The sequence below is a fragment of the Bordetella sp. 02P26C-1 genome (genome assembly GCF_009763255.1).
Lineage (GTDB): Bacteria > Pseudomonadota > Gammaproteobacteria > Burkholderiales > Burkholderiaceae_B > Bordetella_A.
On record NZ_WSJB01000002.1, the window covers coordinates 114,309 to 213,688 of the forward strand.

The window sequence follows — 99,380 nt, forward strand, 5'->3', positions numbered from 1 at the left end:
AACTCATTGCCCACCGCGAAACCGATACGCACCGGCTGACCGTGTTTGTCAATCAGATATAGACCCGTGAGTTCGGGTTCCTCGCCCGCGTCTTGTGCGAAGCCCGGCACGGGTAACGGCTGCTCGGGGGCCACCAGGATCGACCCATCACCCTTATAAAACCATTCCGGCTGTGCACCGGCCTGGTCTTGAGGCGGTTTTCCCCCCTCGAGGCCCATTTTGAACATTCGCATGGAGTCGGTGAGCGACGCTTCATCGGCAGCGACTTTGGCATGCATTGAATCGCGCGTGTCGGCGCTGCCCAAATGCGTCAGGCCAGTCCCGCTGACCAGGCAGTGCGCGGGATCGGGGTGGGTGAGCGGCGGCAGCAGACGCTGGGCGGAGATCAAATCTTCATACGACAGCGACGCGTTGCCCAGATGCTTTTCGACCATCGTGGTGAGCGGCACCTCTTGCTCGATCGCAGCCATGGCCAGCGCGTAGGTGCCGCCTGCCATCTCGATCGGTCGCACAGTGTCGGCATTGACCACCAAGGCTGCCTGCACGCCATCGCCCTGTTTAAACTGAATCAGTCGCATATCCTGCCTCAATGATTGTGACGCGGCACCTTGGCACCGCTTTTACCCACCAGGAAATCGAAGTCCGCGCCTTCGTGTGCCTGCAAGACGTGGTCGACATACAGCTTCACATAGCCACGCTCCGAATGGATGGCGGGCGCTTTCCAGCGTTGCCGCCGCGCTTCGAGCTCGGCATCGTCCACGTGCAGATGCAGGGTGCGTTTGGGCACATCCAACGTAATCAGATCGCCATTTTCCACCAGCGCCAAGGGTCCCCCGACAGCCGCTTCGGGCGAGGTGTGCAACACGACGGTCCCATAGGCCGTGCCGGACATGCGTGCATCCGAGAGCCGGATAATGTCGTTGATGCCGCGCTTGAGCAGTTTGGGTGGCAGCGGCATATTGCCCACTTCAGCCATCCCCGGGTAGCCCTTGGGTCCACAGTACTTCAGTACCATCACGCAGTTTTCATCGATATCCAGGTCGTCATCGTTGATGCGATCATGCAGGTCCTCGATGGATTCGAAGACCACCGCGCGCCCGGTATGCTGCAGCAGATGCGGCGAGGCGGCGGAGGGTTTGATGATGGCGCCGTCCGGTGCGAGATTGCCGCGCAGCACGGCAATGCCCGCGTCTTCTTTGAACGGTTTCTCAAAGCTGTGTATGACTTCCGGTCGCCAACAGGGGGCCTGGTCAATGTTCTCGCCCAGCGTTCGGCCGTTGACGGTCAGCGCAGAGCTATGCAGCAGTCCCTTTTCCGCCAGCTGGCGCAGAATCACCGGTAAACCGCCCGCTTCGAAGAAATCCTCCATCAGGAAGCGGCCCGACGGCATGAGATCGAGCAGGCAGTGCACGCTGCGTCCCAATTCGTCCCAATCGTCCAGTTTCAGATCCACGCCGATGCGGCGGGCCAGGGCGATCAGATGTACCACCGCATTCGTCGAGCCGCCGATCGCGGCATTGGTGCGGATCGCGTTTTCAAACGCCTCGCGCGTGAGAATCTGCGACATGCACACATCGTCATGCACGAGCTGCACAATGCGCCGTCCCGCTTCACGCGCCAGGAGATGACGCCGCGCATCAACCGCGGGGATGGCCGCATTGCCGGGCATGCCAATGCCTAGCGCCTCGACCATGCACGCCATAGTCGAGGCAGTGCCCATCGTCATGCAATGCCCGTGCGAGCGATGCATGGCGGCTTCGGCTTCGTGAAACTGCTCGATCGTGATCGTGCCGGCGCGCAGTTGCTCGCTCATTGAAATCGTATTCGTGCCCGAGCCGACCGCCTTGCCTTCGTAGTAACCGCGCAGCATGGGACCGCCGGAGACGCCTATCGTCGGCAAATCGACACTCGCCGCGCCCATCAACAGCGCGGGCGTGGTCTTGTCGCAGCCCATCAGCAATACCACGCCATCGAGCGGATTGGCGCGAACCGCTTCCTCCACATCCATCGATGCCAGGTTGCGATACAGCATGGCGGTGGGACGCATCATCGTCTCGCCCAGCGACATGACGGGGAATTCCAGCGGAAAGCCGCCGGCGTCCAGCACGCCACGGCGAACATGCTCGGCCAGTTCGCGGAAATGCGAATTGCAGGGCGTGAGTTCCGACCACGTATTACAGATACCAATCACCGGGCGGCCGTCGAACTGATCCTGCGGGATGCCACTGTTCTTGAGCCAGGAGCGGTAATAGAACCCCATCTTGTCCTGCCGGTCGAACCACGCCCGGCTACGGAGCTTTTTACGGTGCGTTGTCATATTGTCTCCTCGAAAGCAGCCATAGGTGTTCAGGCCGCCTGACGCTGCTGCTGCTGGCTGCTCGCGATGCGTACGCACAGGTCAAAGGCGTGCTGCAGCCCTTCGATATTAGCGATGCCTTTTCCGGCGATGTCGAATGCGCTGCCGCTAGCGGAGGTGACCACGGGAACCGGCAAGCCACCGTGCAAGGTCACGCCATGCTCGAAGCCAATCAGTTTCATGGCGATCTGCCCCTGGTCATGGAACATGGAAACCACCGCATCGAAATCGCCACGGCGCGCGGCGATGAAAATCGTATCCGGGGAGTAGGGCCCACGCGCGTCCGCGCCCATCGCGCGTGCGCGTTCCACTGCGGGGGCAATGACCTCGATTTCCTCCATACCGATCGAACCGCCGTCACCGGCATGCGGGTTCAAGCCCGACACGGCAATCCGGGGCTGCTCGATGCCCGCCTGACGCAGTGCGGTATCGATGATCTTCACCGCATCGCAGATCGTCTCTTGCGTGATCAGGTCGGCGACTTCGCGTATCGGGACATGCGAGGTGACTCGCGAGGTCCATAGCTTGCCGGTGATGTTGAACTCGCAGACGAAGCCGGGGATCTGCAACCTTTGCTGGATATGACGCAGCTCGTCTTCCTCTTGCAAACCGCCCAGTCGCAAGGAGTGCTTGTTTAGCGGGGCGAAGACGATCCCGTCACATAGTCCACGCTTGACGGCCTCGAGTGCGGTTTCGAGGGCCTGGAACGACGCATGCCCGGCTTGTACCGTGCATTCCCCCATGGGTGGGGATTTGCCATCCAGCCAGTTCTGCGCCAGTACGGTCAAACGACCCGGTTCATAGCGCACATCATCCAGGCTCTCGATGGTGAGCGTATCCAGAGTAACGCCCACCAGGCGTTGTGCATCGGCCAGCATGACGGGATCGGTGATCACCAGTAGATCCGCGGCGTGCCGGTTTTGTTCGCGGGCTAATAATTTGACGGCCATCTCTGGACCGACGCCGGCAGGATCACCGAGCAAGACCGCGAGACGGGGACGTTGAGTTTTCATCGTTATACCTTTGCTGTGAGTCGGGAGGGCCGCAATGCGTGGCGGCGTATTTCGGTATCTGTCGGCCAGGGGTACGCCAAGCCTCTGACGTAGAGCTTAGGCGGTAATGTCATTCCATTCCAATAGCAATTTTGCAGGAATCGATATCGTTTTGTGTATGATTCGAACATGTCTTCTCCCCCCGCCTACCCGTCCTTGTTGCTGCGTCTGCGCACCCGCCAGCTTGCGTTGCTCAGCCATCTGAATGCCGAACGTCATCTGGGGCGCGCCGCTGCCGCCATGCACATCAGTCAGCCCGCGGCTACCAAGTTGCTGCAACAAGTGGAAGACACGCTGGGCGTACCTTTATTCGAGCGTCACACCCGTGGCATGACGCCTACGCCTTATGGCGAGATCCTGATCCGCTACGCGCGCCGCATGCTGAACGACTTCGGTTTTGTGCAAGAGGAACTGGTCGCGCTGCGCGCGGGCCTGAGCGGCGTACTGCGTGTGGGCAGTGTGCCCGGCGCCGTGCCGGAGCTGCTGGCGCCCATGCTCAGCGCCTATAAACAGCAGCATCCGCGCGTTTCGGCGTCTGTGACTGTCGACACAAGTAATGTGCTGATCCGGCAATTAGCGCGAGGCGATGTGGATCTGGTGCTCGGTCGGGAAATCGAGGGCCATGGCGAGGGTGATTACGTGAGCGTGCCACTTCTCGAAGAAACGCTCGCCGTCGTCGCGCGGGCGCAGCATCCGTTGGCGGCTCGCACGAGCATCAGCCTTGCGGAGCTTGTCGAGGTGCCGTGGATTCTGCAGCCGCCGGGCTCTCCGCAGCGTGTGCGTTTTGACATGTCCTGGCAGGAAAGCGGCATCGATACCCGGCTGAACATCACGGAGTCGGCGTCGACGCTCGTCACCACGGCGATGCTGGAGGTCTCCGATATGGTGGCAATTATGCCCGGCTCGCTCGCGCAGCATTATGGACGCCTGGGGTTGCTATGCGTGCTCCCGGTGGAGCTATATGCACGACTGCCGCCGATTTACTTGATCACGCGTGATGATGATGCTCTGTCGCCCGCGGCCGCCCGTTTCGTCGCACAACTACGCAGCTACGTCGAGGGGGAAGGAGGCTGATAAATGTCGATGGTGGTAGATTCAAACGCTGCAGGATATGTTGGCCGATGAGCCCAGGTGTCGGCAGGAATCCTGCGTCGCATGGAATTAGGCAAATCCTGCGACGGCATTGCGGGTCTACGAGTGCACCAAGCTGACGCTTTACGCCCCAGTACGGTGAAGTCCATGGTGCACATCGATAAAACCCTGAGTATTGTTGAGCTACGCCGATAAAACCATTGGTTTTTTTCATTTGTATGGCGTGACACAGTCCCCCATAGTATGGCTGTCCCGAGATCGAGTCGCGTCGATCCGGGCGCCAGACACAAACTAAAGGGGAATACCAATGCGACGCGTCGTACGAGCCTGTTTGTCCATCATTGCCACGGTGCTCTCGGTCACGGCAGCGGCCAGCGCCGCCGCGAAAGAGGAGGCTTATCCCGAGCGTCCTATCCGGATGATGATTCCCTGGGCGGTGGGTGGCTCGACCGACATGCTTGGGCGCGTTCTGGCCGAGCGCATGGGCCGCGAGTTGGGAACCTCCATTGTTGTCGAGAACAAGCCCGGCGCCACGGGCACGATCGGCTATGCCCAGGTGGCGCGCGCGCCGGCCGATGGGTACACGATGCTCTTGGGCACGAACAGCACGTTCGCGATCGCTCCGCATTTTTATCGCGATCTGTCCTATGACATCGTCAAGGACTTCGTCCCGGTGGGGATGATCGGCGCGAATCAGCAGGTGCTGTGCGTGCATCCCAAGGTTCCCGCGACCACCTTGGAAGAACTGATCAAGTTAAGCGAGAAACAACCCGGACAGCTGACCTATGCGTCGTCGGGTGTCGGCGGTTCGAGCCATCTGGCTACGGAGCTGTTGATGGAAGCCACCGGCATCGAAATGTTGCACGTGCCGTATCGCGGCGGTGCCCCCGCGCTGCAGGCCATCCTGGGCGGGCAGACGAATGTGGGCTTTGTCGATATCAGCATCGCGGAGCCGCTGATCCGTTCCGGCCAGCTACGCGCATTGGGTACCAGTGGGAAAAACCGCGCGCCTTTACTGCCCAACGTCCCGACGTTGGCCGAGGCGGGGGCGAAGGACTTCGAATCCTCAACGACCTTTGGCCTGTTCATGCCCGCAGGAGTGCCGCCTAAAGTCGTCGAGCGAGTCAACCGTGCATTGAACGCCGCGATGAAAGACCCGGAAGTTTCGAAAAAGCTCGGGCTCATGGGATACGAACTGACGGGCGACAGTGCCGGCTCGTACGCCGAGTACGCCAAAGCCGAATCCGACAAATGGGGCAAGCTCATCAGCGTGCGCAATATCGCCCTGCCTTGATTTCAGACGACCACTATGTCAGATCCCTTATTGCTTTCCCCTATCACGCTGCGCGGGCTGACGCTGCGCAATCGCATTGTCGTCTCTCCCATGTGTCAGTACGCGTCGAAAGATGGGGCGCCTACCGACTGGCATCTGGTGCACCTGGGCAAGTTCGCGCTGGGTGGGGCGGGGATCGTGTTCTGCGAAGAGACAGCAGTAGAAGAGCGTGGCCGCAAGACGTATGGTTGCGCCGGCATCTATGACGATCGGCACATCCCCGCGTATCGGCGCATCACGGATTTCATACGGAGTCATGGGGCGTCGCCGGCGATCCAACTCGGACACGCGGGTCGCAAGGCCTCGTGCGGGCCACCATGGACGAACTTCCGGCCGCTGACCGAAGAAGATGCCGCCGCTGGCATGACGCCTTGGCGCGGGGTCTCGGCCAGCGAAATCCCCGCCAAGCCCGGTGCACTGACACCGATTCAATTGGACGAAGCGGGGATCGAAGAGGTCATCGGCTCCTGGCGCACCGCGGCGCAACGCAGCATCGACGCGGGCTTCGAGATATGCGAGATCCACGGCGCGCATGGGTATCTGATTCAACAGTTCCTGTCGCCCTTATCAAATACGAGGACCGACGCCTGGGGCGGTTCGCTCGAGAATCGCATGCGCCTCGCGCTGCGCATCTCCGAGGAGATACGCGCGGTCTGGCCCGAGGATAAACCGGTGTTCTTCCGCGTCTCTGCCGTGGACGGTACCGGTGGCGCGTGGGATATGGACGATACGGTGGCGCTATCGAAAGCCTTGCAAGCGCGCGGCATCGATGTGGTCACGTGTTCGTCTGGCGGGATCAATGGTCCGCTGAATATGGCCGTCGTGCCCAGAGTGCCGGGTTATCAGGTGCCGTACGCGGAGCGGGTGCGCCGCGAAGCGAATATCGCGACCTGTGCCGTGGGACTGATCACCGAGCCGCGGCATGCCGAGGAGATTCTGCACGCGGGGCAGGCCGATCTGATCGCGCTGGCTCGCGAGGTGATGGTGGACCCGAACTGGCCGGTGCGGGCGGGACGCGAGCTGGGCAAAGAAGACTACCTGGACGTGCTACCGCCGGATTACGCATGGTGGTTGCGGCGACGCGAGGAAATCCGTCGGATCTCCAATGTCTGAAGGGCGGGGATGGAGGTCGATGCGTCAATCCGAGGCAAGCGTGCATCCGGATGGCGGTCGGCCATCGCTATGTGGGCTGTGCCAGCGATTCGCTGAGTTCCACGCCAGCTGGTAGCGAAGTTTCCCGCAGGGTGTTGGATAGGGCCTGTAGCAATGCCTGGGCCGTGGAAGAGATCGAGCGCAGCCGCCGCGTGACGAGAAAGAGTTCGCGGTAAACGGTAGGCTCTTCAAGTGGCAGAAAGGTCAACGCGTCCAACTGGTGAGTTTGCGCGGTGAGCGTGGGCAGGATGCAGATTCTCTGGCCGAGTTGCAGCATGGAATAAAGCGATGAAGAACTCGAGACTTCCTCATGATGTTCGGCCAGATCGAATTGCTGCAGCGTGCCGCGGTGCACGCTTCCGACATGGGTGTCGGAGGCTAGTCCGACCAGGTTGCCACGGTAGGGAGACACTTGCGCCCAAGTCAGCGCCCCGTCGTGGCGGGCCAGGGGATGGTCGTCGCTGCACACCACGCCATAGCGGTCTCGTAGCAACAGCGAGTATTCGAGTTCATCGTAGTTCGACAGCCGGCTGGTCAGCCCAAAGTCGAGTTCGCCATCACGGACGCGCCTCTCGATCTCGGCCGAGCCCCCCTCGCGGATCGATAGCGTTACCTGGGGATAGTCGGCCTGAAATCTGGGCAACGCCGGGATGACGAGCCACACCAGGACCGAGGGGGCGGCGGCGATTCGCAAGTGACCCTGCTGCTGCAACGCCACGGCGCGAAGATCGCTGACCACGGTGTCGAACTGCTGCAGCAAGGCGCTGGCTTGCCGATGCAGATGTCTGGCGGCCGGTGTCAGAGTCACGCTGCGCGTGGTGCGGTCAAACAGTTTGAAGCCGATGTCAGATTCGAGCTGATTAATGGTCGAGCTCAGTGACGACTGAGTGAGAAACAAGCGTTCCGCCGCGCGCGTGAACGAGCCCGTATCGGCCACCGCGACAAAGCTGCGTAAGTGGCGAAGCGTGATGTGGGTGGACATGGCGGTGACCTCGCGGCAGGGATATTTTGCGGCCCAGAATATATTGGTTTCATCACTGAATCAACCTGAATATTTCATTTGTAGTCGTTAATCCGGCTACCTATCATCACCACACGTTCTACTTCTAAGCGAGCAACGAGATCGTGAATAATCCATCTGCAACGACTCCATCACGGCGCCTGCGTATTGCAGTTGATATCGGGGGAACCTTTACGGACGGCGTGGCCACGCGCGAGTCCGATGGCCGCATCTGGGTCGGCAAAACGCTGACCACGCCAGATGATCCGGGCGTCGCCGTGTCTACCGTCATCCAAGACCTGCTGGTACAGGCCGAAGCCAGTGTGGGCGGCGTGGTGCTGGACGAGGTCGTCCATGGCACGACCCTGGTGACCAATACCCTGATCGAGCGCAAGGGTGTCGAGACGGCATTGGTGACCACGCAAGGGATGCGCGATGTGCTCGATATCGGACGCGAGTGGCGATACGACCTATATGATCTCGAGCTCGCCTTGCCCCAGCCTTTGATCGCGTCCGATAAGCGTATCGAGGTGTCCGAACGGCTCGCCGCCTCGGGCGAGGCAGTTGTGGCCCTCACCGAGGAAGAGTTGCAACGCGTGGTCGAAGCGGTGCGCGGTCTCGGTGTGCGATCGGTGGCGGTGTCGTTGCTGCATTCCTACTTGAATGACGAGCACGAACGTCGCATCGGGACTGCCTTGCAGGCCGCATTGCCCGAGGTCGAGGTATCGCTGTCTGCCGACCTGGCCCGTGAGCTCAAGGAGTTCGAGCGTACCTCCACCGCCGCCGCCAGTGCCTACGTCAAACCGGTCGTGGCCGAATACCTGCGCGAACTGGAAAACCGCATCGACGAACTGACCCCGGACATCCCACTAAGAATCATGGTGTCCAGCGGCGGTTTCACCTCGGCGCGCAACGCCGCGCACACGCCGATATTCCTGCTCGAATCCGGGCCGGCCGCGGGCGTGTTGTCCGCATTGAACACGGCCAAGGCACACGATGTGCAGCGCGTGCTGGCCTTCGATATGGGCGGCACGACCGCGAAGGCTTGCGTCGTGGCCGATGGCGAAGCGCCGGTGGCCTACAGTTTCGAATGCGCGCGGGTGCATCGGTTCAAGCGCGGATCGGGTCTGCCGATCCTGATTCCGAGTATCGATCTGATCGAGATTGGTGCTGGTGGAGGGTCCATCGCCCACGTGAACCGGATGGGGCTGTTGAACATCGGGCCTGAGTCGGCCGGATCGGTTCCGGGCCCGGCATGCTATGGGCTGGGCGGCACCGACATTACGGTCACCGATGCGGATCTGGTGCTCGGTTATCTGAACCCGGACAACTTCCTCGGTGGCGAGATGCAGCTGCGTAAAGACGCAGCGATGCAGGGGATGGAACGCCTGGCTAAGCAACTTGGCATGAGCGCGCTGGACGTCGCCTGGGGCATTCACGACATGGTCAACGAGAACATGGCGAACGCCGCGCGCATCCATATCGCTGAAAAAGGCCATGATCCGCGCGACTTCACCTGCGTGGCCACGGGCGGCGCGGGGCCGGTTCACGCCGTCGAAGTCGCGCGCAAGCTACGTATGCCGCGTCTGTTGGCGTCGATCGCTGCCGGCGCCGGCTCGTGCCTCGGTATGTTGGCCGCGCCCGCGCGTGCCGACCGGTCCTGGTCGCAACCCGCGCTATTGGAAGAGGTGGACTGGCTCGACGTAGAAGAACGACTGCAGGCCATGCGTGGCGAAGCCGCCGCCGAGATGGCGGCCGCGGGCGTGCAGGCCGACGAAGTGGAGTGGGTCGTGGGCGCTGAGATGCGCTACTACGGTCAGGGCGACAACGTGTCGGTTTCCATGCCGCTGGCGCAGTTTGGCGGCGATGCCCGGCAAACCGTTCAACAAGCCTTCGAAGGCCGCTATCGCGAACTGTACGGGCATCTGGTGCCCGGTGCGCGCCCGCAAGTGTTGACGTGGCGGCTGACCGGTAAATCGCCGGCCGAGGCGCGTACGTTCAATTGGGGCGATAGCGGCACGGTCGCCGAGGTGCCGCCAACGCAGCGCGAAATCTATCTGCCGCTGCGACGCGAGTTCGGCCTGGTGAATGTTTACAAGCGTTATGCGCTGCCGGCGGGCTCGCGCTTGACCGGTCCGCTGATCCTGGAGGAACGGGAATCGACGCTGGTCGTGCCGATTGCCGCTGACGTAGAGATTCTGCCGGACCTGACCGTCTCGGTGACACTTAAGGAGTTCGAATAATGCAGGCGTCCACTCAAGGTAAGCCGCAAGCGCAGGCACGCGCCACCCAATTTGATCCCATTGAGCTGGAGATCCTCTGGAAGCGGTTGATCAGTATCGTTGACGAGGCCTCCACGGCATTCGTGCGCACGTGCTTTTCGACGTTGGTGCGCGATGCGAACGACTTCGCCGTGGTGCTGACCGACGCGACCGGCCGGTCGCTGGCGCAGTCCACGATGAGCATTCCCTCCTTCATCGGGAGCCTGCCGGCGACGGTCAAGCATTTCCTGAAGAAGTATCCCGCCGAGACGCTGCGGCCCGGCGATGTGCTGGTGACCAATGACCCCTGGATGGGGACGGGCCATATTCACGACGTCAACACCGTGATGCCGATTTTTCACCAAGGCAAGCTAGTGGCCTTCGCGGCGGTGGTGTCGCATCTGCCCGATATCGGCGGGCGTCTGCGTAGCAATGCGAACCGCGACATCTACGAAGAGGGCTTGCAGATTCCGATGCTCAAGCTCATGGATGCGGGTGTCGTCAATGAGACGCTGGTCACCATGATCCGCCAGAACATCCGGGTCCCTGAACAGGGTCTGGGCGATATCTGGGCGCAGGTCAGCGCCTGCCGGATGATGGAGGAACGCCTGATTCCCTTGGTGGAGTCGGTCGATATCGATGCACTGGGCGCGGCGATCCGCGAGCGTTCAGAACGGGCGATGCGCGAGGCCATCCGCGCCCTGCCGGACGGGGTGTATGAGTCAGAAGTGCATCATGACGGCTTCGAAGAGCCGATTCTGATTCGTTGCAAGCTGACTGTGCAGGGCGATACGATCGCGATCGACTATACCGGCTCGAGCCCCCAACAGCCACGCGCGGTGAACGTGGTGCCGATTTATGCCTTCGCCTATTCCGCCTACCCGATCAAGGCGCTGCTGTGCCCAGAGGTCCCCAATAACGAGGGCGGCTTCTTGCCCATCACCACCGATGCGCCGCTGGGATCCATTTTGAATCCCACCTATCCAGCGGCCTCTGGCGGGCGCGGCGCGATCGGTCATATGTTGGCGCCCGCGATTTTCGCCGCACTGGCGCCCATCCTACCCGAACGGGTCTGGGCCGCCGGATCGGCCAATTCGTCGGTCACCATGTTCGGCCAATACCGCAACCGGCCGTTCAATGTGGTCAACTTCATCAACGGCGGACAGGGTGCGACGGCCAAGCGCGATGGGTTCTCTGCCATCTCGTTCCCCGCGAACCTTGGCAATACGCCGGTGGAAATGATGGAGGCGCTCGCGCCGATTCAGGTGCATCGCCGTGAGATCCGACGCGGCAGCGGCGGGCAAGGCGAGCATCGCGGCGGAGACGGCCTGACCTTCGAGTTCGAGGTCACTCAAGAGGCCTCTAACGTATCGGCCTCGTTCCTGATGACGCGGCTGAAGTTCCCGCCGCCGGGCTTGAACGGAGGCGCGGCCGGTCAACGCGGCAGACTGATGATCAACGGCGCCGAGGTCGATCCGACCGAGCAGCGTATTCTGCGTCCGGGCGACCGCGTGCTGATGGAGTCGGCGGGCGGCGGCGGCTACGGCGCGGTCTGATCGGCCGGGGCCTTGATAGGCAAGGGGAGCGCGCAAGCGGCTCCCCTTTGTTTATGGGCCGATCAAACCTTCGCGAATGTGTGTCGCTAATGCGAGCTGGCTGCGCCCGCGCCAGAATCCGCGCGGGCGATAAACGCCAGGCTGTCAGTCAAGCACCAAACCCGTATAAGCGCGCGGGGTTATCGACCAGTATCCGTTGGCGTTGTTCGGCAGAGAGCCAGCGGTTCAACAAATTGCACAGTTCGCCGTCGTCGGGCATTCGATCTTCATCGTAATAGTTGATGTGCGGCCAATCCGTTCCCCATACGACTTGTTCGTCATTGGCTTGAAGGATGGCGTGGGCGAAGGGGTCGACATCCGCATAAGGCGGGCCCTCGGTCGTATTGCGATCCGCACCGGAGATTTTGGTCCACAAGCGTCCCTCGGCCAGTTGACTGCATAGGAACTGAAAACCCGGGTCCGTGACGCCGCGTGAGGTATTCATGCGACCCATGTGATCCACCACGAGCGGCAGCTTCAAGGCGCTGAGAGCGGGCATCATGGCGGGCAGGTCGGGGGCATGGATCCAGATCTGCGCATGCCATCCTCTTTCGGCAAGTCGTGGTGCCAGCGCCTGCAGCACCTCCAATCCCACGCCATTGCGATAGACGGCCCTGCCCTCGAGGCGATAAAGATTGGCGCGCACGCCGCGAACGCCCGCCTCGGTATAGCGGTCCAGATCCCGGTCGGTCATATCCGCACTGGGCACGATGACGCCGCGCAGTCTGTCCGGGTACTGTTGCAATGCGTCCAGAATGATCTCGTTCGCGGATCCGGAGGCACTGCCTGTGACCAGCACGCCGCGGTCCATTCCCAGCGTATCCAGATGCTCGATGAATGCGGCGGCCGGGTAGGGCTGCGGCGTGTAGCTGCGGTCTTCTGCCAAGGGGAAGCGGTCATAGGGGCCGAACACATGAGCGTGCGAATCGCAGCTACCCGGCGGGGGGACAAAGCTCAGTGGCTGATGTTCGGTACGTGCGGGCAAACATGGGGCTGTCATTCTCGTTTTCCTTTATTCTGCTGCAAGTTTTCCCTGATCATGCAAGGTCTTGGCCGTCTCCCACTCGGCAGTCAGGATGTCTTGCCACTGCTGGGGAGTAATCGCCAAAGCGATACTGCCGGAGTTGTGCAAGCGGTTCAGCACGGGCTCTGCTTTAAGGGCTTCGTTTAAAGCCTTGTTCAGTTCATCGATGATGGGCGCGGGCGTACCGGCGGGGGCGACGAGGCCTGATTGGGTCATGGACGTGAAATCGCCGACACCTGCCTCGGCCAGCGTCGGGACCTCGGGCAAGAACCGGTCGCGTTGATCCGAAAACACGGCCAGACCCTGGAATTTGCCGGCTTTGATGTTGGCCGATGAACTGGTGACCTGATCAATGATGGCGTCAATTTGCCCGCCGAGCAGCGCGGTGATGGCCGGCCCGGACCCCTTGAAGGGCACAGCGGTAAACCGCGCGCCCGTGGCTTGTTCCAGGCGCAGCAGTGCGATGTGATTGGTCGTGCCGAGACCCGAATGGCCGATTGTGACGGCGCCGCTCTTGCTCTTTGCTTTGTCCAACAGCTGCTGCATGGTCTTGAACTCGCTGTTGGGCTGCACCGCCACCACTTGCGAGGACGAACCCAAGCCGCCCACCGGCGCGAACTGCTTTAGCGTGTAGTCCGTCTTGACCATGAACGGAGCGACGGTGATAGCGTTGGGCGTGGTAACAAGCAATGTATGGCCGTCGGGGTTGGCGCGCGCGACCATGCTTGCCCCGATGACGCCACCGGCACCCGGTTTTTAGATTACGTTGGGGGGCAGGTTCCGCGCTAGTTGCCGACGCCTTAATGGGGTTTCACGATTCGTGAACTCAAGACACGCTGCATCGCACTTGCATTGCCCGGGCATGCAAGGCCGGCTCTGTTTCGTGGGCGGCGCCGGGACAGATCGATTAGATCGTTGCCACTGGCGTGACCGGCGAGCCGACCGCCCCAGGCAAACGCAGCGGCGGCGCGGTCAGGAAAAACCGATTGCGGCCTTCTTGAGCAAGCGCCGCGGCCAGCTCGGTCAGATACCACAGTTCACCCAGCGGCACGCCAAGCTTAAACAAGCATAGTTCGTGGATCGGCATGAAGGCGCCCTGGATGCCCAACGGCCCCTGCGGGGGACGGCGCTCAACGGCATAATTGTCCGCCACCAGGGCGGCGATCTGGCTGTCACGTATCCAGTCGCGCAACTTTTCATCCCGGCCATCCAGCACGCTGCAAGCGCCGTGCAGTACGTGCGGATCCGGTGTGCGTTCCATGCTCAGCAGCACGTCCGCGAAACCGGTGTGCAGGCACAGCATGTCGCCGGGCTCTACGACGATGTTGTCGTCTTGCAAGACGCGCATGAGATCGTCATACCCGACCTCGTGACGTTCGTCGCCAAAGTGTTTACGGAGATCCACCAACACGCCCCGGCCTTGAATCGGCGTCGCGGCGAAATTATCGATGCCTAAGCGTGCCGCTCGCACCGGTTGATGCTCGCCGTCCTCGGCCAGGCGGGAAGCGCCTTGGATGTGTTCACCGCCGGCGTAGCCGTTGTAGTAGACCGGGACGGGCTCGCCGGTGCCATGCACGTCGAACATCGAGCCCACGTGGGCAAAGCTATCCCATTGCGTGGAATACTGCGTGTACAACACGACGTAGTCGTCGCATATCACGTCGGTCACACCGGGGTGCTCGCAGCAGTGCGCCATGTTGTAGGCGAATTTACCCTTGCGCGTGGTGGCGCGTAGCTGAGGCGGATAACGAAAGGGATTGAGCAAATTGCCGCCCGGGTAGTCTAGCGGCAGGCTCAGGCAGAAACGCTTTCCCGTCGAAATCTCGTGCGCGGCCCGCGCGACGCGCTCCGGCGTGAGCAGGTTCAGACGACCGAGTTGGTCGTCGGGACCGAAGTCGCCCCAGTTGGAGCCGGGAGGGCGATGTGTCCATCGGGGGGTGCCGCTTTGATCAGCCATATCAATTTCCGATTCGGTTAACGAGCGTTATTGGAGTTTGATGTCCGCGGTCTTGATGACCGCACCCCATTTGGCGACTTCCTTATTAATGAAGTCGCCAAACTCCTTCGGGGAGTCGCCGATGGTCAGCATGCCCTGCGTATCGAGCTTCTCGCGCACTGATGGATCTTTCAGGGTTTCGACCAGTGCGGCGTGCAGCTTCTGGACGATGTCGGCGGGCAACTTTGGCGGGCCGACAATGCCCATCCAGCCCACCGCTTCGAAGCTCTCGTATCCCTGGCTGGCCAGCGGAGCGACTTGCGGCAGCGCCGGAATAGACGTGCTGGTCGTGACCGCGAGCGCGCGCAGATCGCCCCGGTTCACGAATGGCGTGACCGACGGCGAGGCTTCGAACAGCACATCGATTTGTCCGCCGACCAAGTCGGTGATGGCGGCCGGCCCCCCTTTATACGGTACATGCACCATCTGTACGCCGGCTCGCTGTTTGAACATCTCTTGAGTAAGGTGGCTGGTAGAACCATTACCTGGAGAGCCGAAGTTCAGTGTGTTGGGCTTGGCTTTCGCGGCCGCTACCAGGTCTTGCACCGATTTGATATCGGATTTGGCCGACACAACCAGCGTCTGAGCCACGGCAGCGACGTTCATGATCGGCGTGAGGTCTTCGACGGGGTCGTAGTTGGTGTTCTTGAACAGATGCGGTGCGATCGCCAGCGGGCCGCTGGCGCTCATGCCCAGCGTATAGCCATCCGGTGCGGCGCGCGCGACCAGGCCAGTACCCAGCGTGCCGCCAGCACCGGGTTTGTTCTCGACGACAATCGGTTGTTTTAACACCTTGGACAGACCGTCACTGACCACACGTGCCAGCAGGTCAACGGACTGACCTGCCAGGTAAGGAACGATCATGGTGATAGGGCGGTCTGGATACGCCGCGGCGGCACTATTCAGCCCGGTCAGCATCAGGCAAGCCAATGTTGAGGCGTTAAGGGCGCTTTTGAATTTCATTATGTCTCCCATATGCGCCGGACCCCCGGCGGATCGTGTTTTCGTTTTTGGCTCGATGCGCAAATTATGGGCAAGCGCGCGGTCTGGCGGTGACGTTTAAATTAGCTTCGGACGATATGAAATCTATGACGTGAGTACGGCTATCGCAGATCCACGCTGCGACAGCGTCGCGCATGACCCCGTTTGCACTTGTTTTGTTTGCTTAACAATTAGACGTTGTTAGAATCGCGCCACTTTTCATCGCCAAGCCTAGCTGTGACCGTGATGTAGCGATGAAGAAGAACCAAACACCACGGCAACAAGGCATGGCGTGTTTTACGAGTTCTGGGCCCCACGGCGCGCCTGCGTATCCGTCATAGCGCAACATAAGGATAGAGAAAATGGCGGCATACTTGGTCTCGGGGTACTACTTTCTTTTCGCCGACACCGACGGCGTATTGAGAATTAACTCGGAGTATTTGTCCTACCCCATTGAAATTACACCAATGGAAGGCGGTAATGAGATCAACAGCGGTGACGGGGTATTCATTACAGGCGTACCGAACATTTCTTTCGGAACGGTCTCGACCTTTACCGTCGACGGCATCGTTACCGGGCAGGGGTATGGGGAATTCCTGCTCTGGACCTCCAACGCGGAGTATGGATACGGCAGCGCAATACAGACGGTCCCCGGGCCGGTTCCGGTTTGCTTTGTGCAAGGCACGCTTATCGATACAACTCGAGGTCCCGTCGCGATTGAGCATCTGCAGATTGGTGACACGGTGATCGGCAGCAAAGGCCATCGCACCGTCAAATGGGTGGGTTGGCGGCATTACAAAGCCGCGCCACGCACCGTCGCACAACGCCAGGCATGCCACCCCGTCCGTATACTCGCCGGTGCGTTAGGCGACAAGCTGCCCACTCACGATTTGCGCGTGTCTCCATGGCATCACGTCTATATCGACGGGGTGCTGGTTCGCGCCAAGGATCTGATCAACGGCAAGTCGGTCATTCAGGAAGCCGACGCTCGGGAATTCAGCTACTACCATGTCGAGTTGGATGAGTTCGATGTGATCCGCGCACATGGCGTGTACTCCGAGTCATGGGCGGATGGCGGTAATCGGAATTTCTTCCAGAACGTCGACGTGACCCTTCTGCGCCCCGAGGACATGACACGCCGGATGGCCAAGCGACCCGGGTTCAAGGCGCTGCGAAACGCCATAGAAATCGCCGCCATTCACGGCAAAATCGCGGCCCGGGCAGAGACGCTGCCCGCCTCGACCATCGCGATTGCGGCTTAACCCCGCGCACGGGCCGCGGCGCCGCTGAGCGTGCTTGCGACAGCTACGCTCGGCGGCTAGTCCCCGGCGCAAACGGCAACTCGCGAATCAGGCGACAGGTCTCTCGCGCCAGACGGCTGAGCGGTCTGGATTTGGGCAACGCGAGAAATAAATCATTCGACACGACCGGATGCGTGAGCTCCGCCACTTGAATGTCGACGCCAGGCGCTTTCAGGATCAACGCGCTTTTTGGGATCACCGAGCAGGCCATGCCGCTTTCCACGACGCGCAACGCGGTTTGCACCGCGCCGACTTCGGCCACGATATTGAGTTTTCCCCCGGTGGCCGCCAGCGCCTGTTCGACGAGGCTGCGGATGGGCTGCGACGAGGAAGGCAGCACTAGTTCATAGTTCTGCAGCGACTTCAGGTGCATTGAACGCGGCAGCTTGACATGCTTGGGGGCCACCAGCATCAGTGTGTCGTGATGAAGTTTCTCGTATGACAGTAGTGGCGTCGGCTTGGGCGCGAAGAGCAGGGCGATATCCGTGTTGCCTTCGATCAGTTGATCGCGCAGCGCGGGGCTCAAACCCTCTACAACAGAGATCCGTGCGAACGGCAACGCCTTTCTGAAGGCGGTGATGAGCGGCACCGCGATCACGACAGCCAGCCGGTTCGGCATGCCGACGATGATGTTGCCCGTCGGTTCGTTGCGCAACTCCTTGAGCTCGAAGATGGCCTGGGCGGCGCTATTCAACATATTTCGGGCATGCGCGAGCAAGGTCGTGCCGGCCGGGGTCGCCACCACGCCGCGCGCCGTGCGTTCCAGCAGTTTTTGACCCAGTTCCTGCTCCAACAGATTCACCTGCCGACTGACACTGGGTTGCGACAGGTTCAACGCCACCGCGGCCTTGCTGAAACTGCCTTCCTCGACGACCCGGGAGAAATATTCCAGCTGCTTCAGATCCATAGCAAAAACGCATAGTCGATATAGGAGGTATCGAGTTTATCTTTTACTGCGCGATTGGCACACTGTGCGCAACTGTCGACGCCAGTCGGGTAAAAAAGGATGGAAAAGTTGATGCGCAGATTTGAATCGAAGGTGGCTATTGTTACGGGCGCCGGGTGTGTGGGAGAAGGCTGGGGCAACGGACGCGCCATGGCCGTGCGACTGGCCGAGGAAGGCGCGAAGGTGTTCGCGGTGGATCGCGATCTCGCGCGCTTGCAAGAAACCCTGGAACGCGCGGGCGAGGCGGCAAGCTCGATTAAGATCCATGATTGTGACGTCACAAGCTCGGCCAGCGTGGCGGCGATGGTCCAGGCATGCGTGGATACCTTCGGTCCGCCGGACATCCTCATCAACAACGTGGGCGGCTCGGCCGCCGGCGGGCCTATCGAATTGAGCGAAGAAGCCTGGGACGGCCAGATCGATCTGAACCTCAAGAGCGTCTTTCTCACCTGCAAGCATGTGCTGCCCCATATGGTGAATCGCAAATCGGGCGCCGTCGTGAACGTGGCATCCACATCCGGACTGCGCTGGACGGGAAGTGCGCAGGTCGCCTATGCCGCGACCAAAGCGGGCGTGATCCAGTTATCGCGCGTCGTTGCCGTGCAGCATGCGCCGGACGGCATCCGCGTCAATTCGGTCGTGCCGGGGCAACTGCATACCCCCATGGTCGAGGTGAGACTGGCCAAGCAGCGTGCGGGGGGCGATGTCGATGCGTTGCTCGCGTCCCGCCTGAAGCGCATTCCCCTCGGTTTCATGGGGGACGGCCGCGACACCGCCGGCGCGGCACTGTTTCTGGCCAGCGACGATGCGCGCTTCGTCACGGGCACCGAGATCGTGGTCGATGGCGGCATGACCGCAAGATGCGATTGAGCTGACGTGGTCGTCGCGTCACATCATAAAAATGGAGACTCGGATGGATAAAAGAACGTTTCTCGGTGTCTGGGCGGCAGCCGCTCTGCTGACGGCATTGCCCGCGGCGGCGCAGCATTCCCAGGCGCCGACTCGGATTGTGGTGTCGTTCAGCGCCGGCGGACCGGTGGATATGGCCGCGCGCATCGTGGCCGAACAATTAAGCAAGGAACTGAACCGGCCCGTGATTGTGGACAATAAACCCGGTGCCAGTGGCTTTCTGGGTGCGCAAGAGGTGCTGCGCGCGCCAGTGGATGGCAACACCATCTGGATCTCCAGTGTCGGGACCGCCGCGATCAATCCCTCGTTGTTCGAGACGATTCCCTACAACACGCAAAAAAACTTCCGGCCGGTCTCGCTGATTGCCAATAACGTGGAAGTGTTCGTGGTGAATCCCAAGGTACCCGCGCGCAATGCCAGCGAATTCGTCGAGTACTCGCGTAAACAGCCCGAGCCGCCGGCGATTGCATCCTCGGGCATAGGCGGCATTCCGCATCTGGCGATGCTGCAGTTGAAACCGTCCACGGGTGTGAACTTCTTGCACGTGCCGTATCGCGGTATGGCGCAGGCCATCACGGACGTCATCGGCGGCCAGGCCGCCGGGGTGTTTGCCGATGTGGCTGCGGTGCTGCCCCATATCGAGGCAGGGCGATTGCGCCCCGTCGGTATTGCCGCTGCCCAGCGTCATCCCGCCTTGCCGGACGTGCCCACGTTCGAAGAGCAGGGCATTGCCGCGGTCGATTCCAACAATTGGTATGCGCTCTTTGTGCCGGCCCAGACGCCGGACAACATTGTGGCTGACTTAAACGCCGCCGTTGGAAAAGCCCTTGCCAACGACGCCCTGCGCGACCGTTTGGTGCGAGCGGGCACGCAGCCGCAGGCCTCTACCGAAGCCGAAATGAAGCAACTACTGGATGCCGACACTGCGAAGTGGGGCGCTTTGATCAAAGCCAACAACATCAAGCCCGAATAATGACCACCGATCACATCAGAGTCCCGCTAGTCGTGCCGGGCACCCGTCCTGAACTCGCGGACGTGGAAGCGAAAATCCTCTCCGAGCGGGGGCGCATCTCGCTCTTATATCAGGTGCTGCTCAACAGCAAGCCCATTGCGCAAGGCTGGGAGGCGATGCTGACCGCCGTGCGCAATCGCACCTCGGTCGGTCCCGCTATACGCGAATTGGTGATCCTGCGGGTCGCGGTACTGAACCAAGCCGCCTTTGAGTTCGACGCCCATGTGCCACATGCCGAGAAAGCCGGCCTTAGCCAGGAGAAAATCGAAGGCGTGCGGGCCGCGGATGTGCCGCAGGTCTACACCGATCTGGAACGTTTGGTGCTTGATTTGACCGATCGCATGACCCGCGATGTCACGGTGCCGGCCGAGCTGATGCAGCAGATCCAATCGCATTTCGGCGTGACGGAAACCGTGGAGCTGGTGGCGACCGTGGCCGCCTACAACATGGTCTCGCGGTTTCTCGTTGCGCTGAACGTATCGCACTAGGGGGGCGCCATCATGACCACATCCCCCACCGAGGTGCAGACTTATTTGCCGGACCCCTCGTCACCGACGCTGCGTTTGCCGCCGTTTGCTTGCGATACGCATGTGCACGTATTCGGCCCCCGGCCGAAGTTTCCCTACGCCAGCGGCTTGAAGGTGACGCCGCAGGACGCGCCTAAAGAAAAGCTCTATGCCCTGCACCGGCGACTCGGTATCGAGCGCTGCGTGATCGTGCAATCCGCCGTGCATGGATACGACAATAGCGTCGTACAAGATGCCATCGAGCATGGCGAGGGACGCTATCTGGGCGTTGCGCTGGTACAGCCGGATGTCGCCGACGCCGAGTTGGAGCGTCTGGCGCGAGCCGGCTTCAGGGGCGTGCGATTCAATTTCATGAGTCATCTGGTCGGCGTTGATATCGACGACGTGATCGCCCTCACGCCCAGGCTCGCGGCGCATGGGCTGCATCTTCAGGTGCATTTCGAAAGCAAGCTCGTGCACGAGTTGGGCCCAAAGCTCAAACAGAGCCATGTGCCAGTCGTGATTGACCATATGGGGCGCGTGGACGCGCGTCTCGGCGCGCAGCACGAGGACTTCCAGGCCCTGATGCGGCTGCTCGACACCGATCGATTCTGGGTAAAGGTCAGTGGCATTGACCGCATCGATGCGAATGCCCCGCCCGAGGAGCGTTACCGCGCGGGCGAGGGGCTGGCGCGAACATTGCTCGATCGTTTCCCGAATCAAGTCCTCTGGGGCAGTGACTGGCCGCATCCCAACCACACCCATATCCCGGACGATGGCGCGCTGGTCGATGCCCTGTCGAGCATTGCCCCTGACGCCGCGATTCTGCACAAGCTGCTCGCGCAAAACCCTCAATCTTTGTACCGCTTTACCACCGACTGATTTCCCTGCGCGAGACACGCAGCATCCCAAGTTGGCAATCCATAATGAGAGTTAAGCCATGCCGAATAAATTCATTCTCCAGGGCCTTTCCGGCCTGATCTTCGCCGCGGTATCGGTCGCCGCGGCGGCGCAAGACACAACCACGCGCATTGTCGTGGCATTCCCGCCCGGGGGGCCGGCAGATACGCTGGCCCGCGTGGTCGCCAGCGAACTGGGGCCTATCCTGGGCAGTAACGTGGTGGTGGAGAACAAACCTGGTGCGAACGGCGCGTTAGCGGCCAACGACGTGGCGCGCTCCAAGCCCGACGGCCATACCGTATTCCTCAGTTCGGCCGGCGCCATCGCGGTCAATCCGGGTCTGTATCGCAAGCTGACCTATAAGCCCAGCGACTTTATTCCGGTCACCATGTTGGTCGCCACGCCAGAGGTTCTTGCCCTCTCGGCCAAAACCGGCATGAAGTCGTTCGATGATGTGAAGGCTCGGGCAGCGGATGGGAAAGACATCACGCTGGCTTCCTCGGGTATCGGCAGCATGCCGCACATGGCGATCGCGCAACTGCACCGCAATGCCAAACTCCCGCTCTTGCATGTGCCCTATAGCGGTGCGGCGCCGGCCATCAACGATTCGATCGGCGGGCAGGTGGACGGGTTTTTCGGCGATATTTCCGGGCTGCTCAAGTTTCTGCAGGATGGGCGTCTGACTCCCGTGGGCGTGGCGTCGCTGACGCGTTCCCCCGCGTTGCCGGATGTGCCCACGTTCAAGGAGCTAGGCTATGGCGATATGACGGCCATCAATTGGTATGGCGTGTTCGCGCCGGCCGGCACGCCCGAAGATGTCGTGGACCGGTTGAACGCTGCCTTTAATAAGACCATGCAGACGCCCAAGCTCAAGGAATACGTGCGTAGCACCGGCGTGGAATCCTTTTCCACCACGCCGAAGGAGTTCGCCACGATGGTCTCGGACGACAGCGCCAAATGGGCCGCGCTCATCAAGGCAGAAAAGATCACAGTGGATGAATGAGGGAAGATGCCATGCTGATCGATGCAAAAGAGGGCGACGAAGTCGTCTTGTTGCGAGTGCCGGGGATCCGGCTCGCAGCCGAGCAATGTCGCGCGTTGATCGCGTCGCTTTGGAGCCACTCAGCGGATGCGCCAGAACATGAGGGTCGGTTCCATGTCTGTCATGGCGCGGACGTTGAAGAGACTTATATCTACGTGGCCGATTCCAGACCTTCACAGGCGTCGAATGGGCGGCAACTTCCCGACCGGGGCATTGCTACGTTTCTCGACGGATTGAACCAGGCCTATGCAAACGCAGGCGTTTCGGTGCTGACCGTCACCAGAGCAATCGCTGGCGCCTCATATGGACGTGTGGCCGGCTGGCACTACGTGGTCGAAACCGATGTATTACCCGAAGCGGAAAGCGATTTCAATGCCTGGTATGACCAAGAACACATGCCCGGCCTTGCCGCCGTGCCCGGCACCGTGCGCGCACTGAGGCTACTCAACAAAACCGGCGCGCCCCGCTATCACGCCCTCTATCTGCTTGAAACCCGCAAAACGTTCGGTTCCGAACCCTGGCTGAAAGTCCGAGCCACCGACTGGAGCAGCCGCGTGCGCCCGAACTTCACGAATACCAAGCGAACGATGTTTGTGATTGAGGGCGCGCTATGACGCGATTGATGAAGTCATTCGTGACCGTCACGCGCCGTTTGTGATGCCGCTGCGGAGTCCGCGCGCGCTCCGTAGTGCTGCTCATTCTGAAGGATGATCTGTTCACACAGGGCATAGACCCGCTCTGTATGCAAGACGATCTCATCCTGATGCGCTTTCTTCTTGTCATCCGCGGGCTGGCTCAGGTGCTGGTGCAGAATCTCTTCGCAGAAGAACAACTCGAATGCCAACTGCGTGAGGTCCTCGTCATAGATCTGGCTGTGCACGAAGATATGCAGCTCTTTGGAAAACACCGGGATCAGCTTTAGATACATGCTGTCCAGGGTATGCAGGATGTTGTCGGGATTGTCCTGATGCTTTTCCATCTTCGCCAGGAATTCCCGGCTGTAGCGGCGAATTCGATACAGGCTGGGAAACAGAATGACGAAGTACTTTTGCTTTTGCTGGAGGAGGGCAAGCTTGCTTTTTTTCTGCTCCAGATAGTTCAAGTACAAAGGAATGCTGATCGCCACGAAAATGGCGAACACCGAGCCCAGAGCCTGCACCCATGCCGCCAGTTCCTGGTTGAAGATCAGGTCAGATTGCGTCTGCAAGACATCCTCTCGAGTAAGGGGGGCGAATCAGCACGGGATGGCTTCGCCGATCGAGATGGATTCTATCCATTTCCGCATCGCGATGGCCTCGGGCGCTTGGGATTCGTAGTTCCGCCTTGGCATGACGATGTAGTAGGTGAAAGCCCCCAGATTCATCCATCGATCGAATGGCGCAACGAGCCGGCCGTCAGCGAGCTCTTGTTGGATCAAGGACTTCTGACCCATGGCGATACCATAGCCGGACACCGCCGCCTCATATGCCAGCGCCGAAGACTCGAACCGCATATCGCGACTGGCGCCCGCCAACGGCAATCCGACGTGTTCAAACCACATCGTCCAGTCATCGGGCCGTGCGTGCGTATGCAGGAGGGTTTCGTCTAGTAGCTGTTCGATGCGTTCCAGCCGGGCTGCCACCGTTGGTGTACAAACGGGGGAAATTTCGTTTTCGAGGATCTGGTAGTGCACCAGACCCGGCGCGCGCCCCTCGTTCAGAACCACGGCCGCATCCAGATCCTCGCTATCGAAATCAGGCGGAAAGGCCGATGTATGCAAGCGCACTTCTAACTCAGGGTGCGCGGCGTGCAGGCTGGCCAGTTGCGGCAGCAGCCAGCGCATGGCGATCGTATGAGGCGCGCGCAGATTGAAAACACGAGAGGCCGCCGCGTGCCGTAGCGTGCGCGTCACGCGGCGGATCCCCGCCAGATGTCGCGTGATCTCCTGGTGATAGTCCCGGCCCGCTGCGGTCAGCGTGATCCGACGGTGCCGCCGGTAAAACAGCGCGGTGCGCAGGTAATCCTCCAACAGATGAATCTGCCTGCTTACCGCGGCCGGCGTCACGCATAGCTCCTGCGCGGCAGCGCTCACGCTACACAATCGACCCACGACTTCAAACGCGCGCAAGGCGTTTAACGGAGGCAAGGAGTCCATGGAAGTTCAGTTAATAAAAACTAAATCGTAGCAAAACATAAGTTGATTGACCCGCGCTTTTCTCCCTCCCTATGATCTGCCCACTGCACCACGCGTCGTGCGGCTTTTAATTAATCTTAGGTCAATCAAAAACAGGGGGTATGCATGAAAACCGGTTTCTTGCGCCTATGCGCTGGCGTGACGATGTCGTTATTAATGGGCGGACAAGCCGCGTCCGCATCCGAGCAGGCCAATTATCCTTCTCGCACCGTCTCTATCATTGTGCCGACTACGCCTGGCGGCACCGCCGACATCTTGGCGCGTCTGGTCGCTCCCAAGCTATCTTTGATGTGGAAGCAACCCGTTATCGTCGAGAACAAACCCGGTGCCGGCACCCTGGTGGGCACCGACTACGCGGCGGGAGCCAAGCCGGACGGCTATACATTTCTGCTGACCTTCAACGAACTGGCTACCTTGCCGGCAATCAATAAGAACACCAAAGTCGATGTGGTCAAGGACTTCGAACGGATTGGCAAGATCGGTACCCTGCCGGTGCTGATCCTGGCCAACCCGAAAGTTCAGGCCAATACCCTGAAAGAGCTCATCGACGAAGCCCGTCAGAATCCGGGCAAGCTCACTTATGCCTCCAACGGATCGGGTGGTGTGCTGCAGCTCTATACCGAGATGTTCAAGCAAGAGGCCAATATCGACCTGCTGCACGTCCCCTATAAAGGCGCTCTCGAAGCATCCACCGCAATGCTGGCGGGCGAAGTCGACGTCCTGGTGCAGTTCGCCAACGGCAATGTCAAGAATTACGTCAAGGCAGGGCGCACCAAGCCCTACGCCGTCGCATCCGCCGAACGCCTGAAAGATCTGCCGGAGGTGCCGACCACTGCCGAGGCCGGTCTGCCATCGCTGAAACTCGAGGCCTGGTACGGCATATTCGCCCCAGCCGGCACGCCCAAGTGGATCATCGACAAGGTGAACAAAGACTTCATCGAAGCCATGCAGCTGCCTGAAGTGCGCGAACGTTTAAATGGCATCGGAATGTCCGTCGAGACGTCGACGCCCGAAGAGTTCGACGCCTTCTTCAAGAACGAATACCGGCGCTGGACGGATCTGATCGTCAATGCGGGCATTCAAAGCAACTGATGCCGGTTCAAGGAGACACGATGACTTACCACCCCGATACCTATGAGCCATTGTCGTTTAGCGCCGCGCGCGCGCGTTTTCTGTCAGGAGAACAACGACCCAGTGAATTTCTCGAGGCGTGCCTGGCGACCATCGCTGAGCGCGAGCCAGAAGTCAAAGCGTGGGTCGTGCTGAATCCCGAGGCCGCGCGTGCCGCCGCGCGTGAATCGGATCGGCGCTATCAGGCCGGAGAACCTTTATCGCAAATCGACGGCATGCCCGTTGGCATCAAGGACCTGATCGAAACCAAAGACATGCCAACGCAAATGGGCAGCCCGGCTTACGAGGGTAGCTTTCCCAAGCGCGACAGCGCGCTCGTGCGGGCGCTGCGCGATGCTGGCGCGATTATTTTGGGCAAGACGGTCACCACGGCACTGGGCTTTCTGGACCCGGGGCCCACGACAAACGCTTTCGATCCGCAACGCACGCCCGGCGGATCGTCCAGCGGGTCGGGTGCTGCCGTCGGCGCGAAGATGGTGCCGGTTGCCATCGGCTCGCAATTGGTGGGCTCGGTGCTGCGTCCGGCGAGCTTTAATGCCAACTGGGCGCTCAAGCCCACGTTCGGCGGCATCAACCGGGGCGAACGCCTGGGGTACAGCCAATCGCACGTTGGCATTCACGCCGGATGCGCCGAGGACATGTGGGCCACCACCATGGAAATCGTGACGCGAGTCGGCGGCGACCCCGGGCACCCCGGCGTATACGGCGAGCTCACCGCCCCGCCGCCGCAGCGACCCAAGCGCCTGGCCGTGCTGGAAACGGAAGGTTGGCCACGCCTGGATAGTGCATCGCGCGAGGCGTTCGAAAGTCTGCTCGAGCGGCTGCAGACCGCCGGCGTGCAAATCATCCGTCGTGCGGACCTGAGCCTGCTGGACTTATTAGAGCAATCCATCGCGACGGCGACCGCGAACATGCTGCGACTGATTTCCTGGGAACAGCGCTGGTCGCTGGAGAACCTGGTCGAGCAACACCCGGGGACGCTGGGACCCAGCCTGATCCGTCAGCTGGAAAGCGGACGCAACGTGACGCTGGAAACCTTCCGCGAGGACTTGGCGCTGCGCGATCTGGCGCGTCAACGCATGGAAGCGCTTGCGCCGTATTGCGATGCCCTGATCAGTCCGGCGTCTTGCGGCCCGGCGCCACGGTTCGACGTGGCAAAGCAGACGGCATTTCCCACGGGTGACGTGTCGTTCAGTTGCGTGTCGTCGTATCTCGGCACGCCCGCGGTCGCCGCGCCCTTGCTGGCGGTCGAAGGCATGCCGTTCGGCGTTCAGATCATGGGACAGGCTCATGAGGATGAACGTGTGACCGCGTATGCGCGTTGGATGGCAGAGGCGGCGCGTCACGCGGATCAGGTGTGATGGTTCTCGGCTAATCCGTCCAGGCAGGTCGCTGCTAATTCAGCGGCCTGCTGGTGCTCGGTGGGCAGCGGGCATGGATGACGATGCTCCGTGGCCCCGGCGTGAACACTCGCCGCAATGAGACCACGGAAGCGTTACCTCGTTTTAGGGGAGTGGTCGACCCTTCTCGTCTAACTATCCGTCAATGTGTATGTCCAGCGTCAACACGAGAGACAAGTGGCGCTGACGGACCGCAGCTGGGCTCGGCGGCGGCGCTCCATATCCTAGGCCGGCCCAGCTCCCCGTGCTATGCCGCCTTCGCAGCCATTTCGACATCCAGCGCCTCGGCGCGCTCGGCAATCCGGTCATGGATTACGGCGATCTCCGACGCCTTACGCAAAGCTTTGAATCCCGGGCGGGGGGCATGTCGCCGCACCTTGTCTTCGGGGCGCAGCGTGGTCACATCCACGTTCTGGAAGAAATCGCGATTGCCGCCGTCGGCCCACGATTCTGAGTACACGCCATGTGCTTGGATGACGTCGAACTGATCCAGCTCGATGTGGTAGTAGGAAAATTCCTGGGCCTGAATTTCCTGCACCACGGTTTTGCCATTGACCAGGTCCTTTGCACGGACCAGCACGCCATCGATATAGATGTGGTGCCATGGCGAGACGCGCAGGTCTTGACTGGGTTGGTTATCGGCCAACGCACCGGCGTGAATTCGCACGGGCGTACAGTCACTGCGTTGCTCGGGGGTACGTAATGCAACGGCATGATAGTGGCGCCAGCCGATCCATTTCACGGTGCGCAGACCGGTGCTACCAACGACCTTGTCGCCGATCGCGAGTGACTCAATGGCGACGGGGCCTTCGCCGGTTTCTATCAATGTGCCTTTAACGAAGCAGACCGGCGTGAACGGGCCGGTGTTGATGACCAGGATGTCTCTGAGCGAATACGACGCGTTGGAGCTCACGAACGTATAGAAGCTGCCATCGAGAGTTTGCGAAATGATGCCATCGCTGGTGAAGGCCAGAATCTTTTCCGTCCCCTGATAGCCACTAAGCGAGACCCTTACAAGCTCATCCACGGCGAACACATCGCCCAACGAGTTGTTCGTAACGCTGGTTGCATCCCCCTCATTCCTTTCGATGATTTTGTACTGTCCGTTATTGAAACTTAATTCATACCAGACGTTCGTCGCGAATGTTGCCACGGATACCCTTCTTCATATGATGTCCGGCAATACTCACGCGGTGACGAGGGCCGTCCGACAGGGAGGCCGCTGGATTTCTCTAACACGTCGCCCGCAGCTAAAGAGCATTGCGTGCAAATTTTGGATGAAATGCTCTTGCTTGGCCTTGCTACTTAATTCTGGTTGGCAGACTGCTTAAACTCATAGAGGCGACGCAGACCGCAAACGAGGCGCGATTCTAACAAGTAACGCCACGTAACAAAGCCCTGTGAAGCGTGAAAACAACAGGGCGCCGAGTAATCCTGCAGCACCTTTATGCGCTGGTTGTGGGCCGCCCAACTTTCACAGAACGCCGCGCTTGAGGGCTAGCGTGCCTCGCTTCAGCCCGCCGCCTTGAAAAGTGTCAAATATTTGGCAGATTCGAGCGCTGCGTACGGCTAAAGTACGCGTCTAGAATCCGTATCGCCAATCGCCAGAGGTAGAGTTCATGAGTGTGTCCAGAGATGCCGTCGCCCGCCTGTTGCTGAACCGTTTTGGATCGAGCTCGGTATTGCTCGGCGAGGACGTGCGCGAGCGCCCGGTCAGCAAGCAGATCGTCTCGGGATGCGAGGCATTGGCGCTCTTACGACCGGCTGACACACAGGAATTAGCGAATATGGTCCGGTTCTGTGTGGAGCATGAATTGCCCATGGTGCCCCGGGCCGGGATGACCGGTCTTGTCGGTGGCACCGTGACGAGTCCGGACGAGGTGGCATTGTCTCTCGAGCGGATGAACCGCGTCGTGTCCGTCGACCGGGATGCCCAGACCGCGGTGGTGCAGGCCGGTACGCCGTTGCAGGCCATACACGAGGCCGTGCAGGCGCACGGCATGCAGTTTCCGCTAGACCTTGGCGCGCGCGGCTCGGCGACGATAGGCGGAATGCTCTCGACCAATGCCGGCGGCAACAAGGTGCTGCGCTATGGCATGACGCGCGATCTGGTGTTGGGTCTGGAAGTGGTGCTACCCGATGGTCAGGTCATGAACTCCATGTACAGCCTGCTCAAGAACAATACGGGATTGGATTTAAAGCAGTTGTACATCGGCACCGAGGGGACGTTGGGAATCATCACCCAAGCCGTGCTTCGCTTATTCCCCAGCACGGATGACCGCCATGCCGCGCTATGCGCGTTCGAGTCTTTCGATGCCATGGTGCAAATGCTCAACCTCATGCGCGCCCATGCCGGGCCGGCGCTCAGCAGCTATGAAGTGATGTGGAATGCCTACTATGCACTCGTCACGCAACCGGGCCGCTTGCGCGCGCCGCTGTCGCGCGACTACCCGCTCTACGCGCTGATCGAATGCGAGTATCCAGAGCGAGGACAGTCCGCGCAAAACGGTGAAAGGTTCGCGCAGACGCTGCAAACCGCCATGGAGCAGGGCCTGGTGATCGATGCGGTAATCGCCCAATCCGAAAGCGAGCGCGGCGCGCTCTGGCGTCTGCGCGACGAAGTGCACTATATCCGTACGCTATCGCCAATTTATAGCTTCGACGTCAGTTTGCCGATTGGGCAAATGCAAACTTATCTGCGCAGCCTGCGTAGCGAACTACAAGCGCGATGGCCGGATGCGGTATTCATCGTCTATGGCCATGTCGGCGATGGCAACCTGCACCTGGCGATTTCTTGCGGGGGCAAGGAGGATGCCCACACGGTCGAGCAGTTGGTCTATGAACCGCTGGCTGCCATTGGCGGGTCGGTCTCCGCCGAGCATGGGATCGGACTGTATAAGAAACCTTATCTGCAGTTCAGCCGCAACCCCGTGGAACTGGCGGTCATGCGCAGCGTCAAGACGGCTTTGGATCCCAAGAATCTGATGAACCCGGGGAAGATTCTGTAGCCGTGGGCCGATGAGCCTTCATCGCGCTCGCACAGAGTGAGGATCGCGAAAGGAACGACTCAACGACTCGCTTCACATATCAACGGATAAGCCCCCGCGTAGCCCAGCACCCGAGAAATCTCCTCGCCGGCCTGTAATGCTAACGCGGCCAGCTCTTTCCGTTGCCGCAATGCCCGGCTGCTGGGCGCCGAAATGGACAACCCGGCGACGACCACGCCACTCCTATCGAAAATTGGACTGGCGACTGAAAAAACGCCCTCGACCAGCCCCTCGAGGCTCTCAGAAAATCCCGTCAGACGGATATGCTCCAGTTTTTCTCGCAGCGCGTCGATCGACTCCACCGTTCCCGGCGCATGCTTTTTCAACTGCACATGGTCAAGATAATGCTGCAGCCGTTCCTCGGGCATGTAAGACAGCAAGATCTGGCCTGTCGCGGATCCATAAAGCGGGTGCGTGCTGCCCACCGTGCATATGAACCGTAAAGGACGCGTGGCCTCGATGACCTCAGCGTAGAGCACTTCCTCTGCGCCCTGGGCCGCGACGCCCAAAATGATGGTCTCACCGCAGCGGTCCGACACGGACTGCATCACCGGTATCGCGCAGTTGGGGAATTTCCGGTTCTGTATGAGCGCGGCACCGAGTTTCAGACTCTCGGTACCCAGTACATAGCCGCCCGGCCCCAACTGCACATAACTTCCCGATTCCAGCGTCTTCATCAGGCGAAACAGGCTGGTCTTCGGTAACGCCAAGCCAGTGCTCAGATCCGCGAGCGACACAGGCGAAGGATTCGCGGCAAGCGCGGATAAGATCTGCAATGTTCTCAGCGGAGAACGTGTGGTGTCGTCGGTACGAGGCTCTAGTTCGGGGGTCGGCATTACTTTTTCTATGGATACAGCGGCGCGCCACCCGAAAAGGTGGCGGCGAGTTTCTGCAAGGCAAAGTCTATTCGACCTTAATATTAGCCGCCTTGACAGTATTGCCCCACAGCGCGTAATCGTCGACCAGGAATTTCGCGAAATCCTGAGCATTCCGGTAGTTGATTTCCAGCCCGCCCACCGTCAGCGCACGGATCACATCATCGGACTTGATCGCCTGGGCCACGGCATCCGAAAGTTTCGCGACTGCAGCCGGCGGCGAGCCAGCAGGGGCGAGGATGCCGATCCACGGCGCTGCGACGACGTCTATGCCTTGCTCAGTCAGGGTCGGCACGTCCGGCGCCCCGGCAAAACGCTTCGGCGCCGCCAGCCCCAGCAGCTTTACCTTGCCTGCATCCGCAGCCGGTTTGGCGAGACTGAGCGGCACAAACAAGGCGTCTACCTGACCACCCATGACGGCGGTCATGGCGGGAGCAGCGCCCGTGAAGGGCACGTGCAACACGTCGAGCGACTGGCCGACATTCAGCATCTCCATGGCCACCTGACTCGAACTGCCGACACCCCAGGACGCGTAAGTCAGCTTACCCGGCTTTTGCTTGGCCAAGGCGACATATTCGTCGATGGTGTTGATCCCAAGCTGCGGACTGACCACGATGGCATAGGGAAGGTATCCCACTTGCGCGACGGGCGTGAAATCCTTGCGGCCGTCATAGGAAATCTTGGGATAAACGTGCGGGTTGATGGTATGCGTGTCGGCGGCTGTCGACACCAGCGTATAGCCATCGGCGGGCGAACGGGCGACCGCCTCTGCACCTATCATGCCGCTGGCACCCGGGCGATTTTCGACGACGACGCTCTGGTGCAATACCTCGCCCACGCCTTTGGCCACTGCGCGACTGAGTACATCCGTGCCGCCGCCGGCGTTGTAGGGCACGACGATCTTGATGGGTCGATCGGGATAGGCGGCGTGCGTGACAGAGGTGCCTAAGGAAAGCATCAACGCCGTCGCAGCCGCGAGGGCTTTGCAAGCACTTTTGAGGTCCGTTCTATTCATTTCTGTCTCCTCTTTACCGTGTGTATGGATTCTCTTTAGCGGTCGCGAGCCGTCAGCCAGAGACATCACAATGGCTTATTAATGTGTGGCCGTATTCATGGACGCGCGAACGTCACGGTTGCTGCGGTTTCGACTTTGCAGAACCGCCCAATGCTCTGAATGGAATTGCGATGTTCTTCGGCCGAGTGAGCCGCGCATAGATCTTCCAGTACGATCATTTCCAGGTCGCGGTCATGACCATCGCGCACGGTTGCCTGGACGACCGCCTGAGTCGACACGCCAGAGCAATAAATGCGAGTGATGTTGCGCGCACGCAGCTGTGCTTGCAGCGTGGTGGAGTAGAACGGGCTCACGCGGTGTTTGACCACTTGAATGTCTCCCTCGCGTTGTTCGAGCAGGGGATGTATCTCAGTCCCCCATTCGCCCAGCTTAAACAAGCCGTGCTGAGGCGCGGCGGAAAACACCTGAGAATTCGGCGGGCATTCGGGATAGCCTGCTGAAAATCCGACGCGAACGAATCCCACCAGTACGCCCGCCTCGCGCGCCTGCTTGATCGCTGCGGCGGTTTTCGCCAGTATCTGACGATCGCGGACCTGTTCGCCGAGAGGCCCTTTGCCGTTAGGCCCATCCTCATGTACCAGATCATTCTGCATGTCGAGGACGAGATAGAGAGCGTTGGCTTGTTGCATGACAATCGTTCCGTTGTTGAGCTTGATGAAAGGGTTAAGCGATCGATGGATGGATGGTGTTCAGTCGACGACTAATCCGCCGTTGACGTCCAGCGTCTCGCCGGTGATGAATGCTGAGGTTGGCGAAGCCAGAAACAGCACGGCCGAGGCGACTTCTTCCGCCATGCCTAAACGCCCTACAGGGATCAGGGCCCGCAAGGTCTCGGGGAAGCTCGTGGTCATCGCGGACGCGATCGGCCCGGGCGCCACGGAATTGACCGTAATGCCATGGGCCGCGGTTTCTTTGGCGAGGTACGCGGTGAGGGCGGTCACGCCTGCCTTGGAAGCGCCGTAGGCGACATTGCTGGCGCGGCTTTGCTCGGCGGGATCGATCCAGGGCCGCGGGTTACCACCGTTCTTGCCAAGCACGGATCCCATGTTGATGATGCGACCGTAATGGGCTTGCTTCATGGTAGGCAATACAGCCTGGCAGCACAGGAATGTTCCTTTCAGATTGATCGCCAGGACACGGTCCCACTCGTCCTCGGCGAGTTCCGCGGCGCTGCCCAGCGAGACCACACCCGCGACATTGACCAACACGTCGAGCCGGCCATGACGCGAGACAATGCCGTCGACGCATGCACGGACTTGATTCGACTTAGCGACATCGAGCTCGACCGGCTCAATCAGTTCCGTGTCCGGAACGGTCGGGCAATGCAAGTCGGCGGCAATGACGCGGGCGCCACTATGAGCGAGTGCTTGGACGACGGCACGGCCTATCCCCCCAGCCGCGCCCGTGACCAGCGCGACCTGCGATTTTAGAAAATCTGGTGCGTACACGAGTGGGCCCTTCTCGGAAAAAGTTAAACGTAGGATGAGCGACATGCGGGACGCTTTACGCGTTCGCCATATGCCGGCCCGCCAATCTGCCGAAAACCAGGCCCTTGAGCACAGAGGTCGCGCCTGTATAGTTCGTGTAGTACATGCCGACGGTTTCGCCGCTGGCGTACAGATTGGGGATGACATTGCCATCCGTATCCAACACCTGCCCACTGCCGTTTACCTTCAACCCGCCGAAGGTAAAGACGTTGGCGGAAATGATGGGATAAGCGAGGTATGGACCGCGGTCGATGGGTAATGCCCAGTTGCTCTTCGGGGGATACAGACCTTGAGTCGCAACGCCGTCAGTGCGCAGGGGCTCATAGCCCTCGCCGCTGCCGCAAGCCGAGTTGTAAGCCGCGATCGTGTTCTGCAACTCGGCCGCAGGTATAGCGAGTTTCTGTGCGAGCGCTTCGATACTGTCCGCCTCGATCGCGGGCTGGTCGGTACGCAGCGCGAGGCGATAGTTCGGAATGTCTTTTACCCGCTGATCGAGGATGACGTACGCGATGCCTTCCGGCTGTTCGTAGATGCGGCGGGTAACCCTCTCATAGTGCGCATCCACGGTGCCAGGGCCCTCGTCCGTGAACCGCTGTCCCAACTTGTTGACCAGGATCCCATAAGGAAAAATGAACACGGAAGGCTCTGACACTCCAGAACGGGGATCCACGGGCTCGGCATGGTAGCTGCCAAACTCTCCCGCTGCACCGGCGCCGATTTCCAGCGCCATCGAGATGCCTTCGCCCTTGTTAAAGTAGCCGCCCTTACAAACCGGCCGCAGATAGACCGACCGCGGGCCTAGGTATTTCGCCAGCATCTCGGGATTGCCCTCAAAGCCCCCGCAGGCAAGAACCACTTTGCCGAGGAATCGTTTTCCCCCTTCGTCCTTGTGAGTGGCGAGCAGCCCTGACACTGCGCCGGCATCGTCTATCAGCAGTCGGCGGGCCGTCGTGTGATAGAAGAACGTTACGTTGAGTGCATCAGCGCGTTGCGCGAGCGCTTCGACCAGCGCCGCCCCGCCTCCCACCGGCAGCAACCGCGGTTGTGTCTTGGTCAAAAACTGCGTGGGCAGAAATTCAAACTTCACTCCAATTCGCTGCAGCCATTGAATCGTGGCGGGCACCGCGTCGGCAAATGTGCAGATCAGGTCCGGGTCAGGGATCGCCAATGAGCGCGCACCGTGCGACCAGGTGCCGCGTTCAGCGCTCATTTCGCTGATGAAATCTGGATCGTTATACGGTCCGGCGTTTTCCGACAGGTGGGCCTCGAAGTCATCGGAAACCTCGTCCAACGCTTTCATCCGCAGATAAGCCTCCGTCCAGCGGCTCTGCCCGCCACGATCCTCGATCGAGGTGCGCTCCAGCACAGCGACGGTCAAGCCCTGTTCGGCCGCCGTGACCGCAGCGGACAGGCCCGCGACGCCGCACCCGGCCACTATGACATCGAATTGGTACTGCATGGTGTCTCCCTGAACTCGTGATTGTCATTCTGGTATAGGCATGATATTCCGTTTTAGGAATTTTGGGAATACCCAGATTGGCGCGGTGTTCCACCCAGACACCCGAAAGATCACCGCCAGAAATCGGAAAGCGTGGATATACGACGCCCAAATCTCGCCCGGATAGGCTAATCCAGCCATTTCCAGCTTTTCCCGCGACTGCGCCGCCGATGCGCATGAGTGGATCCGGCCACTCGCCCCTGCCATGCGAACATTTCGAACCAAGCCTTTGAAAATTTGAACTGGCTTTGGTGGCTGCCCCACTCATAGACTGCTCATTCGTAGCTATAGCTGGAGCAGTGATGATCGCTAACGCGCTTAACGGCGTCCGTGTAATAGACCTTTCCAGAATCCTCGCCGGGCCCTGGTGTACCCAAAACCTGGCGGACCTGGGCGCCGAGGTCATTAAGATCGAAAAGCCCGGGAGTGGCGACGATACCCGGCAATGGGGGCCTCCCTATCTCGAAGGCGACGGACAGCAGATGTCTGCCTATTTCATGGCATGTAATCGTGGCAAGCGTTCGATCTGCCTCGATTTCAAGACGGAGGAGGGGCGGGCGCGACTGCTCCAGTTGATCCCAAGCGCGGACGTGCTGGTCGAAAACTATCGGGCGGGCACGCTCAAGCGGTACGGCCTCGATTATGAATCGCTTGCCAAAATCAACCCGAGACTGGTCTACGCGTCCATCACCGGTTATGGACAGAGCGGGCCTAAATCGCAGCGGTCGGGTTACGACTATATCTTTCAGGGCATGGGTGGCTTAATGAGCTACACCGGCCACCCCGACGGCAAACCCGGCGCGGGCCCCTTGCGCACCGGCGTAGCGGTGATCGATATCACCACGGGCATGTATGCCACTTCCGCCATTCTGGCGGCGCTCTTTCAGCGCGCGCAGACGGGCCACGGCGCCTGCCTCGATCTGGCCTTGATGGACGTGGCCGTGGCGATGAATGCCAATCAGGCGGCGAACTACCTGGTCTCGGGTAAAAGTCCCGAACGCACCGGCAACGCCCATCCCAATCTCGCCCCTTACGAAGTCTTCAAAGCCGCCGACAGCTACTTCATTTTGGCGATTGGCAATGACAGCCAGTTCGCGCGCTTCTGCGAATTTTGTGATCGGTGCGAGTTAGCCGCTGACCCGCGATTCAGCACCAATAGCGGACGCATCCAGCATCTGGATGCGTTGCGCGAGGCACTCGCGGCGATCCTGATTACCCAACCCCGCAAGCATTGGACGGACGCGTTGGATCGCTTAGGCATTTCATGGGGCGCCATCAATACGCTGGAAGAGGTGTTCGACGATGAACAGGTCAAGCACCGCCACATGCTTCAAGAGATCGATCATCCGGTACTGGGCCGGATAAAGCTCGTCGCCAACCCGATGCTCGATCCCGAGTCGCGACGGCGCCCCATACAAAACCCGCCGCCCTTATTGGGCGAACACAATCAAAAGATCTAACACCCTGTCCACCGACAGCGGATTAATAACATCAGGAGACTAATCAATGAGACCTTTGACTTATCGCCGCATCGCCTTTGCGTTTACCACGACATTGCTGGCGAGCATGTCCTGCGCCCAGGCGGCATACCCCGAAAGACCCATTCAGCTCATTGTGCCCTACGCGCCTGGCGGAGCAACGGACGTGATCGCGCGGATTGTCGCGCCTGGACTCGCGGACGCTTTGGGCCAACCCGTGGTCATTCTCAACAAGCCGGGCGCGGGGGGATCCCTGGGCAGTCTGGCCGCCTCGAGGGAAAAGCCCGATGGCTATACGATCGTGATGGCGGTCGAGAGCTCGCATGCGGTCAATCCCAGTGTGCAGGCCAACCCGCCCTATGATCCGGTCAAAGACTTCAGCCCTATCAGCAATTTAGCCAATGTTCTGGGGGTGCTCGACATCAATGCGAAGTCTTCCATCAAGACTTTTCCGGAACTGGTAGAAGCGATCAAAGCCGACCCGGAAAAATTCACGTTTGGCTCATCGGGAAACGGGGGCTATAGCCACTTGTTTGGTGAACGATTCAAGAGCGCCACCGGCACGAGTATGCTGCACGTTCCCTATAAAGGATTAGGCCCTGCGTTGACGGATCTGCTCGCCGGCCAGATTGACGTGGTGTTTGATAACTTACCCTCGTCCGCCGGTCAGATACAAGCTGGCGGTCTGCGTGCATTAGCGGTCGCCGCGCCCGAGCGTGTGCCGCAGTTTCCGGATGTGCCCACCTATGCGGAGGTGGGCTATCCGGAGCTAAACACGCCGTCCTGGTATGGTCTGGCCGCGCCCGCCGGCGCACCCCAAGACGTCCTCGACACGCTAAACCAGGCAGTTAAAAAGGCGCTTTCGGACCCAGCCGTGATTGAGAGGCTTCGTCAGCAGGGAGCCGTTGCCGACTACACCACGCGCGAGGAATTCACCCAGATGATCCGCGAATCGAACGATCGCTGGCAGAAAGTGGTGTCGGATATCAAATTCGAGAAGCTTTAAATCTTTCAGGATAACCATGACAGAAGCAAATATGTCGGACCACGCGGATTTGACAATCGATAACCACGGCGTGGCCACGTTGAAGATCGTCAATGCGGGTTCGCTCAACATCCTGGGCACCCCGGTCATCGCGATCCTGCGCCGGGCCTTGGCGCAAGTCAAAACGCGGCCCGAGTTGCGCGTGCTGGTGTTGCGAGGCGAGGGCGACAAAGCCTTTGTCGCAGGCGCCGACATCAAAGAGATGGCCAGCTTCGATGTCGACCGCGCGCGCGCCTTTATCGACGGGCTGCGCCTGCTGTGCGAGGACGTCCGGCAGTTACCGGTGCCTGTCATCGCGCGCATACCGGGCTGGTGCCTTGGCGGTGGCTTGGAGTTCGCCCTCGCGTGTGACCTGCGCATCGCATCCACGCACGCCAAGCTTGGGATGCCCGAGGTGAAAGTCGGTATCCCGTCGATCATCCATGCGGCGCTGCTACCGCGTCTGGTCGGCCAAGCGCGGGCAGACTGGATTCTGTTGACGGGCGAGGTGATAGAGGCGCAGGAGGCCCTGGCCCAAGGGCTCGTACATCGTGTCATGCCCGCCGAGCAGCTCGACGAGGAGGTCACGCGCGTCGCCCGCTTGCTGGCCGAGTTCGGTCCGGTCGTGCTCGCGCAGCAAAAGCGCTTGCTGCGCCAGTGGGAGAAAGAGCCGCTGGACACTTCGATTCAAAACGGCGTGGAGGAATTCGCGCAGGCATTTTTGACCGGCGAGCCGCAACGCTATATGAACGAGTTCCTGCAGGCGAAGACGAAGAAGGATTGAGTCTGGGCATGGGGCACGCTACGATTTGGCTCCCGACAGCTGCAGAGTCGAAACGGAGTCAAGCGTGCACTACGATCTCAAGGATCTTCACCTTTTTCAGGCGATCGCAGAGGCTGGCAACTTGTCTTCCGGCGCGGCCGTCATGCACCTGACGGCTTCCTCTGCCAGCTACCGACTCAAGAATCTGGAGTACGCGGTCGGCAGTCAGTTGTTTACTCGTCATCCCAAGGGGATGAGCTTGACGCCGGCCGGGGAGGTGTTGGCTCGGCATACGAAGCAGCTGCTGGCGGGCGTTGCCACCATGCACGCAGAGCTTGGCGCCTATTCCTCTCATCTGCGCGGCAGCATACGGTTATTGGCTAATAGCAGTTCGCTCAACAGCTTCATTATTCCCAGTTTGGCGCGATTCCTGGTTTCCAACGTAAATATCAACGTGGACCTCAGGGAGCAGGAGAGTCCGACCATCAGTCAGTCGATTGAGGAAGGGCAGGCCGACATTGGTATTGGCGCGGACCTTGAGCGGTTACCGGGGCTGCATAGAGAACTCTATGCGGTGGATCGCCTGGTATGCGTAGTCTCCCCCGGTCATCCACTTGCGCAAGCCTTGGGCATCGGCTTTCGCGATGTTCTCGCCTACGATCTGGTGTGCGTAGAGCGTACCAGTAGCAACTATCTCTACCTCAGCCATCAGGCTCGGCTTGCCGGAATCCCGATGAAAGTACGGGTGCATGTACATAATTTCCGCGCATTGATCTATATGGTGGAATCCGGTGTTGGCGCGGCCGTCGTTCCCGCCAGCACCGCTCAGGAGGCGGCGCGAGAGCAGCGCGTGGTTGCCGTACCAATGACCGACGCATGGGCGGAGCGCAACCTCTATCTGGTGTACCCGAAGGATTCAGGTCAGCCCGAACTCGTGGGGGAATTCGCCCGTATTCTGCTGAACGATCCCCAGGTTGCCAGCGAGCGCGAGTCGGCGTTGTAACGACGGTCTCCTTCGGCGATTTATTGGTCGACCCAGCAACGTCTTCAGCTAGATCGCGGGGGCCGTTTGCGAGATCGACTCCGGCTTATCTGAAGACTCTGATAACACGCTCCTCTGTGCAGCGCGCGAACTTGAGCCATAATGCACCCAACGAAATGCAATTAACGGAAAGCGAAATTGCCCACGAAACAACTACTGTTATTCAACAAAGAGGGTCAAGAACGCCCCGGCCCGCATAATCCCCGAACCGCATCCATCACGGTAGAGGATGCGAATGCCGCCTTCGACCAATGGCTAATCGGTCACGTGCCTCGCCTGCGACCCAGCTCAATGAAGGTCTACCGGGCGCTTTGGGAAACCTTCTTAAGGTTCCAGGAATCCCAACGGGTCAGTTGGGAGGACACAACACCAGAGACGATCAAAGCCTTCCTCGCAAGCCTCGAGGATTCCAAGCGCCCACACCGCGAGCGTTACCAATCCGTGCTCGAACGCGCCTTCGAAGAAATCGAGCTCTTGCGCAAACCACTCAATCAGAATCCCGCATCAAAGATCGCAGTAGCCGTGCCCAAGGGCAAGGAATGGCGTGACGCCAAGGACAACGACCCAACACAATTCTTGACCAGACTCGATCAGATCATCCTCCGAGAAGCACTACTCAAAGCCGCTGCCAAACTAAAAGGCCACACGCTCACGCCGCCTACGCGCTGGCGTCTGTCTCGCGACACCGCGATTGTCACCACGCTCTTTGCCTGCGGAGTCAAGCCAGCCGAACTGACGGTGCTTTCCGTTAATTGCATATATCGCAACGAGGAAGGCGCGCTGCTCGACACGGGTGCGTACCAGGGCTTGGCAGCCAACGAACGTGGGCACCGGCAAGATCCCAATCAGGATGCCACCCATGCTTATATCGGCGATGGTTTGGGGGCCCGGCGCATTGTCACCATCCCTGAGTGGGCCTCCGAGATCCTGGAGCAGTGGCTGGCCATTCGCGCGTTGGCCCCGAGTGGGCACGCCTCGATGCCCATTCAGCGCCTGTTTCCCGGCAACCGAGAGGTGACTGTGCATCGGCAAAGCACCGTGATGAACCCAGCAACTCTGGTTCGAATCGTCAGGAAGTGGGGACGGGTCCATGCGGGGCTGGAACTCACCCCCCAGCGCCTGCGCAATACCTTCGGCGCCATGCTGCTTGCCGCCGGCACGGAGTTAGGCGAGGTAGACCACGTGATGGGATATGCCCCAGGCGCGGCCAGCGCCTTCAGGCTGCGCCAAGCGTGGCTTGCCTGGTGTGCCACGCACAATGAGCACACCACGGCATAATTACTTGCTGTGCCAGCACCTCCAACTCCTCACGCGAGCTCTCGACCGCGTAAGCGGTTGGAAGCCTCGCTATTGAGCTGCTGGCGCCGCTTTCTCAGGAAGTACTGTTATAGATTGTATTCACGTGTCTGCCGGGAAAATAATGGACTCGTACTCTCTTGACTCAGAAGCTGAGGGTCAATGTGTATCCCTTCGATGCTAGACCGCGGGGCACCCAAGGTGTACAAAATGATCGCGATCCGAGCCCTATCAACATTAGGCATGTCGATGGCCAGCCGTAGTGCACTGCCGAGGTCGACAATTTTCCAGGAAATCAATTTGCCAGCGGCTTCATATTCAAATTCGTTCAATGCGCTTACCAGTGCTGCGCTCGCGTTCGCGTTAAGACGGACGAGAGTTCGCGCTAATGCTTCATTTTCCGCAAGCGCAGCATAAACAAGCTCCTTCGCACCGTCCGTGACGGTAGGGATGAATTTGCGCGCGGTGGTTTCGTCATTGTTCTGGAGACGATCAATCAACGCTCGGGTGGCAAGCGACGGTATGCCATGTGAGGCCTGCGTCGATACGTCCGACCGCTTTGCATCGGTCTCGATTAAGGCCTCTATCGCGGGGTTCAGCTCCTCGTTGATCGCGTAGACAAGCGCTTCAATCGGGTTCACGCCTGCATCAATCAGCACCGGTACCGCAGACTTATCGAGCTTGCTCAGCCCTTTTAACGCACGCTTCCAGTCGCCGCCTTTATCAGTCAACGTTTTCACATGGGCCACGTCTTTTTTGAGCGCTGCGTCGAGGAGAAAGTAGTCGCGCTGCCTTGACGTCGCATTGCTTATAACCTGATTCTGCGCCGCTATCTGCGCGAGCGTTTCCTCGGGCAACGAGCTTATGTCAGCCCCCGCGCAAGCAAGCAGCCTGAACGCCTTTAACGCATCCTCAGGGCCTGATTCGCTATGGACCTGATCGCGATACTTCGCCTGAACGTATCGCAAAAATGGGCCAGTAGGCACGCCCGCCGTTATCATGGTTCGTAAAGCCCGTAGATTGCCGACATTGATCGTCGAGCGAGAAACTTGAGGCTGAAACTTGCCGGCGTCGAGCAATGCCTTAATCGCCGCCGCATTGCCGAACTCCGCGATTTTTTTGCAGCGGACGAAGGCGCTCGTTATTAACGGCGTAAGCAGACGCAGCGCGTTGGCATGGCGGACTGGATCTTCATCTCTAAAGGTTGCGGCTATCTGCTGAAATGCATCTCTTACCGCCAATGTATGCGTGACGTTGTTCGCGGTCGCGGTCGCACAAACCAGATACAGGGCGTCCCACTGATCTGCTTTGGCCAACTTGCTAATGGCTGCCCTGACCGTCGAAATCTCGCCGGTAAGTTGCGTCACCTTTTGGGTGTCTTGCTCAATAGCTGCCCTGACGAGCGCCTCTGAGCTCGGCGCGCCGAGGATCGTAAGCAGCCTTATCGACTCGGGCCATTTATTTTCCACAGCGATGGCTAAAGCTTCAGTCAGATCTGGGCCTGTTCGGATCAACGTTTGCACGGCATCTCCGCGGCTACCATTCCACACAGCAGGGAGCTGAAGCACTTTTGCGAGGCTGTAGGAGACGGGTGCCCCCGCTCCGCAGAGGTGGTCGACCACGCAGGGCCCAATGTGTGAATGTAATAGGCTGTGCTCTAACGGTGTCATGCCGTCGTCGTCTCTGGCGTTGACCAACTCGTGTACCACGTCATAGTTCAAGGCAAGGAGATGTCTGACGACTATCGTGCTGCCACACTCCATGGCCAAGTGCAGACAGTTCCGGCCACCTTCGAAGCGTAGGCTTCCTACATCTATAGAAAAACGCATCGCCCGGTCGATGAACGCGTCCACATCGTCATCCCGAATGGCATGCCGGATTGCAGCGATGGAGCCGTGTGCGTTTACGGAGCAATCCTCTTTTTCTGAAGAGGGGTCTGAATTGACACGAAAAGCCGGAGACAGGCGCGAATAATTATCGAACAGATTGTCCATGAGAGCCCCATGAGTGAAGGTTGACTTGTGCTTCTTTACATGGGCTCGATAACAACACGGTCACGACCACTCTTTCCGAGAGGCTCCCATAAGCGGACCGAATGAACCGAAATCTACCGGGTATTCAGTGCGACATAGGCACCCATATGCGCGCGCCTGACGCCGATGCGGGCATGCTGCCACCGACGAGCGTGTGGATCATGCTGACAAAGATCTCCATACCCGCAGCGATATTCTTCGTCTCGCGTGGCATACCATGCCTATCGCTCTGACCGGCCGAATCAAACCGGCACAGGAGCTTCATGCAGCACCGCGATGTCGGCCGAGCCTTTGAACGCCGGATAGCGTTGCAACACGAGTGGATCGTGGCCGGGGACGACATGGTCGGGGCTGTCTGCTTCAGCGTAGAGCCGCACATGTCCTGTGAGCATGTCGGCCACGTTATAGACAATGGGGAACGGGCGCTTGCTGTCCATGTTTTCGTAATAGTGGCTCGCGTCAGAGGCCAACACCACCCAACCGCGTTGCGTGTGAACCCGCACGGATTGCAAACCCTTGGTATGGCCACCGATGCGCATGAGCTCAATCCCCGGCGCGAGCGTTTGATCACCATCATGAAAAGTGACGCGGTCTTGGTAGACCCGCCGTACCAATAGCGTCACGTCATCGACCGAATAGGCATGCCGCATCGGCGCGAAGCACATGCAGCGCCCCGTGGCGTAATCCATCTCGGCATCTTGCAAATGGAATCGTGCGCGGGGCAGCTTGTCGAGGTTGCCCGCATGGTCATAATGCAAATGCGTGAGGATCACGTCGTCGATATCCTCGGCCGCCACACCGAGCGCGCTCAACGCCTCGATCGGACAGTGCAGCATCTGGCGGTTGCGGGCCTGGGCCGTGGCGGCATTGAACCCCGTGTCGATCAGGACGATGTGACCCGGGGCGCGCAGTAACCAGACAAAAAAGTCCATCGGCATGGGCCCGTCGTGCGGGTCTCCACCGATGAAGTTATCGGCCCGCTGACGAGGCATTTGCGCGTAGCGGATGGCGTAGGCTTCGTATTTCGGTAGGGACATGGTGTTACTCCGCTTTGACGCCAGAGGCCTTGACGATGCCGGCCCATTTTTCGTCTTCGGCCTCGATGAATTGTTTGAATGCGCCCGGCGATGCGCTGACCGACGGCTGTACGGCAGCCTTGGCGAGGCTTTCCTGGACTTTGGGTAGCTGCATGACCTTGGTCAAGGCGTCGTGCAATTTGTCGATGATGGGTTCGGGCGTTTGTGCGGGCGCGATGACACCGATCCAGTTGACCGCGACAAAGTTCTTCACGCCCTGCTCGTCAGCGGTCGGCAAATCAGGCAAGAAGGCGGAGCGTTGATCATTGGCGATAGCCAAGCCACGCAGTCGACCGCTCGTGATTTGTTGCGACACGGCAGGCAAGTCGACCACGACGCCCTCGACGTGTCCCGCCATGACATCGGTCACGGCCGGGGCTGCGCCTTTGTAAGGCACGTGCACGATGCGCGTGCCCAGCGCAGCGCGCTTGAACATCTCGATGGCCATATGCGGCAGTCCGCCCGTGCCCGAGGAGGCCAGGGTGACGTCGCGGGTTTGCGCCAGTTTGACCAGTTCCTCCAGATTGGCCGCGGGCACCTTGGGATTGACGGCGACGGTCTCGGGCGTGATGCCCAGCAGACTGATCGCCGTAAAATCCTTCTTGGCGTCGTAGGGCAGCGTCTCCAGCGTGTGTGGCGTGAGTACCAACGGACTGGCGCTGGTGACGCCGAGGGTATAGCCGTCGGGCGTCGCGCGGCTGATGTATTGAGTGCTGATCACGCCCGCGGCGCCCACCCGGTTTTCGACGGCCACCGGGACACCCAGCAATTCAGACAAGGGCTGGGCGATCACGCGCGCGGTGATGTCGTTTGATCCGCCGGGAGAAAAACCGACTACCAGGGTGATGGGTCGATCGGGATAATCGGCGGCGGCAACGGGACCGATTAGGGTGGCCGCAGTAATGCCAAACGCGGACAGGGCGGTTAACCAACGCTTTGCTTGGATTGCTTTCATCTCGTTCTCCTCTATTTCTTGTTCAAGCTTCGACCGATGTGTGCTCACGACTCAAGGCAACAATTGCCGAGGCGTCTGGCGCGTGTTCGAGGTTCAGGCAGCTCTGTAGCAGCCGAGTGCACCCCGCCTCACCCAAACTGGGACTGACCAAGGATCGGAATTTTTCGACTAACTGCTCATCGGTCATGGGATTGGTGACGCTGCCCGTGGCATCGCGCACGTGACGCGACACAACGCGGCCATCTTTCAGGCGCGCGATGACTTCGGCCTCGTTGTCGGCCATCGTGCTGATCGCCTCGGCCTGCGTGCGCGCTTGCAATGCGCGCACGCGGGGGTCGAGCACGCAATCCAGCTCACCTTGCGCCAGCCCGGCCGCGTGATGTACCAGCGCGGCGGCGACCCAGTGAAACAAGCTGACTTGTGCATCCAGCGCGCTATCCGGCAGTTTGCGCCACGTCAGGTTCAGCGCATCGGGATGGACTCGCAACGCCACGCTCTCGATATCTTCGACTGGCACGTGGTCTGTGCGAGCCAGTTCCAGACAGGCATCGATGGCGGGATGGATCACGATGCCGCAGGGATAGGGCTTGTAGGTGTTGTTGAGGAACTCATAACGCGTCCCGAGTTCGGCGCGTATCAGTCCGGCATCGTTCGAACCGGTCAGTACTTGCAGCAAACCGTTGCGACCGTCCACCGCGATCGAGCCGCACTCGAAACCGCCCAACGCCATATAGGCGGCGGCTACCCCGTTACGCGCGGCCATGCCCGGAACGTAGGTGATGGCCATGCTGCCGTGAGTCGCGCGAAATCCGCCCGCTTGCGCCGCAGCGACACCCAAGGCCCACACCGTTTGCTCGTGATTCAAGCCTAATAGCCGGCCGGCCGGCCGCTGCCGCGGCCCCTATGCCTCCGGATAGGCTGGTCATATACCAACCGAGACTGCCCCCACCCGCGGCGATCGCGCAGCTCACTCGGCATTCCAATTCCAGCCCAGCCACCAGCGCAACCAGCAGATCGCGGCCCGAAACTGGCTGGCCGGCCCCGGCGCGCTTACACGCCACCGCTAAAGCCGCCGCCGCGACGGGGCCGGTGGGATGCGTGATGGTGGCCAGATGGGTATCGTCGTAGGTCTGCGAGGAAGAGCCCAGGCAATTCAACAGGGCCGCATTCGACACGCTGGCACTTTCGCTACGGCCGAGCAGACCCACTTCGCCGGAAGATTCCATCAACAACACACCACGCACCGCCGCTTCCATTGCAGGGGTTCGGGCCGCGCCCACTGTGCAGGCCACCCAATTGAGCCATGCCCGGGGTGCCTCGCGGCGGACCTTGTCGGGCAGGGTCGCCCATTCCAAGTCCAACGCGAAGCGCGCCATGTCGTGTGTCACGGATTGTGGATCAAATGCCGTCATATTTCGAATGCTCGGAAAAATGTGCAGGGGAAAAACAGCTAATGGCCTGGTGCGACGACCGCATGAACGGTGTGGGTATTGACCGGGGGATGGCGCATCCAGAGCACGCGGCCAAGACCGCGGGCGCCGGACTCCGATGGGTCGTTGTCTCCAAACTCGTTGTTTTTAAAACTTGGTTCGTTTATTCTATGTTCTGTTCGACAGAACAGTCGTTCTATTATATTCCGCAAACAACGACTGTCAATCAGTCATAACAGTGAGGAAGACACCCCATGTCCACGTCCACGCAAACGCCCGAAGGGCAAAAGCCTTTGCTCATCGGCGGCGAATGGATCGTCGCGCCCGGCGCGGGCTTTGCCTCGGTAAATCCGGCCACCGGTCAGACGAATTATTTGATCAGCGCCGCAACCGCCGAGCATGTCGAGGCCGCCGTCAGCAGCGCGTGGCAAGCCGTGCGCCAAAAGGCCTGGCGCGACATGCTGCCGCATCAGCGCGCCGCGCTGCTGCGACGTATCGCCGATGGGATTGACGCCAATGCGCAAGTGTTGGCGCGGCTGCAGATGATCGAGAACGGCAAAGTGTGGAGCGAGTGCACCGCGCAGGTGGCCAGCGCCGCCGCGACGTTTCGCTATTACGCCGGGGTCTGCGAATCCGTCACCGCCGAGGTCACGCCGCCCCGCGGTAACTACCTGTCGCTGACGCAATACGAACCTTATGGCGTGGTCGTTGCCATCACGCCGTGGAATTCGCCGCTGACCATGGAGGCGCAAAAAGTCGCGCCAGCGCTTGCCGCAGGCAATGCCGTCATCCTTAAACCGTCAGAGGTCACCTCGTCGCCCGCGCTGGAGCTGGGTCGCATCGCGCTTGAGGCGGGCTTGCCTCCCGGCATCTTGAATGTGGTCACCGGCTTGGGCAGCGGCGCCGGCAAATTGTTGGTCGAGCATCCCGGCGTGCGCATGGTTTCCTTTACCGGCGGTACCGCCAGCGGTCGCGCTATTGCGCGGATCGCGGCGGACAAGTTGATGCCCGTGGCCTTGGAATTGGGCGGCAAGTCGCCGCACATCGTGTGCGCCGATGCCGATCTGGACGCGGCGGTAGAGGGCGTGATTGGTGGGATTTTCGAGGGCAGCGGTCAGTCCTGCGTGGCGGGCTCGCGCCTGTTTGTACAGCGATCGATCCAGCAGGCATTTCTGGAAAAACTCTTGGCGCGCGCGCAGTCGATACGCGTCGACCAGCCCGATGCGCAAGGCGCCGGCATGGGTCCAATCGCCTCGTTCGCGCATCGCGAAAAAATCGAGTCCATGGTGGCCAGTGCCATCAAAGAGGGCGGCGAAATCTTGACGGGGGGCTGCCGTCCCGACGCTGATCATCTGGCCCCGGGTGCGTATTACCTACCGACTGTGATTGGTAGCCTCAGACCCGACGCCTACGCCGTACGCGAGGAGATTTTCGGGCCTGTGCTGTGTGCGCTGCCCTTCGATGACGAAGACGACCTGATCGCCCAAGCCAATGACAGCGTCTACGGTCTCGCCTCGGGCATATGGACCGCGGATTATCGCCGTGCCTGGCGCGTCGCGCGACAACTCGAAGCGGGCAGCGTCTGGATCAACACCTATAAACAGTTGTCGATTTCCACGCCGTTTGGAGGCTTCAAGCAAAGCGGCATCGGTCGCGAAAAAGGCGTGAGCGGGCTGCGCCTGTATCAGCAATCCAAGGGCATTTACTTCGCCATGTGAGGCGGCGATCGGATGCGTGCCGGACACGGCCAGGCGGCGCGGGGGGCTCCGGCAGGTCTGATACGCATTCGCTGTCCATCATGGCATGCATCACATCACTAACACTATTGAATCTGAGAGACACCACATGACTTCATTCACTCGTATTGGCTTTATCGGGCTGGGCGTAATGGGCGAGCCTATCTGCCGTAACCTTGCCCAAAAATGCGGTTTGCCCGTCCTGGGCTGCGACATGAATCCCGAGCCCCTCGCGCGCCTGGCGCAGCATGGCGTCCAGGCGGCCGATGTCGCGACCATCGCCGCTCAATGCGACGTTATTTTTCTCTCGCTGCCGTCTGGCGAGGTCGTCGAGAAACTGGCCCGAGGACCGCAAGGCCTGCTGGCGAGCTGCCGTCCCGGCCAAATCATCGTGGACACCAGTACCTCGCCGGTGGACACGACGCGCAAACTCTCCGCCGAGTTCGCCGAACGCCAAGTGACCTTTATCGATGCGCCGGTCGCGCGTACGCGCGCGGCCGCCGAGGCCGGCACGCTGTCGGTCATGGTCGGGGCGACCACCAGCGTATTCGAGCGCGTGCGTCCGTTGATCGCCACCTACGCCAACGAGATCACCTTATGTGGCGACGTGGGTAGCGGCCAGGTGGTCAAGATCCTCAACAACATGGTGCTCTTCGAGACAGTCACCGCGCTGGCCGAGGCCTGCGGCATCGCGCGTCGCTCGGGCGTGGATACCAAGGTCATCATGGAGACCTTTATGCTGGGATCCGCCGATAGCTTCGCGTTGCGTAACCATGGCTTAAAGGCTATTCTGCCTGGTGAATTTCCCGAAAAGGCCTTTCCCGTCAGCTATGCGCGCAAAGACTTGAACTATGCGCTGCGTTTAGCCGAGCAGACAGGCATCTCCGCGCAGGGCGCCCGAAACGTGGATCAGTGGTTCGAGGCGGCCTTGGAACGAGGCCTGGGTGACAGGTATTGGCCCGTCATCAGTCGCTTGATTGATGATGAACAAAACACTGCACAGGAAACCGCCAGCCCGGGCCATCAGTCCTGATATAGTCAATTTACTCATGAGCCGTACCGCCCCTCCAGAATCCGTCGATGGCGTAGCCGCCGTCGATCGGGCCCTTGCCATTGTCGACGCCATCGCCCAGACGACCGAGCCGATCAGTCTCGCTGACCTGTCACGCGTGACGGGGTTTTATAAAAGCACTTTGCTGCGTCTGATTGCCTCATTGGAGAGATCCAATCTGGTGGTGCGGCGGGCAGATGGGCGGTATGCCTTGGGCCTGTACGCGCACCAGTTGGGACGTGCATACGAGGCCGCCTACCACCTGACGGATGTCTTGCAACCGATATTGCAAGCATTGGTGGATCAGGGCACGGAGAGCGCCTCCTTTCACGCCTATCACGATCCGCAGTCGCGCATTTGCCTGCTGCGGATCGATTCCCTGCATTCCACGCTGGATCGCATCCGCGCGGGCGATTTGCTGCCCTTGGATAAAGGTGCCGCGGGCAAACTGCTCACGGCCTATCGCGTGCTTGGCGAGCGTGCGGACGCAGCGGGTTTGGTAGCCACCTCCATGGGCGAACGCGACCCCAGTTGCGCGGCCGTTGCCAGCCCCGTGTTCGGTCCCGACGACGAGATTCGCGGCGTCATTTCTCTGTCCGGGCCGAAAGAGCGTTTTACCGCCGCCGCGATCAAGAAGATGTCCCAGCTGCTACAGGACAGCGCGGCGCGCGCCACGCGATCTCTGGGCGGCCGCTGGCCGGGGTAATGACCGGCTCTCGCGGTTGACCCGTGCCGAAAGGGACAATCAGCGTGATGCTCGAAGTAGGCTCGTCCCGCGCGCCAAGCGCCGGCAGATTACCGAGCGGCAAACGGCGCGAGCACGTGCGGCCCGATGTCGCCGATCGAGGCGATCCCACTGAGCCGCATCGTCCGGAGGAGCTCTTCGCGCAGCAGGAATAGCGCTCGCGCAGCACCCGCTTCGCCACCGGCGCTGACGCCGTATAGCAGGGGTCGGCCCACCATTACGGCCTGTGCGCCCAAGGCGAGGGCCTTGACGATATCCGCCCCGCGGCGCACGCCGCCGTCCACGAGAATGTCGAGCCGTCCGCTCACCGCTTGTACGATGGCGGGCAAGGCATCCAACGCCGCCGGCGCCCCATCGAGCTGCCGGCCTCCATGGTTTGAAACGACCAGCCCATCGCAACCCAGATCGGCGACGCGCGCGGCATCGTCTGGGTGCAGCACCCCTTTGACCAGCATGCGGCGCGGCCACACTTCGCGGATCCTGGCCAGGTCATCCCAGTTAAACGCGGGGTCATAGTTTTTCCCGACCGAGGAGGCGATGGTAGAGGTATGGAGCGTGTCCGGCACGAAGCCCAACATGTTCTCGAGTACCGGCATGCCGCTACGCGCCAGCCGCGCCACCCATCCGGGACGACTGGCAAAGTCCAGCACGTTACGCGCGGAGAATCGAAACGGCAGCCCGAAATCGTTACGCATATCCCGCTCGCGCTTTCCGCCGGTAGGCATATCGATGGTGATAATCAGCGCCTCGTAGTCGGCATCGCGGGCGCGTTGAATCAAGCCCATCGTGAAATCACGCTTGCGCAACATGTACGACTGAAACCATAGCCGTGTGTGAGGCGCCTCGCGCGCCACGCGCTCGATTGACGACGTCGAGGAGGTGGGTAGCGCATAGGGCAGACCCGCCGCGCCTGCCGCGCGGGCGATGGCCACATCGCCAAACGGCCAGCCATAGCCAATCGCGCCGGTAGGGGCGACGGCCAGCGGCATGGACACGGGCTTGCCCAGCAGATTCATCGTCGTGTCGATGCGGGATACGTCCACCAGAAAGCGTGGCAGTATCGCGTGCCGGGCAAAGGCCGCCCGGTTCGCCTTTAGCGTCGATTCATCTTCGGCCCCTCCGTCGTAGAAATCGAATACCGCGCGCGGCAGCGTGCGCTGCGCGATATCACGCAGCGACTCGATCGAATAGGCGTGGTACAGCCGGCGCGCTCGACGTGCGCTGGCCGCGGGCGACGAGGAGGGAGGCAGCGCACCGTGCGCTGAAGCGGTCTCATGTGACATAGGAGTTTCCCACTGTGCAACGAAGAACGTGGCCGGCTGCGCGCAACAGTTTGCCCATAACACCTCGGTATTGGTTTCATGTCGCGTACGCTCTCGCCGTGCATATCAGGCGACTCGCGCAGCGCGATGAGATGTCAATCAGGAACGGCCGGACGTCCCCAGTCGGCCCATAGCTTGGCGATGGCGGCGTAGTCGTCGCGTCCATAGCCCGCCGCCGCCGCGATTTCATACACTGTGTGCGACCCTTGAATGGCGAACAAGGGCACGCCCAACGAATGGGCCAATTGCAGCGCCAGGGTCGAGTCTTTGCGCGCAGCCTCCAGCGGCATGCCGCCCTCGTAGTTGCCTTGCACGACGCGCTCGGCATAGCGATGCGTCAACGGACGGTGCAGACCCATCTGCGGATCCGATAGCAGGCCGATCAGTTTCTCGCAGCTCACACCCGAGGCCGTGGCCATCGAGCCGGCCTCGGCGACCACGATCATGACCGCATGCGCGACCGCATTGTTAATGACCTTGGCCGCGGCACCTGCGCCGACCGGTCCGAAATGAATTTGCTTTGCCGCAATCGCATCCAGCGCAGGTCGGCACGCCTCGATGGCAGCGGCATCGCCGCCAAGCAGCAAGGTGGCGGTACCCGCCTGCATCTGGCTGACTCCCGCCAGAATCGACGCATCAATGATGCGCGCGCCGCTGGCGGCCAACATCCGTTCGCAAGCCTGGACATCGGCCGGATTCACGGTGCTGGTCTCAATCACAACTTGGTTTGGCGACAAGTACGGCCCGATCTGTTCCAGCACGGCGCGTGACGCGGACGGGCTGGGTAAACACAGCACCACCGCCTCGGCCTGCGCGACGTCTTGGGGTTGCGCGATCATGATGGCGTCGAGCTCGCGCGTGGCGCGCTGTGTTTGCGCAGCGTCGAGGTCTGACACCAGCAGGGAAAACTGGCGCGCGAGGCGCTCGGCCACGAGATAGCCCATATTGCCCAGGCCATAAATTGCAATCTGCTTGCGACTCATAGAAGTCATCCGTTGGTTACGTAAATAGCGGTGTGTCCGGGGATCACAAACCCATCGGCTGGGCGTGCATACCGAAATACATACTCTTGACCTGGCTATATAGACGCAGACCGTGCAGGCCTTTCTCGCGGCCAATACCACTGTCCTTAAAGCCGCCAAAGGGCGTGGCGATATGCGATTGTTTGTAGGTATTGATCCAGATGGAGCCTGCCTCCAAGGCGCGCCCCACGCGCCAGGCGCGCGCATAATCGCCCGTCCACATCCCAGCGGCCAAGCCAAACGGCGTGTCGTTGCCCTGTGCAATGACGTCCGCCTCGTCGTCGAACGGCAGCGCCACCAGGACCGGGCCAAAGATCTCTTCGCGGCAGGCACGCGCTTGATTCGTCAAGCCGTCAATAATGGTGGGCAGATAAAAGCTGCCGCGTTCCAAACGCGCATCCCGTGGTCGGTCGCCGCCGATCAATACCGTACCGCCTTCCGCGCGCGCCAGATCTACATAGCCAGCGACCTTGTCACGATGACCTTGGGACACCAGCGGGCCCATTTGCACATTGGCATCATCCGGCAGGCCCACCCGCAGCTCGCGCGTGAACGTGACCAGCTGATCCATGAAACGCTTATAAATACTGCGTTGTACGAACAATCGTGAGCCCGCTACGCAGCTTTGTCCGGCAGAGCCAAAAATGCCCGACGCCACCCCCGCCACGGCGCGCTCGATGTCAGCGTCGTCGAACACGATATGCGGAGATTTACCACCAAGTTCCAGGCCCACCGGAATCAGGCGCTGGCCCGCGATGGCGCCAATCGCGCGGCCGGTCTCCGTGCCACCAGTGAATGACACCATGCGCACACCCGGATGGCGTACGAGCGCGGCGCCGACATCCTCGCCCAAACCGGGCAGGGCAGTCACCAGCCCCTCGGGCAAGCCCGCCTCACCGCAGATGCGCGCCAGCTCCAGCGCCAACTGGGGCGTTTCCTCCGATGGCTTGATCAAGACCGCATTGCCGGCCGCCAGCGCGGGCGCGACTTTTTGCGCCTCATTCATGATCGGCGAATTCCATGGAGTGATACATGCCACCACCCCGAATGGCTCGGCCAACGCCATCGAAAAATATTCCCCGCGCGGCGAAGTGACTTCGTTCTGCCAGGTCTCGCAAACCGCCGCGTAATACCGGAAATGGCCCGCTGCGGCATCGACCATATGCAGGCACTCTTTCCAGGGCTTGCCACTGTCGATCATCTGCAAGCGAGCCAGAAATTCACGTTCGGCAGTCAGACGCCGGCCGATTTCATACAAGGTCGTGGCGCGCTGATCGGGGCGCAGATGACGCCAGGGTTGGTGATGAAACGCCTCCCACGCCACCGCCACCGCGGCATCGACATCGGCGGGCGTCGCCCGCGTGACCCAGCCGGCCACACTGCCATCGGCCGGATTGATGGAGGTCAAGATCTGCGTTTCGTCAGAGGCGTGGCGCCATTCGGCGCCGATACGGAAAGGCTTGATGGAGGAAGCTTTCATGATGGACCCTGTCTCGCGGGCTATGTCGTGTTCTCGGGCGATCATGATGCGCCGGCTGATTCATAGACTCAAATTGGAATTTATATAGAATTATTAGGGAGCTACTATGAATACCCGGCAGGGCGTGTTCGCTCGGACGGGGCGTCCGTGCGAGACGCCCAGACGCGGCTCAAATCCCCAGATAGGCCTTCTGGACAAACGGATCATCCAGCAGCTCCGCTCCCTGGCCCGCGCGCACGATCTCGCCATGGTCCAGCGCATAAGCGTGGTGCGCGAGCCTGAGCGCCAGTCGCGCGTTTTGCTCGACGACCACGATGGACATCCCGTTGTCGGTGTTCAGCCGCTGGATGGCGGCCGCGATTTCAGCGACCACCTTGGGCGCGATGCCCAACGACGGTTCGTCCAACATCAAGAGGCGGGGATTTGACATCAGTGCGCGGCCTATCGCCACCATTTGCTGCTCGCCGCCCGATAACGAGCCGGCCAGCTGCGCGCGGCGTTCGAGAACGCGGGGAAACAAGGTGTAGATTTCCTCGAGATTGCGTCGAATCACACTGGCGCTGCGTACGCCGTGTGCACCCACCAGGAGATTCTCCTGCACGCTCATGCGGGCAAACAGCCGCCGTCCCTCGGGCGACAAGGACAGGCCCGCCGCGACGCGGGCCGCCGGACCACGCCGCGTCACGTCGGTGCCTTCCAACTGAATGACGCCGGATGCCGCGTTGGCCAAGCCGATCACGGCCTTGAGCGTGGTGCTTTTGCCCGCGCCATTGGACCCGATCAACGCAACAATCTGCCCCGTTTCCACCGTGAAGTCGATATTGCGCACGGCCTCGAGCGCGCCATAGTGGACGGTGAGTCCGCGAACCTCAAGCATGGGCATAGTCGGGCGCTCCCAGATAGGCCTCCACCACCGCCGGATTGTCGCGCACGTCTTGAGGCGAGCCTTCGGCGATTTTCTCTCCTTGTACCAGCACTACGATGCGCTGGCTCAGCGCCATGACAAGCGCCATGTGGTGTTCGACCAGCAGCATCGTCAGCCCCCATTCCTGATGCAAACGCCTGAGCAGACGCGCCAATTCGTTGCACTCTTCGTGGTTCAAGCCGGCCGCTGGCTCGTCGAGCAGCAACATGCGTGGGCGCGCCGCCAGCGACACGGCAATGCCCAGCCGCTTCTGTAAGCCATACGCCAGACTGCCCGCCATCGCGTCGCGCCAGGCAAAAAGATCGGTGATTTTGAGGATATTATTGATCTCGGTTTCGACGCCATCCGGCTGTAAAAGCCAATCGTGCCGACCGCTCAGGCGATTCACCACCGAGCCCGATATGCGCGACAGGAGTCCCCGGTAGACGTTTTCGGCGACCGTCGCCTCCGGATAGGTCGAGGTAGATTGGAAAGTGCGCGCGAGACCCAGCGCGACCACCCGGCTGGGCGGGCCGCCCGAAATATCCCGACCGTCGAACAGCACCTTGCCGGAAGAGGGCGGCACTGTCCCGCTGATGACGTTAAACGCGGTGGTCTTACCCGCACCGTTTGGGCCGATCAGGCCTACCAGTTCCCCGGCGGCCACGGAAAATGACAGATCGCGCAGCGCGACAAGCCCGCCAAAACGCCGCGTAATATTGTCGACTCGCAGCAAAGGCTGGGTCATGACTGTTTCTCCTTTCGGCCCGCATAACGCTGCCATAGACTCGCCAGTCCGCCCGGCAGGAATCGCATGATCAGAATCAGCGCCGCGCCATAGAACACATACTGCGTCTGCACCGCGCCTCGGAATAGCTCGGGCAGCGGCGTCATCACCAACGCGCCGATAAATGGCCCCCAAACCGACGCCCGTCCGCCTATGACCAGCATGATGAGAAACCCGATGGTCACACCCGTATTGAACGACTCCGGCGAGATGTAGCCGATATAGCGGGCCTGTAGCACGCCGCTTAACGCCGCGAGCCCGCAGCCCACGATAAAGGCCAGCACCTGAAGCCGAAAGACACTCAGTCCGGTGGATTCCGCCAGCGCGGGATTTTCGGCAATGGAATCGATCGCGTGCCCCAGCGGCCTGCGAAACACGCCACGGAAGGCCACCAGCACCAGCAACACGACCGCCACGCTAAACGCGTAAAACTTCGGCCGCGTGTCCAGCACGAGGCCGAACAACTCTATGGGCGCGATGCGGGTGATGCCATTGGCGCCTCCGGTGAGGCCGGACCAATCCAGCAGACTCAGACGCATCAGCTCGCCGAATGCGAAAGTCACCAGCACGAAATACACACCCTTCAGCCGCAGGATGATCCCGCCCAGCACGCCGGCCAACACCGCCGCCGCCACGATGCCTAGGAGGGCGGCCAACCAGAGATTCAGACCCAGCTCACGTTCCGTCAGGACCGAGACATACGCCCCGACCGCCACGAACGCCGCCTGGGCAAAGGATAGCTGGCCGGAACGACTGATGATGGCCAGTCCGGTGACCGCGATCATGTTCAGGCAGGCCATGATGGCCAGATGCTGCGCGAAGCTACCCGCGAACCACGGTGCGATCAGGATCGCCGCGAACGCGATGAACCCGAGTGCGCGCAGGCCCACCGGCGCGCTCACGTTTCGCGCGCCTGTTGATTGAGTTGGGGTCATGCGTCAGGCCTCCCCTTTGCCTAACAAGCCTCGTGGCCGGAACACCAGCATCGAAATCACGATGACAAAAATCAGCATGTCGGCCGCACTGCCACCGATCAATAACCCGGCGTAGCTTTCGGCCAGACCCAGCAACAGCCCCGCAGCGACGGCACCTGGAATGCTTCCGAGGCCGCCCAGCACCACCACGATGAACGCCTTGAGCAGGGGGGTCGCACCGGAAAACGCCGACACGGAAAACAGCGGCGCCATCAGTGCCCCCGCGACGGCGGCCAGCCCGACACCTATGCCAAACCCCAACGGATAGTAGATGCGGGCGCGCACGCCTTGTATGGACGCGATTTCAAAGTCCTCCACGACGGCGCGCAATGCCCGTCCCGGGCGAGAGTGGCGTAGGAACACATAGAGCAACACCAATACGACCAGGGCGAAGACCACCACGTAAATCCGTGAGTTGGGAATCACCACCGCACCCAACCGTGTGGCGCCACGCGCGATAGACGGCATGGACAAGGGATCGGGACCAAAGAACATGAGCGCCAGATTCTGCAAGACGATGGCCAAGCCTATCGTGACGATCATGCCATTGAGCTCGTCCCTTCGGAACGGCTTTAACACCCCCCATTCCAGAATGGCGCCCACAACCACGGCGCCCAGGAATGTCAGGCCCACCGCGGCCAAAAAGGGCAGGTGAGCCTGGGTCGTCAGGATGTAGGCTCCGAACGTACCCAGCATGTAGAACTCGCCATGGGCGAAGTTCACCATACGCATGACCCCGAACACCAACGTGAAACCCACCGCCATCAGCAGATAAAGCAGCCCGACGATCAAGCCATTGACCGTCGCCTGCGCCAGTAGAACGCTCCAGTTCACTTGGGTCGCCTCGCTCGTTCACTGGCAACCGGAGACGGTGCAGGCGGCGCGGATGACTTCCTTGCCATCCTTGACCTCGGCGACGTAGAACGGCACACCCAGTTGATGGTTAATGCCATATACGTCCTTACCGGTCCAGTTCAACGTGCCAAGCACGCCCGGGAAATCGGAGAGCTTTTCCAGTTCGGCGCGTACCTTATCGGTGTCGTCGACTGTCCCGGCACGACGCATCGCCTCGAGCAACATCGTCGTCCCATCATAGAAAGACGGGCTAAAGCCATTCATCGGCGTCTTATATTTGTTGTTGTAGAGCTCGATATAGGCCTTCACCGACGCCAGCTCGGGGTTGATTGGCGTATGCACGAACATCCCTTCAGTGGCCTCCTTGCCAGCCACGTTGACGATGTCCTGCGTGGCGGGACCACCAGTGCGCACGATGCGTCCATCAAAGCCCAGTTCGCGCGCCTGTTTGACGATCATGCCAGCCGTGGCCGGGGAGTTCACTCCAAGTTCGATCGTGTCGATGCCTTGCGCCATCATGCGTGTTAGGATGGGCACGAAGTCCACGCGGTCGCGTTCAAAGAACTCCTTGGTCGATAACTGCGCGCCGGCGTTTTTATAGGCGGGCTCCAGGTCACGAGCCGCTTGCTGACCGGTTTCGTCGTTGGGAAACAGCACGCCGACCTTTTTGATTCCCAAAGACTTGACCAGCCACTCGATCTGCGGCTTGGAAATCTCGACGGTGGTCGCGTTGGGACGGAAAGTAAAAGGATGATCGGGCTTTAACGCATGCGTGGTAAAGCCCAGCGTCATCACCATGACTTTGTTTTTTTCCGTAATGGGCTGTATCGCGAGCACGGAGGCCGAACCCACCGGGCCGATGATGTACTTGACCTTGTCATCGAACACCAGTCGGTTGGCAGCGGTCATGGCCTCGTTGGCTTGGTATTTTTCGTCGTACGGGATGACACGAACCTGATATTTCTTGCCGCCGACTTCCAGTCCACCGGCCTGGTTGACCTTGTCGGCGGCTAGCTCCGCCGCGTTTTTCATCCCCTGTCCCCAGGCCGCGCCGGGGCCTGACAAGGTTACTAAGGCGCCGATATTCAGCGTCTCTTGCGCGTGCACCGAAAAAGAAAGCAGTAATCCGGTGGTCAATACGGTGGTGGTCAATGTTTTCATGGTCAGTCTCCTCGTTGTTGTGTTGTGTCGCGCAGGGCGCGGTTTACTGCTGCTCGATCTCGTCCAGAACCGGCATCAAATAAGAGCGAAACTGCCGCGGGTGTTCGCTCATGGGAAAGTGGCCCAGCTCGCGCATGATCGTGACTCGCGCACCGGGAATGGCATCAGCCGTACGCAATGTGTCCTCAGGCGTGCACGAGAAGTCGTATTCGCCGGTCAGCAGATACAGCGGGCAAGTCGCGGTGTCGATACCGTGGAGTGTGCCGCGCAGGTCGGCATCCACGCGGTAAAAATGCAGATCGCCCTTGAACACGCCGGGTCCGCCTTGCATGTACTGCCACAGCGTCTCGTGACGGTGTTCGGCGGGCGCCTGCGGCGCGATCAATCCGGACACCAGTGCCGCGCAAACTTCGCCGCCGTGGACATCGCCCCGATGCAGCCACGCGGTGTCGTACCAAGGCTCCTGAAAATCCGCCGCCTCCACCCCGATCAGCGCGCGAAAACGGTCGGCATGTCGATTGGCGAGTTCGAGCACGATACGGCCCCCGATAGAACATCCCATTAACGCAGGCCGCTCCAATTCGAGCGCGTCGCAAAACGCCAGGATGGTCTCCAGATAACGCTGTGTGGTGAGTTGGTACGGTGCATCCTGCCAACCCACGGGTGGATAAGACTTGCCGTGCCAGGGCAGGTCAAACGCCAAGACGCGATAACGACTCGTGATGGACTCGTCGCACAGGATGTGACGATACTGCCGACCATCCGCGCCGGCCGTATGCAAGCACACCAGCGGTATACCGCTGCCTGCTTCCTCGAAATACACACGGTGCGCGGTGCCAGCGATGTCAAACGTGACATATCGGCCCACGATGGGTTCGATCTTCGCTGTCATGCGCGCGCCTCGCGTGGCAACGCGAGCAGATCCTTGATCGCTTGCAGATTGGCCATCAAGGGCTGCAGCCGTCCTTCGATACGCATTTCACCGCGTTTGCTCAACGCCAGGATGTCATGCCAACCCGGTTGGGGGAGGGGCTCCCAATAAGACCGCCACGCCTGTTCCGAACCCCAGATCGAAAAATCCCAGGATTGCAGGGGCCGCACCGGTATGACGATGTCGGTGACCACGCCGCCGCGCACCCGCACCAGGCGCTTGGCGTCTCCGAACTGCAGCAGCATATCTGCATCAAAAGCCTCTCGCTCGCGCGCATAGTTCGATGCAGTACGGCTAAACCGCTCGGCCAAGGCATGCCCCGGCGAGGTCCCTACGGTCATATTGCCTCCGTTTGTTCGTTCTGTGTAGAAGAACAATTGTTCTGTTATCAAGCACAGATTCTACGGCGGCGTTTCAGCCTGTCAAGCCAGGACTTTTCCGGGATTCATCATTCCTTGCGGATCCAGCGCCTGTTTCACCCGGCGCATGAGGTCCATTTCGACGGGGTCTTTGTAGCGTTGCAGATCACTCACCCGGCGCTGACCGATACCCTGTTCAGCGCTGATGGAGCCGCCCGCAAGATGCACACGCTCGTGCACCAGGGCCTGGATGGCATGCTCCAAGTCCGGCACGGTGGCAGGATCGCGGTCCACGGGCGGCAGCAGGTTGTAGTGCAAGTTGCCATCTCCCAAGTGGCCAAACACCCGCATACGTACGCCGGGAAACGCTTGCGCCAGCGCCCGGTCGGTCTCTGACACAAAGGACTCAATGCGCGATACCGGCAAGGAGATGTCGTGCTTGATACAACGGCCCGCTTGGGCGAGCGCCAACGTAATGCTTTCGCGCAACTGCCAGAAGGCTTCCGTCTGCGCATGCGAACTCGCCACCGCCGCATCGCGCAGCATGTCTACTTCCATCGCATGCGACAACACCGTTTCGAAACGGGCTTGCGCGTGTTCCTCACCTTCGGCATCGGAGAGCTCCAGCAAGGCGTACCAGGCGCCCGGCGGGGCTTGCACCGGCAGGTGCAAATGCGGAGACGTCTGCACCACCATATCCAGGCAGTCCACGGACATGACCTCGAACGCCGTCAATGCAGCTCCGAAGCCGGCACGGGCGAGGTTCAGCACCGCAAGCGCATGGCTTAACGAGTCCACGGCCAGCATCGCCGTGCGGCGCGCGCGGGGCAGGGGAAACAACTTGAGGACCGCGGCCGTGATGACGCCTAAGGTGCCTTCGCTGCCGATATACAGATCGCGCAAATCGTAGCCGGTATTGTCTTTACGCAACCCGCGCAGTCCATTCCAGATCTCTCCCTGCGGCGTGACGACCTCCAGCCCCAGCGTCAGTTCGCGTGCGTTGCCATAGCGCAGCACCTGGGTGCCACCCGCGTTGGTCGCCAGGTTCCCCCCGATCATGCAGGACCCCTGTGCTCCGAGTGAGAGCGGAAACAATCGATCCGCCTCGCGGGCGGCTTGCTGGACCTCCTGCAAAATGCAGCCGGCCTCTACCGTCATGGTGTCGTTCTCGGTATCGATCGCCCGTATGCGGCGCAATCGCTGCAGGAGCAGTACCACAGCGCGCCCGCTCGTGTCCGCGGTGGCGCCAGCGACCTGGCCGGTGTTGCCGCCTTGGGGCACGATGGGCAGATGGGCCGCCGCGCATAAACGCACCACCGCTGCGACTTGCTCGGTTGACTCGGGCCGCACCACGGCCAGCGCGCGTCCCGTCGTGTAATGCCGCCAGTCCGTCAGATAGGGGGCTGCGTCCGCGCCGGTCAATACATGCTCGGCACCGAGCAGCAGGCGCAAGTCGGCCAACAGCCCGGCATCGCGGCGGGAACTCATCCTTGCCCCGCAATGGGAATGGGGGTCAACAGGCCTTTGCCCGCTAGCCAGGCGTCGACGTTGTCCATAACCAACTGACTCATGGCCTCGCGCGTCTCATCCGTGGCGCTGCCCACATGCGGCATCAAGACGACTTGATCCATGGCCTTGAATTCCTCGGCCGTCGAGGGCTCGGATTCCAAGACATCCAGGCCCGCGCCACCCAATTCGCCCGCTCGCAACGCCGCCACCAATGCCGCCTGATCCACCACACTGCCGCGCGAGATATTGACCAGAATGCCGCGCGGCCCGAGCGCGCGGATGACGTTCGCATCCACAATCCGGTAGGTAGTGGGCCCACCCACGCAGGCAACGATCAGAAAATCCGCCCACTGCGCCAAAGCCTGCAACTGCGGTTCGTAGGTGTAGCCAGCATCGGCACGGGGATGACGGCTGTGATAGCGCACCTCCATATCGAACCCCATGGCGCGCCGCGCAATGGCATGGCCAATACGACCCAGACCGAGAATACCGAGCCGTTTGCCCGAGACCTTGATCGACAACGGAAATTCGCCCAGCGCGCGCCACTGCGCGCTTTTGACATAGCGATCGCCCGCCGCCACACGGCGCGCGGTCGCCAATAACAGTGCCCACGCCAAGTCGGCCACACAGGCGTCGAGCACACCCGGGGTGTTACTCGCCTGCACGCCAGACTCCCGCGCCGCCTCAAGGTCGAGCGTGTCATATCCCACGCCCCAACTGCAGATCGCCTGCAGTCCGGGCAGACGTTCCAACATCTGCCGCGTGAAGCCGCGTCGCACCGACGTCACGGCCAGCCGCACATGGCGCGTGAGGTCGGGGCCGTAGCCTTCCAACCCCTCCGGGTCGCGCCACACGGGCAGGACTCGGTAGCGTCGGGCCAGACGTTCGTCGAACGCGGGGCCCAGCGACGCCACCTGCACAATGTCGTAATGCTCGCTCATCCAGCCGCTCCGGGCCGGTCGGGGATATAACCGGCAGAGGCGGCGGCCTGCGCAAACGTCAGCCCATCGCGTATGCCTTGCGCCACTTGGTCATCGACTTTCAGTATGGCTTCGGCACGCGCGAGCAGATCGGCCAACTGAGATCTGGGTATCACCGCCAGGCCGGTGTCATCGCCCACGACCAGGTCACCCTGTTCCACTCGTATCCCGCCAATCGTCACGGGCTCGCCCATGGATCGCAAGCTCAGCCGCGTCTTGCCCGTCGTGGGCGCGACCCAGCGGCTGGCCATCCACAGTCCGGCCTCGCGAATCTCGTCCACATCCCGGCAAGCGCCATCGATCACCACCGCGGTCGCCCCGCGTCTGGCGGCTGCCATAGAGGCATTGCCACCAAACGTCGAGATCGGGGCGCCACCGACATCGATCATCAGCACCTTGCCGGGGCCGGTGGCCTCGACCAGACGGCCCACCGCGAATTCCGTGCGATCGAAATCCCCATACTCGCCATGCGCATGACGCGCCGTCACGGCAAACCCGGCGATGCGTCCCGTACCGGCCCGCTGCACGATACCCTGCGTCACCCCGCGGATGCCCAACTCATCCATCGCGTCGGACCAGGCGCTAACACCGATCTGGGCGCACCGCGCAAGCAACTGTGTTTCTTCTTCAATCGTCATACGAGTCTCTGTCGATTCAGGAGAGGAGAGGATCAATCAACACGCGCGCCGGAAAGCTTGACGGCCTCGCCCCAGCGGGCGGCCTCGGCGTTGATGAATTTCTGAAATTCCTCGGGCGAACTGTTGTTGACGTCACCGCCCATGTCCTGCAGCATCTTCGTGACATCCGGCTGCGCGACAATGCGGGAGACATCCTTGTAGATCTTCTGACGCATGTCGTTCGGCAAACTGGCGGGGCCGAACAGTCCAAACCACGTCGCGGCTTCAAAGCCCGGCATACCCGCCTCGGCCATAGTCGGCACATTGCTAATGGCCTCGACCCGGCGAGGATGCGCCAGCGCGATCGCGTTCAGCTTGCCGGACTTGATATGCGGCAGCGCCGCCGACAAGGTGACGAACGCCATCTGCACCTGGCCGCCCATCAGATCGGTGACCATCGGCGCGTCACCCTTGTAGGGCACATGGACCAGCTTGGCGCCCGTTTTTTCCTTGAACAGCTCGGCAGTCAAATGCTGCGGTGTGCCGTTGCCAGTCGAGGCGACCGTCACACCGTTTGGCGATTCTTTGGCGTAGGTGATCAGCTCTTGCAAGTTCTTCGCCGGTACGCCGGGCGCGGTCACCAGTACCAGCGGAATCGTCACCGTCAACGTGACCGGTGCGAAATCCTTGATCGGGTCGTAATTCAGGCGCGAGTACAGGCTTGCGCTGATGGTATGGGCCGCGGTGGTCTCATACAGCGTATAGCCGTCGCCCGGCGAACGGGCCACGAACTCCGCGGCGATGGTGGTCCCAGCGCCGGGCTTGTTGTTCACCACGACTTGCTGTTTCCAATCGTCCGACAGCCGTTGCGCGATGAGGCGCGCGACAACGTCCGTGGCGCCGCCAGGCGGGTAGGGAACAATTAGCGTGACCGGTTTATCCGGATAGGTCGCCGCTTGGGCGAGGGGCCCGACGATTGCGCTGGCCAACATCATGGCGGCGAAGCTTTTCCAACTTTTCATGCCTCTCTCCTTATTCTGGCGGGATCGCCAGTCATCTGTTTTTCTCATCGACCGAGTCACGGTCAGGCGCGCACCGCAGCGGTCATGGCACCGGCTGCCGCAGGACTAGATAATGCGCCGTCTGAACTAATAGGCACAAATTGGAATTTATGGACCATAATTAGGACATGGCTATCAATATCAAATATCGTCCATTAAAGGCCTTTTTGCTGGCCGTCGATAGCAACTCGTTCACCCATGCGGCGAACCGCCTCGGCGTGACTCAGCCTTCTTTCACGCTTCTGATTCAGGACCTCGAAGACGTCCTGGGCATACGCTTATTCGAGCGCACCACACGAAATATCGCATTGACCTCGGCCGGGCACGAGTTTCACGCTCGCATACAACGTCCCCTCGCTGACCTCGAAGAGGCCTATCGCAGCCTCACCGATCTGGCGGCCAAGCGTCGCGGCAACATTGTGCTCGGTGCGCTACCGTCTAGCGCATTGACGCTCATGCCTGCAGCGGTGGGCGCGTTGCACCGCGAGCACCCCGCGCTGAAAGTCCGTGTGCAGGAGGCCCACAATGATGAATTGATTGCCATGCTGCGCACCAACCAGATCGAATTCGCCGTGGCGACGTTGACCGATCCCGCGCCCGATCTGTCGTTTTCTCGGCTGATGAACGATTGTTTCTGCGCCGTGTATCCGGTAGGGCATCCGCTACAGCACGTGGCGCGGCCGCAATGGCGCGACGTTATCCGCTATGACCTCATATTGCTGTCCCACGGCTCCAGCGCGCGCTGGCAATTCGATCACGCGGTGCAAGATGAAACGCTGCCCGCAGGGGTAGGCTTGCGCTACGACGTGACCAACATGGGCACAGCCGCCGGCATGGTCCGACAGGGTCTGGGCGTGAGCGTATTGCCCCGATTGGCGTTGCCCGAGTTGAATCTCTCGGGCCTGGTATGCACGCCGCTCTATGATGAATCGGCACGTCGCGAGATCGGCATCCTGCATCGACGGGATCGTTCGCTATCACCCGCCGCCCAAGCGCTGGAGCAGTGTTTGCGTCGGGTGGCGGAAGACTTGGCGCCACGCTTGTTGTCGTATCCCTAAGCGGGCGGTGATTCTTGGTGTTTGGGCATGATCGGCGGTGCCGCGCGAATCTTGATAAGCCTATTAAATAGGTCTCGCAAAGTTGGGAATGAGTATTCGCGGAGACGGCGGCTGATTTGATGCCGAGCGCCTTGGCCTCATTGCTGCGTGAGACAACCGCCCCGTCATTGTTCGATAGGACGATGACGGGCTTGCCCGCTCGAATTCTGGGTTCTCTGGCATCAGGCGCACGACCCCGCTACGGTGATAGAGGCGCTTCACGGTGAATTCACCATCGACCACAGCCACCACGATATGGTTGTGGGCAGGCTCCATCGAGCGATCGACAATCAGCGCGTCACCGTCGTAGATCCCGGCGCCGGTCATTGACTGGCCCTTGACCCGAAACAGGAAAGACGCCGGCGGGCACCGAGGTCTCCGCCATAAACAGCGCGCAATCGAGCGCGGCAAGGGGCACCGGTTTGGTTATGACCAAAACTGGATAAAAACACAGCATAACCCCAATCCTATGGCCGCTGACCGGCTTGGGTTCGACCCCGAAGGGGCGTATGCCTCAACTAGGTCCCCCTGGAAGCGCTCTATATTGCCCATAATGGGTAAATTGGGTATATTGGGTATATCTTTAAAGTCAGGAACCCACCATGAACGCGTTTGGATCCCCAGCCACGCTGAAAACCGCATTTTCGGCCGATAGCCGCGAACCGGCCATTGATGACCTGCCAGTCGCTCCGGCGACTTCTGTAAAAAAGGAAGGCTGGCGAGGGATGATGCGCGCACTATCTGCGCACGGTAGATTGTTGGTCACCAACCATAATCAGCCAGAAGCGGTCATCCTGTCCGTGGATGAGTACACCCAGCTGGTGCAGGCTGCCCAGAGGGCTAAAGCCGCTGAGCCCGATCCACTCGCTGAATTGCGCCGACAATTCGATGAGCGTCTGCAAAAATTACAGGCCCCCGACGCTAATAACCGTCTTCGCAACCTGATGAAAAAGCCCGCCCCGCTGGCTGGTGCCGTCCTGTCTGGATCCTCCTATTGATCTCCCGCCCAGTTCTCTACGTATTAGCGGGCGTCAATGGCGCCGGCAAAAGCTCTATTGGCGGCCACCAACTCACGCAAGCTGGCCTAGCCTGGTACAACCCTGATAGCTTTGCCCGAGAATTGGTGAATGGCTATGGGTACGATCAAGAGCAAGCGAATGCTGCCGCCTGGAGTGAAGGGGTAAGGCGCCTTGATCAGGCAATTGAGCGTGGCCAGGACTTTGCTTTCGAGACCACCTTGGGCGGGTTCACTATCTCCGCAAAGCTTGCCGCCGCATCGAGCACTCATGATGTCATGATTTGGTTCTGTGGCCTGCAATCTCCCGAGCATCACATTGCCCGAGTGAAATTGCGCGTCAGCCAGGGAGGCCACGCCATTGCAGAAGAGAAGATTCGACAGCGCTATCGCACATCGGTGCTAAACCTCATCGCCCTGATTCCGTACCTGCACGAGCTCCGGGTGTACGACAACAGCCACGACGTGAAAGTCGGTGAACCCATTCCTGAGCCAAAGTTGCTGCTCTACATGTCGGGCAAAGAAATTCTAATTCCGGGAAACCTGGACGAGGCGAGATTGACGCCTGACTGGGCGATTCCAATCCTCGAAGCCGCGTATCAGATGAGCGCGCGACCGTCGTGAATCGATCCAGCAAATTTTGATTCGCATACCCAAGATTTAGGCCCTGGTTGCGGTGGTGGTGCTTGATGGATTAAACGCCAACAGCCGAATAACGGGTGAGGCCGATCAGAGCTTTTCTCGCCCCATGGGAGGCATTTCTTCCCATTCGGGATTCCTGGGAACGCCCTCGGGCATCTCTGCCATGAGGCCTTCCAACTTGTACTTGCGCGGGCGCCTGGGCTCGGCATCACTCTTGCGAGACGATTCAGGCGTTGCGTTCTCTGCGGGCGTGGGGCTTTTAGTCATGACGGGGGTGGATATTTACGCGACTAGGGCTGAGAGCAGCAACGATAGCGGCGATCTCATGAGGTTCCTACCCACTTAACGGAATGTGAATCCAGTATAGATTGTCACCGTCTTCGAGTAAGGCTGCCAGATCCGCTTAAAAGGAACGGGCAGCCTTTGGCCACCTACAATGCGACAGGGGGAATCAGCTTCATGCCGGCGTAGACCCTTCGTTTAAGGTCTTCTAGCATGGGCACAATGGAGCGCGGCGGAGTCTTGGGCCCAAGGTCAAGGAGCATTCGTTGAAATGCCTCATCATCCGAGGTGGAAACCTCGGTAAGACTCAGGAGCACAGCGCAGGCTCTGGCGAGAGCATCTCCTGCAACATCGGCGCCCGGCCGCGAACTGGTCGATTTCCAACTCAGCCTCGAGAAAGAGCTCAACACCGGGGTCATCTTCATCCCACGCGGCAAACGGGTCAAAATCCGCTTGCTCCACCAGGGTTACTCGATCCGAACTACGAACAAACGACGAAATCATCCGTTTTTTCCTTAAGCCGATAATCCGCTTCCGGGATGGAAGACGTGATCTCGGCCTTAGGATTTTGACGTCACGACTTTGGTGCCGCGCTATACGATAAGAAAAACCTCGGAGCAAAAGCCTGGGCCAGACAAAATTTTTCCCAGAAGGGCGCTTTTTTGGAAGTTTGAACGACCAAAATCCGGTCTATTTATCATGATAACTTTTATTATCATGAAATCTATATCCTGTTGATATAAAGCGTGTTTTTATTAAATCTTGCCATTCCATCCAGCATCATCCAGCCGCGTTACATGGCCCGACCATACACGCGTCAACTTGCCATCAGCCGACTTCTGCCCGCCATTCTGGCCCTGCGCTGCCACCACCCCCAGCTACAATGACGTCAATCGGAGCAATCAGAAGTTGAGCCCGCGGCATGGATGAAGAATACGTTCCGTATAGATCGAATCGTGACCATCTTGAGTTCTACCGAGCCTGGATGGAGGGAACGTTCAATGTCGACCAGCTCGCAAACCGGTATCTGGAAACCGGCACGGATCGCGCGGCGGCCAAGCGCATACTGAAAGCCGTCCAAGCTACGTTGGTGACCGCTGCGCGCCGTATGGGCAAGCATGGCCAGGCGCGGCTTCTCATGCTCGACAGGGACAGGCTGCGCGAGGCGGATGCACGCTCCTATAACCGTGTCCCATCCGAACGCCGGCGCCGGGAGCGTGATGCGCGATTATTCCGACGGCGCTTGACGCTCATCGCGGAACTGATCGACTCCGTATCGGTGCCGCCCAAACCTGGCGATCTGACTGACAAGTGGTTCGACGAATCGGTTGCCAAACCTCTGATGGACGCCGGGCTTCGCACAATCGCGCAAGTCGCCGAACGCGCCAACGCTACAGGCTATCTTTGGTACAAAAGCGTGCCACGCCTGGGCCCGACACGCGCCGCGCGCCTGAACGATTGGTTCAAACGCCATAACGAGGCGCTAGGCGATCTGTTTACGCCTTTCGCTCTCACGCCAAAGCGCTTGCTGCCCAAAGAGCAAAGGCAACCCTGGACCAGCGCGGCGGTGTCACGAGCGCCTTACGGCGTCGAACCTCGATCACCATTTCTTGCCAGCCGCGACGGGTTCTACCTGCCCCCGGCCGAACTCGATGGCTCGCGAGGAAGGAACCGGGCTCCGCTCGAAGAAAACCGCAGCGGTGCAGCCAACGACTACGAAGCGATCCAGGCTTGGCTCAACCTCTACAAAGAGCCACAGCACAAGCACACTCTGCGCGCTTATCGCACCTCGGCCGAACGCCTGCTGCTCTGGTGCGTTTTCGCCAAGCAAAAAGCCCTGTCGAGCCTGACCACGCAAGACGTGCTGGAATACAAGGCGTTCCTGGCTGACCCGAAGCCATACGATCTCTGGGTGAGCGACGCCATGCACCCGCGTTACGATCCGGACTGGCGTCCCTTCATTTGGCGCCGGCGTCCCAAGGCGCAGCGCTTTCACATCCCCAATCGTGCGATCGAGCCGCCAAACGCGCGCGTCAACGCCGCCGGCGAACCTTTGATCGCCGGACTGTCTGCCGACAGCGTGAAATACGCCCTCACTGTCGCGGCAAAGCTCTGCACGTGGCTGGTGGGCCAGCGCTATTTGGACTACAACCCCTTTTCAGGCCTGGCGCGAAAAAAGGCCCGAACCCAAATCAACGTCGGGCGCAGTCTGACGCGGCAGCAATGGGACTACGTCATGCAATTCGCGGCGTCCCTGCCTGACGACAGTTTGAAAACGCTACGTCTGAGGTTTGTGCTGCACTTCGCCTTCTCCACTGGCCTTCGCTTGTCCGAACTCGTGAACGCCAAGGCCGCCGACATCAGTATCCAGGATCTCGGCGACGATATGCGCCCGATGGTGCTTCATGTCGTAGGCAAAGGCCAAGAGCCCAGAGAAGTCTTCCTGCCGCAGTCACTGCAGCGCACCCTGGCCCAATATCTCAGCGCCCGCGGCCTGCCCGACGATCCGCGTGCCTGTCCGCCCGAAACGCCTCTGATAGCCAAGCTCTACAGCACCCGCTGGGGCGATGCCATGACCGATTCCGCCCTATACCGTGTCTTGACGAACTTCTTCGAATCGGCCGCGAATGCTATTCCCGATGCGCAGACCTCAGTCCGCGGGCGCGAAAATCGCTATCGGCTCCTGCAAGCCAGCACCCACTGGCTTCGCCATACGCACGGCTCGCACGCTGCGGCACGCGGCACCTCCCTGGCGGTTATCCAACAAAACCTGGGACACAAATCGCTCACTACGACATCCGTCTACGTCAAGGCGGAAGCCCGCTTACGCGCCGAGCAGATGGAGGCCTTTGACCAAGCTGTGTTCGGGCAAAAGGACGCATAGTGTCGATCAAAACAAACGCGTGTCACGCACTCATGACTATCCCCCCTAAACGATTAGCCATCATGGCCGCGATGCCCAAAGAATTAGAGGGTCTGGTCACAGCGATGGGAGATTCGGTCACGATCACGCGCATTGCCATGCGCGATTTTTACGTTGGCGAGATCGCAGGCTACCCTTGTGTGGTCGTCTTAAGCCGTATCGGCAAAGTCGCGGCTGCGGCCACGACCACCGTATTAATTGAGACGTTCAAGGCAACATCGATCGTATTTGTAGGCTTGGCGGGCGGACTACATTCGAGCATCCGCGTGGGCGATATCGTCGTGGCCAGTCTCCTGATGCAGCATGATCTTGATGCACGCCCTTTATTTGCGCGCTATGAAGTGCCAATGTTGGGATTAAGTCGTTTCACGCCGGATGCCTCGCTGAGTGCCGCGTTGTTGTCGCACGCTCGGGCTTATCTCGCAGAACAATCGCGTTCTGGTAGTGCACATGGCGTAGCGAGCGTCGACAGACCTTCCACCGCCCATCACGGCCTTATCGTAACGGGCGATGTGTTCGTCACCGAGCCATCACGTCACCGAGCCATCCAGCAGCAGCTGCCAGACGCACTGTGTGTGGAGATGGAAGGCGCAGCCATGGCTCAAGTCTGTTTTGAGTTCGGCGTTCCCTTTGCCGTCATGCGTGTCATCTCGGACCACGCGGATCACAACGCAGACGTGGATTTTTCGGACTTCTTAGAAAAAAAAGCGAGCCTCTATACCTGCGGTGTGCTGTTCAAATTCTTAGCGACGCTGCGCTGACCGATAAGATCCGTTGACGCGTCGCCAGCGTCAAGCCGCGGCGAGCATCTCATGCGCAACCGGCACGACATACCTGCCCTCTCCAAATGCCAAGGGCCGGTTCTCGCTGCGATACATCCGTTCGACCTGTCCAATATAGATGTCATGATCGCCACCGGGATGGACCGCGACCTTGACACACTCCAGATACGCGCTGCAGTCCTCAATAATCGGCACGCCACCCAAGCCCTCATTGACCATGACGCCGTGGAACTTGTTGCCGCCTGACCGCGCGAACTGATTAGAAATAGGGATCTGGTGGTCCGCCAGGATATTCACCACGAAGCGCTCACAATTCTTAAACGCCGCGTAACTACTCGAGGTCCGTGCCTGGCTCCACAGTATCAAAGGAGGATCCAACGACACGGAACTGAACGAATTCGCCGTCACGCCATACTGATTGCCGTCTTCGTCCACCGTCGTCATGATAGTGACGCCCGTCGTAAACGCGCCCAGGACGCGCCGAAATTCTTTGCTGTCAAAAGTGTTCATGCTTGGGCCTCGAATACAGATTGAACTCGGGATTGGCGATAAGTGATCAAGTCCGCAATAGAAATAATGGTCAGATCATGGCTAAGCGCAAATGCAATGAGGTCCGCACGGCGCGCCATGCTGCCATCGTCGTTGACCAGCTCACACAACACGCCTCCCACGCCCCGCCCGGCGAGAGCCACCAAATCATGAGCGGCTTCGGTATGCCCGGGCCGTTCCAGCACCCCGCCTGCCCTGCTGCGCAGCGGGAAAATATGCCCGGGACGCACGAAATCGTCTGCCTTGGCGGCCGGGTCGGCCAGGGCGCGCAACGTGGCGGCGCGATCGGCCGCCGAAATTCCCGTGCTGACACCTAGCCGCAGGTCCACGCTCACCGTAAAAGCCGTTCTGAAAGGATCGGCGTTGTTTGTCACCATCGGCGGTAACTCAAGACGGTCCAACACCTCGCCCGGCAGCGAAACGCACACCACGCCGCTCGTATGACGCACCATGAAGGCCATCTTTTCCGGTGTGACCGCGTTCGCGGCGATGATAAGGTCGCCCTCGTTTTCGCGCGTCTCGTCATCGACCACCAGCACGAACTCGCCGCGGCGCATCGCGTCTATGGCCGTTTCGACGGAATCAAATGCGCGTTCCGACCGCGCTTGGGTAACGCGCGAGACGGCTTGGGCTACGACAGACATAAGCAACTCCTGTAATCAGACTAGCGACAGTCTAGGAGGGCTACCGTCTACAAACAATTTGCAGAATTGAATTTATCTATAACCAACGGGAATAAGTGGTGCGTGTGCACCTGCCCTGCCCCGCGATCAAGCCAGTTTTGCGAGCTGGGTTTTAAAGTTTTTGCTCAGGAAGTCCTGGAAATTCTGTCCGGCCACATTTAATTCGGCGTTGCGCGCAACCACCATCCCGTAGCAGCGCATGATTGTCAGATCCTTGACGTCAATAGTCTTGCGTACCCCGCGCGCATTGTCATGCGCCATGGACTGCGGCAAAAACGTAATGCAGTTGCCGGCATCGACCATGCCAAGCAATGTCGGCAAGGTGATCGTGATCGCTGGATTAAATGGCGCGCCGCGACGCTCGAATTCTGCCTGCAGCTGTTTGCGCAGCGCCTGATAGCGATCCAGTAGCATGAGCGGGTACGGAAAAATCTGCTCTAAATCCACCGATTCGGCGTTCGCCAGCGGATGCCGGGCCGGTACGACCAAGGTCATTTTTTCTTCGGCCAAGGATTTAAAACCCACTCCGCGCGGCGCGCTATCCAGGGCAGCGACCGCCATATCCGCATTGCCTTCGACCACACTGCGTATGACCTGCTCATAGGGCAGATCCCGCAGCACAATGCTCACGTCGGGATAGCGCTCGTTATAGGCATGGATCAGGGCGGGCATGACGGTAGCCGCCAGCATGGGCGTGACCACGACGGTCACCCGATTGCGATCGACATCGGAGACCGCCTGGAATTTTCTCAGCACGTCGCGCAAGCCCGCTACCGCCTGCTCGGCGGCGTCACGCAGCAAGATGCCATCCGGTGTGGGCTCAACCCGCCGCGTGGTGCGCACCAGGAGTTTGACGTGCAGCTTGTCTTCCAGACGACGCACCCGGTTGGTCACCGCCGGCTGGGACAAATGCAGCTTGCGCGCCGCCACGCTGAAACTGCCCTCTCGCACCACCCAAAGAAAGGTCTCGAGTTCAGCGATTTCCAGACGGGTCAACGAGGGAGGATCGATCAATTTATTCACGGTCGTTATGAATGTATCACAGGGCGGAAATTGTGCCGCGGGCAGTCTGCACCAATACTGGCGGTCAGTTTTTGTTCGAAACCACGCAACGACATAGGCTAGACATGAGTAAATCCCCACGCCAAATGACCTTGGTTGCTTTTTTGCAAGCGCAAAACTGCTCGAACTATGCGGGCTCTTGGCGTCACGCCTCCAGTATGACGGACTACTTGTCGCCCGAATACTATCAACGTATTGCCCGTACCTTGGAAGCCGGCAAGTTCGACATGGCGTTCTTCGACGACCGGCTGGCCATGCCGGACATCTACGGCGATGGCCACCAAGACACGGTCAAGTACGGTGTGCGTCCCATCAAGTTGGATCCCACCACCGTGCTCATGGCCATGGCCATGGCGACCTCCAAGCTGGGTCTGGGGGCCACTTACTCGACGACTTACTACGAACCGTTCCACGTCGCCCGGCTGTTTGCCTCACTGGACTTGATGACCAAGGGCCGCGTCGCCTGGAACGTCGTCACTTCGATGAACAACTCCGAGGCGGCCAACTTCGGTCGCTCGGAACACCTGGAACATGACCTGCGCTACGATCGCGCCGACGAATTCATGGAAGTCGTCATGGGCCATTGGGACACCTGGCAAGAAGGCGCCATCATCGCCGACAAGGCCGCGGAAATCTTCGCCGACCCCGAGATGGTCAAGCGCCTGGATCATCAAGGACAGTATTTCAACTCGCGCGGTCCGCTGACGGTGCCGCGTTCCCCGCAAGGCCATCCGGTGATTTTGCAAGCCGGTCAAAGCGGCCGGGGTCTGGCCTTCGCCGCGCGCTGGGCCGAAGTGGTGTTCTGCAAATACCCCACCCTGGAAAACGGCAAGAAACAGTACCAGGCCCTCAAAGACGGCGTGGCCAATGCGGGACGCGATCCCGACTCGCTGAAGATCGCGCCGGAACTCAAAATCATCGTCGCCGAAACCGAGAGCCAGGCCAAGGAACAGCGCGACTACATCGCCAGCTTGTCGCGTCCTATCGATGGGTTGATCATGATGGGCGAGACGCTGAACATCGACTTCTCGGGCCGCCCCTACGAACTGCCCTTCACCGATGAAGAACTGGCGGCGATGTCCTGGCAAGGCCTGCGCGACAAGGTCATCCAGATCAGCGGCAAAAAGAATCCGTCGGTCAAGGACTTCGTCGAGGCCTCCGGCCGTGGCACGCTCAACGACGGGCCCGTGTTCTGCGGCACCGGCGCACAGGTTGCCGACCAGATGGAAGAATGGTTCAAATCGGCCTGCGACGGTTTTGTGCTGTCGGCCACATCGGTGCCCGGCACCTACGAAGATATCGTCCGCCTCGTTGTGCCCGAACTGCAAAAACGTGGCCTCTTCCGCAAGGAATATACGGACACCACGCTGCGCGGCAACGTCGGCCTGGCCAAGCCGCGTGCCGGCGACTGGCGCCGCAAAAACTAACAGGAGGCTCGAACCATGACGCAAAAGACCGTTCGCATGATGTCGGCAAGCGGCATCCTGGGCTATGGCTTTCCCGAAAGCTCGCTTCAAGCCGCGCTGGCGCTCAAACCCCATATGATTGGCGTCGATGGCGGCAGCAGCGATCCAGGCCCGCATTACCTGGGCTCGGGCAAGACGCTCAACTCTCGCCTGGCGATGAAGCGCGATCTGTCGCTGCTGTTGCGCGGCGCCATTGCCAACGGCATTCCGATGATGGTCGGGACTTGCGGGGGTGCCGGTGGCACGCCGCATCTGCAGGCTTGCGCCGATATCATCCGCGAGATCGCCGCCGAGCATGGCCTGCACTTCAAGATGGCGCTCATCGATTCGGAGCAGGACAAGGGCTTTCTGCTGGAGCAATTGCAGGCCGGCAAGATCAAGCCGCTGAGCAACGCCCCGCAAATCCGCGCCGAAGACATCGAGCAAGCCGTGCGTATCGTCGGCATGATGGGCCCGGAACCCTACCGCGAGGCACTGGCTGCCGGGGCACAGGTCATCCTCGGCGGGCGCGGCACCGACCCGGCGCCTTGGGTCGCACTCGCCATGCATCATGGCTTGCCGGAAGCCCCGGCCTGGTATGCGGGCAAGATCCTCGAATGCGCCTGCAATGCCGCCATTCCCAAGAAGCACGATTGCTTGATGGTCACGGTGGGCGAAGACTTCGTCGAAACCGAGCCCCTGAATCCGGAGTTGCGCTGCACGCCGATGTCGGTAGCCGTCCAGGCCCTGCACGAAACCTCCAGCCCGATCATTCGCTACGAACCGGGTGGCGTGGTGGACGCGAGCGAATGCGTAATCGAAGCGCTGACCGAGCGGCGCGTGCGTATCACCGGCATGCGTTGGATTCCCAAGCCCTACAGCATCAAGCTCGAGGGCGCGCGCATGGCCGGCTATAGCGCGATCACCATCGCCGCCACGCGCGACCCGGGCCTCATCGGTCAGCTCGACAGCTTTATGGCGTTCGTGCGTGAATCCACCGCGACGAAAGTCAGCGCGCTGGGGATCGATCCCTCGACCTACCAGCTGGTACTGCGCTTGTATGGCCAGGACGGCGTGATGGGCGCCTGGGAACCGAAAAAAGACAGCGTGCCGACCGAGGTTGCCATCATCGCCGAGGTCGTGGCCGACACCCAAGAAATCGCCAATGCGGCCCTGTCGCTGGCACGGGTGACCCTGCTTCACTCTGACTTCGCCGGACGGATGTGTCGCGAAGGGAACATGGCCTTCCCATTTTCCCCGTCCGATATCGAACGTGGGCCCATCTACGAGTTCATGCTCCAACACGTGCTTGAAATCGATGATCCGCTGCGCATGTTCCCCATTCATTACGAAGAAGTCTAGGAGCCCACATGGTCAAGCTGAAGCAAATCGCCAAAGCCTGCAAGAGCAAAAACGCCGGCCCCTTTCACATCACGTTGGACATCATGTTCGACAACGCGGACCTGTTCAAACAGGTGCGAGACTCCGGCGTGATCTGCCCGGACCTCATTGCTTCGCTCTACGGTGTCAAGCCGCAGGATGTGCTCTTTACCGAGTACCCCCCTGCCCTCGCTTGGAAAGCGACATTGCCGCGTCGCATTCCGTCGGGCGCCATCGGCGATACCGATATTTATGGCGCCCAGCAACATGCGCCGTTGCTGGATATCGAGATCCCCATCGACATCGCTAAATAGAAGTCCAGATCTGAACATATACCCCCTGCCTCGCTCGCGAGGCAGTATTTCATGGCGCTGGTATGGACGAGCCACAAACGCCGTCACCGCGCGGCAAAGAACGATATGCAGGTTCAATAAGCTAATAGGAGACCACGAAAAATGAAAATATGGAAAAAAGGGGTGATCGCGATCGCCCTGCAACTCGTTGCAGCCAGCGCATTCGCGCAAGATTTTCCGGAAGGGAAAACCTTGAATATGGTGCTGGGTTTCGCACCCGGCGGCGCGACCGATGCGATGGCCCGTATCGTCGCCAAGAAAGTATCGGAAAACACCGGGCAGTCGATCGCCGTGGTCAATAAACCCGGCGCTGGCGGCAATATTGCTCAGCAGTACGTCGTGTCGGCCGAACCGGACGGCTCGACCATTCTGGTCGGCAGTATCGGATCGCTCACGATCAATCCTCACCTCATGACGTTTTCGTATGATCCGCTAAAGGACCTGTCACCCATCACCATGGGTGTGGCCTATCCGCTGGTACTGGTCGTCAATCCGCAAGTCGGCGCGAAAAACGTCAAGGATCTCGTCAACATTGCCAAAACCAAACAGCTGGATTTCGCCTCCAGTGGTGTGGGGTCCGCCACGCATATGGCAGGCGAAATGCTGAATCAGCGTGCGGGCATCAATATGGTGCATGTGCCCTACAAGGGCGGCGGCCCCGCGATGATCGACCTGCTAGGCGGCCGCATCGACGCCTACTATGCCTCGCCGACCTCTGCCGCGCAGCACATCAAGAATGGGCAGCTCACGGCCTTGGCCACTACCGGCCCGACGCGCGCAGAGATCCTGCCCGAGGTGCCGACGGTCGCCGAGTCCGGATACCCCGGCTACAACGCGTTGAATTGGTACGCGTTCCTGGCGCCCGCCAAAACCCCCAAGCCCGTGATCGACCGCTGGAATCAGGAAATCGTCAAAGCCCTCAAGTCCCCGGACGTCATCAAGCTGCTGGAGGAACAAGGCTTGACCCCGATGCCCGGCACGCCTGAAGAGCTTGCACAGTTCATGCAGACCGAATCGGACAACTGGGCCAAAGTGGTCAAAGAGGGCAAGATCACGCTGCAATAAGCGCCTTGCATAACGGGCGCTGCTTTTCTCTCAGCGCCCTGATATTCACGACTCTCCATGCGCGGGCTTTAGGAGCGTGCAGCTTCCTAAAGCCTGATTGCATCGCCGTCTTTGCGCTAAGCCGGGAATGCACGGCCCTCCGCCGCCGTACTATAGTTCGATCCCCATCACCGCAGCAGGAAGGCATGCATGAGCGTCCAACAGGCCATCACACGCAAAACCATTTCCGCCATCCGCCAGTCCAAGGGACGCGGCAACATCGTGGCATTAACCGCATACACCACGCCCATGGCGCGGCACCTGGACGCACACGCCGATCTGCTGCTGGTAGGCGATTCGCTGGGCATGGTGGTGTACGGCCTGCCCAGCACGCTGGCCGTGACCCTGGACATGATGATCGCGCATGGCGCGGCCGTCGTGCGCGGATCGGCGCAGGCGTGCGTCGTGGTTGACCTGCCCTTCGGCAGCTACCAGGCATCCCCCCAGCAGGCATTCACCGCAGCGGCCCGCGTGCTAGCCGAAACCGGTGCTCAAGCGGTCAAGCTCGAAGGAGGCATTGAGATGGCAGAGACGGTGCAATTCCTGAGCGTGCGCGGCGTGCCTGTCATCAGCCATATCGGCTTGATGCCACAACAGTTCAACGCCGTAGGTGGCTACAAAGCCCAGGGCATGCAAGCCGACGCCGGTGAACGCATCTTGAATGACGCAAAGGCGCTTGAGCAAGCGGGCGCCTTTGCCCTGGTGGTGGAATGCACGGCCGAGGCCGTGGGTCGCCGCGTCACCGAAGCGCTGAGCATTCCCGTCATCGGCATAGGTGCGTCGCCGGCGTGCGATGGTCAGATCCTGGTTACCGAAGACATGCTGGGCATGTCGGGCACCCGGGTCCCGCGCTTCGTAAAGCAATATCTTCAAATGAGCACGATGATCGAGCAGGCCGCCGCGAGCTACGCGCAGGAGGTGCGCAGTGGCGCGTTCCCGGCGATCGAGCATTGCTTCGGCACCAAGACCAGCTGACCTCGCAGCGGTGAAATCCAGGCGGCGGGGTAAAATCCGCTCCCCATGCGCTATACCGACTTCGACCAACGCCTCGTCGCCCTCGACGCCCTGCCCATCCATCGCGGCAGGATCATGCGCGTCTGGCTGCAAGGGCAAGCGCTAGACCACGGCACGCGGCGGCGGCAGTCCGAGCATTTCCTGCCGCTGGCATTGCGCAACGCGGTGCCGGCTTTGACGGCCGAACTGGACGGCCTTGCACGCGTGCGCGCCGAACATACCGGCAACGACGGCTCGCGCCTGCTTGTCGAACTCGCCGATGGCCAGATGGTGGAAAGCGTGCTGCTGCCGCGCGACGGGCTTTGCGTGTCGACCCAGGTGGGATGCGCGGTCGGCTGCCGTTTTTGCATGACCGGCAAGAGCGGCCTGATCCGCCAAATCACCAGTATGGAAATTCTCGCGCAAGTGGTGTTGGCGCGACGTTTGCGCGCGGTAAAGAAAGTCGTTTTCATGGGGATGGGCGAGCCGGCACACAATCTCGACAACGTGCTCGAAGCCATCAATCTGCTAGGCACCGAAGGCAATATCGGCCATAAGAATCTGGTGTTTTCCACGGTCGGCGACCGACGCGTGTTCGACGCCCTGCCCCAGCAACGCGTCAAGCCCGCATTGGCCCTGTCACTGCACACGACCAAGGCCGACTTGCGCGCACAACTGCTACCGCGCGCGCCCAAAATGACGCCGGAAGAATTAGTCGAACTCGGCGAAGCGTACGCCCGTGACACCGGCTATCCCATTCAGTATCAATGGACGCTGCTCAAAGACGTCAATGACGGCGACGACGAACTCGACGCCGTCGTGCACTTGCTCAAGGGCAAGTACGGCGTGCTCAACCTGATCCCCTTCAATAGTCTGGAAGGTGACGACTACCAGCGCCCCGATCTCGAACGGATTCGCGAGATCGTGCGCTATCTGCATAGCCGCGGCGTACTGACGAAGGTCCGAAACAGTGCTGGCCAGGACGTGGAGGCCGGCTGTGGACAGTTGCGAGCTCGCGCGGTGGAATCCACCCACGTCATACAAGTAAAACGGCGCTCCTAACCCAAACGCGGTGTATTGCCGTGTCACTCGGTCCGATTCAAGGAATCGTCCAAAGCGACGAGAGGGAATCGTGTTGTATTGGCACCCTTATCAAGATTACCCAACCTCTAATCTTGCTCGGAGTCCTACTTGATACCTCGCAGCGTTGCCACACCATATCGCTTGACTTCCCACCTCCCGAATAGCGTAGCCCCTCCGCCCACAAGCGGCCTTTCAAAAAGCACCATCGCTCAACTCATCGAAACCGGCCCTCAGCGAGCATTCGAATTACTCGTCGAGCAACAGTCTGTCAATGTCGCAGAGCTAGGCTTTGAGAATGGACAAAACTGTCTGCACTTGGCCATCGCCGCCGGGCACACCGGCGTCGCCTATTATTTACTGAAACAGGCCCCCGATTGCACCGAAAAACTGGTGAACGGTACGGATTTCAACGGAAATACCCCTCTGATGTATGCAGTGACCAACCCACTGCATACGCCTGCCGATTTAATCGATAAGCTCATCGCCGCCGGGGCGCGCGATGAGCTGCACGAAGCACTGGCACGCTCGGTCATGCTCGTGGGGCACACCGCGATCTCCGAGCGCTTGATCGCAAACGGTGCGAACGCCGCCGCCGCGCTGGCATGGTTATGCTCAGCGGAAGATCTGTTTCGCGAGAACGTATGCGAGGCCGTTGAGTATTTGCTTAGCCGCGGCGCCGATCCGCAATCCGTCTTTGACTATGCAATAGAACGGGATTTGTGGCGCGCAATATTGGAGCTGACTCTTCTCGGCTACAGCGCTTCCGATCAGCTTATCAAAGCGGCCCAACGCGCGGATAGAGTGACAAGCGCATACTTGGTGAGTGGCGGCGTCGATACCGTGCCCGTGCTGATGCACCTTGCGACATTGCCCGAGTCGCAAGCGTCGGGCACCTCGGTGACATCGTTCGTGCCATCAAATCCTCTTTCAATGATTAATCTCATTATTCAAGAGTTGAAGATTCCGCCGACTGGGCCAAAGCTGGCGCTGTTCAAACTCGCCCGTCATGAGGATCTGACGCCTCTGCGGCGGCTCGCGGAAACGGTAGTTTGCGGCCCACTCACCCTGTGCGAGCTGTCGAAGTACCGGGCCGAGGCGCTAAAAATCCTCCACGATGTCGGATTGGTGCCCCCCCATGCACTGGAGTGGCTGGTCCGGGATGGCAACCTGGCGCAAGCGCAGAAGCTCGTGATGGCAGGCGTATCGACCGACGAACTCATGCATAAACTCGAGCATGAGGCGTACGCCGAGGAGAGCTGGCAACAACGCGCTAGCGCGGCGGCGATGATGCTATTGCTCGCGGCGGGGGCTAAGCCGCACAAGCTTCGCCCCGAAACCTCCGCAATGGTGAAGTTACATCGCCAACGTGTTCTTAGTGCAGCGGCAACGCCCGGCCGACTTAAGGAGACGTTGCGTGCCGCCGCGCTGCAGGGCAAGGTGTGCGACCTGCATGTCCTGCTTAGCCGGGCGGAGAGTAGAAGTACAGCACGGGACGTGATGAAGGATCTGGTCGCTGAAGGCCGCATCGCCGCGGCCTCCATGTTCGTAAAGAGCGGGTTGGAAGTAGGCAAAATAATTCCGCAGACTATCCTCGGATGCAGTGACACGGCGACCGCCCATGCAATGATTATCGCCGCCGATGCGGTCACCTATCCCGACGCTGTAATGCTGGAACGCCTGTCGGGCGATTTCGGCAGGTATTCGCACGCCACACTCGCGCTCCTTGAACTGCTTAAAATGGAACACCGGCAATGGGGCCGCCAGGTCATTCCCGCTCTGACGGACGGCGCGTGGGCCGTCGTGGAGTGCGCCTCAACCGATACGGAGGAAAGTCGCCAGCGGGTCGGACAGCTCCGCGACATGAAAGCCGATCTTTGCGCCGCGGTATTTCTCGCCTTCCGAGTGGTGCAATACGAAACCGCTGTCAGGCTGATCCGCTGGGAGCCCCAGATCGTGCATGACGCGTTGATGCGTACCTTTATAGACCTGGAAGCGGACCCGTGCGCCAGAGAGCTGGCGCAGAGCGCTTTGCTCCTGGCGGGCGCCACCTATACCTCTGCCCTCTGCGAGGCGGCCAAGGCCGTCCAGCCGGAAGCGGCAAAGCGCTTGCTGAGGCACCACCGCGCGGCGGGGCCCAATTTGATCAGAAAGCTATGCGAGGAACCACCCAATGAACCGAATCGGGCGATATGCCGGTTCCTTTTAGACGTGGGAGCAGATCCGCAAGCCGTCTCCAAGCGCCTTATGGTTGCAGTGCATGAGCCCGGCAACCGACAAAGACTCAAAAATCTCACGGGGTTATTGGTGAGGGACCCCAAATACGTTTCCAAGGCAAGCTTTTTCCTCGACTGATCAAGTGGTGCACCGTCACGGGGATCAATGGTGCCTTAAATTGTTCTGTGGAGCGGCCGCTAAGACGCAAGGTGCCTGGAATTGTTCCAGGCTGCCCGGCATCAACGTCAGTATGCTGCCAGCACCATGTCCGGTAGCGCTTCCAGAAGGTACCCATAATTGTCCGATAATCGTCCTGACGTGTAGCCACAGCCCTTTGAGGCGCCTTTCTCGTATCAGTCACCTCGCTATCGCCCGGCAGCCGGGCTGTTCCGACTCGGAACGCTCCCGTCGACATCGCTATGCTGATAGGCGCATAGCAGCGTAACGGGCTACGGGGCCGTCAAGGTACCCAAATTTGTGCGAACCCTCTCGCCCGTAAGCAAGGTGCCCGAATTTGTGCCGCCATCGCTTCACTCACGCGCGGAAATACAAAATTCGGGGCGCGCGCGCGAGTTATGCGCATCGTTGAGCCAGCTTGCATGAAGTGCCTGGATAAATGCGTGTTCCGACTCGGAACAACACCCGCCTCCAGGCAACAAAATACACTCAAACCAATTCGGCGGAAGAAATCAGCGGCTAATACACAACAAATCTGGGTACCTTCCGCTGTCTGGTCCCGGCTAAATCATCCGATACCGCAGCGGCCGATCATATCCAGGCACCTTGCGGCTGGACCGACACAAATCCGGGCACTATTAGGGCGACAGAAATGACATATTCCGCAGTCGGATCAACGCGTTAGGCTAGATCAGGACAAAGTTGGGTACCATCGACTTACACCCTACATATTCAGGCACCATAGCCGACAATTTCAGGCACCGAATAACAATCTCGGGTACTTCTAGAGACAATACCGGGCACCTAAGGAACGCGTCTGGGTACCTTTTCAATCTAAGTGCTTGAAATAGCAAGGAACTTATTTTTCTGTAAGTAGGTAGGTCAGTATTAAAAAACAGACTTACCTGACAGCACTACAAAACCTGGTACCAAAAATATGCGGAAAGGTGCCCGATATTGTTTTGACGCGCCACCTTGTACGCGCGATACTGGCGCCCATATCCGTTTTGGCTCGTCCCAATGACCGCGCTCCCGACTTCGCCTCCATCCCCCGATAACGCCCCGCCGAAAAACGATGGCAAAGCCATGCAGCTTGCGCTATCGCTCTTTAGCGAACTGGGCGCACACGGTGCCGGGGCGGATCATTTGCCAGTGCAGGTCGGTTTTCACAAAAACAATCTGTTCATCAACATTGTCGACATGAGTTTGTCGGCACGTCGCGCGATCGATGTGCTGTACTTCATTACTGCTCAAGACCCTGAGTACAAAAGTGGGTACCGTATTGACCTGAACATCTTCAAATGGTTGATGGGGTACACCAGCAATAACCGAAAGCACTTGCAGTCGATCCTGCGCGAGGCACAAAAAGCCGCCGTGCAGATCGAATCCTCGGGCCCGGAGGCCAGCACCGACGAACCCTGGGCCTCCATTCCCATGCTAGGACCGGTGGCAATCGCCAACGGCAAAATATTTTTCGAGATTCACCACCGACTGCAGGCAGAAATCAAAAGTCCGGCAGCCAGTCACTTTCTCAGCCTGCGCTACGTCTTCAAATCGATTCACGCGAAGATCCTGTTCGACCGCCTACAACTTTTTATCGCGCAAGGCACCACGGGTTGGATATCGCTTGATGAATTACGCGGGTGGTGGGGATTCAAAGCGGACGAGTACGCCGAGTTCAAGAAAATGCGTCAGCGCGTGATTGAAAAAGCGGTGAGCCAGATCAACGAGGTCACCGGCCTGCACGTCAGCTATGACACCAAGAACGTGCCTGGGTCCAAGCGCGTCGGGAATATCCGATTCCAAATAGAGAAAACCGCGCAATTCGACGCACCCCAGGCCTCGATGATCGCGCTGAAAGCGCAATATGAGGTACTACGCAACGAGTTTGGGTTAAATGGCGCACAGCTGGACGAAATCATCAGCCACCGCGATGAATGGGACGATGATCGCCTGCAGAAAGCCATTGAGTACACCCGTTACCAAATCGCCCAAGGCAAGGTCAAAAGATCGGTCGCCGGTTACTTTATGAAGGCCGTGCGTGAAGCGTATGCCCTGGGCACCGCGCAATTGCAAATCGATGCCATCGCTGCCTCGAATGACATCGCGGTCTCCCCGAATCCTCTCCAGCAAGCCGTTGCCGCGCGCGAACAAGCCATTCAAGCCGAAGTGGACCAATTGGAAACGCTCGGCCACACGGGCTATGAAGCCTACCTTGCCATGGAGCCGGCACAACGGGCCGAAGTGCTGCGCGAATTCATCCGTTCCTTACCCGCACGAACGTTGGCCGTTCAATTGCATATTGAGCCCGCCATGCTAGCCACGCTGGTGGGCGACAACACAGATGTGCAGACGCAATTGGGCGCCTTCGTGGCGATGCGTACCGTGCGCACAACGCGCCGCCGCCGGGTCGCGATTCCTTGAGCATGGCCGGATGCGCTGGCCCGTATGAGGCGGGTGCGGCCGCTTAGCCACCTTCAGCGCTCCACGCAAGGCGGTCACAATTTCGTGCTTCCTTTAATTTTCCACTTTGTATAAAATTCGCCGCAAAGTGATTAATCGATAAGGGAACGCGATGGTAGCTAACTTGCAAGTAAAGATCGACCGACGTGTGGACTTGGCGCAGGTCGCCGATTTTGCAAGGCGGTTGGAGACCGTCACGAACGAACTGCGCGATCAAATTCTCTCGCCCAGACCCCGGAAAACGCCGCCCGTTTTTACTTCGGCACAAGTTGCCGATATGTGCGGCATTGAACGGTCGCGATTGAATTACTTGCTCAACCGTGAAGGCACCTCGTTGCCTCAAGGCGAAGTGCGAGGCAACCGCAGCCGCATTTTCACATTGCCGGAGGCACGTCAATGCGTGCAGCAAATCTCCGACATCGAGAAATCGCCTTTGCTCGTCGGCAAACCCGGCTCGGCCAAAATATTGGTGGTTGCCAACTTTAAGGGCGGATCAACGAAGACGACCACCGCGATGAACATCGCACAGGGCTTGTCACTGCTCGGGCGCAAATGCCTGCTTATCGATTTGGATCCCCAGTCCTCCGCCACGGAACTGTGCGGCTTGTATGCCGAGCAAGACGTGCGCGAGGAACATACCATCCTGCCCTTTATCTATGAAGGAAACGTCGCCGACCTGGATGCGGTGATTCAAACCACTTATTGGGATGGCCTCGATCTCATCCCCGCGCACACCGCTCTGTTCTCGGCCGAGTTTCACTTGCCCGCCATGACGTCGCGCGATCCGGGTTTCCGGTTCTGGAACGTGCTGCGCAACGGCCTGGATCATTTGCGCGACCGCTACGACTATATCGTGCTGGATTCCGCGCCGTCGTTGTCGTATATGACAATCAATGCCTTGATGGCCGCCGACGCGATGGTCATGCCGCTCGTGCCAGAAAGCCTGGATTTTATGAGCTCGGTGTCGTTCTGGAGCCTGTTTTCCGACATGGGCACCACTTTTGTCGAGCGCGGAGAGCAAAAAACCTTTGATTTCATCTCGGTGCTGCTCTCTCGCGTTGACCGCGGGGCCGCCTCGGCCGCGCCTGTCGTGCGCTCCTGGGCGCAGCGCGCCTATGCCGATTGGATGCACACCATCGAGGTGCCCGCCAGCTCCGTGGCCAGCACCATCGGGTTGGCATTGGGGACCGTGCATGACCTGTCCAAGGGCGACGTTGATGACCGCGCGTTGGCGCGCGCCAAAGAACCGTTGACCGCTTATTGCCAGTGGATCGACGAACAATACACCGATCACTGGAGGGCTTCGAAATGAGGCGCAATCTACGCGAAGAGATGTTGAACAAGACGGCGAGCCTGCGCTCCACCGCCGAGGTACCGCGCCCCGTTTTGGAGCCCGCTGTAGCGCCAGACCCGTCCCGCCTCCCCCGCACCGGCCCTGGCCAGCTCGCGGCATTAACAACCGCGCAACAGCGTATCAAAGAGCTTGAAGAAAAACTGGCCAGTGGTGGTGCCCGAAGCAAATTGCCGGTGAGTGTGCTGGAACGCAATCCCTGGCAACCTCGCCGCTATTTCGATCAGGCGGCACTCGATGAACTGGGACAAAACATCGAGATCAACGGCCAGCTGCAGCCCATCATTGTGCGCGTGCATCCCGAGCAACCGGCTCGCTATCAGATCGCGATGGGCGAGCGGCGGTGGTTAAGCCGTAAGAATCGCGGGCATGCCGAGGTCGACGTTGTCGTGGTGGACTACTCCGACGAGCAGATGGCCATCACCGCTTTAAGTGAAAACTTGCAGCGCGAAGAGCTTTCGGATTACGAAATCAGCTTGTCTCTGGCCACGATTGAAAAAGCGTTCGCCAAACGCAAGGATATCGCCGAAGCCATCGGTATTTCGCGCACGCAATTGTTTCGTTTGTCCGCTTTCCAAAAATTGCCCGATTTCGTCTTGGAAGACCTTGGCACCCAACCCAGGCTGTTAGGTGCCTCGGCCGCGGGTGACATTGCTTCCGTGTTAGGTCGGCATGGTCAAGAAGGCACCAACGCCCTGCGCGAGCTATGGCCACGCGTGCGCCAGGGCCAATTGGAGCAAGGCCGTGTTGCTAAGGAAATCGACGTGCTGGTATCGCGCCATCGCGACGCGTCGCCTCGCAGGGACGGCTATCTGCGTACGTTCTACCGAAATGGGAAGAAAGCCGCGGACATCCGACGCGATGGCAAGCATCTGATGATACGAGTGCATCAGGCCGTCTTGGACGACAAGACGGAGAAGTCGATTAAAGACTTCATGGATAAGTTATTTCCGCAGGATTGATTGCGAAATCAGGGGCGGTTCGACCGAACCTCGCCCATGCGACTCGTTAGCCGGGCCTCGCTGTCGAAATGATTGCGAGGCCCTTTTGTTTTGGGGCCGCGGATGGATAGAGGCGTAGACGCGCTCGCCTATCCATGATGTCTAGTTGGGTGCCACCCGGGCACGCGTATGGAAAGTGTTCCGACTCGGAACACTGGGGGGGAAATAGCGGGTACGGTGACGCCCATCCCTGCTCTAGACGTTCCGACTCGGAACAACCCCAGGAACACTATGCAAATTGTTCACTCGGGGGGCCGAGACATCGAGGCGGCATACGCATTACGACCCCAGCGGGCCGTCCCCGCCACGATCAGCCTCTGGCATGTTCCGACTCGGAACATCCAACACAACTCGGCTCCTGGCCCATGGACGAAACACAAGGCGGCGGTGCTGCCACCGGTGTTCCGAGTCGGAACGTTCGTTTCCGACCCGGAGGTCGAGGATTAACGTCTGAACAAAGCTCTCGACGTCGCCGCAGAGAGAGGCGGCATTCCCGCTTTGCGTCCCGCGCGCCAACAATAACGTGGTCGCCCAGGCCCCCAAGGGATCCGGACTGTTCCGACTCGGAACATGCTTTCGGAACGGGTACGGATTACGATGCCGCGAGACCGTCGGAGCTGATGTGCAGCAGCTCTCTCCGAAGGGCGCCCGCGATCATGGTGCAGCAGTCGTTGTCAGCCAAACCGGCACCGCCTCTCCGGGCGACTCTGTGATCGGGTTACTGATCAATGCGCAGCGTGATCTTGCCAAAATGCAGGTTCGCCTTCATGCGCTCGTACGCCTGCGCAGCGTCAGCCAGCGCGAACTCCCGATCCAGCGGGATAGACAGCTCACCGCGGTCCAGCGCATCCGACAGATCCCTATGCATCCGTTCGGTAATTAGCTGGATTTCCGCTGAGCTGCGGGTTCTAAACGTGACCCCGATATAGCTCAGGCGCTTCACCGCATGCGTTTCAAAATCGAACGCCCCGGTCGCACCACCCAGGCGTCCCACGTTGACGATCCGCCCGAGAATGGCCGCCACCTGGATCAGGTCGTTGAACCGCGCACCGGCGACCTGGTCGACAATGACGTTAAACCCGTCGCCTGCGGTGAGGCCCAAGGATTGTTCCGGCCAGCGCGGATCATCACTATCGAGCACCGCGTCAAAGCCGTTATCAAGCAATGCGGCGCGCCTTGCCGGATCGCGCGAGGTACCCATGACAAAGCCAGCGCCGCACGCACGGGCGATTTTTGCCCCCGTCAGGCCTACGCTGGAGGCCGCGCCATGAATCAGCACCCGATCCCCTCTCTCGATGCGTCCGTGCGTGACGATCGCATCGTGCATCGTCTGTAGCGCCAGCATGACTGAAGAGGCCTCACGATAGGAAATCCTTTCAGCCGGGATTTTCATCGTGCGGCCCACGTCAGCCACCGCGTATTCGGCAAACGCCGCCTTGCCCGAGCACATCACTCTGTCGCCGACTCTGAAGGCCGTAACGTCCGGGGCCACCGCCACGACTTCGCCCGCCCACTCCATGCCCAGCACGGTATTCTCCCCCAGCTGAAGTGTCCGCAGATCGGCGCGATTTAGCGCAGCGGCATGAACCCGGACCAAGAGTTGCCCAGCACCGACGGTGGGCGTGGGCAAATCTCTTAAAACTGCGCCTGCTGGGGTTGCGAGTACTGCCTTCATCTGCATCTCCTTGAGTGTTACGTGATGACGTTTTCCGGAACCGAGTGCGTGGACTCGAGTTGGAGGCTGGCATACGTCCTGACCCATTCGATTGCCTTGCTAGCCAAGTTCGACAGTCCCGACTCGTGTCGGGTAATGATTCCTATGGTGCGTTCGGGGGCATTGCGCAGCCGGGCGATGTATAGCCCGGGCTCGAACACCAGCTGTGCCGCCGAGAGCGGCAGCAGCGCCAGGCCACAGCCCTGCGTCACGAATTTGCCTATGGTGGATAGCCCTTGAATCTCGAGAAACGGCCGAAACTGTTTGCCGCGCTTCATGAAGGCCAAGTCGATGTGCATGCGGGTGCCGGTACCGCGCGGCATCGAAATAATGGGCAAACGCTCCAGTTCCGACTCGGACCATTGCGTGAGCGTGCGCCCTTTCTGAATCATGTCGGAACCCAGCAGGACAAAGGGTTCACGCATGATTTCGATGTACGACAGGTCGCGATGCACCACGTCCAGCCCCGAGAGCGCAAAGTCGACTTTGCGCATGCGCAGCAGGTCCAGAGCGGTGTCGTTGATGACATCGTGAATGTTGATGATCAAGTTCGGCGATTCCAGTCGAAGTTCCGCGATCAACGGCGGCAGTAACGTGGCTGCTAAGGACGGCAACGCGGCGATGGCCAGCTTCTGCGACCCCCTGCGGGCGACCGCGGCCAACTCCGCGAGGCCGGCCTCGTAGTCCTCGATAATGCGGCCGGCCAACTCCAACAGGGTTTGTCCCTCGCGCGTCAGCGTAACGGTGCGCGTGGTGCGCTCGAACAGTTTGACGCCCAGCTTGTCCTCAATGCTTTTCACCATCTTGCTCATGGTGGGCTGTGTCACGAAGAACTTGTCGGCGGTCTGGACAAAGCTCAGTGAGCTCGCCAAGGATACAAAGATCCGCAGCTCGCGGGGGGTTAGATTCATTCCAATTTCCCATCAATGGCAGCAAAAACGGAATTTCTCGCGCAAGTCCTGAGCTTCTACCATAGTCCACACAACAATCGCCAGATGAGGGTCGGCATGCTCAGGTTGGACAACAAGGTTGCATTGGTCACGGGATGTGGCTCTTTGGGAGAAGGATGGGGCAACGGGCAGGCGATCGCGGTGTTACTCGCGCGTCAGGGCGCGCAGGTGTTCGGCACCGACCTGAATGAAGCGGCGGGACAGCGCACCGCGGACATTATTCGCCAGGAAGGCGGCAGCGTTGACGTGGTGGTCAGCGACTCGACGGATCCCGCACAGGTAGAGGCTGCCGTGGCCGCCTGCCTGGCTCGCCATGGACGTATCGACATTCTGATCAATAACGTCGGGCGTTCTGAACCCGGCGGACCCGTGGAACTGACCGAGCAGGCATGGGAGGATCAACTGAGCGTGAACGTGACTTCAGCGTTTCTCGCCTGCAAGCACGTGCTACCCATCATGGAAAAGCAAGGCGGGGGCTCGGTGGTAAGCATTTCTTCGATTGCGGGATTGCGTTATGCCGGCAAGCCCCAGGTGGGCTATGCGGCGGCCAAGGCGGCGCTCATGCAGTTCACCCGAACCACTGCCGTCATGTACGCGCCAAAGGGGATACGCCTGAATTGCGTGGTGCCCGGGCTGGTCTTTACCCCGCTGGTGAAACGACTGGCGGACAAGTACGCCGGGGGGGACTTTGATGGATTTGTCGCGCATCGCCATCGTCAGGTGCCGATGGGGCACATGGGCGACGCGTGGGATGTGGCGCACACCGCGTTGTTCCTCGCTGCTGATGAGAGCAAGTACATCACCGCGCAGGAGATCGTGGTCGACGGCGGCATCACGGCGGCGACGCGCTAGGCGGCGATGAGCGTCCTAGGGCGCGTGCACGTGGGTAAAAATCAAAGAGGAGACGTCATGGGTAGGCTGGAAGGCAAGGTGGCAATCGTGACCGGCGCGGGGTGCGTCGGTCCGGGCTGGGGAAACGGCCGGGCGATCGTCTATCGGTTTGTCCAAGAGGGCGCGCGCGTTTTCGCGGTGGACCGCGACGCAGCCGCCATGGGCGAAACCGTGGACAGGGTGCGGGAAGCCGGCGGCGAGGTCTGCACTCATGAGTGCGATGTGACCGATACGGCCGCGGTGCAAGACATGGTGCGCGCTTGTCTCGACACCTACGGCACGGTCGACATTCTCGTCAACAACGTGGGCGGCCCGCGCCCCGGTGGCGCCACAGCGCTCTCCGAGGAGGATTGGGACCAGCAGATCGCCTTGAACCTCAAGACCGTTTTCGTCGTCAGCAAGGCGGTGATTCCCACCATGGAAAGCCAGGGATCGGGCGCCATTGTGAACATCGCCTCCACCTCGGCGATTCGCTGGACTGGCGCACCGCAGATTGGCTACGCGGCCGCCAAAGGCGCTGTGGTCCAGTATGGACGCGTGGCCGCTGTTGAGCTCGCCCACAAAGGTATCCGGGTCAACTCGGTGCTTCCGGGCCTGATGCACACCCCTTTGGTCGATGCAGTGTTGGCGAAGACGCAGGCCCAGGGCGATGTGCAGGCTTTGCTCGCGCGGCGTCTAAAGCGCATTCCTCTCAATTTCATGGGCGATGGCCTGGATACGGCCAACGCCGTGCTGTTTCTGGCTTCGGACGAAGCGCGCTTCATCACAGGCACCGAGCTGGTCGTCGATGGCGGCATGAGCGCACGCTGCGATTGATCTCGCCTCGCTCGGTTCAGCCGTTATACCGGATAAGCATGCCGTCGCCGGCGCGGCGGCATGAGGCAGATGTAGCACCACTCGAACTACAACGGAGACAATAATGCGCATCAAATGGTTGATCACACTCTGCACCGCGGCACTGACCTCGACCGCCGCCACGGGCGCGCTGGCCGCTACCGATTTCCCCGTGCGCCCCATTCAGGTCGTCATCCCGTTTCAACCTGGCGACACCGACAATATGCTGCGCCCGTTTCTGGAGCGGATGAACGAATTCCTGAAGCAGCCCATGGTGCTGCAATACAAACCCGGCGCGGGCGGCGGGGTGGGTGCGGGGGCTGTTGCAACCAGTGCGCCTGACGGTTATACCCTGGTGGGCACGTCGCCGGGGTCGATCGTGGTGGTGCCCTTGGCCAACGAGGAAGTGAAGTACACCCCAGAGGATTTCACGCCGGTGGCGGCGCTCTCTGAGGGCGGCCTGATGATCGTCGTGCCGTCGAGCTCTCGCTGGAAATCCGTCGACGACCTGGTCAAGTATTCCAAGAGTCATCCGGAAACGATCACTTTCACCAGCTCCGGCGCTTTGGGCATCACGCATCTGCTGGCGGAAGCCTTTACCAACACGGCGGGTGTGAAATGGCGTCATATCCCCTACAAAGGCAGCGCCCCGGCGATCACGGCCTTGCTGGGCGGTCATGTGGACATGGCGTCGACCGCCATCGCGCCGGCTCAGGCGCACATTCAGGCCGGCACGTTGCGTCCATTGGCGGTGTTCGGCGAGACACGGCTGAAGGCGTATCCGGATGTCCCCACGCTCAAGGAGCTGGGATATGACATCGGCAGTCCGACGTATTACGGCATTTCAGCGCCCAAGGGAACGCCGCCGGAGGTCGTGAACAAGATCTACGAGGCCGCCAAGCAGGTCTCCGACAAGTACGGGGATGAGATCGCCAAGAATTTGGCCACATTCGGTGCCCAGCCCATGGTGCTCGGGCCCCAGGAGTACAAGGACTATCTGCAGGGCCAGAAAGCCCTGTTCTCGGCCACGATCCAGAAAATGCAATGAGATAAACGGGCGTCCCTTGCGGTCCGGGGACGCTTGTCGCACAAGGAATTGCCATGGCAGCTCAACGGAAAGTCATCATCAGTTGCGCCGTGACGGGCGCAATTCATACCCCCTCCATGTCGCCCCATCTCCCGGTGACCGCGGACGAGATCGTCAGAGATTCTCTCGCCGCCGCCGAAGCGGGCGCGGCGATTCTGCATCTGCATGCGCGCGACCCCAAGGACGGCCGTCCGACTCAGGACCCGGCGTTTTTCCGCGCTTTCCTGCCTCGGATCAAGGCCGAGACGAACGCGGTGATCAATATCACGACCGGCGGCAGTCCCCATATGACGGTCGAGGAACGCATGCGCCCGGCCATGGAGTTCGCGCCCGAGGTGGCCTCGCTCAACATGGGGTCGATGAATTTTGGCTTGTTCCCGATGCTGCAGCGCTTTAGCGAGCTGCGGCATCCCTGGGAACGCGACCATCTGGAGAACAGTCGCGATCTGGTGTTCAAGAATACCTACCGGGATATCGAGGTCATCCTTACCCGGGGCAGTGCGAATGGCACGCGGTTCGAGTTCGAGTGCTATGACACCAACCACCTGTACAACCTCGCCCACTTTGTGGACCGGGGGCTGGTGCCGGGCAAGCCGTTTATTCAGACCGTATTTGGCATTCTCGGTGGGATAGGGCCCCATCCCGAAGACTTGCTGCATATGAGGCGTACCGCGGATCGACTGTTCGGGAAGGATTACGAGTGGTCGGTTCTGGGAGCGGGGCGTAATCAGATGCCGCTGGCGACGATAGGACTCGCGTCCGGGTCACATGTGCGGGTCGGGCTGGAAGATTCGCTGTGGATTGGGCCAGGACAGCTGGCCGCTTCGAACGCGGACCAGGTCAAGCGGATCCGCCTGATTGCAGAGGCGTTGAACTTGCAGATTGCTACGCCGGACGAGGCCAGAGAGATCCTCGGACTGAAAGGCGGCGGCAACGTGGCGTTCTAAGGGCTTTAGCGGGCTTCTGGCGCGTTTATTTCTGGCGGGTGGGCCCCAGGGCCCGGTAGGCCTCTACACGGGCTCTCCGGGCTTTTTTGCATCGCGGGGTTATCGCGGGTCGTCGGAATGGATTCCCAAGGCTTCCAGGAAGCGCGAAACCATGTTGTAGGCGGCCACGGTGGCCACCAGTTCCACGATTTCTTGGTTGTCAAAATCCGATTTCAGGCCTTCAACGAGCTTGGGGTCGACATGGACCTGCCGGGTCATCTGGTCTGTCAGGGCGAGCACGCGCTTTTCGGTCTCGTTAAAGGCATTGGATCGCTCCCAGTCTGCCAGGGCGTCGACCTGCTGCTGCGTCACGCCCTCCTTCAAAGCGATCGGGATATGCTGATCCGCTTCGTACTGAGCCCCGTTGATCTGCGCGACTCGTACGATGACGAGCTCTCGAATCGCGCCGTTGAGCTTGGCCTTTTGGCGCACCGCTGTCAGGTAATTGAGCCAGCCCTCGGCGATCGGGGGGCTATTCAAAAGCATTTGATACAGGTGCAGGACGCTGCCGCGTTCTGCCACGATGCGATCAACTAAAGGCTTGACGTCGCCACTGTTCAAGTCTGCATAAGGGATACGAGCCACGGTTTTCCTTCCTCCTTGTTAGCGTGGCTTGACTGTACATGGACTGTTGTCCACGGAGAAATTCCGGGTTTGCGGGCAGAGATTCCCAGGGCGAATGAATGTGGGGGAGGGAGAACAATATTGGGTACTTTGCCTGGGCGAGGGTGATTGCCAGTCTGGGGTTGGTGGCGTGCGGCTAACTTACGACTCGGTAGGGGAGGGTGCTGAGGCCGTAAACGTGCCACTGTCGCATGGGGATATGGGGTTCGATAAGGTGCCGACCAAGCGAAATAGCATTGTTGATAACTAATATTATCAACAGTGCCATTTAGGCAGAATTTTTCGTTCTCTATGAAATGGTCCAGCTCGTAACATGGCAAAAGACGATGCGGAATGGGCCGGTTTCGCTCAGGAAGCTGCCATGGAAGCCCGGGCTTTGATACGGGCTAGCCAATACGGCAGGAGCAAAGAACCAACTAGCATGGCCAGCAGTGCCAGGGTGATCGGTCTGCCTAGGATGTATGAGAATTGGCCCCCGCTGATCTGGTAACTGCGCAGCAACTCCGATTCCGCCATGCCTCCTAGCAGCATACCGATGACAGCGGCAGCCACTGAGTAACGATATTTGCGCAGCACGAAGCCGACGGCCGAGAAAACGAGTAATGTGGTTGGCCCCGTGAGATCCCCAGTAATCCCAAAGCAGCCGAACGTTGCCATGACCAACACGGACGGGCCCAGCACAGTGCGAGGCACGCGGACGATAGTGGCCAATAGCGGCAACAACAGCAGTCCCACGATAAGGAGCAGGATGGCTTGCGCTATGTTGGCCAGAATAATGGCGTAAATGACGTCGGCCTTCTCGGCCATGAAGCGAGGTCCGCCCGTGACGTTATGTATGCTGAACGCGGCAAGCAGCACCGCAGTGCCGGCCCCGCCGGGAATGCCCAGGGCAAACAGACTCACCATGCCGCCGCCTTCCGAGCTGCTGTTGGCCGATTCCGAAGCGGCGAGGCCGTCCGGGTTGCCTTTGCCAAAAGACCCTGGATCTTTGCTGCGCCGTTTCGCGCTGCCGTAAGACACCAAGTTGGCAACCGAAGAGCCCACCCCTGGCACCGCGCCGACGATTGTGCCAATCAAGCTGCCGCGTATGATCGTTCCCATCCTGCCTCGCGATTGGCCCAAGCCGCGAACCACACCGCGCAAGTCGATCGCCTTGGTATGCTGGGAGCCGGAGATGGCGGCTGCCTTGGGCAAGCCAAATAGCTCCGACGCGGCGAACATGCCGATCATGGCGGGGATAATCGCGACACCATCCAGCAGGTAGGGGCTGCCAAACGTACCGCGAATTACCCCGGTGGCGCTCATGCCGATGGTGCCCACTAGCAGCCCCGCCACGCCGATCAGCAGGCTGCGGATCACGTACCCTTCGCCCAACGTAGCGATGAGAGTAAGCCCCCATAGAATGATGACAAACATCTCTGTGGGTCCGAGGCTCAACACCACGCCGGTCAATGGCTGGATTAACAGCATCAGAACGGTATAACCGAGGATGCATCCGATACATGACGCGCCTAGCGCCAATCCGAGCGCCTCATTATGCAGGCCCTTGAGCGTCATGGGATAACCATCGAAGGTCGTCGCCACTGCGGAAGAGGTTCCGGGAATGTTCATGAGCAGCGCGGTGATACCGCCTCCGAACATCCCGCCGGTAAATATGGCGGTGAGAAAGAGAATGGCTGTTAGAAAATCCAGTGCGAAAGTGATCGGCAGAAACATCGCCATCGCCATGCTGGTTTGCAGCCCCGGGATCACGCCGAACACCAGGCCGATAATCAAACCCGGGATGACCAATGACCATGTGGTCCAGTCAGTAAACAGTAGCGCGAAGCCATCGGCAATCGCGGAGAAGTCGAACATCGCTGGTACTCCTCAGATGAAGAGGGTGTACAAGGGGTAAGGCAAGATGGACTTGAATAACCAGGTGGCAGCGGCGGCGAAGACGAGGGCGTAACCTAGGATGAACCAGATTCGCCGTTCGCCATTGAGATATAGCGCGGCGGCGAGAAAGAGCGCCGATGCGCCATCCATTCCTGCCAGGGGGATGAGCAGGATGTAGATGGCGAACAGCATCAGCATGAGAAAGGGGCGACACCTGTCCAGGCGTGACGGCTGCACCTCGGCATCGGCGGTCGCCTCTTCAGGCGGTGGCGCTATCGGCTTGCGGGCGTCGTTGATGATGCTGGCAATGGTCAGCAAGCAAAGCAGTAAGCCGAGAATCGAGGCAGGTAGGACGAGGATAAGATTCCCGACCTTGGTGGATGCATTGATTGCATCGAACAAGTACAGACTGATGACAGCGGCAATGCCCACAACAACAATGATGTGTCGCCAGTCCACCCGTGCAGTCCAGTGTCTGTTTTCCATTGTCTCTCGTCCAGGGGTAACAGGGCGAAGTGGGCTATTTCATGACATCCCGGTATTTACTGATGATTTCGTAATTCCGGTTCATGACATCGGTGGTTTTCTCAGGCCCGAGCCAGTCCGCGCCCATCTTCATTTTCTTGAGCTGCTCAAGATACTTTTCATTTTTCAGTGTGCGTTCGTAGGCCGATACGAATTTGGCAAAGCGTTCGGGATACTTTTGCTTGAACTTGGCAGAGGTGGCCACGCCACGGATAGAGCCGTCGAGCAACGGAATTTCAATACCCATAGGTTTGAGGGCCTCGTTGACCAATGGAGCCTCGTTCCAACCCTCGACGGGTCGATCACTCACGATTGCGAGCGGGCGCACCCGATCACGTATCCCCTCGCTGCCCTCCGCTGACAAGATGGTGAAGTCCACTTGTCCGCCCGCTACTGCCGAACGTGCCTGCCCGCCACTTTCATAGGTCACTACGTTGAGATTCTTGGCCGGGATGCCGGCCGCTTCGAGCAGCAGGTACGTGGTGAGCTGGCCGGCGGAACTCGGAACCACGCTGACGCTGTGCTTGCCGGGATTGGCTTTGATCGACTCCAACAATTCCGGCAAGGTTTTGAAAGGCCGGTCATTGTTCACAGCGATCAGATCATAGTCTGACCACTGCGCATTGACGAAGCCGAAATCGTCCAGCTTATAGCTGGCGTTCGTATGCACGATAGAGTTGGCCAGATAAGGTGAGAGCGAGGTCGACAGCATCGTATGGCCGTCATCGCCCTGCGCGAGCACGTAGGTCGCCCCGAGCTGTCCCCCGGCTCCCGGGCGGTTGACGACGACGACCGGTTTGCCCAGTTCGTCACCGAGATATTGCGCGAGCAACCGAGAGAAGCGGTCGGCGCTGCCGCCCACGCCGAAGCCCACGACCAAGTTAACCGGTTGGCTGGGCCAATCATCGGCCGCGGCCGCGCGCGACTGGGCCACCAATGACGAAACAGCGAAAACACAGGTGGTGCCAAGAACGAACAGACGGCGGGATAGCTGATTTTTCGGTGACATGTCTTCCTCCTGATTTTTATGGTGCTGCTGCAGCCACGATAAGTTTGGGGGACAATATTGTCAACAAAATAGGCGTTTATTATTTATGTGACGTTAACGTAAATTATTAAGAATCAAGGGCTTATACCTATAGTCGTCGCGCATCGCTTAAATTTTATGCTTGAGTTTCCCTAAAATTGTCAGCAATATGAACGAATCAGATACAGCTACACCGTCGCTAGCAAGCAATGAAACCTTGTCGGACCGGGTGTACGAAATGATGGTCGACGCCATTATTCGCGGCGAATTCGCGCCGGGCTCGCGCCTCATCGAAATGGAATTGGCGGAGCGTTTCGCTGTCAGTCGGGGTCCGTTGCGTGAAGCGATGCGCCATCTCGCCGACCGGCGCCTGATTATGCGAACCGCCAGGCAGGGTGCGCGAGTCAGCGAGCTGTCGGCGCAGGTATGGGAGGAAATCTCCACCGTGAGAGAACTGCTAGAAAGCGCGGCGTGTCGATTGGCAGCCGAGAACATGAGTGATGAGGAGATCGAACAACTCGTCGATATCGTGGAAGGCGACGCCAAGCTAGTGGCTAGTGGCCGGGCCTATTACCGGCGCGAGGATGTGCTCGACGTGCACTTTCGAATTGTGCGCGGGGCCCGCAACTCCATTATTGAAGACATTCTCGGTAGGAATTTGTACCCGCTGATCCGGATGTACCGCTACCAGCATAAGCTGGTCGAGGGCCGGGCCGAGCGCGCATTAAAGGAACATCGAGCCATCATCGAAGCGATCAGCCAGCGTGATGGAGAACTCGCACAGCTGTTGATGAAACGTCATCTCGCCACTTCACGTCATCTGGTACTGGAGGCGATTTCGTCCGAGGTGGCGACGGCACAGTGAGCGGTCTAAAGAGGGAAGGGAGGAAGTATGAAGATGTCGAAGCGGTTGCGCGACATGATCGCGCGTTCACAAGCGCTTGTCGCGCCGGGCGCCTATGATGGACTGAGTGCGCGCTTGATAGCACTGGGCGGATTTGAAGCGGTATATGCCAGTGGTGGCGCGATTGCCCGAAGCACGGGCATTCCTGACCTCGGCTTGATGAGCTTGGCCGAAGTGGTGGATCGACTGACCACGATGGTCGACGCGGTGAGCATACCCATCATCGCTGACGCGGACACCGGATACGGCAATGCGCTTAATGCCCAACGCACGGCCAAGGCGTTCGAGCGCGCCGGCGTGGCAGCGCTGCATCTGGAAGATCAGCAGTTTCCGAAACGCTGTGGTCACTACGATGACAAGGCTATTGTTCCGGCTCACGAGATGACGCAGAAAATCAGGGCCGTGCGCGATGCACTGAGTGACGATGATTTCGTAATCATCGCTAGAACGGACGGACTGGCAGTGGAAGGTTATGAGCGCACAATCGAACGCGCCCATCAGTACATGGAGGCCGGCGCGGACATGATTTTCGTCGAAGCGCCCACGACTGTAGAAGAAATCGAGGCAGTCGCCCGCGATCTGCCCTATCCCAAGTTGATCAACATGTTCAAGGGCGGCAAAACACCCTTCGTGCCAAGCGAACGTCTGGCAGCACTGGGTTATCGGATCGTGATCGTGCCGAGTGATTTGCAACGCGCGGCGATCAAGGGGATGGAGATCGCCTTAGAGGCAATCAGATCCGGCAAGGAAGATCATCCGGGCTATGACGCCATGGTGAGCTTCAAAGAACGCGAAGCACGCATTGGCACCACCGCCTACCTGGAGAGGGAAGCGCGGTACGCCAGTTAACTCATCCACAGCAAACAATAATCACGGAGACAACGATGGGTAATTCGAATGATAGTTTGAAGGTGCTGCGCCAGTTCGAATTCAACAATAAAACTTATCACTACTATAGTTTGCAAGCCGCGGCGGCCAACGGCGCAAACGACATCATGGCCCTACCTCGGTCGCTGAAGGTCCTTTATGAAAACATGCTCAGGCATGAGGACGGGGTAGCGGTCACCCCGGAACATCTGACTACGTTCTATTCAGCGGTTCGCGCCAAACGTTTCGACCAGGAAGTGTTTTTTCATCCGACGCGCATTTTGATGAATGATTCGGCGGGAATACCTCTTATGGCGGATCTGGCTGCGCTCAGAGCTGCAGTCGCTCGCAATGGCGGCAATCCCGATCGCATCAATCCGCAAATCCCGGCCGACATGGTGGTGGACCATTCGGTCATGGTGGATGTAAGCGGCGAAGCCCGCGCGTTTGAGCAAAATTTGGATATCGAATTCGAGCGCAACGACGAACGCTACCGCTTCCTGCGCTGGGCGCAGCAGGCGTTCGACAATTTCCGAGTCGTGCCACCAGGTACGGGCATCTGCCACCAGGTAAATGTGGAATTTCTGGCGCGCAGTATCTGGACGGAAACGGCTGGCGACCGTGTGATGATCTATCCGGAAACCCTGCTAGGAACCGATAGCCATACGCCGATGATCAACTCGCTAGGTGTTTTGGGCTGGGGTGTGGGGGGCATCGAAGGCGGGGCGGCGATGTTGGGGCAGCCCATCACCATGGCTT

The 99,380-nt window shown here is 60.1% G+C and carries 89 protein-coding genes and 3 pseudogenes (1 of these 92 only partly in view); 45 read left to right on the forward strand and 47 right to left on the reverse strand.

Features of this window, described 5'->3' with window-relative positions; genetic code table 11:
• The 3 genes in view from araD1 to GOQ28_RS01545 are tightly spaced (at most 29 nt apart) and all read right to left on the reverse strand, a layout consistent with a single transcriptional unit that may run on beyond the window.
• Positions 1-578, reverse strand: the 5' portion of a protein-coding gene (gene araD1 / locus GOQ28_RS01535; RefSeq protein WP_160349202.1) for an AraD1 family protein. The gene continues 418 nt to the left of window position 1, outside the view; 578 of the gene's 996 nt are visible here — the first part of the coding sequence; it begins with the start codon at positions 576-578; the stop codon falls past the left edge of the window.
• Positions 579-586: 8 nt separating this feature from the next.
• A complete protein-coding gene (locus GOQ28_RS01540) occupies positions 587-2,317 on the reverse strand; it encodes an IlvD/Edd family dehydratase (protein WP_160349203.1) in 1,731 nt (576 codons plus the stop codon).
• Positions 2,318-2,346: 29 nt separating this feature from the next.
• On the reverse strand, positions 2,347-3,369 hold the full coding sequence (locus GOQ28_RS01545) for a 4-hydroxythreonine-4-phosphate dehydrogenase PdxA (protein ID WP_160355151.1): 1,023 nt from the start codon (positions 3,367-3,369) through the stop codon (positions 2,347-2,349).
• A gap of 168 nt (positions 3,370-3,537) precedes the next feature.
• On the opposite strand from GOQ28_RS01545, the gene GOQ28_RS01550 reads away from it, so the two are divergent.
• The 3 genes from GOQ28_RS01550 (at position 3,538) to GOQ28_RS01560 (ending at position 6,946) form a co-directional block, all read left to right on the forward strand.
• On the forward strand, positions 3,538-4,482 hold the full coding sequence (locus GOQ28_RS01550) for a LysR family transcriptional regulator (protein WP_202109590.1): 945 nt from the start codon (positions 3,538-3,540) through the stop codon (positions 4,480-4,482).
• A 325-nt stretch (positions 4,483-4,807) separates the two neighbouring features.
• On the forward strand, positions 4,808-5,794 hold the full coding sequence (locus GOQ28_RS01555; RefSeq protein ID WP_160355152.1) for a Bug family tripartite tricarboxylate transporter substrate binding protein: 987 nt from the start codon (positions 4,808-4,810) through the stop codon (positions 5,792-5,794).
• 15 nt (positions 5,795-5,809) lie between these two features.
• On the forward strand, positions 5,810-6,946 hold the full coding sequence (locus tag GOQ28_RS01560) for an NADH:flavin oxidoreductase/NADH oxidase (protein ID WP_160355153.1): 1,137 nt from the start codon (positions 5,810-5,812) through the stop codon (positions 6,944-6,946).
• A gap of 67 nt (positions 6,947-7,013) precedes the next feature.
• Here the strand turns inward: GOQ28_RS01560 and GOQ28_RS01565 are convergent, their stop codons facing one another.
• Positions 7,014-7,967, reverse strand: a complete 954-nt coding sequence (locus tag GOQ28_RS01565; protein ID WP_160355154.1) for a LysR family transcriptional regulator — start codon at positions 7,965-7,967, stop codon at positions 7,014-7,016.
• Between the two features lie 143 nt (positions 7,968-8,110).
• Between GOQ28_RS01565 and GOQ28_RS01570 the strand changes: the two genes are divergently transcribed.
• Entirely contained in the window at positions 8,111-10,228 is a 2,118-nt protein-coding gene (locus GOQ28_RS01570) for a hydantoinase/oxoprolinase family protein (protein WP_336603717.1), read from the forward strand.
• Complete coding sequence (locus GOQ28_RS01575) at positions 10,228-11,802, forward strand: hydantoinase B/oxoprolinase family protein (protein WP_160355155.1); 1,575 nt, start codon at positions 10,228-10,230, stop codon at positions 11,800-11,802. Before GOQ28_RS01570 ends, GOQ28_RS01575 begins: the two co-directional genes overlap by 1 nt.
• A 148-nt stretch (positions 11,803-11,950) precedes the next feature.
• Here the strand turns inward: GOQ28_RS01575 and GOQ28_RS01580 are convergent, their stop codons facing one another.
• From GOQ28_RS01580 to GOQ28_RS01595, 4 genes and pseudogenes are all read right to left on the reverse strand, one after another.
• Positions 11,951-12,841, reverse strand: coding sequence for an amidohydrolase family protein (locus tag GOQ28_RS01580; protein WP_160355156.1), 891 nt, complete (start codon positions 12,839-12,841; stop codon positions 11,951-11,953).
• A 12-nt stretch (positions 12,842-12,853) separates the two neighbouring features.
• Positions 12,854-13,609: pseudogene (locus tag GOQ28_RS01585) on the reverse strand (tripartite tricarboxylate transporter substrate binding protein); the annotation flags it as partial.
• A 163-nt stretch (positions 13,610-13,772) separates the two neighbouring features.
• Entirely contained in the window at positions 13,773-14,822 is a 1,050-nt protein-coding gene (locus tag GOQ28_RS01590) for a cyclase family protein (protein WP_160355158.1), read from the reverse strand.
• Positions 14,823-14,849: 27 nt separating this feature from the next.
• The gene (locus GOQ28_RS01595; RefSeq protein ID WP_160355159.1) at positions 14,850-15,824 is read right to left on the reverse strand and encodes a Bug family tripartite tricarboxylate transporter substrate binding protein; all 975 of its coding nucleotides are present in this window, start codon (positions 15,822-15,824) and stop codon (positions 14,850-14,852) included.
• 380 nt (positions 15,825-16,204) lie between these two features.
• On the opposite strand from GOQ28_RS01595, the gene GOQ28_RS01600 reads away from it, so the two are divergent.
• Positions 16,205-17,104, forward strand: a complete 900-nt coding sequence (locus tag GOQ28_RS01600; RefSeq protein ID WP_160355160.1) for a Hint domain-containing protein — start codon at positions 16,205-16,207, stop codon at positions 17,102-17,104.
• Between the two features lie 43 nt (positions 17,105-17,147).
• On the opposite strand, the gene GOQ28_RS01605 is transcribed toward GOQ28_RS01600, so the two are convergent.
• Positions 17,148-18,050 carry a LysR family transcriptional regulator gene (locus tag GOQ28_RS01605; protein ID WP_160355161.1) on the reverse strand — a complete coding sequence of 301 codons (903 nt, stop codon included), beginning with the start codon at positions 18,048-18,050 and terminating at the stop codon, positions 17,148-17,150.
• A 111-nt stretch (positions 18,051-18,161) separates the two neighbouring features.
• On the opposite strand from GOQ28_RS01605, the gene GOQ28_RS01610 reads away from it, so the two are divergent.
• Genes GOQ28_RS01610 through GOQ28_RS18560 form a run of 6 tightly spaced genes read left to right on the forward strand, consistent with a single transcriptional unit; the run spans position 18,162 to position 23,072 of the window.
• Positions 18,162-18,959, forward strand: coding sequence for an SDR family NAD(P)-dependent oxidoreductase (locus tag GOQ28_RS01610; RefSeq protein WP_160355162.1), 798 nt, complete (start codon positions 18,162-18,164; stop codon positions 18,957-18,959).
• Between the two features lie 43 nt (positions 18,960-19,002).
• Positions 19,003-19,971: a Bug family tripartite tricarboxylate transporter substrate binding protein gene (locus tag GOQ28_RS01615; protein WP_160355163.1), complete on the forward strand. Its 969-nt coding sequence runs from the start codon at positions 19,003-19,005 to the stop codon at positions 19,969-19,971.
• On the forward strand, positions 19,971-20,498 hold the full coding sequence (locus tag GOQ28_RS01620; RefSeq protein ID WP_202109591.1) for a carboxymuconolactone decarboxylase family protein: 528 nt from the start codon (positions 19,971-19,973) through the stop codon (positions 20,496-20,498). The genes GOQ28_RS01615 and GOQ28_RS01620 overlap by 1 nt, the downstream gene beginning before the upstream one ends.
• 12 nt (positions 20,499-20,510) lie before the next feature.
• The gene (locus GOQ28_RS01625; RefSeq protein WP_160355164.1) at positions 20,511-21,398 is read left to right on the forward strand and encodes an amidohydrolase family protein; all 888 of its coding nucleotides are present in this window, start codon (positions 20,511-20,513) and stop codon (positions 21,396-21,398) included.
• Positions 21,399-21,456: 58 nt separating this feature from the next.
• The gene (locus tag GOQ28_RS01630) at positions 21,457-22,419 is read left to right on the forward strand and encodes a Bug family tripartite tricarboxylate transporter substrate binding protein (protein ID WP_160355165.1); all 963 of its coding nucleotides are present in this window, start codon (positions 21,457-21,459) and stop codon (positions 22,417-22,419) included.
• Between the two features lie 11 nt (positions 22,420-22,430).
• Positions 22,431-23,072, forward strand: a complete 642-nt coding sequence (locus GOQ28_RS18560; RefSeq protein WP_236844184.1) for a DUF4286 family protein — start codon at positions 22,431-22,433, stop codon at positions 23,070-23,072.
• A 14-nt stretch (positions 23,073-23,086) separates the two neighbouring features.
• Here the strand turns inward: GOQ28_RS18560 and GOQ28_RS01640 are convergent, their stop codons facing one another.
• Together GOQ28_RS01640 and GOQ28_RS01645 are read right to left on the reverse strand one after the other, a co-directional pair.
• On the reverse strand, positions 23,087-23,665 hold the full coding sequence (locus GOQ28_RS01640) for a hypothetical protein (protein ID WP_160351269.1): 579 nt from the start codon (positions 23,663-23,665) through the stop codon (positions 23,087-23,089).
• A 27-nt stretch (positions 23,666-23,692) separates the two neighbouring features.
• Complete coding sequence (locus tag GOQ28_RS01645; protein WP_160355166.1) at positions 23,693-24,592, reverse strand: LysR substrate-binding domain-containing protein; 900 nt, start codon at positions 24,590-24,592, stop codon at positions 23,693-23,695.
• Positions 24,593-24,736: 144 nt separating this feature from the next.
• On the opposite strand from GOQ28_RS01645, the gene GOQ28_RS01650 reads away from it, so the two are divergent.
• Together GOQ28_RS01650 and GOQ28_RS01655 are read left to right on the forward strand one after the other, a co-directional pair.
• Positions 24,737-25,723 (forward strand): Bug family tripartite tricarboxylate transporter substrate binding protein, encoded by a 987-nt coding sequence (locus GOQ28_RS01650; RefSeq protein WP_236844185.1) that lies wholly within the window; start codon positions 24,737-24,739, stop codon positions 25,721-25,723.
• A 20-nt stretch (positions 25,724-25,743) separates the two neighbouring features.
• Positions 25,744-27,123 carry an amidase gene (locus tag GOQ28_RS01655; protein ID WP_160355167.1) on the forward strand — a complete coding sequence of 460 codons (1,380 nt, stop codon included), beginning with the start codon at positions 25,744-25,746 and terminating at the stop codon, positions 27,121-27,123.
• 286 nt (positions 27,124-27,409) lie between these two features.
• On the opposite strand, the gene GOQ28_RS18565 is transcribed toward GOQ28_RS01655, so the two are convergent.
• Positions 27,410-28,315 carry a Hint domain-containing protein gene (locus GOQ28_RS18565; RefSeq protein WP_160355168.1) on the reverse strand — a complete coding sequence of 302 codons (906 nt, stop codon included), beginning with the start codon at positions 28,313-28,315 and terminating at the stop codon, positions 27,410-27,412.
• A gap of 466 nt (positions 28,316-28,781) precedes the next feature.
• Between GOQ28_RS18565 and GOQ28_RS01665 the strand changes: the two genes are divergently transcribed.
• A complete protein-coding gene (locus tag GOQ28_RS01665) occupies positions 28,782-30,170 on the forward strand; it encodes an FAD-binding oxidoreductase (protein ID WP_160355169.1) in 1,389 nt (462 codons plus the stop codon).
• A 59-nt stretch (positions 30,171-30,229) separates the two neighbouring features.
• Here the strand turns inward: GOQ28_RS01665 and GOQ28_RS01670 are convergent, their stop codons facing one another.
• The 5 genes from GOQ28_RS01670 to GOQ28_RS01690 all read right to left on the reverse strand — a co-directional run bounded on the left by GOQ28_RS01670 (position 30,230) and on the right by GOQ28_RS01690 (position 35,105).
• Positions 30,230-31,045, reverse strand: coding sequence for an IclR family transcriptional regulator (locus tag GOQ28_RS01670; RefSeq protein WP_160355170.1), 816 nt, complete (start codon positions 31,043-31,045; stop codon positions 30,230-30,232).
• Positions 31,046-31,112: 67 nt separating this feature from the next.
• Positions 31,113-32,099 carry a Bug family tripartite tricarboxylate transporter substrate binding protein gene (locus tag GOQ28_RS01675; RefSeq protein ID WP_160355171.1) on the reverse strand — a complete coding sequence of 329 codons (987 nt, stop codon included), beginning with the start codon at positions 32,097-32,099 and terminating at the stop codon, positions 31,113-31,115.
• Positions 32,100-32,194: 95 nt separating this feature from the next.
• Positions 32,195-32,788 carry a cysteine hydrolase family protein gene (locus GOQ28_RS01680; RefSeq protein ID WP_160355172.1) on the reverse strand — a complete coding sequence of 198 codons (594 nt, stop codon included), beginning with the start codon at positions 32,786-32,788 and terminating at the stop codon, positions 32,195-32,197.
• A gap of 60 nt (positions 32,789-32,848) precedes the next feature.
• The gene (locus GOQ28_RS01685) at positions 32,849-33,652 is read right to left on the reverse strand and encodes an SDR family NAD(P)-dependent oxidoreductase (protein ID WP_202109592.1); all 804 of its coding nucleotides are present in this window, start codon (positions 33,650-33,652) and stop codon (positions 32,849-32,851) included.
• A gap of 10 nt (positions 33,653-33,662) precedes the next feature.
• Complete coding sequence (locus tag GOQ28_RS01690; protein ID WP_160355173.1) at positions 33,663-35,105, reverse strand: FAD-dependent oxidoreductase; 1,443 nt, start codon at positions 35,103-35,105, stop codon at positions 33,663-33,665.
• Between the two features lie 341 nt (positions 35,106-35,446).
• Here GOQ28_RS01690 and GOQ28_RS01695 point away from each other — a divergent pair, with 341 nt between their 5' ends.
• The 5 genes from GOQ28_RS01695 (at position 35,447) to GOQ28_RS01715 (ending at position 40,729) form a co-directional block, all read left to right on the forward strand.
• On the forward strand, positions 35,447-36,604 hold the full coding sequence (locus tag GOQ28_RS01695) for a CaiB/BaiF CoA transferase family protein (RefSeq protein WP_160355174.1): 1,158 nt from the start codon (positions 35,447-35,449) through the stop codon (positions 36,602-36,604).
• Between the two features lie 46 nt (positions 36,605-36,650).
• Entirely contained in the window at positions 36,651-37,628 is a 978-nt protein-coding gene (locus GOQ28_RS01700; RefSeq protein WP_160355175.1) for a Bug family tripartite tricarboxylate transporter substrate binding protein, read from the forward strand.
• Positions 37,629-37,644: 16 nt separating this feature from the next.
• On the forward strand, positions 37,645-38,430 hold the full coding sequence (locus GOQ28_RS01705) for an enoyl-CoA hydratase (RefSeq protein ID WP_160355176.1): 786 nt from the start codon (positions 37,645-37,647) through the stop codon (positions 38,428-38,430).
• 64 nt (positions 38,431-38,494) lie between these two features.
• Positions 38,495-39,412 carry a LysR substrate-binding domain-containing protein gene (locus tag GOQ28_RS01710; protein WP_160355177.1) on the forward strand — a complete coding sequence of 306 codons (918 nt, stop codon included), beginning with the start codon at positions 38,495-38,497 and terminating at the stop codon, positions 39,410-39,412.
• Between the two features lie 177 nt (positions 39,413-39,589).
• Entirely contained in the window at positions 39,590-40,729 is a 1,140-nt protein-coding gene (locus GOQ28_RS01715) for a tyrosine-type recombinase/integrase (protein ID WP_160355178.1), read from the forward strand.
• A gap of 107 nt (positions 40,730-40,836) precedes the next feature.
• On the opposite strand, the gene GOQ28_RS01720 is transcribed toward GOQ28_RS01715, so the two are convergent.
• The 5 genes from GOQ28_RS01720 to GOQ28_RS01740 all read right to left on the reverse strand — a co-directional run bounded on the left by GOQ28_RS01720 (position 40,837) and on the right by GOQ28_RS01740 (position 46,223).
• Positions 40,837-42,741: an ankyrin repeat domain-containing protein gene (locus tag GOQ28_RS01720; protein ID WP_160355179.1), complete on the reverse strand. Its 1,905-nt coding sequence runs from the start codon at positions 42,739-42,741 to the stop codon at positions 40,837-40,839.
• A gap of 281 nt (positions 42,742-43,022) precedes the next feature.
• Positions 43,023-43,817, reverse strand: coding sequence for an N-acyl homoserine lactonase family protein (locus GOQ28_RS01725; protein WP_160351253.1), 795 nt, complete (start codon positions 43,815-43,817; stop codon positions 43,023-43,025).
• A gap of 4 nt (positions 43,818-43,821) precedes the next feature.
• Entirely contained in the window at positions 43,822-44,811 is a 990-nt protein-coding gene (locus tag GOQ28_RS01730; protein ID WP_160355180.1) for a Bug family tripartite tricarboxylate transporter substrate binding protein, read from the reverse strand.
• Between the two features lie 22 nt (positions 44,812-44,833).
• Positions 44,834-45,676, reverse strand: a complete 843-nt coding sequence (locus GOQ28_RS01735) for an MmgE/PrpD family protein (RefSeq protein WP_160355181.1) — start codon at positions 45,674-45,676, stop codon at positions 44,834-44,836.
• Positions 45,561-46,223 (reverse strand): MmgE/PrpD family protein, encoded by a 663-nt coding sequence (locus GOQ28_RS01740; protein WP_160355182.1) that lies wholly within the window; start codon positions 46,221-46,223, stop codon positions 45,561-45,563. The genes GOQ28_RS01735 and GOQ28_RS01740 overlap by 116 nt, the downstream gene beginning before the upstream one ends.
• Positions 46,224-46,495: 272 nt before the next feature.
• Between GOQ28_RS01740 and GOQ28_RS01745 the strand changes: the two genes are divergently transcribed.
• From GOQ28_RS01745 to GOQ28_RS01755, 3 genes are all read left to right on the forward strand, one after another.
• Entirely contained in the window at positions 46,496-47,959 is a 1,464-nt protein-coding gene (locus tag GOQ28_RS01745) for an aldehyde dehydrogenase (protein ID WP_160355183.1), read from the forward strand.
• 127 nt (positions 47,960-48,086) lie between these two features.
• Positions 48,087-49,010: an NAD(P)-dependent oxidoreductase gene (locus GOQ28_RS01750; RefSeq protein WP_160355184.1), complete on the forward strand. Its 924-nt coding sequence runs from the start codon at positions 48,087-48,089 to the stop codon at positions 49,008-49,010.
• A 16-nt stretch (positions 49,011-49,026) separates the two neighbouring features.
• On the forward strand, positions 49,027-49,734 hold the full coding sequence (locus GOQ28_RS01755; protein ID WP_160355185.1) for an IclR family transcriptional regulator: 708 nt from the start codon (positions 49,027-49,029) through the stop codon (positions 49,732-49,734).
• Between the two features lie 89 nt (positions 49,735-49,823).
• Here GOQ28_RS01755 and GOQ28_RS01760 read toward each other — a convergent pair whose 3' ends face one another.
• The 14 genes from GOQ28_RS01760 to GOQ28_RS01825 form a co-directional block, all read right to left on the reverse strand.
• Positions 49,824-51,056: an alpha-hydroxy acid oxidase gene (locus GOQ28_RS01760; RefSeq protein ID WP_160355186.1), complete on the reverse strand. Its 1,233-nt coding sequence runs from the start codon at positions 51,054-51,056 to the stop codon at positions 49,824-49,826.
• 134 nt (positions 51,057-51,190) lie between these two features.
• Entirely contained in the window at positions 51,191-52,078 is an 888-nt protein-coding gene (locus tag GOQ28_RS01765; RefSeq protein WP_202109594.1) for an NAD(P)-dependent oxidoreductase, read from the reverse strand.
• Positions 52,079-52,121: 43 nt separating this feature from the next.
• Positions 52,122-53,597, reverse strand: a complete 1,476-nt coding sequence (locus GOQ28_RS01770; RefSeq protein ID WP_160355188.1) for an aldehyde dehydrogenase — start codon at positions 53,595-53,597, stop codon at positions 52,122-52,124.
• 169 nt (positions 53,598-53,766) lie between these two features.
• Positions 53,767-54,480 (reverse strand): ABC transporter ATP-binding protein, encoded by a 714-nt coding sequence (locus GOQ28_RS01775; RefSeq protein WP_160355189.1) that lies wholly within the window; start codon positions 54,478-54,480, stop codon positions 53,767-53,769.
• Positions 54,467-55,249 (reverse strand): ABC transporter ATP-binding protein, encoded by a 783-nt coding sequence (locus tag GOQ28_RS01780; protein WP_160355190.1) that lies wholly within the window; start codon positions 55,247-55,249, stop codon positions 54,467-54,469. The genes GOQ28_RS01775 and GOQ28_RS01780 overlap by 14 nt, the downstream gene beginning before the upstream one ends.
• The gene (locus GOQ28_RS01785) at positions 55,246-56,223 is read right to left on the reverse strand and encodes a branched-chain amino acid ABC transporter permease (protein WP_160355191.1); all 978 of its coding nucleotides are present in this window, start codon (positions 56,221-56,223) and stop codon (positions 55,246-55,248) included. The genes GOQ28_RS01780 and GOQ28_RS01785 overlap by 4 nt, the downstream gene beginning before the upstream one ends.
• Before the next feature lie 3 nt (positions 56,224-56,226).
• Complete coding sequence (locus GOQ28_RS01790) at positions 56,227-57,096, reverse strand: ABC transporter permease subunit (RefSeq protein WP_160351241.1); 870 nt, start codon at positions 57,094-57,096, stop codon at positions 56,227-56,229.
• Positions 57,097-57,114: 18 nt separating this feature from the next.
• Positions 57,115-58,278, reverse strand: coding sequence for an ABC transporter substrate-binding protein (locus GOQ28_RS01795; protein WP_160355192.1), 1,164 nt, complete (start codon positions 58,276-58,278; stop codon positions 57,115-57,117).
• 43 nt (positions 58,279-58,321) lie between these two features.
• Positions 58,322-59,170: an alpha/beta fold hydrolase gene (locus tag GOQ28_RS01800; protein ID WP_160355193.1), complete on the reverse strand. Its 849-nt coding sequence runs from the start codon at positions 59,168-59,170 to the stop codon at positions 58,322-58,324.
• On the reverse strand, positions 59,167-59,550 hold the full coding sequence (locus GOQ28_RS01805; protein WP_160355194.1) for a hypothetical protein: 384 nt from the start codon (positions 59,548-59,550) through the stop codon (positions 59,167-59,169). Before GOQ28_RS01805 ends, GOQ28_RS01800 begins: the two co-directional genes overlap by 4 nt.
• A gap of 81 nt (positions 59,551-59,631) precedes the next feature.
• Entirely contained in the window at positions 59,632-61,056 is a 1,425-nt protein-coding gene (locus GOQ28_RS01810; RefSeq protein ID WP_160355195.1) for an FAD-binding oxidoreductase, read from the reverse strand.
• Positions 61,053-62,018 carry a 2-hydroxyacid dehydrogenase gene (locus tag GOQ28_RS01815; RefSeq protein ID WP_160355196.1) on the reverse strand — a complete coding sequence of 322 codons (966 nt, stop codon included), beginning with the start codon at positions 62,016-62,018 and terminating at the stop codon, positions 61,053-61,055. Before GOQ28_RS01815 ends, GOQ28_RS01810 begins: the two co-directional genes overlap by 4 nt.
• Positions 62,015-62,695 (reverse strand): RraA family protein, encoded by a 681-nt coding sequence (locus tag GOQ28_RS01820; RefSeq protein ID WP_160355197.1) that lies wholly within the window; start codon positions 62,693-62,695, stop codon positions 62,015-62,017. The genes GOQ28_RS01815 and GOQ28_RS01820 overlap by 4 nt, the downstream gene beginning before the upstream one ends.
• 32 nt (positions 62,696-62,727) lie before the next feature.
• Positions 62,728-63,696 carry a tripartite tricarboxylate transporter substrate binding protein gene (locus GOQ28_RS01825; RefSeq protein ID WP_160355198.1) on the reverse strand — a complete coding sequence of 323 codons (969 nt, stop codon included), beginning with the start codon at positions 63,694-63,696 and terminating at the stop codon, positions 62,728-62,730.
• 167 nt (positions 63,697-63,863) lie between these two features.
• Between GOQ28_RS01825 and GOQ28_RS01830 the strand changes: the two genes are divergently transcribed.
• Positions 63,864-64,793 (forward strand): LysR family transcriptional regulator, encoded by a 930-nt coding sequence (locus GOQ28_RS01830; RefSeq protein ID WP_160355199.1) that lies wholly within the window; start codon positions 63,864-63,866, stop codon positions 64,791-64,793.
• Between the two features lie 100 nt (positions 64,794-64,893).
• Here the strand turns inward: GOQ28_RS01830 and GOQ28_RS01835 are convergent.
• Both GOQ28_RS01835 and GOQ28_RS01840 read right to left on the reverse strand, forming a co-directional pair.
• Positions 64,894-64,998: pseudogene (locus GOQ28_RS01835) on the reverse strand (Y-family DNA polymerase); the annotation flags it as partial.
• A 50-nt stretch (positions 64,999-65,048) separates the two neighbouring features.
• Positions 65,049-65,159 (reverse strand): annotated as a pseudogene (locus GOQ28_RS01840) (LexA family protein); the annotation flags it as partial.
• A gap of 275 nt (positions 65,160-65,434) precedes the next feature.
• Here GOQ28_RS01840 and GOQ28_RS01845 point away from each other — a divergent pair.
• From GOQ28_RS01845 to GOQ28_RS01860, 4 genes are all read left to right on the forward strand, one after another.
• Positions 65,435-65,830, forward strand: coding sequence for a type II toxin-antitoxin system Phd/YefM family antitoxin (locus GOQ28_RS01845; protein WP_160355200.1), 396 nt, complete (start codon positions 65,435-65,437; stop codon positions 65,828-65,830).
• A complete protein-coding gene (locus tag GOQ28_RS01850; protein ID WP_202109595.1) occupies positions 65,827-66,471 on the forward strand; it encodes a zeta toxin family protein in 645 nt (214 codons plus the stop codon). The genes GOQ28_RS01845 and GOQ28_RS01850 overlap by 4 nt, the downstream gene beginning before the upstream one ends.
• A 1,222-nt stretch (positions 66,472-67,693) precedes the next feature.
• Complete coding sequence (locus GOQ28_RS01855; RefSeq protein WP_160355201.1) at positions 67,694-69,655, forward strand: phage integrase family protein; 1,962 nt, start codon at positions 67,694-67,696, stop codon at positions 69,653-69,655.
• A 62-nt stretch (positions 69,656-69,717) separates the two neighbouring features.
• Positions 69,718-70,455, forward strand: a complete 738-nt coding sequence (locus tag GOQ28_RS01860) for a 5'-methylthioadenosine/adenosylhomocysteine nucleosidase (RefSeq protein ID WP_236844186.1) — start codon at positions 69,718-69,720, stop codon at positions 70,453-70,455.
• 30 nt (positions 70,456-70,485) lie between these two features.
• On the opposite strand, the gene GOQ28_RS01865 is transcribed toward GOQ28_RS01860, so the two are convergent.
• From GOQ28_RS01865 to GOQ28_RS01875, 3 genes are all read right to left on the reverse strand, one after another.
• On the reverse strand, positions 70,486-70,986 hold the full coding sequence (locus GOQ28_RS01865) for a flavin reductase family protein (protein ID WP_160355202.1): 501 nt from the start codon (positions 70,984-70,986) through the stop codon (positions 70,486-70,488).
• Positions 70,983-71,669, reverse strand: coding sequence for a 3,4-dihydroxy-2-butanone-4-phosphate synthase (ribB, locus tag GOQ28_RS01870; RefSeq protein ID WP_160355203.1), 687 nt, complete (start codon positions 71,667-71,669; stop codon positions 70,983-70,985). Before ribB ends, GOQ28_RS01865 begins: the two co-directional genes overlap by 4 nt.
• A gap of 126 nt (positions 71,670-71,795) precedes the next feature.
• Positions 71,796-72,731, reverse strand: coding sequence for a LysR family transcriptional regulator (locus tag GOQ28_RS01875; protein ID WP_336603718.1), 936 nt, complete (start codon positions 72,729-72,731; stop codon positions 71,796-71,798).
• Between the two features lie 104 nt (positions 72,732-72,835).
• Here GOQ28_RS01875 and GOQ28_RS01880 point away from each other — a divergent pair, with 104 nt between their 5' ends.
• The 10 genes from GOQ28_RS01880 to GOQ28_RS01925 all read left to right on the forward strand — a co-directional run bounded on the left by GOQ28_RS01880 (position 72,836) and on the right by GOQ28_RS01925 (position 86,295).
• On the forward strand, positions 72,836-74,197 hold the full coding sequence (locus GOQ28_RS01880) for an LLM class flavin-dependent oxidoreductase (RefSeq protein WP_160355204.1): 1,362 nt from the start codon (positions 72,836-72,838) through the stop codon (positions 74,195-74,197).
• Positions 74,198-74,212: 15 nt separating this feature from the next.
• Positions 74,213-75,577 carry an acyclic terpene utilization AtuA family protein gene (locus GOQ28_RS01885; protein WP_160351215.1) on the forward strand — a complete coding sequence of 455 codons (1,365 nt, stop codon included), beginning with the start codon at positions 74,213-74,215 and terminating at the stop codon, positions 75,575-75,577.
• Between the two features lie 8 nt (positions 75,578-75,585).
• A complete protein-coding gene (locus GOQ28_RS01890) occupies positions 75,586-75,909 on the forward strand; it encodes a DUF4387 domain-containing protein (RefSeq protein ID WP_160355205.1) in 324 nt (107 codons plus the stop codon).
• Between the two features lie 141 nt (positions 75,910-76,050).
• On the forward strand, positions 76,051-77,013 hold the full coding sequence (locus GOQ28_RS01895) for a Bug family tripartite tricarboxylate transporter substrate binding protein (protein ID WP_160355206.1): 963 nt from the start codon (positions 76,051-76,053) through the stop codon (positions 77,011-77,013).
• A 189-nt stretch (positions 77,014-77,202) separates the two neighbouring features.
• Entirely contained in the window at positions 77,203-78,027 is an 825-nt protein-coding gene (gene panB, locus GOQ28_RS01900; RefSeq protein ID WP_160355207.1) for a 3-methyl-2-oxobutanoate hydroxymethyltransferase, read from the forward strand.
• A 45-nt stretch (positions 78,028-78,072) separates the two neighbouring features.
• On the forward strand, positions 78,073-79,107 hold the full coding sequence (locus GOQ28_RS01905; RefSeq protein ID WP_160355208.1) for an RNA methyltransferase: 1,035 nt from the start codon (positions 78,073-78,075) through the stop codon (positions 79,105-79,107).
• A gap of 129 nt (positions 79,108-79,236) precedes the next feature.
• A complete protein-coding gene (locus tag GOQ28_RS01910; protein WP_160355209.1) occupies positions 79,237-81,480 on the forward strand; it encodes an ankyrin repeat domain-containing protein in 2,244 nt (747 codons plus the stop codon).
• A 1,059-nt stretch (positions 81,481-82,539) separates the two neighbouring features.
• Entirely contained in the window at positions 82,540-83,943 is a 1,404-nt protein-coding gene (locus GOQ28_RS01915; protein WP_160355210.1) for a replication initiation protein, read from the forward strand.
• 151 nt (positions 83,944-84,094) lie between these two features.
• Complete coding sequence (locus tag GOQ28_RS01920) at positions 84,095-85,294, forward strand: ParA family protein (RefSeq protein WP_160351208.1); 1,200 nt, start codon at positions 84,095-84,097, stop codon at positions 85,292-85,294.
• Positions 85,291-86,295 (forward strand): ParB/RepB/Spo0J family partition protein, encoded by a 1,005-nt coding sequence (locus tag GOQ28_RS01925; RefSeq protein ID WP_160355211.1) that lies wholly within the window; start codon positions 85,291-85,293, stop codon positions 86,293-86,295. Before GOQ28_RS01920 ends, GOQ28_RS01925 begins: the two co-directional genes overlap by 4 nt.
• 757 nt (positions 86,296-87,052) lie before the next feature.
• Here GOQ28_RS01925 and GOQ28_RS01930 read toward each other — a convergent pair.
• Complete coding sequence (locus GOQ28_RS01930) at positions 87,053-88,009, reverse strand: quinone oxidoreductase family protein (protein ID WP_160355212.1); 957 nt, start codon at positions 88,007-88,009, stop codon at positions 87,053-87,055.
• Between the two features lie 17 nt (positions 88,010-88,026).
• Entirely contained in the window at positions 88,027-88,959 is a 933-nt protein-coding gene (locus GOQ28_RS01935) for a LysR family transcriptional regulator (RefSeq protein WP_160355213.1), read from the reverse strand.
• A gap of 96 nt (positions 88,960-89,055) precedes the next feature.
• Here GOQ28_RS01935 and GOQ28_RS01940 point away from each other — a divergent pair, with 96 nt between their 5' ends.
• From GOQ28_RS01940 to GOQ28_RS01955, 4 genes are all read left to right on the forward strand, one after another.
• On the forward strand, positions 89,056-89,850 hold the full coding sequence (locus GOQ28_RS01940) for an SDR family NAD(P)-dependent oxidoreductase (RefSeq protein WP_160351294.1): 795 nt from the start codon (positions 89,056-89,058) through the stop codon (positions 89,848-89,850).
• A 57-nt stretch (positions 89,851-89,907) separates the two neighbouring features.
• A complete protein-coding gene (locus tag GOQ28_RS01945; protein WP_202109487.1) occupies positions 89,908-90,705 on the forward strand; it encodes an SDR family NAD(P)-dependent oxidoreductase in 798 nt (265 codons plus the stop codon).
• A 103-nt stretch (positions 90,706-90,808) separates the two neighbouring features.
• Positions 90,809-91,771, forward strand: coding sequence for a tripartite tricarboxylate transporter substrate binding protein (locus tag GOQ28_RS01950; protein ID WP_160355214.1), 963 nt, complete (start codon positions 90,809-90,811; stop codon positions 91,769-91,771).
• A 53-nt stretch (positions 91,772-91,824) separates the two neighbouring features.
• Complete coding sequence (locus GOQ28_RS01955) at positions 91,825-92,757, forward strand: 3-keto-5-aminohexanoate cleavage protein (RefSeq protein ID WP_160355215.1); 933 nt, start codon at positions 91,825-91,827, stop codon at positions 92,755-92,757.
• Positions 92,758-92,856: 99 nt separating this feature from the next.
• On the opposite strand, the gene GOQ28_RS01960 is transcribed toward GOQ28_RS01955, so the two are convergent.
• The 4 genes from GOQ28_RS01960 to GOQ28_RS01975 form a co-directional block, all read right to left on the reverse strand.
• A complete protein-coding gene (locus GOQ28_RS01960) occupies positions 92,857-93,381 on the reverse strand; it encodes a carboxymuconolactone decarboxylase family protein (RefSeq protein WP_160355216.1) in 525 nt (174 codons plus the stop codon).
• Between the two features lie 387 nt (positions 93,382-93,768).
• The gene (locus tag GOQ28_RS01965) at positions 93,769-95,277 is read right to left on the reverse strand and encodes a tripartite tricarboxylate transporter permease (protein ID WP_160355217.1); all 1,509 of its coding nucleotides are present in this window, start codon (positions 95,275-95,277) and stop codon (positions 93,769-93,771) included.
• A 12-nt stretch (positions 95,278-95,289) separates the two neighbouring features.
• Entirely contained in the window at positions 95,290-95,784 is a 495-nt protein-coding gene (locus GOQ28_RS01970) for a tripartite tricarboxylate transporter TctB family protein (protein ID WP_160355218.1), read from the reverse strand.
• A gap of 34 nt (positions 95,785-95,818) precedes the next feature.
• A complete protein-coding gene (locus GOQ28_RS01975) occupies positions 95,819-96,832 on the reverse strand; it encodes a Bug family tripartite tricarboxylate transporter substrate binding protein (protein WP_160355219.1) in 1,014 nt (337 codons plus the stop codon).
• A 187-nt stretch (positions 96,833-97,019) separates the two neighbouring features.
• Between GOQ28_RS01975 and GOQ28_RS01980 the strand changes: the two genes are divergently transcribed.
• The 3 genes from GOQ28_RS01980 to GOQ28_RS01990 form a co-directional block, all read left to right on the forward strand.
• Positions 97,020-97,715, forward strand: a complete 696-nt coding sequence (locus GOQ28_RS01980) for a GntR family transcriptional regulator (RefSeq protein WP_160355220.1) — start codon at positions 97,020-97,022, stop codon at positions 97,713-97,715.
• A gap of 27 nt (positions 97,716-97,742) precedes the next feature.
• Positions 97,743-98,603 (forward strand): isocitrate lyase/PEP mutase family protein, encoded by an 861-nt coding sequence (locus GOQ28_RS01985; protein ID WP_160355221.1) that lies wholly within the window; start codon positions 97,743-97,745, stop codon positions 98,601-98,603.
• A 62-nt stretch (positions 98,604-98,665) separates the two neighbouring features.
• The coding region (locus tag GOQ28_RS01990; protein ID WP_336603719.1) for an aconitase family protein at positions 98,666-99,380 on the forward strand (715 nt) is incomplete at its 3' end.

Excerpts from the sequence above, each read along its gene's own strand:
- GOQ28_RS01540 (WP_160349203.1), bottom strand. The coding sequence starts at position 2,317 with ATGACAACGCACCGTAAAAAGCTCCGTAGCCGGGCGTGGTTCGACCGG.
- GOQ28_RS01545 (WP_160355151.1), bottom strand. The coding sequence starts at position 3,369 with ATGAAAACTCAACGTCCCCGTCTCGCGGTCTTGCTCGGTGATCCTGCC.
- GOQ28_RS01550 (WP_202109590.1), top strand. The coding sequence starts at position 3,538 with ATGTCTTCTCCCCCCGCCTACCCGTCCTTGTTGCTGCGTCTGCGCACC.
- GOQ28_RS01555 (WP_160355152.1), top strand. The coding sequence starts at position 4,808 with ATGCGACGCGTCGTACGAGCCTGTTTGTCCATCATTGCCACGGTGCTC.
- GOQ28_RS01560 (WP_160355153.1), top strand. The coding sequence starts at position 5,810 with ATGTCAGATCCCTTATTGCTTTCCCCTATCACGCTGCGCGGGCTGACG.
- GOQ28_RS01565 (WP_160355154.1), bottom strand. The coding sequence starts at position 7,967 with ATGTCCACCCACATCACGCTTCGCCACTTACGCAGCTTTGTCGCGGTG.
- GOQ28_RS01575 (WP_160355155.1), top strand. The coding sequence starts at position 10,228 with ATGCAGGCGTCCACTCAAGGTAAGCCGCAAGCGCAGGCACGCGCCACC.
- GOQ28_RS01580 (WP_160355156.1), bottom strand. The coding sequence starts at position 12,841 with ATGACAGCCCCATGTTTGCCCGCACGTACCGAACATCAGCCACTGAGC.
- GOQ28_RS01590 (WP_160355158.1), bottom strand. The coding sequence starts at position 14,822 with ATGGCTGATCAAAGCGGCACCCCCCGATGGACACATCGCCCTCCCGGC.
- GOQ28_RS01595 (WP_160355159.1), bottom strand. The coding sequence starts at position 15,824 with ATGAAATTCAAAAGCGCCCTTAACGCCTCAACATTGGCTTGCCTGATG.
- GOQ28_RS01600 (WP_160355160.1), top strand. The coding sequence starts at position 16,205 with ATGGCGGCATACTTGGTCTCGGGGTACTACTTTCTTTTCGCCGACACC.
- GOQ28_RS01605 (WP_160355161.1), bottom strand. The coding sequence starts at position 18,050 with ATGGATCTGAAGCAGCTGGAATATTTCTCCCGGGTCGTCGAGGAAGGC.
- GOQ28_RS01610 (WP_160355162.1), top strand. The coding sequence starts at position 18,162 with ATGCGCAGATTTGAATCGAAGGTGGCTATTGTTACGGGCGCCGGGTGT.
- GOQ28_RS01615 (WP_160355163.1), top strand. The coding sequence starts at position 19,003 with ATGGATAAAAGAACGTTTCTCGGTGTCTGGGCGGCAGCCGCTCTGCTG.
- GOQ28_RS01620 (WP_202109591.1), top strand. The coding sequence starts at position 19,971 with ATGACCACCGATCACATCAGAGTCCCGCTAGTCGTGCCGGGCACCCGT.
- GOQ28_RS01625 (WP_160355164.1), top strand. The coding sequence starts at position 20,511 with ATGACCACATCCCCCACCGAGGTGCAGACTTATTTGCCGGACCCCTCG.
- GOQ28_RS01630 (WP_160355165.1), top strand. The coding sequence starts at position 21,457 with ATGCCGAATAAATTCATTCTCCAGGGCCTTTCCGGCCTGATCTTCGCC.
- GOQ28_RS18560 (WP_236844184.1), top strand. The coding sequence starts at position 22,431 with ATGCTGATCGATGCAAAAGAGGGCGACGAAGTCGTCTTGTTGCGAGTG.
- GOQ28_RS01645 (WP_160355166.1), bottom strand. The coding sequence starts at position 24,592 with ATGGACTCCTTGCCTCCGTTAAACGCCTTGCGCGCGTTTGAAGTCGTG.
- GOQ28_RS01650 (WP_236844185.1), top strand. The coding sequence starts at position 24,737 with ATGAAAACCGGTTTCTTGCGCCTATGCGCTGGCGTGACGATGTCGTTA.
- GOQ28_RS01655 (WP_160355167.1), top strand. The coding sequence starts at position 25,744 with ATGACTTACCACCCCGATACCTATGAGCCATTGTCGTTTAGCGCCGCG.
- GOQ28_RS01665 (WP_160355169.1), top strand. The coding sequence starts at position 28,782 with ATGAGTGTGTCCAGAGATGCCGTCGCCCGCCTGTTGCTGAACCGTTTT.
- GOQ28_RS01670 (WP_160355170.1), bottom strand. The coding sequence starts at position 31,045 with ATGCCGACCCCCGAACTAGAGCCTCGTACCGACGACACCACACGTTCT.
- GOQ28_RS01675 (WP_160355171.1), bottom strand. The coding sequence starts at position 32,099 with ATGAATAGAACGGACCTCAAAAGTGCTTGCAAAGCCCTCGCGGCTGCG.
- GOQ28_RS01680 (WP_160355172.1), bottom strand. The coding sequence starts at position 32,788 with ATGCAACAAGCCAACGCTCTCTATCTCGTCCTCGACATGCAGAATGAT.
- GOQ28_RS01685 (WP_202109592.1), bottom strand. The coding sequence starts at position 33,652 with ATGTCGCTCATCCTACGTTTAACTTTTTCCGAGAAGGGCCCACTCGTG.
- GOQ28_RS01690 (WP_160355173.1), bottom strand. The coding sequence starts at position 35,105 with ATGCAGTACCAATTCGATGTCATAGTGGCCGGGTGCGGCGTCGCGGGC.
- GOQ28_RS01695 (WP_160355174.1), top strand. The coding sequence starts at position 35,447 with ATGATCGCTAACGCGCTTAACGGCGTCCGTGTAATAGACCTTTCCAGA.
- GOQ28_RS01700 (WP_160355175.1), top strand. The coding sequence starts at position 36,651 with ATGAGACCTTTGACTTATCGCCGCATCGCCTTTGCGTTTACCACGACA.
- GOQ28_RS01705 (WP_160355176.1), top strand. The coding sequence starts at position 37,645 with ATGACAGAAGCAAATATGTCGGACCACGCGGATTTGACAATCGATAAC.
- GOQ28_RS01720 (WP_160355179.1), bottom strand. The coding sequence starts at position 42,741 with ATGGACAATCTGTTCGATAATTATTCGCGCCTGTCTCCGGCTTTTCGT.
- GOQ28_RS01725 (WP_160351253.1), bottom strand. The coding sequence starts at position 43,817 with ATGTCCCTACCGAAATACGAAGCCTACGCCATCCGCTACGCGCAAATG.
- GOQ28_RS01730 (WP_160355180.1), bottom strand. The coding sequence starts at position 44,811 with ATGAAAGCAATCCAAGCAAAGCGTTGGTTAACCGCCCTGTCCGCGTTT.
- GOQ28_RS01740 (WP_160355182.1), bottom strand. The coding sequence starts at position 46,223 with ATGACGGCATTTGATCCACAATCCGTGACACACGACATGGCGCGCTTC.
- GOQ28_RS01745 (WP_160355183.1), top strand. The coding sequence starts at position 46,496 with ATGTCCACGTCCACGCAAACGCCCGAAGGGCAAAAGCCTTTGCTCATC.
- GOQ28_RS01750 (WP_160355184.1), top strand. The coding sequence starts at position 48,087 with ATGACTTCATTCACTCGTATTGGCTTTATCGGGCTGGGCGTAATGGGC.
- GOQ28_RS01755 (WP_160355185.1), top strand. The coding sequence starts at position 49,027 with ATGAGCCGTACCGCCCCTCCAGAATCCGTCGATGGCGTAGCCGCCGTC.
- GOQ28_RS01760 (WP_160355186.1), bottom strand. The coding sequence starts at position 51,056 with ATGTCACATGAGACCGCTTCAGCGCACGGTGCGCTGCCTCCCTCCTCG.
- GOQ28_RS01765 (WP_202109594.1), bottom strand. The coding sequence starts at position 52,078 with ATGAGTCGCAAGCAGATTGCAATTTATGGCCTGGGCAATATGGGCTAT.
- GOQ28_RS01770 (WP_160355188.1), bottom strand. The coding sequence starts at position 53,597 with ATGAAAGCTTCCTCCATCAAGCCTTTCCGTATCGGCGCCGAATGGCGC.
- GOQ28_RS01775 (WP_160355189.1), bottom strand. The coding sequence starts at position 54,480 with ATGCCCATGCTTGAGGTTCGCGGACTCACCGTCCACTATGGCGCGCTC.
- GOQ28_RS01780 (WP_160355190.1), bottom strand. The coding sequence starts at position 55,249 with ATGACCCAGCCTTTGCTGCGAGTCGACAATATTACGCGGCGTTTTGGC.
- GOQ28_RS01785 (WP_160355191.1), bottom strand. The coding sequence starts at position 56,223 with ATGACCCCAACTCAATCAACAGGCGCGCGAAACGTGAGCGCGCCGGTG.
- GOQ28_RS01795 (WP_160355192.1), bottom strand. The coding sequence starts at position 58,278 with ATGAAAACATTGACCACCACCGTATTGACCACCGGATTACTGCTTTCT.
- GOQ28_RS01800 (WP_160355193.1), bottom strand. The coding sequence starts at position 59,170 with ATGACAGCGAAGATCGAACCCATCGTGGGCCGATATGTCACGTTTGAC.
- GOQ28_RS01805 (WP_160355194.1), bottom strand. The coding sequence starts at position 59,550 with ATGACCGTAGGGACCTCGCCGGGGCATGCCTTGGCCGAGCGGTTTAGC.
- GOQ28_RS01810 (WP_160355195.1), bottom strand. The coding sequence starts at position 61,056 with ATGAGTTCCCGCCGCGATGCCGGGCTGTTGGCCGACTTGCGCCTGCTG.
- GOQ28_RS01815 (WP_160355196.1), bottom strand. The coding sequence starts at position 62,018 with ATGAGCGAGCATTACGACATTGTGCAGGTGGCGTCGCTGGGCCCCGCG.
- GOQ28_RS01820 (WP_160355197.1), bottom strand. The coding sequence starts at position 62,695 with ATGACGATTGAAGAAGAAACACAGTTGCTTGCGCGGTGCGCCCAGATC.
- GOQ28_RS01825 (WP_160355198.1), bottom strand. The coding sequence starts at position 63,696 with ATGAAAAGTTGGAAAAGCTTCGCCGCCATGATGTTGGCCAGCGCAATC.
- GOQ28_RS01830 (WP_160355199.1), top strand. The coding sequence starts at position 63,864 with ATGGCTATCAATATCAAATATCGTCCATTAAAGGCCTTTTTGCTGGCC.
- GOQ28_RS01845 (WP_160355200.1), top strand. The coding sequence starts at position 65,435 with ATGAACGCGTTTGGATCCCCAGCCACGCTGAAAACCGCATTTTCGGCC.
- GOQ28_RS01855 (WP_160355201.1), top strand. The coding sequence starts at position 67,694 with ATGGATGAAGAATACGTTCCGTATAGATCGAATCGTGACCATCTTGAG.
- GOQ28_RS01860 (WP_236844186.1), top strand. The coding sequence starts at position 69,718 with ATGGCCGCGATGCCCAAAGAATTAGAGGGTCTGGTCACAGCGATGGGA.
- GOQ28_RS01865 (WP_160355202.1), bottom strand. The coding sequence starts at position 70,986 with ATGAACACTTTTGACAGCAAAGAATTTCGGCGCGTCCTGGGCGCGTTT.
- ribB (WP_160355203.1), bottom strand. The coding sequence starts at position 71,669 with ATGTCTGTCGTAGCCCAAGCCGTCTCGCGCGTTACCCAAGCGCGGTCG.
- GOQ28_RS01880 (WP_160355204.1), top strand. The coding sequence starts at position 72,836 with ATGAGTAAATCCCCACGCCAAATGACCTTGGTTGCTTTTTTGCAAGCG.
- GOQ28_RS01885 (WP_160351215.1), top strand. The coding sequence starts at position 74,213 with ATGACGCAAAAGACCGTTCGCATGATGTCGGCAAGCGGCATCCTGGGC.
- GOQ28_RS01890 (WP_160355205.1), top strand. The coding sequence starts at position 75,586 with ATGGTCAAGCTGAAGCAAATCGCCAAAGCCTGCAAGAGCAAAAACGCC.
- GOQ28_RS01895 (WP_160355206.1), top strand. The coding sequence starts at position 76,051 with ATGAAAATATGGAAAAAAGGGGTGATCGCGATCGCCCTGCAACTCGTT.
- panB (WP_160355207.1), top strand. The coding sequence starts at position 77,203 with ATGAGCGTCCAACAGGCCATCACACGCAAAACCATTTCCGCCATCCGC.
- GOQ28_RS01905 (WP_160355208.1), top strand. The coding sequence starts at position 78,073 with ATGCGCTATACCGACTTCGACCAACGCCTCGTCGCCCTCGACGCCCTG.
- GOQ28_RS01915 (WP_160355210.1), top strand. The coding sequence starts at position 82,540 with ATGACCGCGCTCCCGACTTCGCCTCCATCCCCCGATAACGCCCCGCCG.
- GOQ28_RS01920 (WP_160351208.1), top strand. The coding sequence starts at position 84,095 with ATGGTAGCTAACTTGCAAGTAAAGATCGACCGACGTGTGGACTTGGCG.
- GOQ28_RS01925 (WP_160355211.1), top strand. The coding sequence starts at position 85,291 with ATGAGGCGCAATCTACGCGAAGAGATGTTGAACAAGACGGCGAGCCTG.
- GOQ28_RS01930 (WP_160355212.1), bottom strand. The coding sequence starts at position 88,009 with ATGAAGGCAGTACTCGCAACCCCAGCAGGCGCAGTTTTAAGAGATTTG.
- GOQ28_RS01935 (WP_160355213.1), bottom strand. The coding sequence starts at position 88,959 with ATGAATCTAACCCCCCGCGAGCTGCGGATCTTTGTATCCTTGGCGAGC.
- GOQ28_RS01940 (WP_160351294.1), top strand. The coding sequence starts at position 89,056 with ATGCTCAGGTTGGACAACAAGGTTGCATTGGTCACGGGATGTGGCTCT.
- GOQ28_RS01945 (WP_202109487.1), top strand. The coding sequence starts at position 89,908 with ATGGGTAGGCTGGAAGGCAAGGTGGCAATCGTGACCGGCGCGGGGTGC.
- GOQ28_RS01950 (WP_160355214.1), top strand. The coding sequence starts at position 90,809 with ATGCGCATCAAATGGTTGATCACACTCTGCACCGCGGCACTGACCTCG.
- GOQ28_RS01955 (WP_160355215.1), top strand. The coding sequence starts at position 91,825 with ATGGCAGCTCAACGGAAAGTCATCATCAGTTGCGCCGTGACGGGCGCA.
- GOQ28_RS01965 (WP_160355217.1), bottom strand. The coding sequence starts at position 95,277 with ATGTTCGACTTCTCCGCGATTGCCGATGGCTTCGCGCTACTGTTTACT.
- GOQ28_RS01970 (WP_160355218.1), bottom strand. The coding sequence starts at position 95,784 with ATGGAAAACAGACACTGGACTGCACGGGTGGACTGGCGACACATCATT.
- GOQ28_RS01975 (WP_160355219.1), bottom strand. The coding sequence starts at position 96,832 with ATGTCACCGAAAAATCAGCTATCCCGCCGTCTGTTCGTTCTTGGCACC.
- GOQ28_RS01980 (WP_160355220.1), top strand. The coding sequence starts at position 97,020 with ATGAACGAATCAGATACAGCTACACCGTCGCTAGCAAGCAATGAAACC.
- GOQ28_RS01985 (WP_160355221.1), top strand. The coding sequence starts at position 97,743 with ATGAAGATGTCGAAGCGGTTGCGCGACATGATCGCGCGTTCACAAGCG.